This is a genomic window from Fusibacter sp. 3D3, assembly GCF_001748365.1.
Taxonomy (GTDB): Bacteria; Bacillota; Clostridia; order Peptostreptococcales; family Acidaminobacteraceae; genus Fusibacter_A.
The window spans coordinates 1-115,343 of the sequence record NZ_BDHH01000008.1 but is presented as its reverse complement, the minus strand read 5'-3'; the positions used below and the strand labels follow the sequence as shown (position 1 = coordinate 115,343).

The window sequence follows — 115,343 nt, the reverse complement described above, 5'->3', positions numbered from 1 at the left end:
GTTGGCGATAATCACCGCAATTTCTTCACGGGTAATGGCACGATTAGGTGCAAATTCTGAATTGCCAATCCCATGAATAATGGCCGATTTGTATGCCCATTCAATATAGGGCTGGTAAGTGCTGCCCACTTTAACATCGGTGAAACTGCTTGTGGTATAACGACTTACATCCACTTTTACCAACTTGCCCAAAGCGGTTACAAGCATTTCACGCGCTGTTGCAGTATCGGGTGCAAATGTGGTTTCTGCTATGCCTGGTAAAATTTCCAGATCTACAACATGAGCAATGCTTGCCTTGCCCCAATGGTGATCGATGTCCTTAAGCTTTTCACTTGGCGCGGTATACGCTATACCATAAAGAGAGAAATGAGGTGTTGTAAAGAGAATGCTCCCACTGCTCGTATCATAGCTTGAACCTTCCACGCGCGTTGTAAGCCCATTTTCATCTACATATACCGCATAGAGGCCGCTGATGGCTTCACCATTTGCAGGTGTATAAGGAATCGCTATCGTAGCACTCCCTTCACCAAAGCTAGACACCGAACTGTTATCGCCGTAGCTGACGGTGATGTTGTATATAGGTCTTGTGCCAATAAGTGCCATCGCCGTTTCAGAAAGCCCTGTTTGTGGGGTAATGGTAATGCTCACATTGCCACTTACTTGCTTTTGAATTTCTGCCAGTGCTTTTTGGTCAAAGCTCACAGCAACAGGTGAACCGCTCAGTTCAAGTTTGGTTACACCCGCACTCACAAGGCGTCCTAAAGCGTTTTGTGAAAGTGTTGCGGTGAGTGCCTTGGTCCCTTGTGGCATGGTGACATTTAAGCCAATAGAGATCCCCTCTTCGGTTTTCGCCTGTTTGGTGGCCTCTGCTTGCGCTTTAGAAATGGCCTCTGCCACAGCGGTATCCGCGATAGAGGCACTGGCTACACCGTTTGTGCCCGCGGTTGCAGTTACTGAAGACACTGCGGTTACAGGTTGATTGGGCTGATTTTCTTTTAGCGTTATGCCACCTGAAGCGCCACTGCTCCCAGAGGCTGTACTGTCACCAGAAGGTAAACCGCCTCCAGAGGAGGAACCGCCACTTGAAGAGGAACCGCCATCGTCATCTGAGGATGAACCCCCACTGGTATAGGTTTGTACCGTTAAGCTGCAAGAAGCTGTATAGCCACCATCTATCGTGGTGACGGAAATGGTGGTCGTTCCATTGCCCACTGCTGTTACAAGTCCACTTGCATCCACTGTGGCAACAGCTGTCTCACTGCTCAACCAAGTGACGGATTTGTCTGTGGCATCAGCTGGCGTAAGGGTTGCAATGAGGTTTGCGGTTTTGGTGCTGGTGTTGCTGTAAAGAGAAAGTGCTGTCTTATCCAGTGCAATCCCTGTAACTGGTGTTACACCTGCTGGAATAGCTTCATAAGTTGCCGTAATCTCCACTGCATTTGCAGGCATGGTAAAGCTTGTGCTGGAGGCCTGCGCATTGTTAAGCGCTATACCCCCACTTTGAATCGTCCACGCCTTAAAGCGCTTGCCAGCGTCTGGGGTATTTGCTGTTATGGTTACAGTTGCACCTTCTGCCACAGTAGCATTGCTTGCCGTACCCTTATTAACGGTTACAGCATAGGTAACCGCTGGTTTGACTGTAACAGTGACTTCTTGAGTATATAAGTGTGAACAGCCCGGTGCGGTAAGCTCACAATAGTATTTATAGGTTCCCGCTGTCAAATGCGTTGGTAGCGTATAGGTGGCATCAACCGCTCCTGAGATAAGATCATCATCCCACCACCGGTAACTTATTGCCCCTCCACTGCTGGCACTAGCTGTTACAGAAAGACTTTCTGTGATGGCACCCTCGGTCACCGTCACATCCTGTGGCTGTTTTTCAATGGTGATCATCTGCTTTTCAAATGCATTTTTGCTGCTGTTCCAATGGTAGTAACCTTCGCTCAGACCGTCAACCGATGGCGCGGCATCCGCCGCATCTATGATAATCTTGCCGTTAGCTGCCAGCGTATAACCGCCGTCGATGAACTTGCCACTTACACCTTCGGCAAGCGCTGATTGGATTAAACGAATGACTGCATCGTCAGTTACATTCAACGTGCCAGAGCTGTATTTGAGGAGTCCACGGTTCATCCATATGCCTATCTGATCATCGCTTTGTCCTTTGCCAATTGTCAGTGAGCCGCCGTTGATGTGTATTGTGCCGCCATAATTTACGATAGCGCGCTCACTAAAGTCTATTATTTCAATGGCACCACCCGCATTGATGTTTAGAGTGTACCCCGCATCCAGTAGCCGAATTAATTGTTGACCGCTGGTGGCATTAAGATTCACCGCTGCACCACTGTTTACATGGATGGTTTTAACCGTGATACCATAATAATTTCCAGTTACATTAACGTTGATATTTTCCAGATTCAGTGTGCCAGTATTGCTAAATAGCGCATTACCGCTACTGCTACAGACAAAAGTACCACCTCCATTAAGGGTCAGTGTATGGCTGCCTATGTTGATTAATCCCAAATTACCTGAAGTGGTGACCGTTTTGCCGCTAGGGATTACCAGTGTGTGATCTGCACCCTGACTGATTTTTTCCGAGAACGTAATGTCTGCCGTTACGTTCACGGTCTGAGACGTGATTGCCTCAAGAGCTGTTTTTAATTCGGCAGCGGTGGCAACAAAAACATCAGTCGAAATCTCCTCGTAGGTTGCCGTAACCTCTACTGCATTTGCTGGCATGGTAAAGCTTGTGCTTGCCGCCTTTGCATCTACAAGGGTTACCCCACCGCTGACAACTGTCCATGCTTTAAACTGCTTACCACTAGGTGCCGTATTGGCAGTGATGGTCACAGCTGTATTTTCTGAATATGTCCCACTTCCTGTTCCGTTCGTAACCGTTACAATGCTTTTCGGCGATACTGTGCCAAGGTGAACATATTTTGAATTGCTCCATAAATCGAACCACTCTGCATCGGTCTTTGAAGAGAGCAGTATGCCTGCTCCAGCTGGAGAAGGTTGCGCGGATTCCGTGTTGGTCCAAATTTTCAGTGTAGAGCTCGGAGCGTAATTGCAATCTAGGTCAAGGCTAGAATAAGCACTACTGCTACTTAAAACTGTCAGGGTGATCTCATCACTTTCAAGATTTAAAAGAGCAGGACTGTTCAATAAAAGTCCAAGTAGGCCGTGAATGTGAATATAGGCTCCCTGCTTTAATGTCAAAGAACCGTCTCTTAGAATTTCAATGCCAGTACCCATATTTCCGGCATGAACCATAACCGTAGCATTCTCAACAACAAGTTTTTGGACTCGAATGAGTGAGCCGGTAGAGTCACTGTTTTGGTTTGCCACAAGGGTGCCATTTTGAATGGTGATTTCTCGATCATCACCATAGAGTGCTGTGTTTCCAATTATAGTCAGTGTATGACTCGCTAGGTCAATGGTCAGATTTCCAGAATCACAATCGATGACATTGTAAAGGTTTGAGCTTTCATCAATTGTCACGTCTCCAGCAAGCCGTAGCGTCACCGCTTCTGAATCTAAATTTAAAAATTCTATACTTCCCGCCACATAATCTGAATTCAGCGTAAGCGTTTTCAAGGCGGCATCCCAGCTGTATCCTGTACCGCTGAAATCGGTGTCTATTTTGTAGGCATCTGCGTGCGTAAATCTAATGCGTGGCAGCATTTCAGTAACCGTTAAACTGACTGGTATTGAAGCCAAAAGAGTACCGTTACTAATAACTATAATTGTAGTGCTATGGATCCCTTTAGAAAGAGACAGTTTCGGTGTAATCGTAAATTCCGCTGACTCAGTGGCATTGAGAGAGGTGCTATTGAGGTCACCTAAATCAAACCAATCTGAGCTTGATCCCATCACACTTAGATGAATCTCTGTGAGATCTATAGCGCCATTATTTGTAAGGGTGAACGTCTTCGGTTTGGCTGCCTCAAGGTAGGATTCTATGCCATACCCTTCTTCAAGTGAATCAAAGGTATAGATCGATGGGGCCACCTCCAATACCGCTTTTACACTTACTGTTATCAAAGGTGGCGTCGCACTGCCCACCAGTGCAACGTCAGGTAGCAGATCTAGGGTTGGTCTAAAGACATAATCACCTGCCGTATTGCCATCGTAAACAGGGTCACTCACCCAAACAGATACATCTACGGTGTAGGCAGAGCCACTGGTGAGCTCAACTTGAAGTGTACTGGGTAGATTCAATGACGATTGTAGGGTGCCGTTGGGTACCGTCTGTAAAGCCACTTCTTCACCCAAAGTATCAAAAGCACTTATTTCGGTTGTGGACGCTGCAAATGCCACTGCGGGGAGCATCGTGAACACCATACATATTGAGAGCAGCAGACTGCTCATACGTTTTCTTACTTTTTTCATATCTTAATATTACCTCCTTGTTATTTCGCGCCAATACTTCCTTTTGGAAGTCATAAGACACCATCGGTTTATAAAACTTTCGTCATCTGTCTACTGCGTCCGGTCAACCGCGAGCAGATCCATAAAGGTTGCAGCGGAAATCTCTAACACCTCGCTGCTTTCCTGATAAAAGATCAGTCGATAGCCATCTGTACCCACACTTCGAAATACTTCTTGGTTGCGAAGTAATCCAAACCGCACCGATTGTAGTCGCCTATGCATATCCAGGCGAACGGTGCAGCCCGATTCCATTTCCACTTGAAGACAATCGTCTTCCAAAGGGGTTACTGCACGAAAGATCTTGCTGTTTTGCATAACAGGCCTCCTTTCCAGTATTTTTGCGTGGGGCATATCACCTCTTCAGCATACGCCTTCTTTTGGGTGTCGGTATACCCCCCATCGGGTATTTATTTTTAAATACGATTGATTTTTTTATGTGCTGACCCGTCATAAAAAAACGCCGTACTCTCTGAGTACGACGCCTTTTAGATGTAAATATAATCCCTTTTGGGGTATTGCATTTTAGATTTTATCTCATTTTTTTAAAGCCTGAAGCTGAACACGGGAACGTATCCCCAACTTCTGAAAAATACACTTTAGGGTCGACTTGACGGTTTCCTGCGAAACAAGCAATCGAGAAGCGATATCCTTGTTGGTTAACCCTGCAGCGGCAAGATGTGCGACCTCTCGCTCCCGTGGTGTAAGATGACCATACATGGCGGATTTTCGAATTTTAGCCACACCCATCCTGTGGCGTTTGCACAAAACCATGAGTTCAGTCAGGGGCGCAGCCTTCTCCTTAGCCTTAAGTAAGGGCGCAAGGACCTCTTCGTATTCGGCGAAAGGCAGATAAATTGCATCTGGCAAAGCAAGAAAAAGCGCACAGTCCAGCGCCGCTTCTGCTTCTTTATCGTGACCCAATTCATGATGTGCAATGGCGATCAATAAATGAAAATAGACTTGAGGCAGAATAAAGTGATGCCGCTCCACGGCTGGAAGTACCCCTTGAGCAATTCCCAATACCTTTGCAGGGTTGTCTTGAGACAATAGCCATCGCAAATAAGTCAGCACACCGAAAGGCATGGCAACTTCATATAAAATGCCTGTAATTCTATCTAGATTCATAAGCCATTCTGGTACAGCCGACTCTTTAACCAAAACAGAGACGAAAGTCAGTGCCAAATCTGCCATTCTTTTTACCGCATGTTCTGTACTGTTTTTTGTCCGTTCCATGATATTTTGCTGAATGTTCTCAAAACTTTCAAAATCTCCACGGAGGAGCGCAATCCGCAAAAGGGTCATTTCCGCGGCAAAGCAGATGCAATCCTGTTTTTGACCGTTGGCGAGGTAAATGGCCTTGTGGCACAGTACTTCTGCAGCAATATCATTGCCTCGCATCAAGTGTGCCTCTGCCCTCATGGCACAGTCCGCTCCTGTGCCGTGTCCTTCTGTCAGGCGGACATAGTAGGGTAAGCAAGCATCCATACAGTCAAGTGCTCTATCCAGTGCACCACTAGCGCTCCAAAATAAGTACAGGACAGAGGGTTGACCAAATGTCCAAGAGTCATTCCAGTCTTCACGATTGGAAAAAGGCCCCCCTAACACTTCCCAAGCTTTTCGATGAAGTATGCTCATTTTTTCAATGTCGTTAAAAGCGGTGAAAGACTGTAAAAATGCAAGCCGTCCAATGAGTACCCGAGTGTCTTCGCCATGAAGTCCATTTTTTTCAGGATTAGAGATTAACGCACCAATCATTAAACAGCCTTTTTCAAACGCTGCATATCGGCCCAACCGAAACAGCTCAAAAGTAATGATGCTTAACGTTTGAGGATGACGTAGAAGAATGCTGTGGTCACATTCTATAAATACCCGCTCCAGCATTTTTGCACTTCCAGCCTCTGGATATAAAGAGAAATCGGATGCTTTAAGGGGTAAAGCGAGCAAGGCTTCCAAATCATTGGCCTCTAAATAGCCACACAAGGCATAGTAACGTTCCCCTATCATTGCGTACGCATCTGCCGCCAGCTTTTGAATTTTATGTACTGTATCCATTGGTAATGCTTTGAGCTCTTGCTTCAAAAAGTTTTGCAACAAACTGTGCAGAGTATAGGACGCATTTTCCCGTTCGTAACGCAAAAAAGAACCACTGCCAAGCAGCCGAACAATCCCTAGTGGAAGCGTATTCTTTTCCAAAAGCACATAGGCCTGCTTTACAGTAAAACGTTGCAAGAAGGATACAGCAATGAGAAATTTTTGCGCATCGGGTTCCAAATGATTCCATATAACAGCGCGAATCAAAGTGTCCATGCTATCGCTCACTTCAAAATCACCCTCCTGCAAGTAACGGATTAACTGGAGGTTTAGTGCAGCGGCCCACCCCTCTGATAACAACTGGAGCTTATCCAATTCGTCCTGAGACAATGCAATCTCATTCGCACGAAAATAGGCGTCCGTGTCCTTTTTTTGAAAAAAAAAGGCTTCATTTTGAATGAGAATCGCCTGTTCTGTGGGGATGCCTACAAACTCCATTGAATCAACGGATTGGGTGATGACCACAATGTGCAGTTCTGAACAACCATGACTTGAAAATGCGTGCAAAATACGCTGGGGCAATTCACCTTGTATGCACTGAAAATTGTCAAGGATGAGCCACGTATCACCGCTGACTTCACAAGCTCTCATTATAGCCACCATATCCACAAGGTTTTCTTGTGTGGGATAATCCAAAGCCTCCAATTTTTTAGCTGCATTTGGATCAATGTGGGCAAAAGTTTTGCAAATACCATTCCAAGCTTTACGCAATGGCTCTCCCATACAAGTGTACCAATAAACCTGATGCGCATAAGACTGATGGAGGTATTCACTGATGACCGTGGTCTTGCCAAAACCAGAAGCCGCTTGCAGAATGATCAGCGGATAATGGTGTATGTCTTCAAGCCTTTTTTGAAGTGCTTCTGGTATAGATACAGCGGGTTTATGGATTTTGATTTTAGTCAGTGGCATAAACAATCTCCCTTCACTCGAACCATTATAGGATTCTTTTAGCGTGTTGGGCTTGATTATCTCATTTTCTATTTATGATGTCAATTCACTCACTGCTTCTCTTTTATGACGTCTCTGTTCTCTGATGGAAATGATCAATGTGAAAATACCGCAGAAGAGTAGTCCGAAATAGTAACTGATGAGTCTCCAAAGGAGCATGGCAACCCCTACGAAATGTGTGGTGAACACTGAACCCAGTACCATTGAAAATCCAACTTCCGAAGCCCCAACGGTACCCGGTATAGGCATAAAACTAACACACATGTACAATATAGCTTGAAGCGTTATCACTTTCACGGGGCTAATGCCCGACAGATTCAGGGCTCTATAGATCACATAGGTGATGCCGAAGAACAAGGTCACTTGTAATATACTCAAGGCGAAAAGGATCAATGTTTTTTTGGGATCTGATTTTAATTTTTCTATGCCTTGTTGATATTCTTCCACAAACCGAACCCATTTACGCTCTGATTTCTCGCGACTTTTAATGAGCTTAACATGGGAAAGCAATGTATTCATTTTTTTACCCAAGTATTTGATCCAACTCGGTTTAAAAGCCAAAAAGATAATGAGCGAAAGTCCTAGTGTATTGATAACGAGTCCCAATGCTAAAAAGCCTGTGATTAAGCTCATTTCATTAAAAATATATCTAAAGTTAAACAGCGAAAGAAACAGTGCGTACAATGTAACGGTGATCTGAAACACGAGGAATTTGCCTACTAAAATGGCAGTGCCGTTGCTTGTAGACACTTTATGCTTCCTTAACAAGAGCAGCTGAATAGGTTGTCCACCACTTGCAAAGGGCGTGATGTTGCTGTAATATTGACCGATTAAAGTGGTCTTTATTGCAATCCACGGAATATGCTTTCTCTCTACTTTATCGTCCACATGATCGAGTAGCAACCCAATCATCAGAGATTCCAATCCCCAGAATCCAAACATCATGCCAATGGCGCCCAGTATGTAGCCGACCTTAACCGTTTGGGCTATTGTCATCATTTGATTTACATTGATCTGCTTTTTCAATATGAACACCGTAACACCAAACAATATGAGCATGATGGTGAAATTGATCCATTTTTGTTGTTTTGTCATGCTTTCACCTCTTATCTAACCGCTCTAAGAATCGCTTCATCCTTAAATTCTTTTTTAAGTTCATACATATTGGATTTTAACTGAAAAAGCTTTACCTCATCGTTGATTATATTTTCAATTTCGTCCACAAAATGCGTCTTACGATCTAATACAATGCCAATTTCGCGATTTTTAATAAATGCTATGTTGGCATGTTCTTGACCAATAGTCGTCTGTTGGATCAGCAATGGAATTTCTTTATTAATCGCCTCAAAGAGTGTGACGCCGCCCGGTTTGGTATAGATTAGGTCCGACGCTTCCATAAGTTCTGCGATATTGGAGACGTATCCGAGAACTTGAATATTTTTGTAATCCCTATAAGACAAGGTGGTTGCGAGTTCATAATCAGTTCCAGTGACGATTATAAATTTGGTATTTTCAACACTTTCTAATTGTTTTATGAATGCTTCATCAAATTTAACTTTGCCCATTGCACTGGCCATAATAAGCACTTGTTTCTTCTGCGTGTGCGTCGTAGAGCTCTTCTCTACTTTAAAATCTGCGCCCACTGGAATCCCCGTAACGAAGATCGAATCTTTATCCACACCCTTTAGCCTCAACAAATCTTTTACTTCTATAGAAGGCACAAAGTACTGATCGGTTTCTTCATGAACCCATTCCCAACTGTCCACAACATCTGTAATAACCGTCATCAGCGGAATATTCATATCGTGCTTAATTTTATATCTTGACATAAAGCCGGATGTCATCGGAAATGTGCTGATGACAATAGATGGCTTTTCTGTGTCCATATACGCTTTGAATCGTCGATTATATCTTGCATAGAGTAATTCGTCTATGATGTTTTTGCGGTTGTCTTTTTTATAATTATAAAAGAAATTATAGAGCGTTTCAAATTCTCTTGTCAAATAATTATAAATACCCTGTGCTATTTTTTTATATGAAGGTTTGATGATATCAAAGATATCAACAATATCGATTGTATAATCAAAATAAACCCGTTCAATTTCTGCCTTTAAAGCCTTTGACACGGAGTGATGTCCCATACCGAAAGTTGCCGTAAGGATCACTATCTTTTTATCATTCATTTGAGCCTCCTAATTTGCTCTTACATTTCTTTTATCTTAAACTTGAGTTTTCTATCTGATTGTTTCCAAAAAAAGAAGTTATGCTTTACCATAACTCCATCATATCGAATGAATATTAGAACAACGTCAACTCTCTATTAGAATTTAATTAAAATTTCGGCATTGATATTTTTTCGTATAATTGTGCGTCTATTCTTGCAATCAGTTCTGTCGGCTGATTCACATGATATATAAACAATTCGTGGAGCGCTCTGGTGACGGCCACATACAAAAGCTTTATATGAAGCGGATCATCTTCATATGAATCCATATGAGAGTCCAGTATGATCACGGAATCGAATTCAAGTCCCTTTGATAATTGGGGTGTAAGGACTGTAATCCCGCCTTTATAATGCGATTCATGCCCTGTTAGCATTTGGATATCCTCAGCTACTAAAGCACTGAGCTTTTCATAAACAGCCATACCGCCCAGCTCTGTCTTACACATAATTGCAATGGTTTTATAGCCTTTATGTTTCAGTGCCATAATGCATTTACTGACATCCGCAAGCAGGGTCTCTTCATCTTCACACGTTACCACACAAGGTTTATGCCCCGTTCTAAGCGCTGATTTTGCTAGGACGATATTTTCATCATTCAACGAAGAGATCACTGCATTTCCAAAATCTATGATTTCTTTGGTGGACCGATAACAGATGCTTATGGTCTTATACGTCGTCGCCCTAGGTTTGAAAACCTGCTCGCTTAACTCATCCCAGTTAGAGATGCCTCTATAGGCATTAATGCCTTGTGCAACATCCCCAACAACCGTAAACGAATTGTTTGCACTCGTCATGGTGAGTATATGCATTTGAAGCGGATTAAAGTCCTGTGCCTCATCTACAATAATATGCGTGTATTTTTTTAAAAGGTCCGACCCTTCCACTGCAAATTTCAAATAGAGCAGGGCCGGGATGTCTTCATATTCAATTTTTGTTTTAACAACTTGTTTGGTATATTGGATGACCGTCATAAGCTCTTCATCCGAAAGTGTATCCTGCGCATACTGCTTTAATAGCGCAGCCTCACTCAGTAAATTCAAAAGGCGTTTTTCTATATTTAAATTCTCCCACTTTGCAAGATAAGCCTTGGGAGTCGTTTTTATACTCTCATTTAATGTGTTAACGTACTTTATTTTTTGATCGGCGATATCCGAAATCATTTTTTGGCGCTTTTGTGCCTCTAATTCAGGCGTCTCTCTAAGCTTTAAAATCTTTGCCTCTAAATGCCGCATAATCTTACGCTCTAGTTTTGATATTCGATCCTCGATGGTATCTTTGATATATCTGTATAACTTCTCTTTTCGCTTTGCTAAGGTCATATAGGCATATTGATTGCAAAATAATGCTTCAAGTTCTTCATAAGAGTACAGCGTTTTTCCAAAGAGTTCAATAGATTCTTTCGGTAAAGCATCTTCTAAAAGTTGAGCCACGTACCGATCTATAATGCATTTTAATTTCATAGAGCCTTTAAACGCTGAAATGTATTCAAGTTTTTGGCGTATTTCATCTTTTCGATCGAGACTTATGAGGTTTTTAAGCTTGTCAAATTCAGTCGTTGTCTCTATTGTCTTCCCAAATACTTTTTCAAATAGCATTTCAAACGTCACTTGCTCGATGTCATGAACGCCAAGATCAGGTAAGACATCACTAATATAGTCTAGAAACAGTTTGTTCGGGACGATCATTAAAATTTTCTCAGCTTGAAAGATATCTTGATAGGTATACATCAGATAGGCAATTCGATGGAGCACGATTGTGGTTTTGCCACTTCCAGCGACACCTTGAATGATCAACACGCCATCCTTGGAAGCTCTGATAATTTGATTTTGTTCATCTTGAATGGTCGTTACGATGTCGCCTAATCGATTGTCCTTTTTCTCCGATAACGCCTTTTGTAAAAATTCATCCATCGGGGTGAGCCCTTTATCAAATATATTGATTAACTTGCCCTCTATGATTTCATACTGTCTTTTTATTGCCAAATCACCGATTACAACGCCATCTGGAGCGCTATACATCACTTCGCCGATTTCACCACTATAGTATATGCCCGCAAGCGGCGCACGCCAGTCCAGCACAATGAGTGCTTTGGTTTTAGAATCCTCTATACTTGTTTTACCGATAAAATAGGATTCCATGTTCTTGCCGAGTTCGCAAAAATCAACTCTGCCAAAATAAGGCTTGTTCCTCAATGTACTCAAGACATTCAGCCGGTTATGGTCGGTCTTCCTCATTTGATCGAATACATCAGGGTCTGTAATAACCTCCTTAGATATTCTACCGTAATCTTGAGACTTAATAATTAATTCTTCATGTTCTCTTGAGATCATGTTTTGAATCATTGCCAGTTTCTCTTGCTCATGTTCATAATCGGGATGTTCCTTCGCATTCATTATGGCGCCTCCTTTTGAATCCATGTGATCTTAGCCTATTAAGTTGTCAGTTGCCTCGTCTTTATAAACTCGGAAATCAAAGCGTATACTCAGTCCGATTCGCTACCTTCGTAACCCTTGCAATCCTATGGGATTGCATCCAGTGGGCGTTTGGACTCCCACTGGATCACGAATATGGACCCCCCACTTTAAGAAGTGGGGAACATCTCCTCAAGGCGTTACATTATATCCTTTTAAAATTAAAGATTCAATGGTTTCGATCATTTGTAATATGAAATTAAAATAAGTGACACTCTAACGGCCTATCTCTCAAACCGATTTTCGCTGACACCTTTCAGCGGCTGAACATTCCGCTTCAAGTCTTTCGGCTCAAACCTTATGATTTAATCATAAAAAACACCCTAATGTCAGGGTGTTTCAATTTGTCTTATTGGCTATTTACTTCTTTTTATAGGACTCCGCAAGCTTCGTAAAGGCTGGAAGCGAACGTTTAATCATATCCATATCCACGCAGTAAGAAATTCTGAAGTATCCTGGGTATCCAAAACCACTTCCTGGGACTAATAGTAAGTTGTACTTTTTAGCTTCCATAACGAATGCCACATCATCTTCAATCATTGCTTTTGGGAAAAGATAAAATGCACCATCAGGTTTTACCATTTCAAATCCAATGCTTTCAAGATGATTGTAAAGTACATCTCTCCGTTTTTCATATTCTTTGATATCCACTGAATCATCCAGTGAATCCGCTATGACCTTTTGCCATAATGCAGGCGCGTTTACAAAACCAAGCGTTCTGTTTGCAAAAGAAAAACCGCCCATGAGCATTTTGGGATCCTCTATTTTACTGTTCATTGCAATATAGCCGATACGCTCTCCTGCAAGGCCTAGTGATTTTGAATACGAATTGACAATTAAAGAATTCTTAAAAATATTGTGCACATTAGGCGCTTTTCCGTTATCGTAAATAATGGCTTTATAGGGTTCATCCGAGATCACAAAAATCTCATGACCAATTTCAGCCTCTTTTTTTGCAACGATTGCTGCTAAGTCTTTAAGACTCTGTTCTGAGTAAATAACCCCAGTTGGATTATTAGGTGTATTGATGATAATCGCTCTCGTCTTATCCGAGATTTTTGCTTCTAGTGCCTTAAGATCTGGTTCAAAAGTTTTCGGGTCAGCAGACACTTCCACTGGAACACCATTATGATTTTTGATATAAAAAATATATTCTGCGAAGTACGGTGCAATGATGATAACTTCTTGACCTGGGTCTAATATCGTTCTCATGATGACGTTCATGCCACCTGCTGCGCCTACGGTCATCATCACATGTTCATGCGAAATCGGTTCAATAATATCTTTATTGACATCTTCTGCCACTTTTTGTCTGACATCAGGGAATCCTGCGTTATCCATGTACTTATGTGTGCCGAGTTCATCAGAGTTAACAATTTCTCTCAGTTTGGCAACAACCTTTTTAGGAGGTTCAAAATAGGGGTTCCCAATACTAAAATCATACACATTATTTTCGCCATGAATTGCTTTGAGTTCAGCACCTTCTACGAACATGCGTCTAATCCACGATGACTTTTTTAAATTTTCTTGTACTTCTTTTGAAATCATTGTTGCCTCCTTTATTTAAATATATATTGAATAAAATTTCATTATGTTCTATATAAGATTATATCAGAATGAATTCGTTTTGCAATTTTTTTGTAAAGATTAAAATAATTTTGTAACTCTAAAAAATTTTAACTCGATTTGTTTTTTTGTAAAAAATAAGCCTTTGTTTCAGATCGGTATCCGCTGACAAAGGCTTGTTCATAATTCAATTTAATCGAACATGCTCAACTATAACTGAGCAATTCTTTTTTGTTCAAGAATCCAATGATCGATAATTTCCGATCTTTCTGGGTCAAATATCCCTATTTTAGCATAATCCGTATACAAGCTGATCACCTGTCCGCCATTCGTCTGAAGGCGCGTTAAGTTGACACGTTCATAAATCGACATGCGATCATTCTCCAAAGATTTTAAACCATCCATCGATAAAGTAACCAAGTCACCCTTCTTAATATTATTCATCGCAAGCCCTCCTTCAACCCTTATGTTCTTACTATTTTAAAGTTTATTTAGAAAAAACTTTATTTTATTAATCAGATATTTTATTCATTATATCAGACTTTGAAGAAAAGGGAAGTGATTTTTCAAATATTCTTAAAAAGGATTTTTTTTAGTTACTGGTTTTCTTTATGAAGCCAATTGCGCTTGGATGATTGACAATGTAATCTGGATTGAGGCTTTTTAATTTGGATAAGTTTAATACCGTCCATGACACTAAACAGGTGGCAACACCTGCATTTTTACCGGCTTCAATATCATGTCCACTATCGCCCACCATTAAAGTATCTGCCTCACGGATGCCATAATAAGCGCAAATTTTGTGAATGCCCTCTGGATTTGGTTTTGCATTTGTGACATCTTGTGCACTGAGATAATACTCAAAATAGCCTTCAATATGATACTGTCTCAAGCCTTTTTCAAGTCCATTTCGGCCTTTATTCGTTAAAATACCGCATTTAATCCCTTTGTTTCTGAGCGTTTCAAGCAAATCATGAACACCGTCAAACAGCTTCGTACGCGCTTCTTGATTCGCTCTGTAATACTGTCTATAAAATTCGGTCATACCTTCATGATGTGTCTCTGACAAATCCAGCATCTGCTGTCCAAGGGGTTTGCCTAAGATCAGTTCATATTCCTCGCTGCTGATGTCGCAGTTCCTGAACTTTTTTGAGGCTTCATTTAAGCTCTCTTTGATGATGTCGTTCGTGTCCATTATCGTGCCATCAAAATCAAAAATAATTAATTTATACATGCTATTTTGTTTGCTAAGAATCTTTTATTCTTGCACTCCTTTAATTTTATTCCATGCGCTCAATGATTTCAAGTTTTCTGATCTCAAAGTGCCACTGGCAATTTAATTTGAAGACCATTAGAGTATTTTCTCCATATTTTATCACAGCACCATTTGGTTGACCATATAGGAAAATATCAGCCTCTGGCAATTCTGCTATCAGTGGCTATTTTGTCTTTTCAAATAGCTCAAGTGTGACCAAATGTGTTTCCGGTAAATCTTCTAGTCGAAACTTCGTCTCGCCTGATGCGTTTGCGTTTTATAAATTAAATCCATCACAGTGCCATCTCTATATTCGATCACACCGACAATTTCATCCGTGTATTGGATCTGCTCTGGTTTCCCAGTAAGCTTCTCGACGAGTTCAAGATGGTCGTCTATTGATATGGTTTTAATCCCCGCTTGATCCAGCATTACTTGAATGTCTTGACGTTTAGGATTAACACTGATCCCGCGTTCTGTCACAAGAACATCTACCGTGTCTCCTGGTGTTACAATATTAGTGACTTCTTCGACCACAATAGGGATACGCTTACGCATGGTTGGCGCAACAACAACTGTCAATTTTGCACCTGCTGCTGTATCGGGGGCACCACCAAGTGCACCCATAATCACCCCTGTAGAACCCGTTAAAGAATTTATATTGAACTGCTTATCAATCTCTGTGGCAGAAAGAATCATGACATCTAATTGATGTGCTGAACACGCCTTATTGTGGGGATTAGCATACATAGAGACCGACATTTCAATATGGTTAATATTATCTCTAATAGAGTCAACTGCTGCAACATCAAATGTTTGGGTGTCTAACAATGCTTTAAAATAGCCTTGTTCTAAGAGCTCCACTAGATAGCCTGTAACCCCACCAGCTGCAAAACTGCCCACTATATTATTTTCAGACATATACGCTTTTAAATACTTGCAAACCGCTAATGAAGCACCTCCAGATCCAGCTTGAAAAGAATAGCCTTCTTTGATATAGCCTGAAGCAATGAGGACTTCCGCTGCTCGTTTCGCAATTAACAAATCTGTAGGATTTTTAGTCACACGCGTAGCACCCGTTGCAATAAGCGCTGTATCCCCTATGCTCTCCACTTCAACAATATAATCAACGTACTGCATCGGAATGGCAATTTTAGAAAGTGGAAACGGACAGATATGATCTGTAATGACCACGACCTTATCCGCATACATGGCATCCACCATAGGATAACCCATTGAGCCAAATGCAGATTTTCCATCAACGCCATTCATATTGCCCATAGGATCACATGCAGAAGCACCAATAAAAGCAATATCAATTTTGACTTCTCCAGCTTCTATCGCTCTTGCTCTACCCCCATGTGTTCTAAACACCACAGGTTTTCCAAGTATATTTTCTGTGGCTTGTGCTCTGCCAATTTTACCACGTAAGCCTGACGTGTGTAACCCCGTTACCACACCACTTTTTATATGATCTATAAGCGGTTCATGTGCATTCGTCAGTGATGATGAAAAGAAATGGTCATGCCGTTTTGAATACCCGATTTTTCAAGCACTTCTTTAATATTAGAAACCATTTTGGATTCACCTGGTTTTGATGAGCTCAATTTTGGACCATATCTATGTGCTAAAGGGGCTGTTACAAAAGGCCCAGCATAGGGTTTAACGGCGCCATAACCTTCTATAAATTTAGGCAAATTTTTATTTGAACTCATAATTACCCGCACCTCCTATTTGGATACCTGCACCTACTGCCAACTCTAAAATGCGCTCTGCTTTTGCAATGACGGGTATATCAATCATTTTACCGTCCACGACAATAACGCCACCTTTTCCAATATCCGCATTCTTGGCAGCTTCTATGATTTTTATAGAGGCTTCGATATCTTTTTGATTTGGTGTATAGATTTTATGAACAAGTTCAACTTGACTTGGATGTATGCAAGACTTACCTGCGAACCCCAAATTTTTAGCGCTTTCAACTTCTTTGATAAAGCCTTCTTCATCCTCGACATCGGCATAAACCGTATCAATGGCATCCACCTCAGCAATATTCGCATTTAACGCCACTGTACTTCTCGCCAAAAATAACTCGCTCCCCGCCTTGGTGCGATCGGTTCCCAAAGTTCTTGTGAAATCTTCCGCTCCAAATGAAATGGAAGTCACTCTTTTAGAAGCTAGGGCTATTTCTAACGAGTTCACAACGCCTTTGGGCGTTTCAATCGCACATTGAATTTTAACGGAACCCGCCTCAATCTTGTGCTCATTTTCAACTTCGGTTAAAAGTGCATCTAATTCTTTTACATCACTTGCTGATTCACACATAGGCAGTCTAAGTCTTCTGAGTCCAGCAGGTACAAGTGCTCTAACATCATCTGCTCCAAAATCCGTATAAAGTGCATTAATGCGGGCAAAGATTTCCACTTTACCGTAATCAACGACTTTTAACGCTTCCACTAACAAATCACGCGCAGCACCCTTTTCATTGAAGGGAACTGCATCTTCCAAATCAAAAATAATGCAGTCTGGTTCATAAATCATGGATGTAAATAAATGTTTCGGTTTGTTTGCAGGGCAAAACAACATCGTTCTTCTCAAATGTTTTTTCATGCGTTCACCTGCTTGAGTGCTTCACGAATAGCAGTCTTCGTGCGCGCCTTGATTACGAAATCCAAGGCACCAAAATCGTTGACATCAATGGTTGCATTTTCAACGTTCATTTCCAAACAACTCTCTTTAACAGCTGCCTCTATAAGACGTCCGAACAAAGGTTTATTCTTCGATTTTAAATTGACCACAATGCCATTGCCTTCTAACAAAACGGATACCGTGACATCAGAGGCATCTTCTGTTCCACATATTGCTCTCATCGTTTCCTCCTAGCTGCAAATCTATTGATTCGTACGCGTTTCTTTATAGTAGTTTATAAGACATCCTGAAACAATGATCTCACGTTCATCTTGTGTGAGTGCATCCATGCCAATCTCAAAAGGCGTTATCACTTTACCAATGACATAAGCGGTCATCGTCGCATCACCCTCTAGAATTGATTTTTTTAAGTTCGGTATAAATACATAATCCCCCATTTCAAAACACGGCGTTTCCTTAAGGATAAATGGCATCATTCCCCAGTTAATGAGGTTAGAACGATATCTCTTTGTGGCATACTCATATGCGAAGTTTGCCCATGCACCGAGCACTTTCTGACACGATGCTGCATGTTCTCTAGCCGAACCATCCCCTGGCTTCTTCGCAAAAATAGAACTGCCATAAGAGGTGTTATTAGAATTCACTTCAAACCCAGCTGCTTTAATGGCTGTAAACACCTTTTCAAATGCCGTATCATTATCCTCTAATAGAGCCTCTGCTTCTGTCCTAATGGCTTTCGCACGACTTACATATTGAGGGTCTCTTCTGGAAAGCGTAAACTCAGAAAGCTTGTAAGGATCTGATCTATAGGAAGAAGTTTCACCTGAAGGGATTATTTCATCGGTTGTCGTCACTTCATCAAAAATCATTGCAGAAACTTTAAGGAGCATATGCGCTTTCATAGGGAACATCGTTGGCCAATCCTTGATACTTGGTCCCATGAGTAATGACTTTTCCTTTTCTGGATGTGCAATACCATCGTAATTCCGCTTTGTATAGATTTGTTTATTAAATTTATAGTCTAATGGGCTATAAGTGACTTCTATTTCATCGGCACCAGTGAGTTTACCACCATTCACAGCAGTTGCTGCAATAGATTTTGCATCCATTAAGGCAACAAAAGACATTTGATTACCCGTCGGTTTTGACCCTTCTCTATTTGGAAAATTTCGAGTCGTATGTCTTATTGAAAATTCATTATGTGCTGGCGTGTCACCCGCACCAAAACAAGGTCCACAGAATGCAGAACGCACAATGACACCTGCATCCATCAATTTGCCGACAGAACCATTTTCCACAAGCGTTCTGTAGGCAGGTTGGCTCCCAGGATAGACACTTAATGAAAAGTTACCATTGCCTATAGAGTTGCCCTCTAAAATATCTGCTGCAGCTACGACATTATCAAACGTGCCACCTGAGCAGCCCGCTATTACACCTTGATCTACATAGAATTCGCCATCTCTATATTTTCCAAGTAAATCAATGCTACCCGCTCCGCTGCAAAGCGCTTTGGCTTCATCTTCAATTTTCTTAAGAATTTCAGGTGCATTTGCCCTAAATGCCTCAATGGTGTATACATTGCTCGGATGGAAAGGTAGCGCTATTGAAGGTTTGATTTCGCTCAAATCGACATATACCAACCCCTCATAATAAGCAACTGACTCTGGATTAAGAGCTTTAAAGGCATCAGCTCTATCATGAATCTCAAAATAGGCTTGAACTTTTTCGTCTGTACGCCAAATTGAAGACCAACAAGTTGTTTCAGTTGTCATAACATCAATGCCATTTCTGAATTCAATATCAAGTGCAGAAACACCATCACCGATGAATTCCATCACTTTATTTTTAACGTATCCGTTCTTAAAAACTTTTCCGATGATCTGTAGAATGACATCATGCGGCCCAACACTCTTTGAAGGTTTTCCTGTCAAGTAAATCGCGATTACCTCAGGGCGGTTAATATCATAAGTTTTACCTACCAATTGCTTAACGAGTTCTCCTCCGCCTTCTCCAACAGCAAGTGTCCCCAGTGCACCATAACGTGTGTGTGAGTCTGAACCCAATATCATCTTGCCACAACCCGCCATCATCTCGCGGTTATACGAATGAATGACTGCCAAGTGTGGCGGTACATATACACCACCATATTTTTGCGCAGCAGATAAGGCAAATTTATGGTCATCCTCATTGATGGTCCCACCCACTGCACCTAGGGTATTGTGGCAATTCGTTAAAATATAAGGTATTGGAAACGTCTCCATACCACTTGCTCTAGCCGTCTGAATAATCCCCACATAAGTGATATCGTGAGAAGTCAATGAATCGAATTTTAATTGTAATGCTTCGTCAGAATCTGAGACATTGTGATCAGAAATAATCCCATAAGCCATTGTGCCCTTTTTAGCTTCTCCTTTTGAAGTCGTATAATGAAAATGTGATTTAATCTCTTCTAAAGCACCAGCTGAATCTTCAACAATTTCAGTACCGTCAATCAAATATACGCCGCGATCATACAACTTAATCATAGAAATCTCCTTAAAATAATCATTGTTGGTTAGCGTGTCAAAATCCCAAAGTGAGCAACACACTACTATTGTTATGGCTTTGTAAATGAATCTTTTTCTCTAATTAATTCTATGTTATAATAGGTTTGATTATATGTAAAATAATTATATCCGATACTTACTATAGCTTTTAACTATACCATTCAAACGCTTTTAAAAGAGGTATAAAGTATGAGATTGACCGACTTAAAGTACATAAGAGTCGTTGCTGAAGAGGGTAACATTTCAAGAGCTGCATCAAAACTCTATATATCACAGCCCTCTCTAAGCAACGCCATTAAAAAAATTGAACAAGATCTAGGGGCATCCATTTTTTCTAGAACTAAAAACGGATTGGTCCTGCGCATATTGGCAATAAATATTTCATGATGGCAAATAGTATCCTAAAAATATATGCTGACTTTGAAAATGAAATCCACGATATGGATCAATTGGCAAATGGGCGCATCCATTTTGGCATTACAAACTATGTGGGCTGATTACTTTTACCTTCTCTGTTGCCAACATTTTCAGATATGGCACCAAACATTGAAGTCACTTTTGAAGAGAATCACACCATGGAACTTATCGAAATGCTTAAGCTCGGTAAAATAGATTTTGCTGTCCTTCACATTGACAAAGCACATAAAGAAGATGCTTCCCTTAATTTTAAATATATCCGATCATCACGCTTTTTACTGGCAACGTCTAAAAATCATCCGATCTGTATAGAGTTTAAAGCAGAAACTCATCTCAAGTACCCTGCTATTGATTTAAAGGCCCTTGAAAATGAACGCTTTATCCTAACAGATCACGATCAAATGAGCCGAACTATAGCCCGCCGCATCTTCAAAGTCGCTGGCATTACACCTGCTAAAACCCTTATCACACGAAATATTCTCACCGCTTCCAAACTAGCAGAATCCGGTTTTGGTGTCACTTTCTTTCCTGAAATGTATCTCAAATTGATCAACTTTGAAAACAACATTGACCTTTATACCGTAGGAGATGATGCCTTTACCAGTTGGGATCTCGTTGTTGCGACGCTTAATAACGATTATCAGCCTAAAGCAGCATCTGCTTTTATTAAATTAATTGAAGATTTTGCATGATTTTTAAACAACAGCTTATTGCCATCTTTTCACATTTTCTCTAATGCTTCAATCCCCAATAACCAAAGACATTCTTCAAGAACTTCTCTCGTGAGACACAATAAATTCATCAATTCGGATTGGCGCTTTACGGAATTTTTGAGCACATGGACTTCATGATAAAGCGTATTGAAGGTCTGAGCCACATCAAATGCGTAGTCGCAAATCTTAGAGGGCTGATACGTTTCAGTCGCCATATTAACCCAATCACTAAAAGTAGCTAGCTTGAGCATTAAAGTCTTCTCTATCGCCGTTTCACCATTAAAATATTCAGCTGCTTTTACGCCCTTTTCAGAAAGTTTATTGAGAATGGATACGATACGTACTACCGCATATTGAATATAAGGGCCTGTTTTGCCTTCAAAACTTGTAAATTGATCGATATCAAACACATAATCTTTATCTGACTGATTGGATAAATCTGCAAATTTCAAAGCGCCTACGCCAATTTTTAATGCAGCCTGCACTTTCTCGTCTTGAGAATCAAGCTGACTGTATTTCTCCAATTTTTCCAGAGCACTTTTTGTAATGATTTCAACTAAATCACTTAAAGCCATCGTACCTCCATCACGTGTTTTAAAAGGCTTGCCATCTAAACCATTCATAGTCCCAAAGCCTATAAACTTTAGTTTGAAAGATGGAGGTGCAATATGAGACGTACGCGCCACTCTAAAAACCTGTTCAAAGTGCAAATCTTGGCGCTTATCAACCACATAAATAATCCCATCTAGTTTCTGATCAAGCGTTCTTTGATAAATCGTTGCAAGGTCAGTTGTTGCATAAAGTGCCGCACCATTTGCCTTTTGCATGATACAAGGAGGCATTGGCTTTTTATCAGATTCAGTGCCCACATGCACGACTTTTGCCCCTTCACTTTCCACTAGAAGTTTCATCTCATCAAGGTGATTTAGAACTGATGGTATAACCTCTTGACTATCACTTTCTCCAAGCCATAGATCAAAGTGAACTTGCAAATGATCATAATTTCTTTTGAGATCTGATTTTGAAACAGCCATGATATGATGCCAAAGTGCCAAATAGCCTTTGCGCCCTTTTTGAAGTTCAGCAGTTGCCTGAGCCGCCTTCGCCTTAAAGGTTTCATCAGATTTGCTTTTGATATTGGCCTGAGTATATAATGCCGTCAATTCTGCAATATCAAAGGGGGCTTGCTCTGGATACCCGTCTAATTCAGTTTCTTCAAAGTAGGGAAGATCAGCATCTTTGAGTCTAACCATCTCTATAACATAACCCATTTGGAGTCCCCAATCCCCAAGATGAATATCACCGATGACATTGTGTCCACTAAAATACAGCATTCGTATAAGGCTCTCACCAATAACAGCAGAGCGCAAATGGCCCACATGTAGGGATTTTGCCACATTTGCACCTCCAAAATCGACTAGCAAATTTTGAGGATTGTCACTTAATTTATATCCTAAACGCTCCATTTGGTTCATCTGTTTTAAACGCTCCGCAATCCAATCGCTAGAGAGTTTTAGATTCACAAATCCCGGATTTTGTGCAGTAACTTCCAAGAAAATTTCCTGTTTTCCAAGTATTGTAGCAACTTTTTGAGCCAATTCTATAGGTTCTTTGTGAATACTTGCTGCACATTTCAGAGCAGAATTACATTGAAAGTCACATAAATCTGGTCTTCTAGAGTAACTCACTTCAATTGATCTGGAAGAAACACCTGCTTCTTCAAATGCCATCGTTAAAATTGTTGATAAATCATCAAGTAATGTCTTCATTGTGTTTCCTCCTTCTCCAATTTTTTAATAAAAAAAAGCCCTGTCTCATAAAAAGAGACGGAGCTTATCCGCGGTACCACTCTTGTTAGTGCATAGCACTCACTCGAAACCTATAACGGGGTTACCGTGCTTATTTTGCTAGGCTCAATAAGCAACCTCCGAGGCCCTTTTCCAGAAAATTTTAGTCATGGGCTCACACCATTCCCCACTCGCTTGGACTTCATAGTCTGTACTTTTCTCATCACAGGTTAATATTTCAATTATATTAGCATATATTATAGAGCTTGTAAACCATGAAGATTAACAATCATAATCACAATGCTATTTCTCAAACGGCTCAAGAAATCGTACAGTTTTTCCAGTAGATTTTGCATATGCTATTTCGGATTTAGTACTACTTCCAACATAACCGTTTTTGTTGATTACAAATATTTCATTTGCCATATCGATTTTTCGCTTATGCATATCATCAAGCATTTCTTTAGTGCCTTCTTTCCACACTTCATCATCACCAGAATGGCCAAATAACCCGACAGAAATTACGATATTTCCTTGAAGTGTTAATTCCTTTTGAACTTGCAAAAATTCTGTTTTAAATTTAGTACTACCGCATAAAGTAATCACATTATATGCTTTCATCTAGCCCCTCCTTGTAAATGTATCAATACTAGTGTCTTATAATAATTATGCTCTATTATATTCAGTAAAATCAAGTATTATTCTACTAGACATAAATAAGCCCCCTTGTTAGTCATCTCAAAGATGACAGGTAAAACTGCGATAAAATTTGCACAGCTCCATACACAACTGGATACGATTGCGAAGAACACTCACTTTTTAGATTTATATAATGTATTTTTACCAACGCCAACCTTGATAATTACGCCTTTGTCAATGAGGTCATTAATCAACTGCGTTGCTTTTGTCTTACCTACACTCATATATGTTTCTACCGCTGCACGACTTATCCCATTTGTTGACTTTATATAATTAAACAATTTTTCTTCTTCAAGTGTTAATGAGAGCTGTTTTACATTCGTCTCCATTGCTTCTATTGCCATTTTCAGTCTAGGTAAGATGACTTGAATTGAGTTCTCATATATCTTAAATTCTGGGCTCTGACTAAATGTTCTATAGGCATCTCTAATGCGTCTAACACCTGTTCCCACTTTTTCAATAATTCTGCATCTTAAAAATATATCTGCTATTATTCGGTTTCTGGCATTCGAAAAATTGCCATTTACATATTCTTCTTTTGAAATGCCTACTGGCAATCCTCCAATCGATGTAATCTCAATTCGATCTTCAAAAATCTCAACTCTATTATGCCCTCTTTTGCTATAGTCTCTATGAATAATCGCGTTTGCGACCGCTTCTCTGTATGCTTCTTCAGGAACTTCATCAAACGACTCCCGGTATGCGCCTTTTATCATATCACCTTGATTAATATGTTTTTTATAAAACAACATTGCCGTTTCAAATTCTTCAACAACAGAAACTGACTTTAAGTTTATTCTGTCCATGAAATTCAACATAGATTGATCCGCATAACAAATAAAGTCCATTCCTCTATCCATAAATGAATTTGAATCTGCAACAATTGCTGCTGCATTTGTGTATTTGTCATTTCGAATAAGTTCAAGGGATTTGAGAATATCTTCACTAACCTCTGTTATACCAAGTTTATCCGCGAGTAAACTTTCCAATTTTCTAAATTTTAAATTTTCGCCTATAACACGACCATCATCTGTAATGCCTATGATAATTTTGCCATCATGGTAATTTGAAAATGCAGACACCGTTTTCAATATTGTCTTAGAATATCTTTCTTTAAATTCAACGTACTTTGTTTCACCGCGCACCAGTAAGCTTAAAATATCAGACATAGACATCACCTCACAAATCGAATTCGACCGAAAGGTCGAAAAAAATTCGGCCGTGTTCGAATGCGGTCGATCTGTTCTATATCACTAATTTTCTAATAAGTCAATTTTTCACTTGACCATTCTCCGTTGAATAACTCGTGACTAATAGTCGCTTGATAAGGCGGTTCAATAAAGTATTCTGCTTTCAACGTTTTTTTATGATCGGACACCTCTAAAATCATCCATTTTTGATTCAAATATTGTACTTAAATTCATCCCATTCTGGAATCAATTCTAAAAAACGCTGTACGACCTCAGCGTTTGCTCTAGATTTATTTATAGCGATATAGCTTGAAAGCTTAAGTGGTTTAACGCCCTCTATCTCGATTTGCTTCATGCGCCCTTCTGCGATATCTTCCTTAACCAAAAAATCTTGTAAAAAAGCACAGCCGTAACCCCTTTTGATGTGATCGCGTAATTGAATGCTACTGTTAATGCGTAATCTCGGTCTATAGTTTGTAGGCAAAATTTCATCAAACCACTCCTGAAGTTGTGGATTATGACTGATTACAGAAAGGTCGATTTCGGATAACTGCTCCCTTTCAATTTTATGACCAATTGGATAATCACTTGGCGCCACCAGTATCATATGATAATCCATATAGGGTCTCACTTCAATTTTCCTTGAAAGGGGTTTTCTGTTTAAAAATCCAATATCAATTTCACTTTCAATGAGCATATCCACCTGAATCTCTGAAATCTTAAACTCAATATCAACCTCATACATAGGATATTTATTATAAAATTCATTGACAATACCAGCGATTTTCCCCCTATAAATACTGCCCACGTTGCAAATTTTAAGCTTATCCTCATAAATCCTTATCGTCTTGAGCTTTTCTATCCCCATTTGTTCATTTTTAAGTATTTTTTCGGCATGGGGCAAGAACACACGACCAGCATGTGTCAACTCGACCAATCGTTTACTCCGATTGAACAAGGTTTGGTCCAAATGTTTTTCAAGTTCAACGATACGTGATGAAACCGTAGATTGTACCACGTTAAGCTGTTCAGCTGTTTTTGAAAAACTAAGTGTTTTAGCTAGAGTCACAAATGTTTGATAAACGTCCGTGTTCATACAGGTCTCCTTTATCGATAAAATCGATTAATTGCATCGTATTTATTTGTTATACAATACTATTTTTTTTTGCTAAAATCAAGTCTACAGGATATCCATATAAAGCTAAACCCTATATCACATCATCGGTATCCATTATGGAGGTTAAGTCATGTTTCAATTTTTCAACGAATATAAAGGCCTTCCTAGAGAAGTCTATGTTCTATTTATCGCCAATGTCATCAATCGATTTGGCGATTTCGTCAGCCCTCTTTTAGCATTGTATCTCACTCAAAAGCTGAGTATGTCTGTGACGGAGTCTAGTATTGTGGTCACACTTGCACTTGTGAGCCGAATGCCGGGCTCACTTATGGGGGGAAAACTCGCCGATCACTATGGCAGACGTAAAATTTACCTTATCATGCAAACCATTGCCGGTCTGACACTCTTCCCCTGTGCTTTTATTTCAACACCACATGTCATCATTATACTATTAATCACTTCAACCTTTTTCAATGGCGCTGTTAGACCTGCACTAGATGCATTGGCAATTGACCTCATGCCCGTTGAAAAACGCAAGCTTGGGCTCTCATTGATGTACCTCGGTATCAATATCGGCGTAGCCGTTGGACCTGCCCTAGCGGGTCTTCTATTTAAAATCAATTTGCCTTTATTCTTCATGATAGATGTCCTCACATCCCTCATTGCCGTTATGCTGGTCTTTACATTCATCAGTGAGCACTATATAAAAACGATGATCAGCTCACATGTAGATCCCGAAACTTTATGGGTCAAAAGCAATGCCACAACAGCTTCTATTTTAAAATCCAATAAAAGATTGGCGACTTTTATCTTGATTACATCTGCATTCTCCCTGATCTATGTACAAGTCAAATTTTCTCTGCCTCTATTATTTGCCTATGCCTTTAACGACAACGGTTCTGCCTTGCTGGGTACTATTTTCAGCATCAATGCCTTTACGGTGATTTTAAGTACTTCATTCATTACACTTAAAACTAAAAATAATGCCACTTCTGTGAACATTATTCTCGGAGGTATTTTTTATGCAGTTGGTTTTGGACTGTATGCCATTATATCAGGCTACCTTTTCTATGTGCTCGCCACAATCACTTGGACCTTCGGAGAAATCCTCATGGCTACAAATATTAAAACTTATATTGCAGATCACACGCCAACTGATTTTAGAGGGCGAATCAACGCACTTTATCTCATCTTAAAAGAAGGGATGAATGCACTTGGCGTACTCCTAAGCGGATGGCTCATTCCCATCATAGGTCCAATTCAAATATGGTGGTTCGTGCTGGGAGCTTCTCTTTTCCTAAGTCTTCTCATATTCCTAGATAATAGAAAAGAACTCTAGCAATTGACAATCACATTGAAGGCATAATCATTTTGTATTAATTTAAAGCAACTTTATCTCCTAAACATAATCCCCAATCTCTATATCTTTAGCCAAAATGGCTAACCCTTCCGCATCAATTTTATAACCCTTCTTCTGCTTTGCGATTAGACCTTCTGCTTGAAAATTATAGAATGTATGCAACAAATGTCTATAGCTAACGCCTAAAAATTCAGCTGTTTCCGTATGTTTTTCTTGGTAAATGCCTTTATTAGAAGACATTAAAACATGAGCTGCAAGGCGGTTTTTGAGCTCATAATTTTGATTTTTTGAGTTAAACCACGTTCGCTTTAATAATTTTTGACCAATATAACGACTTAATGCCAATAGAAATTTGTCATCTTTTAAAAGAATGGCTTTTACATCTAAAAACGCAAGTGAAATGCAGATACATTCTGAAATTGCGACCACATCTTTAGGTTGTTTTTCCACATCAATAAGGCTCAACTCACCAATGAACTCATCGGGCATCACAAACTGAATAATGGAGCGTTTGCCATTTTCATGTACCAGTGATGTTTTTGCCCTTCCTTTTATAAGATAGCGCAAGTGACTGATTTCTTCATTAAAATAAACAATATTTTCATTTGCTTCAAAGATTTCAACCTGAATAAAAGGATATACAGATTCAAATAAGTCCTTATATTGCTCAACCTTACTTTTTAAAGCGCTATCCAGCATTTCAACTTTACATCTTTTCATAAGCACGCCTCCGCTACAAGCTCCTAAATTTTAAGTTTTATCTATCCTATATGCGCTTGAGTATCAAAACTGACTTTTGACACTCTAACGCTATTATCTCATACTAGCAAAACAGCCTCAAGTGAAGACTGTTTTGCTTTTTAACTATTAGGGCTCACCTCTTCACTAAAAAAAGACAGTTTGACAGTTTGACTATTATGCATTACAATATAGCTAGGTATTATGTATTACATAGTACCATTTAAGGGAGTGAAAAATTTGATACCATCACAAATGCTAAAAGGGACTTTGGAGGGCTGTATTTTAAAGGTTATCAGTCATCAAGAAACATATGGCTATGAAATTTCGCAAGCACTTCAAACATATGGTTTTTCTAATATTTCAGAAGGCACTATCTATCCGATCCTTTTGAGACTTGAAAAAAATGCTCTAATAACTGCACAGCATAGAACTTCTCCATTAGGCCCCAAAAGAAAGTATTTCTCTATTTCCCAAACCGGTCAAGTAGAACTTGAAACCTTTTTATCCAACTGGCAAGAACTCAAAACTGCGGTTGACACACTATTTTCAGACAGAGGTGATCCCAAATGAAAAAAGAAACGCAAAAACTCAATCAACTCAATAACGCGCTCGATAAAAAACTAAGCAAAGCAAATAACGAAGTCTTAACGGATATCATCTGCTACCTGCGCGTTGCAAATATTTCAGAATATCATCAAGAGGTTGTGCGTCACGATCTCCTTGAAATGGTTCTTTCTGCTCAAGAGAGAAATGATGATATTCAAACGGTAATCGGTGAAGACTATAAAGTCTTTTGTGACGATGTGATTGCAAGCTTGCCACCAAAAACACCTAAAGAAAAGCTTTATGAACTTCTCGATATTGTTTGTCTTTCAACTTCTATTTTAGGGACGATCACACTTGCCATGGCAAGTGAAACTTATGCTCTCATTAAAGACACTATAAGTGGCAGTCCAAAAGATTTTCAACTTTCACTTTCGATATTTGAGGTATGTGCCTATTTTGCCATTATTATTGGCGCCTATATCCTTGTACAAGTAATCCTTGGAAAATCACTTGAGCACAAGGCTGAAACCAAACACCATATCTTAAAAGCATTTATCAAAGGCGCTTCATTTATGGCACTACTCTTACTTCTGGCTTGGATCGGGAAAAAAACACTCTTTACAGTGAATATTATCGTGATGTTACTCATCGTCATCTCATCTTATTGGATTCATAAGTTGCTTTCTAATGCATACTAGAATTTTAAAAATGACTTTAGACTCTTGACGTGCATTTAAATTTCATATAATATATTTTGTGTAACAACACTATAAACGACATGTGCGGTGCCAAATGATTTTGGAGAATAGGGAATTAGGTGAAAATCCTAAGCGAACCCATCACTGTAAAGTGGAGCGACTTACACATGCCACTGAGTTTACTCGGGAAGGCGTAAGATTCGTGATGATGCTGAGCCAGGAGACCTGCCGACAAGCCAAACAATGAATGAAGGCAAAGTTCATTACTCTAGGAGTAATGGGCTTTTTTTGTGCCATTTGCATAAAGTTTATGCCTTTACGCCATGTCATTGAAGGAGGATATTCATGTTAAAAAAAGTATTAGCCGGTATTACAGAGATTGATCGCGATATGATGGCAACTGTTCGAAATCGCGTTGAAAATCTCAATAAGCCACAGGGCTCTCTGGGGAAATTAGAAGATCTTGTGATTCAAGTATCTGGTATCACAGGAGAAGCCTATCCCATGACAGATGAAAAAGCACTTATTGTCATGTGCGCTGATAACGGGGTATGTGTTGAAGACATCGCTTCTGCGCCTCAAAATGTGACTTATATTCAGACTCTTAATATTCCAAGAGGATTAACGGGTGCAGGCGCGCTGGCCAAACAAATGAATGCTAAAATCTACGCCGTGGACATCGGCGTTATGACCGACATAGAAGATGCATATGTCATCAATAAAAAAGTGATGTACGGTACGCATAATATGACCAAAGGCCCTGCAATGTCACGTGATGAAGCGATCAAGGCATTAGAAGTTGGCATCGAAATAGCCCTAAAAGCTGTCGATAATGGCGCAAAAATCTTGGCCACTGGCGAAATGGGGATTGGAAACACCTCAACGTCCACTGCTGTTCTGTCTGTGATTACAGGGATTGATCCAAGTGAAATCACAGGGATTGGTGCGAACTTTCCACTGGAAAAATTGGCTCATAAAGCGGATGTGATTAAACGTTCTATTGATATCAATAAACCCAATGCAGATGATCCACTGGATATTCTATCCAAAGTAGGTGGCCTTGATATCGCTGGCATGGCGGGCACTATGATCGGTGGTGCTTATAAGAAAGTGCCCATTATCATCGATGGTTTTATCTCTACGGTTTCTGCGATTATCGCCTGTAAGCTCAACCCACTGGTAAGAGACTACTTAATTCCTTCACATTATTCACTCGAAAAAGGGGCTAAAATTGCCACAGATTATCTCAATCTTGATCCTTTTTTAGATATGAATATGCGCCTTGGCGAAGGTAGTGGTGCACTTCTTGCCTTTAATATCGTCGAAGCTGCATGTTATATGAACCTAGAGATGATCACTTTTGAAGAAGCACATTTTGATGCGCTCTAATTGTAAAATATAGGTTAAATATAAAGGAGATTCATCCAAAATAAAGGATTTATATCAATCCATATCGAATAGGAACAGTGAGCAGATCTGCTCACTGTTTTTTTATACGGATTAGTTTGCGTTAGGTCAAAATAGGATCTGCGCCTAAAGAAAGAGGTCCAATAATGAGTACTAAAGTATTAGCCCATAGAGGTTTTAGAAGTTTATACCCTGAAAACACATTACTTGCCTTCCAAAAAGCATTAGAAATTGGCGCTCATGGTTTAGAGCTGGATATTCACTATTCTAAAGATGGGGAAATCGTCGTCTTTCACGATTTTGAACTTGAACGCATGACTGGTCAAAGTGGTTCTATCTATGATTTTACATATAGAGCACTAAGCACGATGACCCTTTATCAAAATAATTTAAAAGAGAGGATTCCCTCACTAAAAGAAGTCCTTGAATTATTTTCGAAATTTGAAAGAGAACAACCGCTTTCAGAACCTCGCATACTCAATATTGAATTCAAAGCAGGAAGCCAATTTTATCCTGATATTGAAGAACGCACTCTAAAACTTGCTTTGAATTATTTGAATAAGAATCAATTGATCTTTTCTTCATTCGATCACCGAGCGCTTGTGCGGCTTAAAGAACTGGATGCGTCCGTATTAACAGGTGCTTTAACGACGGCATTGCTCATTGAACCTTGGCTTTACTTAGATCGAATTCACGCTGATTTTTATCATCCACATTACTTGACACTGAGCGGCGACCATTTAAAAGGGCTCTTGATGCAAGAAGTCAAAATCAACACCTATACGCTTAATGATCCTCAAGTTGCAAGGCAACTCATTGATCAACAAATAAACGCAATCATAACAGATTGCCCAGATAAAATACTGGCACTTTTTGATGAGGAGGTCGTATGAAGCTCAATATTAAACAAACCTTCATATTAGGGCTCGGATTTTTTGCAGTAAGCCTCGTTTGGCCACTGTATAATATCTATGTCCCTATTTTTCTAAGAGACTTTATGGATAGTCAATTCCAGATTAATGCCATTATGACGCTTGATAATATCTTGGCGGTAAGTTTAATCCCTTTTATTGCCTCATTAAGTGATCGCACGCATACACGTTTTGGAAGGCGCATGCCCTATCTCATGGTTGGTATTCCCCTCTCTGCAATTGCATTTATTCTATTGCCACATTATCTTAATTTTTTAACTTTTATGATTACAATCACCATGCTCAATTTTTCAATGGCGATTTACAGAGCACCTACTGTGGCTCTTATGCCCGATATTACCCCTGCACCGCTTCGAAGCAAAGCCAATGGGATCATTAATTTCATGGGCGGCCTCGCTTCGGTCTTTGTCCTTGTGGGAGGGTCTTTTTTGTACCGTGCAAACCCTAATCTACCCTTTTTTACAACTGCACTTCTTATGCTATTAGCACTTTTTATGCTCCTTAGGTTTATAAAAGAACCGAATACGGGTGTCCGCTCTGAAGAAGAAATGCCAAGTCTCAGGCATTCTCTATCTGAAATATACCGCGATCCCAATCATTCAACAGCTTGGATTCTAATTGCCATTTTCTTTTGGTTTGTAGGATATCAAGGTGTCGAAGCCACTTTTAGCAATTATTGTGTTCAGTTCTTAAGGCTTGAAGTTGCAGATGCCTCTCTCATTTTAGGCTTTTTTGCGCTTTCATTTTTAACTTTTGCGATTCCCTCAGGCTTTATAGGCAGCAAACTTGGAAAACGTCGCACGATTTTAATCGGTCTTCTTGGTGATACGATAGTTTTTATTCTTCTTGCATCCATTGGAACGATCGTGCCCTATTCAACGCTCATCATGATGATTTTGATGTTTATAGGTGGGTTCTTTTGGGCGCTCATCAACATCAATTCCTACCCCTTGGTTGTAGAACAGACAAGCGAAGATAAAATTGGTACGTATACAGGTCTTTATTATTTCGCTTCTTCGCTTGCGGCTATAACAGGTCCACTTATTTTGGGTGCAGTGGTGGATCTCATCAGTTTTAAAGTGATGTTTTTATTTACGGCTTGTGCTTATGCACTGGCATTTTATTGCATTTCTAAGACGTATAAGCATCTATAAATGGTTTCTACCTTTTTTTACTTTCCTACTTCCTACTCCCGATTCCCCCGAACCGGCTCAATGTAGAGCAGGTCATAGATGTTGCCTGTGATGTCGATGTCGGTGATCTCCATTTTGATCATGCCCTCTGTGTTATAGTCACCGTGCCAGTCCACGCCCTTTGGGATGACGTAGAGTGTGGCTTTATAGCTCGGCTTTAGGCGCTCGTTCTCAAAGCTCTGGGTGGAGTCTGCATAGGGCAGGGCGTATTCAAATTGCCAGAGGTCACCTTCTGCGGTTTTCTTGGTGCGTCTTAGGCGTTCTGGGAAGTAGTATCTCGTTTTAAAGTCATCTTCATAGCGGTAGACGTTGTTGTACTTGTCCCAGTAGGTCATGGATTCCAGTTCTGGGCTGAGCCTTAGGAGCGCCCTTTCTATATCCCCTTGGATTAAGGCTTCAAAGATCACGCATTCGTGTGATAGAAACCGGTGAGGTTCTATGGTGGTGACTTCGCCCTTGAGTGTGGTCTGTCCTCTCCAGTGGTTCCAGTAGCCTATGGCATCGAAGTATTTGACGGTTACGGGTTGATAGTCAAAGGAGACTTCGTCTATGGCACGGTTCCCTGATAGCGTCTGGGTTTCAAACCTTGCGGTGTACTGTCCTGAGGGTGCTGGTGCACCTGTGACTGGATCTGTTGCGATGACTTTTATATTGCGCTTCCATGTCTCTTCGTCTTCCAGGCGATTCGCTTTATGCGTTTCTGAGGTTTTGGATAGAGCGAAGGTCTTTTCATAGGGGGTCCCTGAAAAGAGTCTGACGAGGGTCTCGTTTGAATATCGCCCTGTGATGCCTTTGAGGTCATAGGTGTTGCCACTTTCTGCGGTGAGTGATGCGGTGATTTTAACGGGTGTCTTCACTTTGAAAGGGTGTGTGTTGATCATCTGGTCCTCGCCCGAAATCGGATAGTCTACACTTGTGCGCGTCTTTAGGTCTTTTAGGGCGAGTTCGATTTGATAGTCCCCATCTTTGTAAGGCGCTGGAATCTCTATGGTGATGTCATGCCAGCGCCTTTCGCTTGCATTTGGTTCGGTGTAGTGAGCGGTAGAGCTATTGGTGTAGGCAATGTCCTTTTTAAGGGTTGTGCCAGCGTTGTTTTTTAAAGTGACTTCTATGCCATGTGCTAAGGTGGTGTTCACTTTTATGTCTTTGAGTTTTAGAATTTCTGATGCGGGGATACTTTGGGTGTTAAATTCTGGTCTTTCTGTGATTAGGGTGCTGGTCAGGGTTATGGGCATTTCATCAGGCATTATAAACACCCTTTGATTGATCTTCGAGGTCGCCCCTTCTAGGTCTGTGACTGTCARTGCGATTTCAAGGGTGTCTTTATAGTTAACATTTGTAGGCTTGCCTGTGTGCCATGTGGTCTCGCCATTGATCTTGTATGCCCAGTCCCATTTGATAATGCCTTTGTTTGCCATTGAGCCGTGGTCWAGGTCATAGGATAGATCGTTTAGGGTGATGCCTATGTCTGCGGCGCTGTAGTTGTAAGTGATGTCAAAGTCTGCTATGGGCCGTCTGTGTACATAGACTTTTAAGGTGGCTGGGTCTGAGGTTCTGTTGTAACTTATAAATCTTGCATTGGTGCTGGGTTTGTCTGTTGCTCTGTATTCGATGGTAAATTTGCCCACTTTGTCAAAGGTGGTCAGGGGTACGGCTAATACTTGATTGTGATAGGCGGATAAACCCATTGTGTTTTCAAAGTAGTCTTTGTCGTGAAGGGCACTTGACCGCTCTGAGAGTTTCGAGTCGTTTTCAAGGTCTCGGTAAAATTTGTCGTAGGTGATGGTGTCTTCGCCTAATATCAYGTAAGTCCCACCATCGGGTGCAATTTGAATTTTGTTTTCGGCTATGATGTCTTCAAGCATTGCATCAATAGCATGCTCTGAATATTGTTTGCCCTTTGGATTTGCTGTYATCAGATTTCTCAAATTGGTTTCAGTCGCTGAAATGGAAGTATCATCAACATAAGAGGCTTTTGTGGAGACTCTCACAGCGATGTCATGCGCTTTTATAAAATCTTCTAAATCTTGAGATACCTTTTTAAAAGAATCCGATTTTGCAAGGTACAGAAGGTATTTACTCGAGCCTGTTCTATACGTACTTGTTTTGATTTTAGCGACATCTATCCCATAGGTTTTCCAACCGACTTGATAAGGTGATTCTTTTAAAGCAACGGTAGACCCAATTGTAACATTAAAATAATAATCATATCCTGGACCCGAACGATCATTCCCATCGTCGTCATCACGATCAACATTAACCCAAGGATTATAAGTCTTATGAGAATAGGTGTACATCTCTTTATAAGCAAGATATTTATAATCAAATAGGGGTTTGATCCGTTGGGGATAGCCAAAATGACTTTGACACCGAATTGATTGTAAATATTGATGCATATTCATAACGAGAAGAGATTTTGAGTTTATCCACTTTTGGAATTAAATTTAAATAAGGTGCGCTGCTTGTTTGACTTGCATCAATTTCATCAACAGATGTATAAACAAATGGTATTGACCTTAGATTAATCGTATTTTGCCATTTTTCTCCTCTAGAATAGGTAAAGTCAGAATGTGTGACTTGCCTTGGATAGATCACCGTTACATAGCCAGGACCCGAATATTTAACGACATACTGGATGCCCTCAGGCACATTTAACCCATTTGTAAACGTTTCTTCACCTTCTAGGATTGTGGGTGTCTCTTTGAATGTGTAAAGGTGTCCMTCYTTTCCATAGGCTTTATTGGGTTCTATTTTTTCTATACCGCCTATCTGCGCATCTAAATGAGATAAGTTGGTCAGTTCGACGATCTGGTTTGAACCCTCGAAAACGTATTTTGTATTGTACATCGTTTGTATTGTATATGAGTAAGCGCCTGATATAGAAGCAGGTGGCACATTGACAAAACCCGTTGACATACCAAATCCATTTAGGCCCAAGCCATAGCCGTACCACTTTCCAGTATTTTTACGGGCCACTACGGTTACACCATTTGACCAAAGATAATCTATACCGGTTAACCCCTGTACCTTTGTCGCATTATAATAACCCGTCACATTATTATAAGAGCCATAGCTATAAGGGTGTCCCCCCGATTCATCTGATGTTACRCTKACAATCCACCTATAGTCTGCAACATTTTCCCAAGATGTAAAGAACGATCCTACACCAAAAACATAATTATAAGTRCTGCCAATGGCATATACATCGCCACTCTTTGTGAGCATATAGTACTTATCATCACCACCTACAAGTTGTTTCACATCACTCAATATTTTAATGGGRGCTAGGACAAAAATTTGATCACTTCCCCAAAAACCAATACTATTGGTCGATGTTGTGCCCAAAAAGTAAACGTCTCCATTTTCAAGAAGCCAGAGCTTACCTGCACCATTATGGATTTGATAACTTTTAATGATCCGTGCAGGAAAAGTCCCTTCTGTGGTTTGTGTTTTGTTGGTATAAAGACGTGATGTGGTGTATGAGACCACATAGGTGTGATCTGAATACTCCAGTAGGCCGTTCCAATAGGCAACAGGATATTTTTCAGTGTCTGCGTTGGTCACATTTATATASCCAGTYGCATCTGGATGCAGATAGCGTCCAAGGTATTTTTTTTCTGAGATCACATTGAATTTGATATTCAAAAATTGGTCATAGCTTTCATTTACCATTAAATTCAGCTTGGATTCAAGATCTAAAAGGTCTTGACCTTCATAGTCTGTCATTACATCAATGTCAATCTTTTTTTCATTCACTGCCATGAAGTTGACCACTGGCTTATAGTTGTCTACGGTGACAATGCATTTTGTCGTTCCCGTTTTGTAGTCTGCTTGTGTGATAAAATGAGGTATGGTCTCTTGGCCAAAGCTTTCCGTTACCGCTAATGTAATTTCATACTGGCCAACGTGTGTTACATCAAATTTCAATGCGTTATCTGTATAGTCCGTGGTGGCCTTTATGTTTACCGCAGTTTCATCTGTAAAAAGACCATCATTGTCGCTGTCAAATCGGTATGACCATGTTCTATTTTGAACAGAGTCGCCATCTGTCGAATACGAATGATCGTAAGCGGTGATAGTGGCTTTCTGTTCACTGTTTCTAAACTGTGGGGTTGTGCTGTCAATCACCATACTTGGTGGTAAGTCCTCTGATATGTTTAAAATCATGGTTTTGGTATCGGTTAGACTATAAGTATTTGTCCCTGTACAGGTCACAAGGTATTTGCCCTCTTTTTTCATAAGYACATCAATCTGTTTGCCATGTGCCGAAACCATTTTAACGTTGCTTTGAGGATTTATAACGTCCATGRGTGTGATTGTCCAGTTGTAGTGCTCACCYACTGGGCTAGAGTATTCGCTATAGTTTATGGCACTTAGTGTGATTTTTCTGTTTTCCTTATAGTAGCCAGAACTGGATAGTTCTATTGAGGGATGTGGCGGTGTTATTTTGATATAACCACCYGTTTCACTTCTTGCGCCGTCATCATCGGTTACGCCCAAAATGACTTGAAATRTCCCTGTGCCTTTAAATTCTGGATATGCATATGATTTGGAATCTTCTTGATTAAAGCCAATGCCTGGTATGGAAAAATCATAGGTTTCTATTGTACCATCAAGATCATATGAGCGTCCCCCTGATATCCGTGTACTGCCGATTAAGGATTCTGCTTGCATGTCAAGCACTGGCACTGGGGGTAAATTGTTAGCGTTTTTGTAAAGGTAGGTTGAGCTTCTCGCTATGGGCGATTCKATCATCCCACCCCCCTTTAGGGTGACGATTGCCCTMCCTTCGAATATTTGAGTTTTAGGGATGCCGTAGTAAGGAATCGTAAAGCTATATGCCATGCTCTGGCTAAGGCTTGGATAAAAAAATTGCGACTTTTTTTGATCYTTTTCATAGGTGGAGAGTTGAAGCTCCACGGATAAAATATCTGTCTGCTCTACATTCAGTACTTTTGTGTTTAAAGTAACTGGGATGCTGATTGAATTTTGTGTGTCCTCGAGCATGATTTCGGGTGGTGAAGTTACGATTGCGGTTGCTAGGGGATTCGCGTTCTTTTCAATGACAACTCGAGTGGTTGCAGGCGTTTTAGAAGGTACTTCAACCGAAGTATTCCACCAAGCTCTAAAACAGACTGCTGCCGTTGATAATTCAACTTCATATTCCCCAACTTCAAGACTGTTTTTAAACGGCGTCCCCGAACTTGACATAATGACTGGCAACCAAGTGGATGTGCCAATTTTTCGGTATTTCCATTTATAAATAAGGGGCATACTCTTATTTGGAAATGTGCTGCCCGTTGCATCGAGCTGAATCGTTTGTCCTTCTTTGAAAGTATGAACAGGTCTAACGGCTCTTACACTGTCAACCGTGCCGTTTATTTCGGGTTTAGGTTCTCCCACTGGTTGTGGTGGAAAACCTAATAGTATGCCGTAATAATCTTCATGTACAGCTTTAAGTGTGTCTGAATTCCAGTCAATCCCCGAACCTAAAAATTCTGACTCTGTTTTCCAAATTGTACCCTCAGGAATAAGTTCACCATTTGCGCCGATGAAAATTGAGCCTTGTGGCACATTGTTCTTTACTTTTGCAAAAACGGCATCTAACTTAAGAATGTTATCCTTTGCGAAAAATTCAGCGATGTTCACTCGATCAGCAGAGTCCTTATAGGTTTTCTCAAAAGCTTCAAAGATGGATGGAATGCCTTCATTTTGGATGGTATTGTCTGGGCTTAGGGGGACGTGGAAATAGTTTGTTGACCACGTTTTACCTTTTTCATCTTTGTATTCAACAAAATCGTAATTTTGTCCTAAAAAAAATGCTTCATAGTTCTTACCATTTTGTGTGAAATAGGCTTTAAAACCAACGGTTCTAAAGGCAATACCTGTGCTCACTGTGGGGGTGTTTGTTACGAAATCAAATGCATTGGTCCATTTGTTGTATGGATTTATAACATCGTTTTCTGAAAAATCAAATGGCATGATCAAGTTTATAAATAATACAAATATTAAAAAAATACTTATTTTTTTTTTCATCTTTTATTGACTCCTTAATTAGAAGGGGTAACAGGGATAAAGTCTGTAAGATAGTAATTATTAGCATAATTTGGCGTGCTGTGTTCCCATTCAACACCACTATGTGCACCGTAATCACCTACTAAGGCTTCAAGATCAATATAATACCACTGGTCAACTTTAAGTTTCACAACAACATCATTAAAATGTGTTTGAAACATTTCTGCTTTTTGGCTTGGCGATTTAAAAGTAAAATACAAGCGTCCTCTCAATCTGGGATATCCATCAGAACTATTATAGAAAAGGGTTTTATCTGTTATAAATTGACTCTCCATAATCAAAGTATTGCTTTGAATGGAATTGATCAAACTCTCAATACGATCTTTTTTAGGATTATTTGTCGCAGATACCCATTGAAGCGATTTTTGATAAGTCTTCATATCCGCTTGATAATCATAATTATAAAAAACTTTCATAGCTTCAATGCCGATGCTTATTAGTGAATCTGTATATTCTTTTTTGGCTTCATAATTATCATATCCTGGTGCAGACCATTTTTCGTTAATGTAATCATCATAGTAATAGTAATCGTATAAAAATCCTGAAAATGTATTGTTCTCATGTTGCTTTAATTCGGAGATTACTTTTTCATTATCAATAACGGGTTTGCCATTTTCAAAAGGCATTTGAATGCTGTTTTTACTTTCAATAGGGTATTTTAAATCAACAAACACCCTAAATTCATTTTTTGTTTTTGTTGGATTAGCCCTTTTCCCCTTATCGAGCACCCTCTCAATCACCACACACGAAGCACCACGTGTCATAAGCCCTTTAGCATCAAAGTGATTCGAATTACCAGTAAACACACCTTTTTGAAGCATACTATAAACGCTATCTCTGTATGCGCTTTCAATTTGGTCATGGTCGAATATCACTTGATCCAGTATTGACGTGTAACACTGGTCATACTGGATCCCCTCTTTGATCTGTAATGCTCTATAAAGGATGGTTGCTGCTTGTTCTCTTGTGATTTCATTTGTAGCATCTGCCATGGGCTCACCTGTTTTAACAAGTCCAAGTTCGGATGCTCTTTTCATGATCGGCATATCCCATGTTTCGTTATTTTGTATCGTTGGGATGGTTTCATTCATGGCTTTAAGGGTTAGGGATAGAAACTCCACGTTACTGATGGATTTATCGGGTTTGAACGTCCCATCAGGATATCCTGAGATTACGCCTTGGCTGACAAGTGAAGTAACGAAGGGTTCTGACCAGTGGCCAGAGATGTCGGTGGGGGTGGATGATGCAAACGAAGGTTGTGCTACGATTATAGTTTGTGTTAGGATGGTTAGGGTTAATAGGGTTGTGGTTAAGATTTTAGTGAGTTTCATAAAATATTCTCCTCTTTGATCTGTTTTTTTGTGGTCTTTATTGGTTTGTCATATCGTTCTTCTGTGTGACATATAATACATGAAGGTTACGCCACCGCATAGTGAGGACTAGAAATCGAAAGGTAGAATGATATCTAATGATCGATACGCCTCTGAGGCAACTATTTTTTATGAATTCTAACATGTATCTCGGGTTTTATGCCGAAAAGTTCTCGTGTACCCTCATCTTCAATTTTGAGTTCTTTCTTGTGTCTAATATTTTGAGTTATAAAGACTTTTACCTGATCTTCGTGATGCATCTCTCTTCCTCCTTCTCTATCTGGCGAATCACACTATGATCCGTCACAATGTTGTGATATTACGATTATCACTTAACAATAAATGTATTTTTTTAAGTATAACATATGAGATTAAGTAAAATAAAGAACATTTTTACATTATTTTGCATAATTTTACCAAATTCATTCTAAGCTAGGCGAAAACTAATGATTTATAATCAAAACACCCTCCAAAACAATTTTGGAGGGTGCGGCTCTGCTTGTGAATTAGATTGAGTTCAAAACGCATTTTTTAAGCTAAAGCATTGATATCAAACACTTCTAAATTACTAAATATTTCCGGTTTAGATAAGATATTCACAAATGATAAATACGTATCATAAGCCGTCACACATGGAATTTTCTTTTCTGTGGCAAAACGCCTGATATTAAAAGTCTTTTTAGCTTCGCCTCCTGAGAGATTTGTCACGACAAATTTCACATGCTCTTCATCAAATACTTGATAGATCGCTTCAACCACAGTATCGAATTTCAAATCTATCCCATGTTGATTCATCAAATCAGCCGTCTCCCGATCAGATACAAGTTCGTAGCCAATCAACTGAAACTGTTTCATAATCTCAAGTGCCTCTGCGGTTTTACTGTCGATAGAATCAATGATACAAACGACTTTGCCGTGATGATCAAAAGAATTGCCGATGGCCATAAACCCTTTTGCAAGTGCTTTATCCACGGTGGTTTCAATGCACATCATTTCACCCGTTGACTTCATATTAGGACCCAGTTCAACATCAACCCCTATGAGCTTATCATTTGAGAATACTGGAATTTTCACTGCATATACAGATTTTTCAGGATAGAGCCCTAAGCCATATCCCATATCTGAAAGTGATTGTCCCAACATGACACGTGTTGAAAGCTCAATCATAGGAACCCCTGTAATCTTGCTTAAAAACGGCACTGTTCTCGATGCTCTAAGATTGATTTCGATGCAATAGAATTGACCCTCTTTTTCAACCAACTGAATGTTCATAAGCCCATGAACATCAAAAGTCTTAGATAATTTCTGAGTTAAAATATACAAATCTTTTTTTAATGATTCGGTTAAAGCCTTTGAAGGATAAATAGATATACTATCACCTGAATGAATTCCTGCACGCTCAAGATGTTCCATAATGCCTGGGATCAAAATTTCCTCACCATCACAAATGGCATCAATTTCGATTTCCATGCCCAGTATATAGCGATCCACAAGCAATTCATCATTTCCAAGTGCAAATAGCATCTTCGAATATGATCGGAGTTGATCTGCATCATCTATGATTTTCATCCCTAGTCCGCCGATGACATAACTCGGTCTTATGAGCACTGGAAATCCGTACCCCTCGGCAATGGTCATCACTTCTTCCACATTATTGGCACTTAAACCCTCTGGATGAAGAATGTCCACTTTATCCAATAAATTGTAAAAATCTTCTCTATTTTCAGAAGCCTCAATATTCTCAAAAGAAGTTCCAATGATTAAATCCTTTAATATTTCAGCCAATTTCAATCCCGTTTGACCACCATACTGAATTATGATGCCATCTGGTTTTTCGAAGTCTACAATGTTTAAAACATCTTCCACGGTGATTGGCTCGAAATAAAGTTTATCAGAAACATCAAAATCTGTACTCACCGTTTCAGGATTGTTATTGATGATAATACCTTCATAGCCCTGTGCTTTTACCGCTTTAATCCCATGAACTGAACAATAATCAAATTCAACGCCTTGACCAATTTTAATTGGCCCTGAACCGATAACGATGACCTTCTTCTTATCCGTACGCATATTCTCATCGAATTGATCATATGTGGAATAGTAGTATGGTGTAAGAGCCTCAAATTCGCCGCTACAAGTATCCACCATCTTATAAGTTGGAATGATCCCCAAACGCTTTCGATAAGCTCTAATGCTCATCTCGTCCGGATTTCCAAGCAAGTGTTTGGACAGAAAGGCATCAGACATGCCGATTCTTTTCATTTCAAGCAATTCAACTTTCCCGATGGACTCCAGCGTAGACTTTTTCACCAAATTCTCAAAAGTGATGATTTTTTTGAGTTTATGAAGGAAAAAGAAATCAATCCCCGTCTGTGCGTGAATGCTTGGTATACTGACTTCTCTTCTTAAAAGCTCCCCCACATAGAAAATGCGATCACTTTTAGGTTTTGCAATTTCTTCAAATAATTCATCTAAAACCATCTTTTTAAGGGGCTCAAAGATTAAGCTGTATTGATTGAGCTCAAGCGAACGCACCGCTTTTAAGAACGCCGCTTCAAAGTTATTGCCAATGGCCATTACTTCTCCAGTTGCCTTCATTGTAGTGCCTAGACTTTTATCGCCCTCTGGAAATTTATCAAAAGCCCATTTGGGAAACTTGACCACACAGTAATCTAAAGCGGGTTCATGACACGCTTTTGTCTTTTGAGTAATGTCATTGACGATTTCGTCCATTTGATAACCGAGTGCTATTTTAGTCGAAACTTTTGCAATTGGATAACCAGTTGCCTTTGACGCCAGTGCTGACGATCGACTTACCCTTGGATTGACTTCTATCACATAGAACTGAAAACTCTTAGGATCAAGTGCATATTGAACATTACATCCCCCTACGATTTCAAGTTCAGCTGCGATATCAATTGCCGCTTTTCTAAGCATTTGATATTCTTTATCACTTAACGTCTGCGAAGGTGCCACCACGATGCTATCACCCGTATGAACGCCAAGCGGGTCTATATTTTCCATGTTACAAACCGTGATACAGTTGCCAGCCGAATCTCTCATGAGCTCATATTCAATTTCTTTCCATCCCATAAGTGATTTCTCAATAAGCACTTGGTTTACAGGCGAAAGTGCTATCCCTCTTTTGACGATCGCTTCGAATTCTTCCATCGTATGACAGATACCGCCACCAGTCCCACCAAGCGTATACGCAGGTCGTGCCACTACAGGCAAATCAAGATGGTCTAAACAGGCAAGCGCTTCTTTATACGTCGTCACTGCATAACTTTGAAGCACTGGAATCCCGATTTTCTCCATTGCCTTTTTAAAGCCTTCTCTGTCCTCAGACTTTTTTATGCCTTCAATAGAAGTGCCTAACACTTCAATCTTATACTTATCTAAAAGTCCAAGATCGTGAAGGTTAACTGCCACATTAAGACCTGTTTGACCACCAATTCCCGGAATAATTGCATCTGGCTTTTCTTTGATAATTATTTTTTCAATAAAATCAATTTGAGCGGGTTCAAGGTAAATGGCATCTGCCATTTCACGGTCCGTCATAATCGTTGCAGGATTGTTATTCACTAAAATGGTATAATGGCCTTCTTCTTTCAGCACTTTGCAAGCTTGACTTCCAGAATAGTCGAATTCAGCACCCTGTCCAATGACGATAGGACCAGAACCTATGATCAGCACTCTTCTCTTTTTTTCGATTATATGATTATGCATTTTTAGTCTCCTCCATCATCGCAATAAATTGATCAAACAAATAAGCAGAATCACCAGGTCCTGGTGACGCTTCTGGATGGTATTGAACACTAAAAACAGGTTTGTAATTATGTTTTAAGCCCTCTATTGAGTCATCGTTAACATTGAGATGTGTTACAGTAACATCAAGGGGTTCAAGTGTTTCTTTGACAACGACATAACCATGATTTTGAGAGGTGATCATCACTTTATTCAGGTTTATATCCTTAACAGGGTGATTAGAACCCCTATGACCAAATTTAAGTTTTTGAGTCTTTGCACCCAGTGCAAGTGCAATCAATTGATGTCCTAAGCAAATGCCAAATACAGGTTTTGAATCAAGCAATTGCTTTACCACTTCTACAACGCTTTGATAGTCTTCAGGATCGCCAGGGCCATTGGATAAAAACACACCATCAGGATTATAAGCCATGATGTCCTCATAACTTGTGAATGCCGGAAATACTTTTACATGTCCTGATCTTAATGCCAAGGATTCTAATATATTACGTTTGATTCCAAAGTCCAGCACTGCTACTTTGTAATCATTTTTCTCAGTAGCAACGTCCATTGTGTAACTCTCTTTTGTGGAAACCGCTTCAAGAAGCGCTTCCCCACTGACCAAATTGTCTTTTTGAGCAAACAAAATTTGAAGATCGCCACCGACTGAGTTAAAAACAGATTCTGTGACAATAACGCCGATCATGGTGCCTTTATCCCTGATATGTTTGACAAGTGCTCTGGTATCCAATTGCTCTATTCCGATGATTTTATGTGATTCCAAATATTCAGAGAGTGTCATTTTACCTCTCCAATTTGAATAATGCCCTACAAATTCTCTTACAATAAGACCTTTGATTTGAGGTCCAACCGATTGGATGTCTTCTAGATTGATGCCGTAATTGCCGATGATTGGGTAGGTTAAAATCACCATTTGTCCAAAATAAGATGGATCTGTGATGATCTCTTCATATCCTGTCATCCCTGTATTAAAGACAACCTCTCCAATGCTCTTTTCGAGAGAGCCAAATAATTTCCCTTCGAGGACAAATCCATCCTCTAATACCAAATATCCTTTCATACACCCTCCAATAATTAATGTATCACTGTACATTATTAATTAACACAATACGTTTATTTTATGACATTTTGTCTTGTGTTTTTTACAATTTCAACCAAAAGGCTTAAAAAAATGCATCATTCAAAAATGATGCATCTGGCTTTTCTATGAAACTAACGGCATGATCTTTATCGATGGATTGTGTTTCATCAACCACTGACAAGTATCATCAGCTGCCACAATAGAGCTTGCATTTTCTTTAGCTGCTATCTTGAGCACTTTGCTTGTAATCAAATCTTCAAGCGTTTGTAAAGGCTCAATGGCTGAAACCAAATCTATCATATAAACTTTTTTAGCACCTACGATCATTGCAGTGTTGGATAATAGGAAAGCATCATCACTTGAAAAATTTACAGCTACGATTTCAGTATTCACTTGCCTTTCCATCCATTCCAACATAGATGCGCCATTGGTGCCCTCACTGTAAACAACGATTATTTTTTCCTTCACCACAATCACTCCCTTTTCGCAAGAATTATTTTTAAGTAATTATACATTATCTTTCATATTCATGCAACTCTTTTCACAAAAAACACTCATTTCTTTTTCGAAATAAGTGCTTAATTCATTTCTTAACTATTGGCGCATAGATTGGATTAACATCGCTTTTGACCTCAGTAAAAACGACTTGATATCTCTATTTTCAATTAACCGCGTTTTGTTCACCGCAATCTCCATAACACCGTGTAAAGCCCCCCAAATGATTAGCGCTTGCTGATAGGGCTCAATATCGTCTCGCAAACTGCCTTCATGGATACCCTTTTCAATAAATTGAGGTAATGGTATTCCTTTAGCATAAGTTTCAATACGCTTTATCTTTTCAAGGACAAGCGGGTCTTCTTGTTCATACACCTTACGTGTCACCATCAAGTTCGCAAAAAAAGGACTTTCTTCAAAAAACTCAATATAGCAGTCCATAAGTGTGTTGATCTGATCAATTGCACTCATAGAGGCATCTATTGTAAGGTACTTGGATTCAAATTTCATGAAAGATTCACAAACTAAATCAAAATAGAGCTCATCCTTGCTTCTATAGTACTTATATACTGTTCTCTTAGTTAACTCACATTGCTGAGCTAAATAGTCCATCGAGGTTTGATTGAACCCATACGCCTCAAAACAAGCTTTTGCTACCTTTAAAATGTGTGTCTTCCTTTTGGCTTTATCCATTAATATATCCTCTAATTCATTATAAAAGTGTATACTCAGTCCGCTTCGCTGCCTTCGTAACCCTTGCTACAATTACGCACAGACTATTTGTAGTATCATACTCAGTCCGCTTCGCTGCCTTCGTAACCCTTGCGCAATTGCGCACAGACTATTTGTAGTATCATACTCAGTCCGCTTCGCTGCCTTCGTAACCCTTGCGCAATTGCGCACAGACTATTTGTAGTATCATACTCAGTCCGCTTCGCTGCCTTCGTAACCCTTGCGCAATCCTATCGGATTGCATTCAGTGGGAGTTTAGACTCCCACTGAATTAGGGAGATGGCTCCCACTTCTTAAAGTGGGAGCCATCTCCCCAAGGGTTATATTAACTTCATTATACCGTCATATCCAGTAATTGTCCCTGAAAATTTTGATTTTGCGTACTATAATTTGATTTATTTTGAGTAGTTGTATGTGTCACGCCACCGGAAGTATACATTCTGCCGCATTCGGGGCAAACCGCTTTAAAAGTTCTGACACTTTGTGAAACAACTTCTCTACCTTCACTTTCAGCCTTGGCAGTTTCATTGGCAACATGCTCACCTTCGTGAGATGCCACAGCGGCATCTGAAGCTTCAGGAGATATATTCGTTGGCGTCTTAAAAGAAACACCTGGATCATCAGAGCCATCTACATAAGTTCTGGACTGACAAGTTTCACATGCTGTAATGCCCATTTGTTTTAAAACTTTTTCACCATAAATCTCTTTAAGTCTATCGATTCGATTTTCAGGTTCTACTATTTTGTCGGCCTTTGTATGACCCCCTAACTGAACCACATGCTCTGAAGCATTCTTTTGATTTTTTTCTTCAAAATTAACTTCCCTTTCAGATGCAGATACATTATAATGATTAAGGTTATTAATTGAGTTACTCATAAGAGAAAGCACCTCCTTAATTTAGATTTATACCCTATTTTATTAAAACTATTCAAGACAAACTTTTTGTGTTTTTCTATTGCATTGTTCACTCAATGTGGTATAATAATTCTAATAAATATTTATACAGTCAATTGCATAAAGATGCACTTTCAATTATTAAAGTTGTCCAGAGAGACAAGAATAGGAGGAAAGCAATGAAAAATTATCTACTACTTGAAGATGGTACTTATTTTATGGCTGACGGAAATCAATCGGATTCAAATGTGTTCGGTGAATTGGTTATGAAGAATAATCAAATCGGTATTAAATGCAAATCAACGGGTGCATTTCTGAAAACTGAGTTATCAGCAACTGAAACTCAAATCATTGAACAAAAATTAGCAGGTCACTCTGGATTTTTAGGGAAATTCATAGTGGATGAACTTCCAATGGACTATCATATTTACGATCTTAAAACAGCATTTTAGGTTATGTCAACCACGCCATTACATTTGTAATGGCTTTTTTCTTTTTTGGGAATTTATCATACTCTATCTTATGATCATCTTGATAAACGCCAAAGGGTGTTATACAATGATTTAGAAAATAAATCAGAAAGGTTGTCGAATGAACGCTCATATTCACAAAAAATCAATCCATAATGCCAAAAACAATCTCATACCTGAGATCCTATATGAAGATCAGAATCTGCTTGTGGTTGTCAAACCACAAAACCTGCCCATGCAACCAGATCGAAACGCCACAGTTTCACTATTGACACTTCTCGAAGATTACTTTGAGTTCAGTCGTGGCATTGAAGATCCCTTTATCGGTTTAGTCCATCGTCTAGATCGCCACACTGGTGGGATCTGTATTTTTGCTAAAACACCCTCTACTTTGAAGCAGTTAAATCAAAGTTTCTCTGACCACAAAGTTGAAAAACGGTATATAACAGTCGTTTCTGACCCTATAGATACTTTAGAAACTTCTGGAACGCTTACGCACTATCTGACAATCGACACGAAAAGCAATTATGTCACCGCTTTTAAAACGGCCTCTCAAGGCACATTAAAAGCAAAGCTTCATTATAAAAAAATAGCCCATATGGACAGCGCATATGGCCCTTTAAGTCTGCTTGAAATTATACTAGAAACAGGTCGTCAGCATCAAATCCGTGTGCAGCTTTCTTCAATAGGTTATCCCGTTATGGGAGATGCCAAGTATGGAAAATGTCCTATCCAAGGGGAATCACTTGCCTTATGGGCGTACGCCTTAAATATAGGCACTCACCATTTTATGGCAATGCCCACGTTTGGCAATCTATATTTCAAGATTTTTGAATCCTATTTATTAGAAGAAAACCTTAATGCATACCCATCCCTCTTATAAATCTATGTAAAAAGGGCCATACACCGTATGACCCTTTCAAAAAACTTATTTTACTTTTACAATCCAGCCTTCAGGCGCTTCCACATCACCAAATTGAATGCCTACTAAAGTATCATACAATTTTTTAGTGACAGGACCCACTTCTGTTTCGCTGAAAAACACATGCAGTTTATCTTTGTAATCAATACCACCAATTGGTGTGATTACTGCTGCTGTGCCACATGCACCTGCTTCAGTAAACTCATCAATCTTATCAATCTCACAATCTCTTTCTTCCACTGCCATTTTTAAATAGTTTTCAGCGAGGTACATCAAAGAATATTTCGTGATACTTGGTAAGATCGATGGTGATTTAGGGGTTATAAACTTGTTGTCTTTTGTGATGCCAAAGAAATTTGCTGCACCCACTTCTTCAATCTTCGTGTGCGTCATTGGATCAAGATAAATACAATCTGCAAAACCTTTATTAACAGCTTCTTGATGCGGCATCATACTGCCAGCATAGTTACCACCCACTTTAGCAGCACCTGTACCATATGGCGCAGCTCTATCCATATCAGCGATGGTGAAGTTTACAGGTGCCATGCCACCTTTAAAATAGGCACCAACTGGTACACAAAATACACCGAACATAAATTCTGGTGCTGGTTTAACGCCTAAATTATGGCCCACGCCAATTACATAAGGTCTAAGATACAATGTTGCTCCAGTACCATATGGCGGTACGTAATCCAAATTGGCTTTAACCACTTGAATACACGCATCCACAAATTTCTCAACTGGAATTTCAGGCATTAATACACGTCTACAGCTTCTATTCATACGCATTGCATTTTCATCTGGTCTGAAAAGTTGTACATCTCCAGTTGAAGTCGTATACGCTTTGAGTCCTTCAAAGCACTGTTGTCCATAGTGAATCGCCGTAGAGGATTCACTGATAGATATCATGTTATCTTCAGTTAATTTGCCCTCATCCCAAGCGCCATCTTTCCACATGGAGACATAACGAAAATCTGTTTTCGTATATCCAAATCCTAAATTATTCCAATCAATGTTAACATTTTTACTCATCTTCCAAGCTCCTTTCATATTTTGTAAAATCGATCTTGGAAAAAGGTTACCCATCCCTATTATATATTATTCCTATGGATTTTGACAATTATTTTTAAATGCATTTATAAATCATAACATCTATTCAAGTCTTAAAAGCCCTTTCTATTGCGTTTTTTTGGAATACTCCCAGTGTATTTATAAATTTTTTATAGCATTTTTATAGCATTTTCATACAAGCGTTGAAAACACTTCATTATATGCTGTATTATAAGTACATGTAGCCATGAAATACGGTTTGATTGATTTAGGAGGAAAAATGAAATTGCCAACTTTAGATATTGGAAGTTTAAAAATAAAATATCCCATTGTTTTAGGTGCTATGGGCATTGGCGTTACCAGATCTGGGCTTGCAGCTGCCGTTACAAATGCTGGTGGACTTGGCGTTATGTCAGGTGTTAATCTGGGTTTTGAAGAACCCGATTTTATGGACAATACACTTGAAGCCAATTTACGTGCATTGCGGAATGAAATTAGAAAAGCAAAAGAAATGACCATGGGCGGTGCCATTGGCATTAATTTCATGGTTGCTATGAATATGTATGCGGAGCATGTCCGCGAAGCTGTTAAAGAGGGGATTGATTTCATCGTCTCTGGCGCAGGAATTCCAGCTGAACTTCCTAGCCTCGTCAAAGGTTCTAGCACAAAAATTGCACCGATTATTTCCTCTTCTAAAGGTGCCCGCTTGATCGCAAAGTTATGGGACAGAAATCACAACATTGCACCCGATGCAGTTGTGCTCGAAGGTGTAAAAGCTGGTGGTCACCTAGGCTTTAATCGCGATGATATTATCAATGACAACTATGACGTTTTCAAAACGATTTCTGAGATAAAAGTCATTTTAAAACCTTATGAAGAAAAATATCAAAAGAAGATTCCTTTGATTGTCGCTGGTGGTATCTATTCAGGTGAAGATATTGCAGAAGTCTTAAAAGCAGGTGGTGACGGGGTTCAGATGGCGACACGCTTCGTAGCCACAAAAGAATGCGATGCAAGTGATGCTTACAAACAGGCCTATATTGATGCGGTTAAAGAGGATGTCAAAATTATCATTTCACCCGTAGGCCTACCTGGGCGAGCTGTTCAAAATCCATTTTTGGAAAAGATAAATGCAAACAATCCGCCTAAAATAAAGCGCTGTGTCAATTGTCTTAAGACATGTGATATTAAAACGACGCCATATTGTATTTCCCAAGCGCTTGTGAATGCCGTTTCGGGAAATGTGGATGAAGGCTTGATATTTTCAGGTGAAAATGTCTATAAAGTCAAAGCCATGAGCACAGTACCCGAAATTTTTAACGATCTATTGACGACCATTGAAAAAATATAGTCTATAATCCCAAATCAAAGCGTCTACTCAGTCCGCTTCGCTACCTTCGTAAAATTAGGAATATGAACCCCCACTTTGAGAAGTAGGGGAGTTTCGTTGTGTACGTGGTACACAACGAAACTCTTTTCACGTACATTTCATATTTTTGCTAGATTAATAATCCGAGATTCGTATGGACCAACCGTATGTTCTAAATAGCTTTGATTACTTTCTGTATGATTCATGATAAAAAGATAAGTGTCCTCACCCGAGTTTCGCCTTACCACTTCAAGGCCTTTGGCACTCTTATGTGTTAATATACCAGTCTCTTTTAATATCTGCTCGATCAAAGCATTGGTAGCCACTTGAGATAGACCGCCTCCAACATAATACACAGTGCCATCACCAAAGCTGTTCTTGGTAATTGCTGCGTACTGGTCAAAAAATAGGTCATCATATCGGTAAATCACCTCAGCAGTAGTCGGTTCAAGAAGATCTCTCCAGACACTCATCGTGGCCCCCCCTATAGCAGCCTCATGTGTAGAAGTCTTTAATTTAACCTGATTATTAAGTCCCAAAGATTCATAATTTTTGAGTTTAACACCACAAAGTTCATTGAGAATGTTCTCACCTAGCCTCAAATTATTGTCTCTATTTTTAATGCCACTTCTAAAGCTAAAAATAACCTGTCCACCCTTTTCTGCAAATGCTTTTAAGCGCATCAATAGAGCGTCATCAACAATCTGCATCACCGGAAGTGCAATCACTTTGTACTGATCCCATGATTTTTTTATATCGATCACATCGATGTGAATATTTTGAGTATAAAAACCTTCATAGACTCTCAAAAGCTCATTTGTAAAGTCAAAAGCGTGACTTTGACTTTGAGCTTGCCAAGACCATCTGTTGTCATAATCATAAAGAACGGCAACTTCTGCTAAGATCGGCGTTGATAAGACGACTTCATACCGTTTGATATCATCAAAAAAAGCTTTCACTTCTCTGTATTTCTCATTGATCTGATCATCTTGATCTAATATCCCTTGGCAAAACTGCTCAGCCCCGTGCGTCATGCCCCTCCATCTAAAATAGAGTAGCGCTTCACACCCGCGAGCCATGGCTTGATAAGACCACATTTTCGCCTGATTTGGTCGTGGCAAATACCCAATAACCGTATGACCTTGTGCCCCCATGAGTTCTTCCACAATCCAGAAATTTTCTCTTTTTAAACCCCTGATGTAATCATGTGTCATGGCAATGTTAGCAGGTGAAATGGGTTTTTCAAGACCACCCCACACAGGATAATTGTCATACGCTACCCGATCTAGACGAGATGCCAATAAGTTTTGATCATAAGCGCGCTCAAAAAAGCCACCAAAGAAATTGTGAATCACATTTTGTTGTGGCCTCTTAAGTTTGTTCACAATATCAATTTGCATTTTAGCATAATCATTAATGCTCTTTGATCTAAACCTTGCCCAGTCCAGTTGCAATGTTGGATTATGCGTGGTGATCGTCTTTAAAGGCATCGGAATTTCATCAAAATCATTATAAGTCTGACCCCAAAATATCGCCCCATAAGTCCTATTGAGCACTTCTATATCTACATATTTTTCTTTTAGGAAAGTTTGAAAACCTTTATGACAACTTTCGCAATAACACTGATCACTGCCCTCATGCCCAAGTTCATTATCTATTTGCCAGGCCACAATAGCGGGTTCACTTTGATAATGTGTTAGTAAAGCAGTGACAATTTGACTTGACTTAACGCTGTATATTTCAGAGTTATAGCAATACTGTCTCCGTCCTCCAAAAACACGTTTTTGACCCTCGGCATCCACGGACAATATTTCTGGATATTTTTTAGCCAGCCATGCTGGAAAAGTGGTTGTTGGCGTACCAAAAATAACATTTAGACCATAGGCTTTCATTTTTTGAATAGCTTGATCAAAGTATGAAAAATCATATCGCCCTTCAGTTGCTTCCATCAGATGCCATGCAAATTCACCAATTCTAACGGTATTGGCGCCAAGTGCCACGATCCGCTCAAGATCGTGTTCCATCATCTCCAAATCCCAATGTTCAGGATAATAATCTACACCTAAATACATCATCACATTTTCCATCCTTATTTTAAATAGATTAACAGCAGAGAAAGGGACTTCTCTGCTGCCTAGAGGTTAACAATTCGTTGTTTTAGACTAAATTATTTGCGCTTGATATATTTTCTATTATCAATCGCCACTGCAATGACAATGATAAGGCCTTTGATGATAAATTGTAAATAGGGGTTAACACTGATAAACGATAAACCATATGCAATAACTTGGAAAATCAAAACTCCAGTTACAATACCGGCAATACTACCAATACCACCCGAGAACGATAATCCCCCTACGATACATGCTGATATGGCATCCAGTTCGTAACCATTACCTGTATTATTTGTAGCCGTTCCAATACGCGCGGCTTCAAGAGCCCCCCCTAATCCGTATAATAACCCAGCAAGGAGGTAAACCAACATAATCATTTTAGCAACATCGACACCCGATACAGCAGCCGCTTCAGCATTTCCACCGATTGCAAAAACATTCTTTCCAAACTTCGTTTTATTCCAAATCACCCACATAAGAGCGATTACGGCGATGGCATAAAGCACCAAAAAAGGAATAATAAAAGTTCCGATTTGAAAATAACCTTGAGCCAATTGGGCAAACCTCTCATCAAGTCCACCGATAGGTTGCGCACCATAAGGTGGTCTATCATAATAAATAGAGTTTACGCCGTAGACGATAACCATCATACCTAACGTTGCAATAAATGGATCCACTTTAAATTTTGCGATTACAAACCCATTTAGCAAACTGAAAAGTCCCGTTATAACCATAACAATTACGATTGGTACTATAAGCGGCAAAATTGGTAAATCTGGATACATTCTATAAGCATAACCTGGTGCCTGCAACATTGAAGCTGAAATAACAGCAGCAAGTCCAACTTGACGACCAAGTGAAAGGTCTGTCCCTTTTGCAACGATGATTGTACCCACACCAAGTGCAAAAATAACCCTTGTAGAAGCCTGTGCTAAAATGTTTGAAAAGTTCTTAAGCGATATAAATCTCGGTTCAATGATAACAATAGCCGCCATTAATACGAAAAGTACAATGTAGATGGCATTATTCATCATAAAGTTGAGAATGTCTTTTTTATTAAACTTCTGTGACATACGATCTCATCCCCCTATTATAAATATTTAGCAGACAATCTCAAGATTTCTTCTTGAGTTGTCTTATCCGTCTCAACAATTCCTGCTAATCTACCGTTGCTCATCACAAGAATTCGATCTGTTATCCCCAATAACTCTGGCATCTCAGAGGACACCATGATAACCGCTTTGTTTTTTGAAGCAAGATCAATCATTAATTTATAAATATCAAATTTCGCTCCTACGTCAATCCCTCTAGTGGGTTCATCCATTAAAAGCACTTCTGGCTCTGTCAAAAGCCATCTGCCAATGATAACCTTTTGTTGATTGCCACCTGAAAGCGACAAAATTCTTGTTTTATGAGAAGGCGTCTTAACACTCATGCTATCAATTACCCAAGCCGTATCTTGTTCGATCTGTCCATCGTTAAGCATTTGCGTTTTTTTAACATACTTGTCAATATTGGCAATAACCGAATTGAATGAAATATTTTGATTGGGGAATATGCCCGTCACACGTCGTTCTTCCGTAACAAGTGCCAAGCCATGCTTAATTGCTTCTTTTGGATTTTTAAATGCCACTTTTTTACCGTGAAGCGTCATGCATCCCTCTGAAACTTGCCTTTCAGCAAAAATAGCCTCGACTAAATCCGTTCTTTTGGCACCAACAAGCCCTGCAACACCAAGGATTTCTCCTTTTCTAAGTTCAAAACTCACATCCTTAATGGACGGCTGATAAGTTGCTGTGAAATTTTCAATTTTGAGAATAACCTCACCCGGTTTATTGGTTTTAGGTGGGAAACGGTGTGTTAAGTCTCTACCGACCATTAGGTTAATGATCTCGTCTGTGGTAATATCTTTAACCATTTTGGTGTTGATCCATTTGCCATCTCGCATAATGGTCACTTCATCACAAATTTGCTCAATCTCAACCATTTTGTGTGAAATATAAATGACAGAAACCCCTCTGTTTTTTAGTGCGGTTATAATTTTAAACAAGTGATTGACTTCATTTTCAGTCAGCGAAGAAGTCGGTTCATCCATTACAATAATCTTAGAGTTATAAGAAACCGCTTTTGCAATTTCTACCATTTGACTTTCCGATACTGGCAACGCTCCAATTTTTTGTCTTGGATCAAGGTTAATATCCAGCTCTTTAAAAATTTTAATTGTATCTTGATACATTTTTTCCTCATCCACAAATAAGCCTTTAGTCGGAAAACGCCCTAGCCAGATATTGTCCATGATTCTTGTCGTTCTCACTTGATTAAGCTCTTGATGGACCATTGAAACACCATTATCAAGTGCATGCCTTGATGAGATAAAGTTAACTTGCTTGCCTTCAAAAAGGATTTGGCCTTCATCCATATGATATATGCCGAACAAGCATTTCATCAATGTCGATTTTCCTGCACCATTTTCGCCCATCAGCGCATGAACACTGCCTTTTCTGACCCTGAGTTTGACACCATCCAAAGCCTTAACTCCTGGAAATTCTTTGGATACATTCAGCATTTCAAGTAAAAAACTTTCTTTTTGTGTTGCATCACTATTCAAGAACTCTGCCCCCTTTCGATATTTCTATATAGAATACCCATAATGAGTCTCAGGTAAATTATTCTTTTTTACTTTCTTAATTTCAAATCTATTCTGTTAAAAAAACTTAAAAAGACCGCATGAACTGTTTTGTTTTAATCCATAATTATAAAAATTATCATGTGCTATCTGCAAACGCATCATATGGTAGAGGATTGCTCAGCTTTTGACTTTTGACACTCAACTAATAGGTTTTCTCAAAAAATTCGAGATGCATGTCTGCATCTCGAATAATCACTTGTACAGTAAATTCTTATTTGTATGCTTCTTCAGCAAACGCGATATTATCGATTGTAACTGCTACGTAAGGCACACGTACAGCTTTGTTTTCATCAAATTTCCAAGTTGTTCCATCAAGTGGATCTTTACCCATTGCAACATTGTAAGCTAACTCGAAAGTTGCTTTACCTTGATTTTTAGCATCGTTTAATACAGTTCCAGCCATTTTACCTGCTTTGATTTGCTCTAAGGCATCTGGAATAGCATCCACACCAAATACTGGCATATACTTGCCACTATCAAAGTAACCATTAGCATTTAATGATTGGATTGCACCGAGTGCCATACCATCATTGTTTGTGATCACGAGTTCAATAGCGTCACCATGCTTAGCAATCCAACCATCCATCAACTCTTTACCTTTAACACTGTCCCACATACCTGTTTGAAGTTCTAACTCTTCAACTTTAAGGCCTTTTTCAACCATAACGTCTACAGCATATTTTGTTCTAGCTTCAGCATCTGGATGTCCTGGTTCGCCTTTTAAAAGAACGTATTGAACAATGCCATCGCCATTTCTATCCCAAGTTGGGTTATCTGTCCACATTTTAGCCATCATTTCGCCTTGAATAATACCCGCTTCAGCTGAAGCAGTACCAACGTACCAAGCCTTGTCGTAGCTCGCTAACACAGAAGCTTCAGGCTCTTTGTTGAAGAATACAACTGGAAGATTAGCAGCTTGAGCTTTTGTAATAATTGCCGAAGCAGCTTGTGGATCTACTAAGTTGATTGCCAAAGCTTTAGCCCCTTTAGAAATCATTGTATCCACTTGATCGTTTTGAGTTGCTTGTGAGTTTTGAGAGTCATTCATTTCAAGTGTTGCCACATCATTATTACTTGAATCAATAGCTCTTCTTACGAACGACATGAAGTTATCGTCATATTTGTAAATTGTAACACCAATCACTGGTTTTTCCGCACTTGCTTCTGCTGCCGGTGCTGCACCTGAATCTGCTGCTGGTGCTTCTGTTTTACTACCACAAGCTGTTAATGATAGTACCATCATCATGATTAATAAAATCGCTGTTAATTTTTTCATTTTAATCATCTCCCCAAATTATTTAGTGTAAGTTACAATTTCATTTTAGTAAAATTTTACGGAATCGTCAAGAAATATTTACTTAGATTTTACAACAACTCTCTCTAATGCGTAATTCTGTAGGCACAATCACTTTTTTGGAAACCACTCTCTTCTTCAGAATTCTCTCAAGCAAAAGTTCTACTGCTGTTTCACCCATAAATTCCTTATGAACTCTAACAGAAGTCAACGGCGGCACAGTAAATTTGGACGTTGGAATATCATTAAATCCAACGACGCTAATGTCTTCAGGCACTCTAAGACCCATTTCATGAACAGCTCTTAAAACACCAATCGCCATAGAGTCACTTGCAACCAAGAATGCTGTAGGTAAATCTTTAGAAAGTTTAATTGCCTTTTTCATCAGTTCATAACCCGATTCGGCTAAAAATGCACCAATGTAAATTTGTGCCTCATTCAACATTTCACGACTTGTCATATAATCCCTAAACACCGTTTCACGACGCTCACCAAGGGCAATTTTTTCATGCCCAATGCACTCCCTTCCCCCTATGTAGCCTATTTTTCTATGGCCATTTTCCCAAAGATAATCCAGTGCACCAACGACTGCCTTCTCAAAATCAATGATCACACTATCAAATTGCGCTTCCATGGGAGAGGAGTCCACAAATACAATGTTCTGAGATACTTCCATAATTTTTTTGATTTGAGATTCTGTAAACTTACCTATTGCAATGAACCCATCAATTCTCTCAAGATTTTGAAAATCGTACTCATCTGGTAAAAATATTTTTATGATATCAATATTCCCCTCATAACAGGTCTTCTCAATACCAAGACGAATCGACATATAATACGGATCGTCTAATTCCTGACTCATTGTGTACCAGTGTACAAGGCCAATTCTAAGTTTCTTTTGAGTTTTTCTGATATTGCGCTTTCTCGGTGGCATATAATCCATTGATTCTGCAATTTCAAATATCAATTGACGCTTTTCATCTGATACAGATAACGTGTTGTCGTAATTCAACACTCTTGACACTGTAGCCGAGGAAACACCCGCTTTTTCAGCAATATCTTTGATGGTTGCCATATTCGTACCCCTTTCATGTATATAAAAACAAAATGTTTAGTAAACATTTACTTAATAAAAGAATACACTTTATTCATTTATTTAGCAAGTTCCTTTACTATTTTACCTGTTTTAGACCAAAAAGTCATAACATTTCAACATTGTTTTTATTTCAAAAGAGGCAAACAATATTTAACTTAAGAACCCAAATCTTTAGTGCTCATATGAATTTTACATAAATTTTACATTGAAGTCACTTCAATAATTTAACCACTTTGTACAATTTTAAATCCATTTTGATTTTTTTTGTGTATACATAAAAAAACATGGACAAATTTAAGCTTAAATTTGTCCATGTTTTGTCCTTTTATTTTTCATTTTGCTCTTCTTCTCGAGTTACATTTATATAAACATCTGATTCCTTATGAAATCCGCTTTGAATGATCACTGCATCGATATTATCTGCATCCACTACACGGGTATCCAGCTTTAGATAAGGGATAACACCGCTACCATTATCGATTTCATCATTTGCAATGACTTTTTCGCCCTTGGCCATATTAATCGCTATTTTAGCACAAGTTTCTGCCAAATCGTTGATGGGTTTATACACTGTGGCGAGTTGTGTTTTTTCAACAATTCTTTGGCATGCCGATAATTCTGCATCTTGAGATACCACCATAACAGCACCTGCCAGTTGCCACTTTGCAAGTGTTTCAATCGCACCTGTTGCAAGAACATCATTAGCAGCGATTATGCCATCTATGTGTTCCCCTTTTCTTAAATGCTTTTCCACGAGCTCTTTTGCATAACTTTCCCGCCATTCCAGAGCCCATATCTCATCGACAATTTTGATTTTTCCGCTCTTTACATAAGGGGATAAAGTTTCATAAAAACCTTTATTTAAAAGCGTTGAATTGTGATCCTTGGGATCACCATTGATCACAAGTAAATTAAACGGTTTATTTTGTGCAAGGTTCTCTTTCCGCTGTTCATAATATAAAGCATCTAATTTGGATACCAATCTTTCTGAAATGCCTCTCCCAATCCCAACATTATCAAACGAGATGTATAAATCCACAGGGGTATCGATAACAAGTCTGTCATAGGCAATAATTTTAATACCATTTCTCCTGGCTTCACTGAGCACATCTGCAAGCGCAGTGGCATCCTTTGGCACGACAATGATGACATCCATACGCTCAGCTATGAGATATTGTATTTGCTCTCTTTGCTTCTCCACGCTTTCATTGGCTATCTGCACATCCACAGTGGCACCCATTTCTGTTGCTTTTGCAACTAAAACTTCCACTTCCCTTTGCCACCGTTCCACAACAAAAGAATCAAAAGCCAATCCGATCTTAATATGCATTTCTTGCTCAGTTGTATTGGATTTGATTTGCCCACACGCAACTGAGATCACAAGAATGGTCATAATTGAGCCCATTAAAATAAGAGTCTTAAAAATTATATGTCTTTGCTTCACATTCATCATTTTGTCATCCTTTGATAATCTTTAGGCGTAATGCCCTCATACTTTTTGAAGGTTCTAATAAAATAACTGGTGTCATTATAACCTATGAAGAATCCAATCTCTTTTATAGACTTTTTGCCCTCTTTAAGCATTTTTTTCGCCTCTTCTATGCGCAATTCATTTAAATATTCTTTAAAGGTATTTCCTGTATCCTCTTTAAAGATCTTCGAAAGATATTGAGGGGTTACATTGATCCGATGCGCAAGACCTTCTAAAGTAATTTCTGAATGATAATCCTGCTGAAGAATCTCCATAGCTGAAATCGTCAATTCATTGTAATCTTTATTTTGGGATTTCGAATATATGTCAAACAAGTCTTCCACTACACGTTCGAAATGTTGTATTTTACTTGCTATTGGTTTATCTAAAAACTCAGAAATGTAGATCTTATTCGGATCTTTTTGAATATGAGCACGTTTACAAATATCAAAGATATTAATCATAGTCTCAATCAAATTGGCCTCTGCATAGCGCAATAATTCGGGTTGTTTCATTAAAGCCAGCATTTCAAATTCGTATTGTCTTAAAACCAGTTTAAATTTCTTTTGTTTCGTCAGAAAGTCATCAATTAATGATTGTGTTAAATGATTAAACGCCTCTAAGGAAAACGGCTTCAACTTTTGGTCCTCTACAAATGCAATTGTCTGTTCCGACTGCCTTAAAACTAAGATCGCCTCTTCATACGATTCATAGATTCTATCAATTTCTTTCGTTTCACCAAGGCCAATCCTTGCTCTAAGGCCAAATCGATCGGTAACATTTTGAACAATACTCATCCAAAATTGTCGATCATTTAACCGCGTGCCCTCTTGGTGTTCCAGATAAATAAAAATGCGATTTAGAAATGGGTTACTCACAAGTGATGGTATCTGAAATTTGAGTGATGTTTTCAGATAATCACAACAGTCGTTGATCTTTTGATTGTAATAATTGAGCTCCTCCATATTCGCTTTTGATGGTAAATTGGCAAATTCAATGGTAATCATTCGCCCTTTTTCAAGCGTAATTTCCAAAATTTCTCTATAGTGTGCAATATGTCTCATAAAATTTCGGTTGAGTAAAATGGAGTTGAAAAAATTGCTTTCCACAAGCGTTACGGACTGATAGTACCGTTCGATATGGTCGAGCTCTTTATGTCTTTTTTCCTCTTCCAAATCTATTTTAGAAAGGGTTTGACCTATGACCTCAATCATTTTGGTTTTGGTCAAGGGTTTTAATATATAATCCTCAACATTATACTTCACAGCATCCTTGGCAAATTCAAACTGATCATATGCCGATACGATAATAATCTTAACCTGATGATCCACTTTTCTGATGCGTTCTATGAACTCTAGGCCATTCATTCCTGGCATTCTGATATCCGTCATAATCATATGTGGCCTAAAATGTTCTACTTTAATGAGACCTTCACGTGCATTTTTAGCCGTTTCAATGATTATTTCCTCATAGTGCATTTTTAATACTTGACTGACAGATTCAAGAACAATCATTTCATCATCCACAATTAAAAGCCTTATCATTTAGCACCTCGTCCAATCGATATTGGGATATGAAGCACGACTTCCGCGCCCTCTTCACCATTTCTTTTTATCTCCAGTACATCTGTCTTACCATAAAAATGCTTCAACCTTTCATATACATTTTCTAGCCCCAATCCTGTTGTATGTCCCCTTTGCACCGCCTCATGGTCATCTTTTTTAAAGTCGTATGCATTTAGTTTTTTAAGTTTTTCATCTGAAATACCGTTTCCATTGTCCAAAACCGAGACGAGCACTTCCTCTTCAACTTTTTTAACAATCAGCGTTATAATACCTGTATCCATTTTGTCTCTAAAACCATGAATCATTGCATTTTCAACGAGGGGTTGCAATATCATCGGCGGCATTTCCACTGACATCGTATTGTTTTCTGCCTCTAGATGCATTTCGAGTTGATCTCCGAATCGAATCTTCATAAGTTCATAATAATTTCTAACATTTTTAAGTTCTTCACTGAGTTTAACCCTGTTATTCAGACTTTGAATATTATATCTAAAGAGTTGAGAAAGATGATCTAAAAAGAACACCGTTCTGTCAGCATTCTCTATAATAGCCAGTTGCATACCTGCATTTAAGGTGTTAAATAGAAAATGCGGATTAATCTGCGCCTGTAAAGCCAGCAATTCAGCTTGATTTAGTAAATTTTGCATTTTCAACTTTTCAGTTTCTGAAACTCTGAGTTTATTCTCTGTGTCCACTTTATCTTCAAGTTCTTTAATATATTCATTAATATGTGCTGCCATTTCTTGAAAAGCTTTTTTCAAAACCTCTGCCTCTTTAAAATACATGCCCTCAACTTGCTCTATGTCATACTGACCTTGAGTGATCGCTTCCGCGCGAACACTTAACGCCTCAATTGGTCTTGTGACATTTGTAGAAAAATTCAGTACAAAAAAAATGCTCAATACAATCAACAAGCCTATGATGCCCACAAAGTTAAGCCGAATACTTTTAAAATTCTCCGTCATTTCCAAGTATTTTCCAAGATTGGTTTTGAAATCGTGGATTTCAAGTTGAGCTACTTTTTGATGAATGACTTGGCTGTAAAGTAATATTTCCGAATAGCGTTCTAGATACTTTTCTGTATTGCGAGCCCTTTTATAATCGATGGCCTTTTCTGACTCTTCGAGATACTGATCCAATAGCAAATGAATATTATTGAGTTGTAATAACGTAGAGTTCGTTGAATTTCCATAATTTAAAACTTCACTATACTTTTTTATACTCCCATGATAGTCTAAATAGTTGACAAAGCTATCAGAACTCTTCGTGCTCAAATAAGTTTCCAAATTGATTTCAAATTGTTGAAGGTCCTCTAAAAGCTCATTTAACACGATACTTGTCGAAAACATTTGGTTAATCTCCGAGTTGATCGTTGACGTAATCAAAAAAGTATACGCAAATGCTAAAATGAAGCACATGAGTAAAACCAATGTAAACGTAAATACCTTCTTTTTTAATGTATTTTCTAAAAAAAGTCGCCTAATTCTATTCATGATTACCTCAATCAGATTCATCGATGATTTCATCTTTCCTTATGATTTCAATAGGGATATTGATGTAGCTTGATACACTTTCGCCGTTTAGGATTTTGATGAGATTGTTCATGGATAAAATCCCAAGTTCTTGGTAATCTTCAACAACACTGGCGTAAATCAACTCTTTTTGAATGGCATCAACAATTTCTGGTGGGTCACCACTGGCAATTACCGCAATATCGCCCACTAGATTACGATCCACCAGTACGCGTGTCACACGAATAGCGTCTATCGGATCCGTACAAATGACCACATTGATGCTCGGTCTCTCTTTTAACAGTTCATCCATTAATATTTCCGCTCTAGAGTCTCTTGAATACTTGATATTCGTGAGTTTATAAAGCGCCATATCCTGATAAGTTTCATAGATGCCATTTAAAAAATTAATTGATGAAAGCGGTTGTTCCGGTTCATATTCGCTGCCCAATATAACAGACACATTGCCCGTATTTCCAGAAGCCTCAATCGCAAGTAACCCAGCCTTCTTGCCAAGGTTATACTTATTGGTTCCTATATAGACATCCCGTTCTGTTTCCGGCGCATCATTGCCTGCTGCTATGACTTTTATTTGTTTCGCTCTAAGCTCTTCAATTAGAGTCGTCGCCTGCAGGTTATTTTCTAGATTTATGACAACACCATCGACCTGCGTTGCAATCATAATTTTAGACAGTACTTCAATATCAAATTCCTCTAAATTGTAAAGTTCATATACACAATCGTTGCTCATAACGCTTTCATTAATGCCCTTTAAAAAACGTTCCGCAGAGTAACTGTTTATATGATCCGAAATAACAGCCACATGAAAACTTTTAACTTCACCTGTTGCGCCCTTTAAATTTTCTGAATACCGAACTTGATTATAAGTCACAATACTCAAAAGGATTAACAGCATAATAATGATCAATTCCATTAATTGTATTTTATATTTCATAGATCACCCTCAGATTAACATATTAGTTTCATTATAGTCTATGCCTTAAAAAAAGAAAAGACATCCAAGGACCTGGGTTGCATCTTTGTTCATAAGAACTTATACTTAAATCAAACACAATTACGAATAAGGAGGTCCTATGGCTATTAACACTTTAAAAAAGCTCATTCTACAGAGTAAAAACATTGTCCTCTTCGGAGGGGCTGGCACTTCCACTGAAAGCAACATTCCTGATTTCAGATCTGAAAACGGTCTTTATGCCTTAAAAAAATACAATGTTTCTCCTGAAGAAATTCTCAGTCATGATTATTTTTACAAGCACCCTGATCGATTTTATGCCTTCCTAAAAGAATATCTTTTGCTTCCAAATGTCACACCTCACAAAGGTCATTTTGCAACAGTGGCACTTGAATCTATGGGGCTAAATACAATTATAACACAGAATATAGATGGTCTGCATCAAGCTGCTGGCTCTAAAAATGTCATCGAATTGCATGGATCGGTCCATAGACATTACTGCACAAAATGCCGTGCACTTTACGATATGGCATGGATTCTAAGCATACAAGATGATATTATACGATGTCCCTTATGTAACAGCTTAGTCAAGCCAGATGTGGTTTTATACGGCGAGCCTTTAAATCAGGAGGTGATGTCTGAAACCGTTAAAGCCATCCACGAATCTGATTTGCTGATCGTTGCGGGTACTTCTCTCGTCGTTTACCCTGCTGCAAGTTTTTTAAGATACTATAAAGGTAAAAATCTTGTATTGATCAACAAATCCGAAACACCATATGATCACACGGCTAGCCTTGTCATTAGAGATAGTTACGGCGATGTCTTTGATCAACTTATCCACCACCTCTAAAACGCCATAAAAAAGCCAGAAGAGGCAAGTGCGCCATTGAGTCTCTTCTGGCTTTTTATAATTAACGCTTTATTGATATTTAACTTTTACCGAATACACCATTTGAAGTGCAATTTCCAATCCAATAATAACCACTATTTCAATTTGCACTGAAAAAGAAAGCGCAATTGATGTCAATAGCAATAAAAAATAGAGTACAAACTTACGATTCAATAGGCTAATTAAACCTACGCTGCCTAATATCAGTTCAATAAAATACCGCCAAATGAAATAAAAAAAACACACGATCGGCGAATTGGTACTGAGCACTTTAAAATTTGCAGCTAAATAGCCCTCTTTATATTGGCTTAAAAGTGTCTCTGTGTTTGAGCCGTCTATTACGATGAGTATTATCACAATTATGGTTGTTGTTATTATGGCTATTTTAAGATAAGATAACGTAATCAATAAATCTTCTAATGTTTTTAGGGACATGTCTACTCCATTTTTCGTTTCCTCCATTATATCAATATGATGGCGATCATATCAATAGACGATTTATAAGAATTAACCTTGTTGCATTATTTTTTCAAGTTGTCTCAGAATTTGCTGTTTGTTTTCACCATCATGTGGAAATGTCACAAAATTATTAACCAATATAAACCCTCTTAAACTGACATAATCTTGTTTGATCTCCTGAAAAACGCTCTGTAATTTATGGTCTACAATGATGACCTGATCATACCCGCAAAACGGAAAGAAGCTCACAAAAGCATGAATGCCAAACTGAAACATGACATCCGTCTCCCAATACTTCGTTTTAAACTTTTGAATAATAAGCGAACCTTCATCATAGCCCAGTTTTTCGCTGGATACAGACTGATCCACAGGTTGTATTGAACTGAGGCAAATGCTCATCTCATAACGTCCCTTTTGAGCTTTCCTAATTTCACTGGTTAAAAAGGATTGCATATCTATGACGATTTGTTCAGGTTGATCCGTTTTGGCCCGTGGCGCGATTTCAGTTTGCAAACACTTCATAATGCGTTCTAACAAAATATCATCATCACTAGATTTGAGTATATAATCTTTTGCACCCAATCTTAATCCACTGGCCAAATTGCCCCGAGTTACGGTGCTTGTATAGATAATAAGTGGCGTAAAAGGATGTTGCTCTAAATATTTTTCAAACCATATCACGATAGATTCATTATCAAAATTCAGATCTGCCAATATCAGATCAAACACCCCTTTTGATTCAGTAATGGCATGGTTAAGCTGTAGTACTGAACCCGCTTCATAAATTTCCACTTGAAAGTGCTTAACGATCGCTTTAACTTTTGATCGGATATATTGAGCTTCGTCGAACAATAACATTCGATACATAAATGCACCTCACCTCTTATTGTGTCCTTTCATTATTTATATCCGAATTATTAAATTATAAACGTTGCACCTTTATCTTATAAGCCCATTTCCTCTGGAAATCCAAATCTCAAATTGAGAGACTGTATCACTGCACCAGAAGCACCTTTACCCAAGTTATCGATTTTTACAGCGATTTGAAAATTTTCATCTGTTCCACTGAAGAAAATTTCAAATTGATTTGTTTCTGAAGTTTCCCCGTGAAGGTAATTTGAAGTGCTATTGGGTTCGTGAATCACTGCAAACGGAGAACTTTTATAATAACTCACATATAGATTATAAATTTCCATTAAGCTCATCCCATTTGTTAAGTTACATTGATGTAATGGAACACTCAGAAGAATGCCTCTGGGATAATTACATAAAATCGGCAGAAAAGTCGGTTTGATCGTAAGTGCCGCATACTTCATGATCTCTGGAATATGCTTATGCATTTGTCCCAGTGCATAATGTTGAGCACTGATGGGTTTCTTTGTATTTTTATACATTTTGATCATTTCTTTTCCGCCACCCGTATAACCCGTGTGCGAAATCAAAGTCAAGGGCATATCTTGCTTTAAAAGTGCTTTTGACTGTAACGGAAGGAGCGCAAGTAAGGCTGCTGATGCATGACACCCAGGATTGGCAATTCTAAAGGACTTCGAAATAAGCGCCCTTTGCACCGCATTCAGCTCTGGCAGTCCATATGTCCAGTCTGGATGCGTTCTAAAGGCTGTACTGGTATCTATTACAACTACTTTCTGACTCTCTAGCAAGCTTAGCGCCTCAACACTTGCTTCTTCTGGAAGACAGAGTACCACTGCATCAGAAGCATTCATTAATGTCTTGCGCTTATTTATATCATGTCTTTCTTCGTAAGCGATTTCAACTAAAGAAAGCGATGGATGCTTCGCTATATATCGCTTAATTTCTAGACCTGTCGTACCATGCTGGCCATCTACAAAAATATTTTTCACCTGATTAACCTCCAAAACAAAACGGTATTATTATGCATTTCTTTACATAATAATACCGTTACTCTTTTTAGATGTCAAGACTCATTTCAGAGACATAAGTTTTGAAAAGTGATATGGTATCGGACCTCAATAATAAATGTTGGGACCGCTTTACTTCTTTTTCAATTTTTTTTAAATGCCTTCTTGTCAAAGGGGAATAAGCCGATAAAGTACTATAGAACCCCCGTGATAGATAAGCTTTGTAATTTAAACTTGAAAAGGCAATCATCATCAAAATACAATTTCGATAAATAGAAGCCCACTCTTTTTTGGGTAACCTCTCAACCATTTTTTCATTAAACGACAACGTCTTCAAAATCAAAGGATCTAAATGATAATGCCCCATCAACTGACTAAATATAGTTTGATGTGCATTCGCCTTGTCCTCTATCATGTCTTGAATATCATCACACAATTGGAGTACGATGCCATATTGTAGATAAAAAAGAATTTGAACTTCCGACAATTCGCCACAAACAATACAAGCATCTGCTAAAACAGAAGTGCCTCCTTTTTCGAAAGTGTACTCTAAAATAGAGTGCTCATATGGAATTGAAACATGATGCTGTTTTTGGCTCATGACCTGTGCATGATGTATCCCCATCATGCTTTCATATACCATTGGATAGGCATCTCTTCTGTAATCTGATTCTACCATCTCAATCAATTTAAACAAATCACGTTCATAAGATTGATCTGAGTCCGATTGATCTACCTGTAGGTTTGAGAGCCGTTTGCCAAATCGAGTCATAATCTCATTTTTATATGCCGAGCTCATCTCTGTATCATCTAGCAAATTATCGGTGTATGGATAGAGCATACTATATCCAAATGCACTGCTGCTCAATTGAGTCGGTTTAGACTCCAGTTGTTGAATCATGTTGATAATCCAAACATTTCTCATAGCTTGTCCGATATCTTCAATCCCCATTTCACCATTAAAGACTTTAGCTTGCTCGTAAAAATCTATGGTCGACTGGATCATGTCTTTATTAAAGAGCATTGAAATATTGGATAGATCCATAATTTTACTTTCATTTAAATAGTCTTTGATCATTCCATTAAAACACTTCTGATCATAAGGTTGCTGTACCAAATCCTTGATTGAAGCAATCAACGCCATGAGCAACTTGTATTCTTTATGTCGATCTTTCGAACTGAATTTCTTTTCCCCCATGATGGGACTATTCTCCATATGGTGCCATTCATTTATTAATGCTTTTAATGCGCTCTTATACATTGTCTTCACCTTTTAGATTTTCTCTCTATAAAATAACATTTGCACATTAAAATTCGGTTAAAACTCAGAAAGACTATTATCCTAATAGGTTAGAATAATAGTCTTTGTTCTTAGTTCCAATATTGATTGAGATATTCAATACAATGTTCAAGATCCACTGGTCTTGAAAAAAAGAATCCTTGAGCTTCATTGCAGCCACGTTCGCGCAGATGTTCCAATTGTTCTAATTCTTCAACACCTTCTGCAACAACCTTTAGATTCAAATTATTTGCAAGTGCAATAATGGCATTTGTGATTTCCCAGCCCGTTTTATCATGCAGTTCAGAAATAAATGACCGATCAATCTTAAGCTTGTTGATCGCAATATTCTTCAGATAGGACAACGATGAGTACCCCGTTCCAAAATCATCTATTGAAATCAGAATCCCTAATTGCTCCAGTTCAGCAAAAGTTGTACGCACTCTATCAAAGTCGTTGATGAAAAGACCCTCTGTCACTTCATAGATAATCTGCTTCTCTTTTACAGGATACTTTTCCAGCAAAGCTTTTGTCTCGGCAACAAGATCATGTTGCATGAGCTGAATAACGGAAATATTAATGGCCATTTCAAGACCCACAAATCCAGCAGCCTCAAACTTACCAAGGGCTTCAAAAGACGCCTTGATTACCCAACTTCCAATTTTGATAATCAACTTCGATTCTTCCGCTAATTTGATAAAAAGGGACGGTGATATATGTCCAAACTTCTTAGAATGCCATCTTAAAAGCACTTCAACCCCCGTCGCTTTATTCGTATCGATTTTCATTATGGGTTGAAAACATAAACTGAGTTCATTGCGCTCTATGGCTTGGTTTAATTCATGAATCATTTCAATTCTGTTTCGAGCACTATAATTCATTTCTTCATTATAATATTCACTGCCACCTCGATTACTTGCCTTGGCATGATTCATTGCTATGGTGGCATATTTGAAGAGATCTAAAGTATCGCTTGTATCATGCGGAAAGGTACTCACCCCGATAGATGCACTTAGGACGACCTCATGCATTCTAATACTAAAAGACTTCCCAAATAGCGCATTAATCTCTTCTACTTTTAAAATAAGCGCATTGAGATCTTTGCCCTTAAACAAAATTGCAAATTCATCCCCTCCAATTCTAAACAGCAACTCATGGCTTTGTACAATCTGATCTAATTTAGTCGCCAACATCTGGATGATTTCATCTCCAACTTTAAAAGTATATGCATCATTAATTTTCCGAAACTCGTCAAGACCAATAATAATGAGCGAAACGAATGTTTGATCAAAATCCAAGCTCATATCTTTTAACATGTTTAAAAGCGCTTTTTTATTGAGTAAATCCGTCTGAGAATCAAAGTTTTCAAGATAATCAATAATACGATCTTTTTTAATGCGTTCATCTATCTCATCTTTCAGAAGTTCATTTTGAACTTTTAACCGAGAGAGCGAATCCTGAATTTCTTGTTGCATTCCTTCAAAAGCATTTGCAAGCTTTCCAATTTCATCTTCAGAGTGAATATCAAAATCAACTTGATAATTATTTTCTTTCATCTGCTTAACTTTGTTGGTTAATGCGTTGAGCTTAGAAGTCATTCTAGAATTGTATAGGATGACAAAAATTACAACAAAACCCAAAATCACAGCACCTATACCCACTTGTTGCTTAATCGCTATATTTTGATCATTTTTAATCTGAATTTCAGAATTAATATACATTTTATAGATTTCATCTCTTGGCACCACAAAAGCAAGCGTCCAAGCTTCATCATAAAAACCTAATTCTGGTGTCCACGATACAAATGAATCCATTTTTTTATTAATGAAAAAATAAGTTTCGCCATTTAATTCAATTTCTTTAATTTCATTTACCTCTGAATAGTTAAGATTTCGAACGGATTCAATTGTACTCTCTTGAATATACCGGTTAAGTCTGTTAAATCCAATACCAGTGCCATTGTTAAGCGTACTGTCGTCTATATTTTTAAGCCCTAATACATCGGCGCCCTTGTCGTTCATGGCAAAAATATTGCCATTGGACTGAATGAGCATTGCAAAACCCGTATTGCTGATTTTAATGTCTTCAACTTGTTCAATGATGGATTCAATTGTTATATCATAGGCAACATGCCCTTTAAACGTCTGAGTCTCTCTGTCCCAAATCGGATACGTCACACCTAATATAATGCCTCCTGTTATACCATCTTGAATGGGCTGTGAAACCCTGATCAATTTTGGATTGCCAATGCCCTTGTCCAGCATTCTTTCCGTCCACTCGTCAACTAGACCCGGATTAAAAGTTTCCCATATGGGTAAATCATAGAGCTCGGGATAAACATCATAAACGCTATGCCCAATATCAACCCAAGGTGCCATTCTTGTATAATCTTCATCGACACCACCTGTATAATAAATTTGGATTTTATTTTTCCCATGGCTGACAAACGATGGCATGATCATATCAAATATGGCTGTTTTATCAATTGCATTTTGAACATTGGCTTTGATCTCTCCGTTATCATCATAGAGATATCTCCCCATAAATACTGCTGTTGGCTCATCAGAAGTATTTTGTCCCCATTTGCCATTAAAAATAATACGGTCCTTAAAATAGGGATCTGCCTTAACAACTGCCATAACGGCTTCTAAAGCGTTGTCTTTATCTAATACCTCTTGGAAAATGCCCCCTAGTATTTGCACTTCTTCTAAATATCCATTGTAATCAGCTTCTATTCTCACGCTGATTTCATTAATATAATTTGTGTAGTATTCATCTAACAGATAATAAAGTTCTCTGTCCATTGTATTCAACGTTTTGTCTGTCAATCTTGCCACCGATAAATTGGTATAAAGGATCATAGAGAACATGCCTAAAACGATGAATATGATGGTTATCATTGTGATTTTGATATTGAGGCTACTCTTGTATTTTTTTAATAAATGCATCCTATCACCAACCCCTATATTTTCTATCATTATACCCATACCCCACACTTTTATAACGCATTTTAGGGTTATTCATTTGATGGCGCTTAAATTGCATAAAAAACCCCATGATCGGTTTATGATCATAGGGAGAGGGAAACCTTAAAGCGCTTCTTTGAGCAGTGCACCTAGTCTTTTGATACCTTCGACAATCTTGTCGTCAGGCATATTGGAATAATTAACTCTCATTGTATTTTCATGTCCACCATTTGGGAAAAAAGAACCGCCTGGGACAAACGCAACTTTGCGCTCCACCGCTTTAACCATAAGTGCTTTTGCATCTATTTGCTCAGGCAATTCAACCCAAGCAAACAAACCACCCTGTGGTACTTCATAATGGGCTGCTTTAGGAAAATGAGCATCCATTGTGGAAATCATCAAGTCTCTTCTGTGCTTATACACCTTTTTGATCTTCTCAATGTGTGCATCTAAATCATAATCTTCTAAATAGACGGCAAGTTCTCTTTGACTTATTGAACTCGACTGTAAGTCTGCGCTTTGCTTTACTGTAATATACTTAGAAAGCAACACTTCACTTGCACACACCCAGCCGATTCTCAATCCTGGCGAAAACGTTTTTGAAAAAGTGCCTAAATAAACAACCCTACCTTCGGTATCAAGCGACTTGATCGCCGGTTGAGACTCACCTTCAAACCTCAATTCACCGTATGGATTATCTTCAACAATCACAAGATTATACTTATTCGCAATTTCAACAAGCGCTTTTCTTCTCTCAAGCGACCAAGTCCTTCCAGATGGATTTTGAAAGTCAGGAATCACATAAATATATTTCACATTTTCTGTATGGTTAATCACATCTTCAAGATGCGATATAATCATGCCGTCTGAATCTGTTGCTATTTCTTTAAATTGGCATTCATAAGCTCTAAAAGCATTGATTGCACCTAAATAGCTCGGACTCTCGCAAAGCACATAATCGTTTGGATTTATAAAAACTTTTCCAGTAAAATCAAGACCTTGCTGTGAGCCACTGGTAATTAAAATATCCTCTTTTTTCGCCTTAATGCCCTGTTTTCCCATTCTTAATGCAATCTTTTCTCTAAGCGGATCGTAACCTTCTGTTGGACTGTACTGCAAGGCTTCTTTCCCCATAGTTTCAAGGACTTTAAGCGTTACCACTTTCATCTCTTCGATTGGAAATAACTCTGGTGCGGGCAATCCACCTGCAAAAGAAATAATTTCAGGTTGTTGTGTCAACTTTAAAATTTCTCTGATCTCTGATGCTTTTGCTTTTTTGACTCTTTCTGAAAAAAGATGCTCCATAACCATGCCTCCTACTCATCTGCCGTTATTATATTTTTAAGAAAAAAAACTACGTGACAACTCTTCTAAAAATCGGCGTGTATGTTCTTCCGTATGCTTTCTGGCATCTTCTGAGTGCTTATCTTTAATTGCAGTTGCAATATCCTGAAGAGACTCAAAAAACCATTCAAAATTTTCGATTACATATTGAATGGACTGCAAAAACCTTGCCGTCTTTGTATTGAGATTATCAAGCACATCAATCAAGATCTCATTCCTTGATGCGGTTCTGATAATTTCATGAAAGTTTTGATCATCCTCGATACATAATTTGTAATCTTTAACGATATCATACTTTGAAAATCGTTCTATGATTTCATATAACGCCAATATTTCGTCTGGTGTTGCACGCTTTGCCGCCAATTCTGCCGCAAGACCCTCAAGATTTTTTTTGACCTCATAGGCACTTTTCACTGTTGCAAGATCAATTTGAGTGACAAAAGTCCCTACTCTTGGTCTAATCTCAACCAGATCAATTTGAGACAACTTAATGAGTGCTTCTCTTACAGGGGTCCGACTTACACCAAATTCAACAATTAAATCTCTTTCGTTAATCACATCACCTGGCTTCATTTCTAACTCTATTATCCTCTTTTTTAAAACTTCAAAAATCACATTATTGGCTTGTTTCACTGATCCATCCCTCATCATCTATAATCATGTCGTATTCTGTAAAATTCTAGGTAATCTATTAACCCTTATTATACATGATTTAAAAAGGTAAACCAAGCATTAGTTATTGCCATTCTGCAAGCATTTGAGCCCATTTTTCGCCTCTGAGTGCTTCAATATTTTCAATATCTTCATCCTTTAAATGTCTAAATCTTGCCTGTCCTTTAAGATAAGGCCTGACGTCATTTGAAAGATCCGGTTTTTTATTGAGCCTAAATCGACCATTTTCATATTCTGCAAGATACCAGAGCCCATTGTCGACAACTTCTTTAGCAAGCGCAATCGTCTGATCTGATTCATGTCCCCAACCCGTAGGACATGGCGAGAACACATGAATATAGGCAGGACCGTCTGCTTCTTTTGCCTTCTGAACTTTATTCATAAAATCCTCTAAGTAGCCTACGCTTGCAGTTGCAGCATACTTGATGCCGTGTGCCGCAACGATTTCAAACATATTCTTTTTAGGCTTGATATTACCCCTGATCACCTTTCCCGCTGGCGTTGTCGTGGTACTTGCTCCAAATGGCGTTAGACCACTCTTTTGAATGCCTGTGTTCATATAAGCTTCATTATCTGTACAAATATAAATAAACTTTTCACCCCTATCAATCGCACCTGATAACGCTTGGATCCCGATATCGGCAGTCCCACCATCACCCGCAAAAGCGACCGAAAGATGATCTTTATGAAGCGCTTTTAACCCTGCAGCAACACCTGTTGCAACGGCTGCGGTTGAAGCAAATGGCGTAATAATCGCATTGTTTTTAAAAGCCATATTGGGATATATAAAAGACACCGCTGCCATACAACCCGCTGGTAATGAAAGATAAGCTTCTTCTCCAAGTACTTTTAATGCCAATCGAAGCGCTAAACTCTCGCCACATCCGCCACAAGCCTTATGACCATAAAAATATTCATCGCTTGTGATATTTCTTGCATTCAACTGGATCGATTTGTTTATCGTCATAACGTACACCTCACATTGTAATAAGTTACTGCATCAATCTGCTCTCCAGCAGAAGCAAGTTGTAAATTTTCATACATTTCATGAATATCGTCTTTAGTGATATCCCTGCCACCGATGCCTCCAATGAAATTATAAGTCTCTTTTTTTATGCCACTTTGCACAAATGCCGAATTGACATTCGTGTAAAGTGTACCTTCATAACCAAAAGATATATTTTTATCTACAATGCCAATGGTTTTGGCGTTCTTTACCAGTTCCATGAGTTTTTCCACAGGAAAAGGTCTAACCACCCTGAGTTTAACAAGCCCAACGCGCTTGCCCTCTGCTCTTAATCTGTCCACCACAACTCTAGCAGTCCCCGTGACACTTCCCGTAGTCACTAAAATCACTTCTGCATCTTCGTGTTTATAGCCTTCTAATGCACCCCCATAGCCCCTTCCAAACTGGCTTTCGAACTCAGAATCTATCGTTTCAATAATTTCAAGTGCACGCAGTAAATCTCTATGTTGTTTTATTTTAAACTCCATATTGTGTTGATTCCCTGCTGAAATACACATGCTCATAGGCATTTCATCATTCATCATATGATGTGCACCTAAAAACGTAGGTAGAAATTGATCTACAGCCTCTTGTGAGGGTATGTTCACTTTTTCATACGTATGGGTCAGTACAAAACCATCAAGGTTAATCATTACTGGCGCCATGACGCTTTCGTGCTCTGCTATTTTAAAACTCTGTATCGTCATATCCAAAGCTTCTTGAGCATCCTCAACAAATATCTGCACCCATCCTGAATTGAGCAAAAACATGACGTCCATTTGATCCCCATAAATATTCCAAGGTGTTGCAAGTGCTCTATTGGCATTCATCATGACAATTGGAAGTCTTGCACCCGATGCATAAGGCAAACACTCTGCCATATATAAAAGCCCCTGTGAGGAAGTTGCTGTAAACGTTCTTGCACCGACTGAACTTGCGCCAATAGAACAGGCCATAGCACTGTGTTCAGATTCCACGTGCATATATTCACAATCAAGTTCACCGTTTTGTACAAAAGAGGAGATTTTTTCTACCGTTATGGTTTGAGGTGTAATCGGGTAAGCTGCAACGACATTTGGTCTTGATCGTTTAACGCCATATGCAACTGCCTCATCCCCATTTAAAAAAGCATTACGACTCATTATTTTTCCTCCTTAACCATGCTTATTGCCTTGATTTTACATTCATTCGCACAAATGCCACACCCTTTACAATAATCATAATCGATTTCAAACTTCTGATCTTCATTTTGATGAATCGCACCCTCTGGACATACCAAATAGCATCGATAACAACTCACACATTGATCTAAATGAATCACGGGCATAAAAACACGCCAGCCCGAATTTTGATCTGTAATATGAAAACTCTTACAACTTGAACCCAGTGGGTAATCGCTGAGACTTGTCAAAGTAGGCACAGGAACTCTTTTAAAATTTTTCATTTATAAGCCTCCTTGTTCATAAGCGCATTTAAAAGCTTCTATATTTTTTTCTGCAATGCTCGGCTTCATACTTGCTCTAATAGCATCCATACAAGCTTGATAACGCACTGCCTCTTTAGCATAACGCGCTAAATAGCCCAACATGACCGTGTTCGAGATCGGAATTCCCAATATCTCAAGTGCAATTTTGGTGGCATCAATGCCTCTAATATTTTTATGGCTAAACACTCTTTGTGTGTTAATTAAGATAAGGGCATCCTCGTTTTTCAAATCGCTGAGAACAGATTCATCAAACAATGTATCATCTAAAAAAACGATGTAATCACATTTTGTGAGTTCACTTCGATCTGTTATTTTCTCATTTGAGATTCTATTAAAGCCTAAAACAGGAGCCCCTCTTCTTTCAGGACCAAAGGATGGAAAGGCTTGTGCAAATTTCTCGTCGTAAATAGAAGCTGCGACACCCAGTAACTTTGCACCAGTAAAACTCCCTTGGCCACCTCTGCCATGCCATCTTATTTCGAACATAAAACACCTCTTTCACTTCATCATTTTTCCTGATATATGCCTGATATATCAGTTGTATGTATCAAGTGTACCACATCTATGTTCACAAAACAATAATGATCATTAATCATGATTTTAATAAAAAAAAGCGCTCAAATTTGCGCTTTTTTTCAGACGATACTCTATCAGGGTTTTAATCAAAGTGTTTGCCAAGACATGATGTATTCAATATTTGGATCATTGATTGGAATTTGAAGGCCCTCGTAGATACGCCATTCGCCCTTAATCCCGATTTCATCGACAGCACTTTTGAAATGTGCCATCCCTATGCCTATGTCGAGTAACTGCATATCAAATTTTAATCGGCCATTATAATTAGGGGTATGCTTTATAAAAAAATGAATGAATCCATCTGCAGTCACCACCATACGCCAAGGTTGTTTATTGGATGCCGAGGGACCAATTCTTATCATTTCTAGTGGAATTTCATAAATCCCCGCTGCTTCTTTTTTTAGGGGATTATCAAAATTCTGATTAAAAAAAAGGGTTTCAAAGGCCAATTTATGATCTGAATTCGCAAATCGTCTCATGGTTTTTTCAATAATACTCGGCCTTTCATCATGATATCCAATCGGGGTAATGGCCGGAATGATGAAGCTGTTATTTTTTTCAAATTTAGCGCTGAGCATCTTTCGATCAAAAGTACCTCCGAGCCAGCACGACCCCACGCCAAGATCCAATAGATTGAGCATGAAAATTTCAAAAGTGTAACCAAAATCAATTAAGTGCACTTTTGTATTCTTCGTCATGCCGACAATATAAGCCGCTGGATTTCTAATAACACCATACGTGCCTATTTTTTCACCTTCTGCATTGATATGATTGCTGACAGGAATCATTGTAAATTCCGCACTATGACCAAATGGTCCCACACTCTGATTCAGTTCATCTAAAAATTGATTGATTGTTGCTAAATGATTTTCAGTAATAGGCGTGTTTTTGAAACTTCTCACAGATCGCCTGTTTTCAATTAATTGGATATACATATAACCCTCCTTACAAATTAGTTGCGATGATCATAGCCTCTCATGTCGTCGCTTTTTCTTAGAGTACATTTGTTGGTCTGCATCAATAATAAACTGCTCTAATGTGAATTCGGGTGTGAATTCTGATAGGCCAATGCTTGCGCTAATATGCACCACTTGTTTGTTAAAATTAAATTCTAGGCTCGTTATTTCCTCTTCAATTCGATTGATAATGGTATTGGAAACCACCTCATCAGCACCTTTTAGCAAAAGCACAAATTCATCACCACCATAACGTGCTGCAATATCCCCACCTCGAATTGAGCCTTTTAGAACTTCCGCTACCTTCATCAAAACAATATCCCCTGATCTATGACCATAGCGATCATTAATTAATTTAAAATCATCCAGATCCAATAAAGCCAGTGTAAACGGTTCCCCTTCACGATGATAATGATCAATAAGTTCTGATATTTGTTCGATAAAATACTGTCTTGAATTCAACCGAGTGAGCCCATCATAGTAAGCCATATCGATCACTTTTTTGCCAATGATTTTTTCATGGATATCCATGCAACTGCCCAAATAACCCAGAAACTCACCGCCATCATAGATGGGTGTTCCTCGATCTGAAATCCATCTGAACTCACCATCGCTTCTTCTCAACCGATATTCCATATAAAAAGCTTCCCGTTTATCAAAATGCTCTGTATAAACTTTAATACACCTTTCTAAATCCTCTAAGTGAACATTCTCGACCCAACCATCTCCTTGCTCCTCTTCCATAGAACGTCCTGTGAATTTTAACCATGTCCGATTAAAATAATAGCATTTTTTATCCAGACCACTCATCCAAATCATATTGGGTGCATTTTCAACAATTAACTCATAGATATTAGTCTTCGCCATAAAAATCTCCTTATTTTTTAATCAACGTGGATACTCAGTCCACTTTGCTACATGCATAACTTTTACGGATGCTCATACACTAAATAGTTTTTATTATTCTTAATACCCAAACGATTATTCTATAATAAAGATTTTGCAAAAAAAGACCTCTAATTTTTAAATTAAAGGTCTTTTCGATACACTTCTCTATTTATTTTCATTTTTTAACTCAGGAAACCATATATGGATTTCTCTTTCAGCAGACGCCTTCGAATCTGAACCATGTACCAAATTTTCTGTGGTGCAAAAGGCATATTGTCCTCTAATGCTGCCTGAATCCGCTTTTAAAAAATCTGTTGCGCCATTTATTTTTCGAACAAGTTCGATCGCATTCTCACCGTACAAGGCCATTACAACGATTGGTCCTGATTTCATAAAGGAGAGTAAATCCTCATAGAACGCTTTTCCAATATGCTCCTCATAATGCTTTTCAAGTATTTCTTGAGTTGCACTGACAAATTTCATAGCACTGATCTTTAGATTCTTAACTTCATAGCGTTCAATGATCCTGCCAATCAATGCTCTTTTAACGCCATCTGGCTTGATGATCACTAAAGTCTGTTCCATGTTGCGGCTTTTATTCATAAAATCATCTCCTTTGAAAACCTATATCCAAATTTCATGACTTCAATCAGGGTTTAGAGGGCTACACAACGTTTGACTTTTGAAACTCTAACGCTCACGCTCAATTTTAAAAAAATCGGGTGCAATATTCGTTGCAATTCTTTGATAGTATGCCTTTTTCTTAGAATCCACCTCAAGCCTTGATATCAATAAATTGATCCACGCAAATTGGAGATTGTTTTCTGTTCTCTGTCTCAAGTCCAAAAGAGATTCTTTTTGCTTTTCCACAGGGCCACTGATGATTTGTCTAACCGCAATAATCGTGGACAGATACGCTTGATCTTGTTTATGAATGCGCTTTCGAATCCACTCATCATGATCCAATGTCCTTAGAAACACCTTTGAATAAACGCGCCACTCACTTGGAACATACCACCGATTTAAACATCTCCATGATGCCAACGCTTGATCTTCATCATATGCCTTTTTCATCAAACTAAAAAAAAGAACGGTCTGTTCCCTCAATACTGGAAAAACAAGCGTTTTTTTAAGTGTCTCCACCATTTGATCATAAGCGTTTATATCCAAACATATGTAGAGTTTGTTGAGAATCATGCCCGTATAACGATTCGTTTGTCGGATATCGACGATATAGCTGCCGCACAAAACCACGCCTAATAAAACCAGCCCCTTAAGCCTATAGCCGTTTAAAACGCCATATAAGCTTACTATAAGCATAGTGCCGTAGATTATTTGTTTCAGCCTAAACGTCATTGAATTCTCCTCAGCCTTTTTTTGGATAGACACCGCTTCGTCTAACCGCTTAGAGTGGCTGAACATACCAGCTCTAAGCGGTTAGACGAAAACCAGTGAATCCCATTATTGAACCGCTAAAATTTCATCTTCTCTTATCTTGATTTCATCCATGACTTCAGAATAAGGTTTGTCAAAACGCGTGTATTTGCCAATGATTGCATTGAGCAAGTAATGTGTTTCAAGAATCGACATTTCCTTGATGATACATCTTGAAGCGGTTAACAAGAACCTATCCATCTTTGGCGAAGTCTTCATCAGGTTGTGGTAAATGTATTCCGAAACATCCTTATCCCTAATATCCAACAGTTTAAAATAGAGCTTCAACTCTTTATTGTTATACTCATTAAATAAGACATCAATTACGCGTTCATGCCCCATTTCCCTCTTAATCTTTAAAAGTGCTAAAAGGTCATATTTTAATTTTCTATAAGTGTAGTCAAAGTTTTTATACTTAATATTAATTTCGTTCTCTTCGTTAATGTCTAAGGTCTCTTTATCATTGTATATTCTTTGATAATTATTGCGTAAAAAATCATCTCCCAATAAGCTGATTAAGTAATTAATAATAGAATCACTGTCAATGCCCTTTTGAATCATTAAAGCACCAGAACCCAGAACAATTAACTTAGCATAGTAAATATCGCTGTCGTCAAAATTATAAGCATAGTGCTCAATCACTTCCGAAACTACTGAAGAATCTGTTCCAGCACTGATTAGTGAGATCAAAAGATGGAAAGTAAAATCTGTATCATAATACTCTGATTTTGTAATCGCTATAATGCCTTTTTCTCTTGCAACTTCACTGGCCCTACTTATGAGTTTAATGTAATTAATAAGTCTAAACTTATCTGCAATGGGCAGTAAATTTATGCGGTTTAAGTCATAACAGTTTTCGAAATAGTCTGTAATGTGATCTACTTTTTTTATCATATCTCGCCTCCAAGTGTAATTATTTCTTATGTTTATTATACCAAACAAGGCAACCTCGTACAATGCCCACTCTTGGTCACTGTCTAGTGCTTTTTTTTAGCGTTTTTACCGCATACATGCGCTCATCAGCATAGTTTATAAAGGCTTCCACAGACAAGGGCACATCTTTTTTATATTCTGACAGCCCATAACTAATCCCCATTTCATAAGGTTTTTGCTCTTTTTCAATAATGAGATCAAGGACGGTTTGAATTCTATTCATAATTTGTCCAGCTTCCAATTCAGCACAATTTGCAAGCCCTAAAACCATTTCATCACCGCCAAAGCGCATGCCGATATCGCCTTGTCTGATGCCTTCACGAATAACAGTTGTAACGGTCCTAATATACCAGTCTCCTTCCGAATGACCAAAGGTATCATTCACATGTTTGAGCCCGTCCATATCAATGAAACAAATCGTTACATCATAAATATGTCTTTTCGCTTTTTCAAATTCTTTGCTGAGCAATACAAGGCCTGTTCTGCGATTATAAAGACCTGTCATTTCATCAATTGTGGCTAATTTCTCAAAGGCTTCTTCTGTTTCTTTTTGCTTTGTTATATCTGCAAGACCGATGAGCAGATGTTCTTTGCCCCAAAAATTAAACTTCCCAACGGAAATTAAACATACGATTTCATGCCTATTGAGGTCTCTAACATTTGCCTCTATGCCTTTGAGGATGTGTTCGTGTTCTTTCTCTGAAAAATGTTGAATCTGATGCTTTGTTTCTTCAGAGATGAAATCTTGAAGATTCATGCGAAGTGCTTCCTCATAATTCATCTGTAAAAGAACCTCCCCAGCATCATTAATTTCTTGAATGGTAAAATCTTTTAGGTCTACAATAATGATCGCTGTTGGGGCAATATCAAAGAGATTTTTAGTTTCATTGATAGCTTCTAAAGTTCTGCGATAAGCAGGTTTGTAAACCAAAAAATATGCCCCTACTATAAGACTCAACATCAATATCGTAAACCCGATTTCAAATTGAATGTGATCTCGGTTGTATGTTTTAGAATAAACAGTCAATTGATTTACAAGCGCATCCATATACCTTAAATAGTAGTCACCATTAAGGCTCAAGTTGTTGCGTTCCTCAAAGAGAAGCGACTTTTTTTCATTAATAATTTGACCTGTAATTCTTAAAATTTCCTCATAATAGGGGGCCACTGAGTCCAAAAGCTGTTTCGAATTCGTATCCACAAACTGATCAAAGAATACATCCGCCACAAGCTGTTCATGTGTTGTTTTAAGCAGATTTAGAGAAAACTCAAGTTCTTTGAAATAAAATTCTTTTTGAGACACAGACTCAGCTTGTTCAAATTCCAAGGCACTTTTAACAATTCTTTGACTGAGCATCCGCTGTTTTCCAGTGGTATCAATAAACTGTCCAACCAATTCCTGCTCTTTGACCGAATGGATCACAAGAAATGCATTCAAGCAGATCAAAAGCCCAATTGCGACTAAACTCAATTTGAAAAATTTTCGCCATGTAGATTTTTCATCAAAAGTGCTCTTCTGCTTAATCATGCTTTAACCACAGGCACAAAAGCCATTTTAGGTTGATTGCAGGTTGGGCATCTAAAATCCTCTGGCAAGTCTTCAAAAGAGGTGCCTTTCGGAATGTCTCTACGCCACTCTCCTTTTTCAGGTTTATAAAAATAGCTGCATACGGTACATTTATAATTTTCCACATTAACCTCCTCTATTTTTTAAAACAACTTTGTTAAATAGCCTTTTTAGATAGCTCTATTATAACATCTTTCACACTTTTTAAGATTCTTATTTTATTTACATTCTTCATTATTAATCAGATCAATTTCGGGTATCAACTTTAACATCTAGAGAAGCTATAAATATCGAAAGGAGGCCATAGAGAAATTTATGGATTACAAATATGATGAAAATTTATACTAAAACAGGCGACAAGGGACAAACTAGCCTATACGACGGCACACGTGTTTCAAAATTTGATGTCAGAGTTGAAAGCTACGGTACAATTGATGAACTCAATTCTAACATTGGCGTATCCAGACAATTTTGTGATAATCCAGAGATCAAGGCGCATTTGCTCAAAATTCAAAGGATGCTTTTTAATATTGCCGGAGAACTCGCTACGATTGAGGGCGCTACTTTCCCAGAAAAAGTAACCGAAGAAGACATCACATGGCTAGAATTCATAATAGATCATTATTTAGATCAAATGAATAGAGATGAGGTTTTTCAGTTTATCATTCCTGGAAGTAACGCGTTCAGTGCACATATGCATGTGACCCGAACTGTCTGCAGGCGTGCAGAAAGACGCGTTTTGGAACTTTCTGCACACGCTGATATAAGACCTGTATTGATAAAATATATAAATCGTTTATCCGATGCAATCTATACGATGGCGCGTTTTTCTGAAACAGACTTAATACGCGTTGAATTTATGAAATAGATTGAGGTATGCGAAATTGGGTAAATTATGAATAGACGACATATGTAAAGGTGGGATTTCTATGGAACGATTGAAAGGAATGCTATTCGGCTCATTTGTTGGCGATGCTTTTTCACTTAATGTTCACTGGGTTTATGACACAGACAAATTAATGATTGAAGCTCAGTCCCAAAACGATTATGTTGATCCCTCTAAAAACTTATTTCATGCTCATAAACACAAGGGCGATTTTACCCATTACGGTGATCAGAGTTTGCTCCTATTAAAAAGCATTTCTGCCAACAAGGGTTTTGATTTAGTTGCATTTCAAACAAATTGGTTAACTTATATGCAAAAATATGAGGGTTATATGGATCATGCTACTAAAGAAAGTATGGCACTTCTAGACCAACAAAATCACAGGGGTTCATCATCAGATGAGTTGGGTGGTTTTGCGAGGTGCTTTCCACTCATTTTTTACTATTTTGACGATCCAAAATTGCATGATTTTGTTGAAGCACAAACACGTATGACACATGATGATGAAAATTTAATTCACATCAGTCACTTTTTGACAGATTTAACATTAGAACTCATCATCGGAAAACCATTACACGAGAGTATCGATATTTTAATGCTAAAATATCCACCGTTTAAGCGTGTCTTTGATCGACTGAAAGCACATCGTGAAGAAGACACCATAGAATTTGTCAAAGATATTGGTCAAAGCTGCACCAGTGAATACGCTTTTCCAGCCACTATGTATCTGATTTTAAAATATGAACATCAATTTGCTGAAGCGTTAAGATTGAACAATCTCTGTGGTGGCGACTCTGCAAGTCGCGGCATCATCATTGGTGCAATTTTAGGTCTGATCAATGGCTATCACAACATTCCCAAACATTTAATCGATCATCTTAACGCATATTCTATAATTGAAAATTTTAGTGCCTATAAACGGCTCTAAAATGTTCTCCTTAATTTCAAATCAGTGTCCACCAAAACCCTGTTTTGCTGGACATTCCTGACTCTAAGCTGGACGAAAACTAATGATATTAATAAGCATAGCCCCTTGGACTCAGGTTATTTTATTTAAACAACCTGAGTCCAAGGGGCTATTTTTTTTATTGCAAATCACTTATAGTAACAAAGTCTTAATTAATTAGTGCTATAATGGGTATAGGAGTTCTAAAGACTTCATGGATACAAGGAGATGTTTCATATGTTCACAATGCAGCGACTAAACACAGCATACAAATGTGCCTATAGAATACCCTTTGACACAAGTTCAAAATTTATACTTTTTAGCGATGTTCACAGAGGCGATAATAGTCTCTCCGATGAATTCGCCCACAATCAAAATATTTACTATTTTGCTCTACAACATTACTTGGCAAACGGCTTCACTTATATTGAAGTTGGCGATGGAGATGAATTATGGGAGCACAACAGCTTTGATGTAATTCGTTATGCACACAGTGATGTCTTTATGCTTCTTCGAGATTTTTATCTCTCTGATCGATTTGTGATGCTCTATGGAAATCATAACAATACCTTTAGACACTCATACACCGCCCAGAATGAACTTTTCCACTTTTATGATGAATACGAAGAATTCTTCAGTCAACTCTTTCCCAACATTAAAGTCTATGAATCTATTATCCTTGAAAACACTGAGCTTGATCAAGAAATCTTTGTCGTACACGGACATCAAGGCGATTTGATAAACGATCAAGTCTGGCCGATCATGCGGTTTTTAAGTCGTCATTTTTGGCGTTATCTGCACATTGTAGGCTTTAAAAACCCTGCCAGCCCAGCTAAAAATGCTCACAAGCGCCATAAAATCGAAAAAAACTACACTAAATGGATCGCTCAAACTCGAAAAATACTCATTGTAGGTCATACCCATCGACCTAAATATCCTAAAAATTATGAACTGCCTTATTTCAATACCGGTTGTTGCATCCACCCTCGAAATATCACAGGGCTAGAAATTGAAAATGGTCAGATTGCACTGATTGAATGGCGTATACTCCCAAATGATAACGGCACTTTGGAAATTAAAAGACGTATTATCCGAGGGCCACAACCCATTGAAAACTTTATGCTCCGATGATCAGATGTGGGCCACATTACAAATCGTACTTCATTTTTCTGTAGAGGTTTTTAAACCCTGACTCATGATGTAACAAACAGTTAACGATATCTGGATCAAAATGCTTTCCCTTGCCCTCTTCAATAATAGTAAGGGCTTCTTCATACGAAAAAGCGCTTTTATACGGTCTCTCAGAGGTCAGTGCATCAAAGACATCCGCAAGTGCAACAATCCTTGCTGCTAGAGGAATATGCTTCCCGATCAGGCCTTCTGGATAACCTGTTCCATCAAATTTCTCATGATGATAGCACGTTATGTCCATTGCAATTTTAAAAAAAGCAGTTCGATTAAAAAACTTCGAAGCAGACATGTCTCTGAGTATATTATACCCTATACTCGTATGTGCTTTCATGATCTCAAATTCCTGTTCCGTCAACTTGCTAGGTTTGTTCAATACGCTGTCCACAATGCCTACTTTTCCGATGTCATGAAGCGGGCTAAATTTATAGATCAGTTCAATAAAGTTTTCATCAATTTCTTGAATAAAATATTTGTCTTCGTATAGAATTTCACAAATATATCTGGCATACTGGCTCATGCGCTCAATATGATTTCCTGTAGCATGATCTTTCGATTCCACAATGCCTGCAAATCCCTTGACTGAAGCTAAAATTAACTCATCATATACAAAACTTTTTTCAAAAGAGATTGCAAGCGCGTTGGCAATATTGGATAGAAAATGAATATGCGATATATTGTAAGCGTTTTTTTCAACCGATGAGAAAAAAATAACGCCCACTACCTTATTTTCCACAGACAATGGTATTGTTATGCTAGATCTAAGTCCTTCTGCCAATATAAGTCTCGTTGATTCCGAGTGTGGTTTGTTTTGTAAGTATTCTGAAAGATCATTTAAAATTCTATACTCATTATTGCGAATCACGTCCGACAAGGAAGATTGAGACAAATATTCTTGATAGTTTCGACCTAATAAAATAGGATGATCTGCTTTTGCTCTTGTGGCAATTATTTTTTTGCCATCATCGCTGATAATGGCTATTCCAATTCGGTTATAGGGAATAAAAGGTTTACAGGCATAAAATACATATTGCAAGACTTCATCGAACCCATTTTGAGCATAAATGCGATCATTTAAGTCATTGATCACACTAATTTTATGCGTGTAATTGTTATAGTGCTCCGCAAGCTCCGACAAAGCATTTAAGCCACTAATTTTAATATCCGTATATTCTAGAGCATTGGAGTCCGTCTTCTTTTTCAAATCTGCAGTAAATTCACGAATCGGTCTGAGGACATCTATCCTAATGATGAATAAAATACCCATAATCCCTGTGATCACGCCTGCAATGATCATCCATGAAACGTATTCGATAATCGCATTAAAATGTCTTATTTCATTGACTACCGTTTGCTTGACAATTAAGTTGGTGAATTGAGCTTTTTCAATCAGATCATTTACTGTCTCAATATGTTCTGATTCGAAATTTTGATTAAATCTAAACGCTGATTTCAGTTTAGTGTATTCCAAATCAAACTGATTATAGATTGCCTCAACACCTACAATTTGATGTTCAATAAAACGGTCTCTGATCTCATCAACATGATCCAGCTTGGCCTCTATCTCAGCTTTGTATTTAGCTTGCTTTGCTGGCTCAGCAAAAAAAGCATAATAAGATTTTTGCATAATACCGATTGAATTCTGAATATCAATAGTAATGCTTACCAGTTGATTATAAGACACTACTTTTTTATTTAGATTTGCCGTCCACCAGAAGCCACTGAAAAGTATCAACAAACTACTGATAATGACTATAACAATTTTATTCTCGAATTTCTTATATCGCATGATACGCTCCTCGATAAGGCTTCTATGACATTATACCTTAAAAAGTATAACAATAGAAGTGTTTTGCTTGGTATCCCTTCTATCAAAGCGCACACTCAGTCCGCTTCGCTGCCTTCGTAACACTTGCACAATCCTATCGGATTGCATTCAGTGGGCGTTTCGACTCCCATTGAATTGGGCATATGAACCCCCACTTTGAGAAGTGGGGGACATCTCCTCAAGGGTTATAATACACAAAAAGCCTCTAAATTCTAGAGGCTTTTTGCATCAATGATTGCATTATTCTATTTGTAATACTGACCGATTAATATTGGCCGAGTAACATGTTAATAATCATTTCTTGATTATCTAAAACATAATCCAATGATTCTACAATTTGTTGGCTTTCTTCTGCTGGTAAAACACTTGCTTTTTCTTTAATGTCTTTTACTGTGGTTGTGAAGGCTTCACTTGAAAGGAAAGCTGATAAGCCATTGCTAATAACATCCGTTTTAATTTCTTCAGTATAAACAGGATCTAAAATCATCTCTTTAACAGATACTTTTTCATCTGCTGAGAAGGTCTCATCAAATTTAACATCACTACCATATGCATTATAAGTGACCGTTTGATCCACTAAAACACCATTCGCGTTTGCTTTCATTTGATATTGTCTCAACATATATTTTTTATCAATTGCAAAAGCCATATGATAGTTCACGTTCATATCTTGCGTAAGCGTTGTATCAGATTGAATATCTTCATAAGTTTTGACGAGCGTATCTAACATTTCATTCCAAGAAGTTTCAAAATCTGTATTGATTTTTTCAATTGCATCTTTGACCTCAGATTCTTCTAACATCATGAGTTTGTAATCTTCAGTTTCTAACATGATATTAAGGGCTTCTAAAGCTTTTTTCTTAACCAATGTTTTCACATTTTGATCTTCTTTAACGGTTTTGAAAAGTTGCACATACAAATCAATCATTTGATCAAAATTGATATCTGTTTCCAAAAGATCACATTTTAGTACTGTGCCATCTTCAAGTGTAACCTCTGTCGTGCCGTTTGCTTTTAGATCTGCTAAGAATAATCTGATCAAGTCTTCATATTTGGCTTTATCTTTTAAAATAGCTTTATAATCTGCATCATTTTCCAGTTTGAGCAAGTCTAAATACTTATCCCAGCTCACTTTAGACAAATCAACATCTTGCTCTTCTTTGATTAAATCAAACAATTCACTTTTAGTCATTATAAATGATTTACTATAGATTTCGGGCATACGATAAAATAATTGCTCATCTATGTATCCCAATTCTAAAGATACAAGTTTGTTTTGACCATATTGAATGCCTACATTTTCATAAAAATTAATCTTCTTATTGTCAAGATCCATCCCAAATTTAACGCGTCCATTAAAATTAACTTCTTCTACGATACCCTTTACAAATAACGACATCGCCTCGGGATCAGAAGACATATAAGCAGTCATTTGGCTTAAAGCTTCATCATCCATACTTAAACTACCCGTTATTGATGCATCTACTGCGTCAGATTGATTTTGAGTCGAAGCATACATCAAATAATTAACAGGATCTTTTTTGATCATGTATCCTTTTATCATAGGATATCCGATTCCCCCTGCTACAACACAGATTACTAATACGACAATTGCAATAATACTTTTTTTATTCATATTTCCTCCTTTAATTTTTAATACTTTACGAGTATAGCACAAATTTCTGTTTAAATACTTAAAAGAGTATTAAAAAATAATGCATTTTTTTGAATGTTTTCATCCAACATTGTCCTATTCTAAACTTTGTAGTACACTGGTCCTATCAATTGTTTTATACACTTATATAATCTCAATCAATTTGGAGGCCTTCTCATATGTCTTTTAAATTACCTGATGATCCCTACATTTGTCTCAGCTTAATCAATATGAAACTCAGAGACCAATATGCGACTCTTGACCAATTATGTGATGATTTGCAACTAGACTGCGATGTGCTCATTGCGCATTTAAAGGGTCACAGTTTTCACTACGACCCTCAAAGCAACCAATTTAAAAGCATTTAGATGCGCTCGCAAACAGGGTTCATCATTCCTCTAAGCTTATTTTTGTGCAGTTGTCCAATTGCCCCTTAACGAATTCGATTAAACTGGGCTCATCTAATGGTTTCGAAAAATAATACCCTTGATAGCGATCACAATTTAACGCTTCTAAAATTCTAAATTGCTCTATGTTTTCGATACCTTCAGCTACTACTGTCAGATTTAACAAATGACCTACATTGATCATCAATTGAACTAACCCTTTCATCTTATCACTCTCTTCTATAGACTCCACAAAAGCTTTATCAATTTTGATCACTTCCACTGGCAGTTCGCCAAGGTATTTCAAAGAAGAATAACCCGTTCCAAAATCATCGAGTTCGATTTTTATGCCTGCCTTATTTATAGTTGCCAAATTGTTTTGAAGGCCCTCGATATACTTGGAAATTGCCGTCTCCGTCATTTCAAAAGACAACAATCCATTATTGAGCCCATATGCCGCTCCGATGCCAATAAAGGTTTCTATAATTTGCTCACTGATCAAATCCAAAAATGATAAATTGACCGATAGTTTCAGTGCCCAACCTTTTCTTTTATTGAGATCTGATATCATCTTGCAACTCTTTGTAATAATAATTTGATCAATTTCATGCACAATGCCAAGTTCTTCTGCAATTGGAATAAATACATCTGGCGGGATAATGCCCATCACCGGATGCGTTAATCTTGCAAGCGCCTCAACCCCAATTATTTTACCATTTTCTATCTGAGGTTGATACACTACTGTGAATAATTGTTCCGAAATAGCCTTAAACAAATAATTTGAAACTTGCTTTATATAAGACTTGTCTTCAAAGTAAACACTTGAAAAACCCTGTAATTTGGAAATGATTTTTTTATCGTTACAATGTTCATATGTCACTTCAATGTGTTCCATAACTTCCTCAATGGAGAGTCCTTTTTTATTGATACAGTATGGAAACATAAGCGAAATATTAATATTATAATTTCCAATAAAAAGATCTCGCTTGTAGAGCTTATTGAGTTTTCCAATATTCTTCTGTATACAACTTAACTGTTCTGTCGTGTCGTTTAGTAAAATCCCAAAAACACCTGCTCTGATATGGCTATAGGTAATCACATCATCAAAATTTTCGTGAATGTAAATGCCCAATTGATACTGTATGATATCCGTAATTTTACTGCCATAGATCATCGCCAATCTGTTAAAATCATAAATGGCTACATATAAAATAATCAACGATTTATCCGAATGACGCAGTATCGCTTCCACAAAATAATCCTCGTTGAGAAAACCCGTTACAGGATCGTGAAATGCATAAAACTCCACTTTTTCCTGTTCAATCTTTCGCTGATTAATATCTAGCAATGAACCTGTAATTCGCATAAGCCTTCCAGCTTCATCTCTTTCTGCAATTGCATTGATCTGAGCCCATCTATAAACATCGTCGTTGCACAAAATTTGTATTTCTTCTGAAAATCGCTTTGCTTCTTGCCAAGCGATTGGCGACTCAAAATAAGCACTTACTTTTACCCCATTCTCACCCAGCCGGTCAAAAAATGAGTTGGTGACCAGATTGCTTTCCTCTGCTTTAAACCCAAAAATATTGCAAAACCGATTTGAGACAAACCAAACTTTTGTGACAGGGTAGTAATCAAAAAAACCCTCTGCACTTGCTGAAATAACACGGCTATATCTTTTTTCACTCTCTTCGAGTTTCCAGCGATACTCAAAAAGTTCATCATAATTGGCCTGTAAGGCTTCTTCTGTTGCTGCCATTTCCTCGTAAAGCGCTCTAATTTCCTCATTTTGAGCTTCAAGATCAGATTTTGATAAGAGCAAGGCACTGATATAGCCATCATTGGATTTTTCTTTTTTTATAATACTGCTCAGAAGCATTACCAGGAGTATAAATTGAATAAATATTAGAATAGAGTGTCTTTGCGCTTCGACAACTTGTCCATATTCCGGAGAAATGATCATACCGACAATCAATGAGAGTATAATATTGACCGCTGCAATAATGAGAATGGTCACATAGGCATAGGTTGATTTCCTTTTATTGAATAATCGCTTCATAAAAGTTGTACTCAAAATGAGTGTTACGCCAATAATCATGTACAAAAGCATATAAGCCCGTTTTAACAAAAGTAAGTAGCAAAGCATCACTAAAAAACTCATACTCCCCGCAATTGGCCCATAGAAAAGTGTCGTCAACGTAATGATAGCAAATCTACCATCATCTACATTTTTAAGACCGAGGATGCTTATAAACGCAATCGCAAAAACGCCACCAAGGCCTAATATAAAGCCATGAATAAATTGAGAATGCTTTTCAAATTTAGATCCCCACCATTTGTAGCTCATATATGATGTGAACACATATAAAAAAAGAAAACTATAAATAAGAAAAGAGTAAAGCACAAAATAGATTCCAGTCATGTTGATCACTTCCTATGATTTCAGTCTCTATTTTTACTTTACCCTTTTGTCAGTAAAATATGCGCTTATTTAAGATATAACACGACTGGGCAGTGATCACTGCCTTCAATATCAGAATGTATTTCAGCCTCTTCTAAGCGCTCCCGTAGGCCATCAGAAGTTATAAAATAATCAATTCTCCAGCCTACGTTTTTAGCCCTTGCGCCTCCCATGTAGGACCACCACGAATAAGCATCGGTAAGATCTGGATAAAAATATCTAAACGTATCCGTATAACCCGCGTCTAACAGCACGGTCATTTTGTTTCTTTCTTCAGGTGTAAAACCTGCATTTTTAGTATTGGTCTTCGGATTTTTCAAATCTATCTCTTTATGAGCGACATTTAAGTCCCCACAGACGATGACCTCTTTTCTCGTTTTAAGCGCATTGAGATAAGTTCTAAAATCATCTTCCCAGGTCATTCTATAATCCAATCTTTCAAGGTCTCTTTTTGCATTTGGAGTATACACGGTCACCAGATAGAAATCTTCATATTCTAATGTGATAACACGTCCTTCTTGATCATGTTCTTCTATGCCTAAGCCGTATTGAACTTGTAGGGGTTCGTATTTTGTAAATATAGCAGTCCCAGAATAACCTTTCTTAACGGCATAATGCCAATACTGGTGATAACCGTCAAGCTCAAGTTCGATCTGTCCTTCCTGTAATTTAGTTTCCTGCAAACAAAAAAAGTCTGCATCCATAGTATTAAAATAATCCATAAAGCCCTTCTTGACACAAGCTCTTATGCCATTTACATTCCATGATATAAATTTCATTTTGCCTCCCATTCCATTTTTATTTTTATACAGTATTTGTTAGAGTGTCAAAATCCAGTATTAGCATTTGTAAAACGACAGTCTTTGAGTCTTATTATAACATTTTTCATCCGTTAAGTTCATAGTGTAATCCATTTTGAGCTTCTTCTTCACTGTAGGGTTCCATATGAACAGTGACAATACTATTTTCTCCAAATTTCGATTTCAGCGTCTGTTCTATATCAGTAGAAATATCATGCGCCTCTGTGATGTTCATCATGGGATCAACCATAATATGAAATTCAATAGCGGCTTTATTCCCAAGTTTACGCGCTCTTACCTCATGAAACCCAATTACAGCACTTTGCTTTCTTAAAACATTTTTGATCCACTCCATATCTTCACGATCAAGAGACGTCTCTAAAAGCTCGTTCATCGCAGGCATGAAGATTTGAACAGCCACCTTTACAATAAAAACACTGACTACCAACGAAGCGATTGGATCTAATATAGCCCATTTTTCACCTAAAATAATAGCGCCACCAATACCAATTGTGGTGCCAATAGACGAAAACGCATCTGATCTATGATGCCAAGCGTTTGCTTTTACAGCACCGCTATTAATATCGTTACCAATTTTTATAGTATATCTAAATAAAAATTCTTTTCCTATGATGGATACAATCGCAGCTACTAAAGCGATTACGCCTGGTTGGCGAATCCCTTCTCCATGAACCACTTTTAAAATATTGCTCAGTCCAGACTTGAAAATACCCGCACCTGCAATCAAAAGTGCAACACTCACCATGACAGTGGCGAGTGTTTCGTATTTATCATGACCATAGTTATGATCGTGATCTTCAGGCTTTTCAGTCAATTTAAAGCCCACGATTACAATAATATCTGTCAAAAAATCTGATAGCGAATGTATGCCATCCGCCATCATGGCATTACTGCGACCTAAGATACCCGCTGTCAATTTAAATACTGTTAAGCCTGCATTTGCCCAAAAGCCAACAAGGGTCACCTTTTTAGCCTGCTGGCTTCTCAATAATTCTTTTTCCACTAATATGCCTCCTCAATAGAACAAGACTAATAATATAAAAAAGACCTATGTCCAAATAACTTGGCCCATAGGTCATACCCACTGCAATTGCCCGAAAAATTCTGCCTTACAAAAAAAGAATAGCATACTCGTTTTAATGCGTCAAGCTATTCTTTTATCCTCAGAGGACATCAAACAATGGATTAAACGCTTTATTTCATCCAGTTTTCATATTCGCCATCTGTTGCCAAAACCACATGATCCCCTTTGATGGTGTGATATCTGCCCTCATTGTAGTTCACCGTTGCAGGGTCGTAGTAAATGCGCTTTCTATAGCGTTCCACGCCTGGATTTGGATGTGGTACTGCTGAGAGTAAAGCTTTTGTATAAGGATGCACCGGTGACTTATAGATGGCATCAGAAGAACCCATCTCCACAATTTTGCCTTGGTGCATAACCGCGATTCGATCGCTAATATACCGTACCATGGAGAGATCATGCGCTATAAAGATGTAGGTTAAATCTCTGTCCTTTTGAAGTTTCTTTAAAATATTGACAATTTGTGCTTGTATAGATACATCAAGCGCACTAATCGCTTCATCTGCAATTACAAAAGAGGGCGACATGATTAGCGCTCTAGCAATGCCTATGCGCTGACGTTGACCACCCGAAAACTCGTGAGGGTAGCGATGAGCATGTTCACGACTAAGTCCAACTGTTTCAAGCATTTCATAAACCCTGTTTTCACGCTCTTCTTGTGTTTTATAGAGTTTATGAATGTCAAGTCCTTGTGCGATGATATTCATCACAGTTTTCCTTGGATTTAAAGAAGCCATTGGATCTTGAAAAATCATTTGAAGTCTTGTACGAAGCATCTTACGTGTCTCTTCTGCTATTTTCCCCGTGATCTCTTTGCCTTCAAAGATAACATGACCTGCGGTGGGTTCATAAAGCTTAATAACGCTTCTTCCAGTGGTTGATTTTCCAGAACCACTCTCACCCACGATGCCAAAAGTTTCCCCCCGATACACCTTAAATGAAATATCATCAACAGCTTTCACAGTGAAATGCCTATTCATTCTAAAGTACTGCTTCAAATTTTTGACTTCTAAAATAACGTCACGTTCTGCCATATGCCGCCGCCTCCTTTTTCATTGCTTCAATACGCTTTTGTAAAAACAAAGGACGTGGTACTTCTGGGGCACGTTCATCTAAAAGCCAAGTTGCTGCATAGTGCGTTTCTGATATTTTAAAAACAGGAGGTGCTTCTTCAAAGTCAATTTTTAGAGCATATTCACTTCGAAGCGCAAAGGCATCTCCCTTTGGTGGATACATCAAATTGGGCGGCGATCCCGGAATCGAGTAGAGTTCAATTTCTTTATTCGCCATGTCGGGAACAGATGCTAAAAGGCCCCAAGTATAAGGGTGTGCAGGGGACATAAAAATATCATCAGAGGTTCCCCACTCTACAATTCTACCTGCATACATAACGGCAACACGATCTGCAACATTTGCCACAACTCCCAGATCATGTGTGATAAATATGATGGAAAGCCCAATTTCATCTTGCAACCGCTTAATGAGTTCGAGGATCTGTGACTGTATAGTGACATCCAGCGCCGTTGTAGGCTCATCCGCTATGAGTATGTTGGGATTACATGCAAGTGCTATGGCGATGACCACACGTTGTCTCATGCCTCCGCTGAGTTGATGCGGATACTGTTTGTAGCGTTCCTCAGGATTGGTGATGCCCACCATGTCAATCAGTTCAATTGCGCGCATTTTGGCTGCTTTTCGTGAAATCACATGATGTTCCAAAACGGCTTCTCTTATCTGTTTGCCAATGGTCATCGTCGGATTTAAAGAGGTCATTGGATCTTGAAAAATCATTGCGATTTCCTTTCCTCTAATGTCCACAAACTCTTTTTTAGAAAGTTTGCATAAATCTTTATTTTTATAAATCGCTGTCCCACTTTCTATGATACCGTTCTTTGCCAAAATTCCCATGAGTACTTTCGTCGTAACCGACTTACCAGAACCACTTTCACCGACAATCGCCAAAGTCTCACCTTTATAGAGTTCAAAACTCGCACCCCGAATCGCTTCAACAGTGCCATTATGTGTCTTAAAAGTCACCTTTAAATTTTTAACTTCCAGTATTTTTTCGTTCATGTCATCCACCTCCTTATTGCTGCTTCATCTTAGGGTCAAAAGCGTCTCTGAGCCCATCTGCCACAAGGTTAAAAGACAACATTAAAAGTGCCAGCACCATTACTGGCGGCAAAATAATATGGGGATATACTAAAATAGACTTATAGCCATCATTAATAAGAACGCCCAAACTTGCAAGTGGTGGTTGTAGCCCCAACCCTATAAAAGCCAAAAATGACTCATAAAAGATTGCATTCGGCACTGAAAACATGCTCATGATAATCACTTGTCCAAAAATATTGGGCAAGAGATCTTGAAGAATCAAAGTGGATGTAGAGGCTCCCATAGTCTTAGACGCCAAAATGAAATCGAGTTCTTTCAATTTAAGAACTTGCGAACGCACGACACGACTCATGCCAATCCAACCCGTTATAACCAATGCCAGAGAAATGGATAAAATTCCGGGATTGAGGACGATTACGAAAAGCGTTACAATCACTAAATTTGGAATACCGCTCAGTATTTCTATAAAGCGTTGCATGGCAAGATCTAACGATCCGCCTATATAACCTGAAATCAGACCATAGCCCATTCCTATGAACATGTCTATCACCACGGCTAATAGTGCAATGTAAATGGACACACGCGTTCCTACCCAAGTCCTCGTCCATAAATCACGCCCTAAATTGTCGGTGCCAAACCAGTAGTAAATGTCCGTAAGACCCTTGTCCTCATAAACATTTTTACCATTCCGTTCACCATCAAGTATACCCAATTGCTCAAGCCCAGGTACCCTTGGTGGTAAGTTAATATGACTATCTACTTTACTTTTATAGGTGTGAGCATTCATATACGGGCCTACAAAAGCCATAAAACTCACAAAAATGATTAAAATAATACCAATAACCGCACCACGATTCTCTCTGAATCTTAAGAAGACTTCTTTCCAAAAACTTATGCCTTCATAAACCACGTCATGCTGTACCCGATCAGAGGTTAATATGCGCTCAAATTGGTATGCTTGCTGAAGTTGCGCCATTTATTCTCCCCCTTTCGATACTCTAATTCTAGGATCAATGATCCCGTATAAAACATCTATGAATAATTGCATTACAATATAGAAAATGCTATAAAAAAAAGAAATCGCAATAATGACATTAAAATCATTGACGCTTATGGCCGTTACCAACAAATCTCCAATCCCTGGAATACCAAAAACACGTTCTATAACCAGCGAACCCGTCATTAAACTTACTGTCAAGGGTCCCAATACCGTAACTACAGGAATAAGTGCATTTCGGATAGAATGTCTAAAAATCACTTTATTGGCACTTAGTCCTTTTGCTTCTGCAAGCATCACATAATCGGATCCAATGACTTCCACAAGTTCTGTTCGCATAAAGCGTGCCACCGTTGCCACCACGAACATGGACAAGGCAATAGTCGGTAGCACACTGGATTTAAGGGGTGCATACAGATCAAAAGTAAGCGGAAAGAACGAGATGCCTGTAGCTTTTGTCAGTTTGTATCCCAGAAAATAATTGAGTCCAAGTGCAAAAACATAAGAGGGAATAGAAATCCCAATAACCGATATAACCGTCGTCAAAGTATCCCAGATTGAATTCTTTTTAAGCGCCGCCACAGAAGCGAGTATAACGCCTACAACAGAACCGAGTGCCAGCGCCTGAAGTCCAATGCGTATGGATAGCGGTAATCTCTTACTGAGCATGTCAGATACATTTGCATTTTTTTCAATGGTATATGAAACGCCGAAATCACCTTCAAAGATAACATGATACATAAATTGTTTATATCGATAGACGATCGGTTTATCCAAACCATATTTTTCATAAAGCAGTACTCTTTGGCTGTCTGAAAGCTTCTCATCATTAAAGGGTGACCCTGGCATAAAATCTAGCAATAAAAAAAGCAGAGTCATAATGGTGAGGAGCGTTATGACAGCTATAATAAGCCGCCTGGTTAAATATTTAATCATATGCTCGCTCCAATATTTTTTTATCGTTTTAAAGATTTAAAAAAGCAAAATCAAGATGCTGATTTTGCTTTTTTTCTTTATGCATTTATTAATCAGCAATTTTCACATTTTTATAGATAAATGGTGTGCCGATCGCATGAGGTTCTATACCAGTGACTTTCGTATTGATGAGATATGAATAACCCGCTTGGTAAAGTGGTGCAATCCCTGCATATTGATCAAGAAGAATATCTTCAGCCTCTTTCATTGCTGCCCAACGCCCTTCAGCATCTCCTGCCATAGTCGTGGAACTTGCAATGATATTTTCATCATATTTCTCATTTGAAAAGTTCGGTGTGTTACTGGTAACGCCCGTTAAGAATAATTCAAGATACGTCAATGGATCCGCATAATCAGGGCCCCATCTGGTCAAGCCGACTTGGAAATCCCCCGATCTCATAAGCTCCAATCTATTTTTCTTGGGTTGCGATTTTAAGGACACCGTTAGCCCAGGTAAATTTGTTTCAAGCTCAGCTTGGATAAACTCAGCCATTTTCTTAACTGTTTCAGCATCATCAAAGAGAATTTCAATGGACACTTCTGTCATACCAAGTTCAGTTTTTGCTGTTTCCCAATATTTTTGGGCCATCGTCACATCGTAGAGACCATAGTCATTTTTACTGGTCTCTCTAAAATCTTTACCATCTGGCCCCGTTGCAAGACCTGTTGGCACAATAAAGTTCGCTGTTGTCGAACCATCATTCAAGATGTTTTTAACGATATTATCTTTATTAATCGCATGTTGTAAAGCTTTTCTTGCATTTACATTCGAAAATATTTCATTGTCATTATTCATAGAGACATACCAGACGTAGGAAGCGTCTATTTGAGTGTATGCTGGATTTTCTTTATAATTATCCACAAGTTCGGAGGTCAGCTTAACCATATCGATTTCATTGCTGTCAAATTTAAGTGCTGATGTTTGATTGTCTTTGATGACACGATAATCTAATCCATCGATAGCAACTGCGTCGGCGTCATAGTAAGTTTCATTTTTCAGGAGTTTAAACCCATAGCCTTTATTCCATTCCACCATTTTAAAAGGTCCATTTGCAATAAGTGATTCTGGAGATTGTGCATAACCATCACCCATTTCAGTTACAAAAGCTTCATTTAATGGAAAGAACGTCGCAAACGCTGTCAAGGATAAGAAATAAGGCACTGGTCTCTCTAAAGTGACCACTAGCGTTTTATCATCTTTCGCCTCAACACCTAAATCTGTAAGCGGCATTTCTCCGGCAGTTACTGGCCCTGCATTTTTGAGCCCAGCAACCTCAGCAATGAAACTGTATTCACTTGCGACATTTGGATCTACAAGTCTTCTCCAACTGTAGACAAAGTCATTTGCGGTTACTGATGTGCCATTACTCCACTGTGCATCTCTGAGATTAAAGGTATACACAAGACCATCCCCGCTGACTGTATAATCCGTTGCAATCCCTGGTATTACATTGCCATCTGCATCAAGTGAGTATAATCCTTCAATCATAGAAGCAATCACGTCAAATGATAACCCGTCCGTTGCTACATCTTGATCCGCAGAAGGCAGTGCCACATCTACAGCGATACGCAACATCTTATCTCCTGCGGCTGTCGAACCCGCTTCTGAATTGGTTTTAGTGTTTGTAGTCGGTTCAACCGTCGGTGTGCTTTCTGTTTTTTTAGCACAACCCGTAAACAATCCCATCATCAGTGCAATGACAAGAAGTACTGATAAAATTCTTTTCATTATGCTTTTCCCCCATTTCTTTATATAATTGTGAAATCATATCACAATCAGTTTGAACTGTCAAACTATTGCGAACAGTTTTTGAAACTTATTTGAATATCAAACTTCATTTTATAAGCAATTTAAGCCGTTTTCAAGTTAAAAACTTCAACATTAGCTAATATTTATAAAGATAATTGCATTTAAATGAATTTTCACTCTTTTATGTCTTTGTGACAAAGACACTCTTGCTTGCTACTTTTTCTTTTTTATCATTTGGAACATAAAAAAACTGCTCTAAAAGAACAGCCCCTTTTACTTTTTTCTAAAATGCTTTTACCTTTGCACTCTCAAGAATTTAATCCAGAAATAAAGGCTTTTACAATTGTTTCATCATATATACTGCCACTGGCTTTAGTAATAATTTCAAGTGCTTCTTCTTTTGAAAGTCCTTTTCTGTAAACCCTATCCGAGGTAATGGCATCATAAGCATCTGCGACTGCTAAGATTTTGGCACCAATAACAATATTCTGTTCTGTTAGCGCACCTGGATAACCTTTACCATCTACTCTTTCATGATGCTGTTCAACAATTTTAACCAACTGTTCATTGATTTGAAACTGCCTTAAAATTTCAGCACCAACCACGGGGTGTTTTTTCATTTCAAGGTATTCATTTTCACTCAAGCTACTCGCTTTATAGACAATTTGATCCCTTAAGGATATTTTGCCCAAATCATGAACCTGAGCAGCCAGCCTGATAAACAGACTTTCTTCATTGCTCAGCCCTAATTGCTTAGATATAAAAAGGGCTACGCTTGAAACCCGTTTAGAATGTTCGTATAATTCTGGATCTTTTGCTTCAATCAGCTTACTTAGAGCACCAATGATGAGTTCTAGATTATTTTGTTGCTCTTCGTCAAGATACGTCTGCGTCTTTTCTAGTTGATCTTGATCTAGGAGCTTGAACTGTTTTATAATATCCATTTCATCTTTATCTTTTTTAATTTGGATGCCTTGCTTAATAAGGTATTTGAGACGATCTGAATCAAATGGCTTGGTCAAATAATTCGTAATTTCCCCATCATTAACAGCGGCTACGACGACGTCAAAATCAGTATATCCCGACATTAAAATACCACTTATTGCCTTTGACTTACGCTTTGCATGCAGTATAATGTCAAGGCCTGTATAAAGAGGCATCCTCTGATCCGACAAAATAACATCTACATTATTATCCGCCACATAGGACATCGCTTCTGAAGCATCCGAAAAATAGAGGATATCATAAGGTTCGTCTTTTAAAATTCTGCGAATCGCATTTAAAATTTCTATTTCATCATCTATTATAACGACTTGATCACGACTCATACAGACCTCCAGTTTCATCTCACAGTTTCAATAAACTTCAGTGCGCCTATCCAAAATACCTTCACTTACTATTTAACCAAATAAAGTTGTTTTACACAAGAAATGATTTACGGCAAAAGCCTTTGTTGATCTCTTGGGAAAAGAGAGGCCAGCCTGACATTGTTTAAGCCCACGATTTGAGCGGTTAGTCTTTCGAGCCCTATCGCTAAGCCCCCATGTGCGGGTGCACCATATTTAAAGGCTTCTAAATAGCTTGAGTAAAGGTCTGGATTTAAGCCCTTCATCTTCATGCTGTTGATCAAGACGTCTTTTTGGTGAATTCTCTGTCCACCCGTTGTGATTTCAAGCCCTCTAAAGAGCAAGTCAAAACTGTGGGTCTCATCACTGTCCTCATAGCATTTTGTATACATAGGCCGTTTATGTCTAGGATAATGGGTAATGAAAACAAACTCACTCCCATATTTTGATTTGGCATATGCCGCTATTTCTCTTTCGCCTTGTGGATCGAGGTCATCTTCAAGATCATGTCTTTGATAGTGCATTTTCAGAATTTCGATGGCCTCAGACATTTTAATTTTAGGGATGATCTCCGGTACAATTGGACATTGAATTTCTAAAATTTCAAGGTACTGGCTTCCTTTCTCCAGAAGTGTATGAAACATAAATTGCAAAAGCTTTTCTTCTAAAGCCATTATTTCATATTCATCTTTTATAAAACCTATTTCAAAGTCCATACTCACGTATTCGTTAAGATGTCTATTCGTGCTATGTTGCTCTGCTCGGTATACGGCGCCCACTTCAAAAACGCGTTCAAATCCTGAAATCACCATCATTTGCTTGTAAAACTGAGGACTTTGTGCCAAATAAGCGGTTTCTCCAAAATAATCGAGCTTAAATATTTCTGCGCCCCCTTCAGCGCCTTCCTTGACGATTTTAGGGGTGAACATCTCCAAAAAATCATTTTCTTCCAAGAATTTCCTAAACGCACTTACAATCAGAGCTTGAAGTTTAAAAAGCGCTTGATTCTGAGAATGTCTTAAAGAAAGCACTCTGTTGTTAAGTACCGTTTCAAGATTGATGTCTAAAAGCGCTCCATTGATTTGAATCGGAAGATTTTCAGTCACTTCGCTCTCTATTTTTAAAAGTTCACCTTGTATTTCAAATAACTGATATTGATTTTTAGAAGGACACACTATGCCCTCTATTGCTATAACGGTCTCTAACTTTAACCCTTTTATCCATTCGGGTTTACCTTCAAAAACGCATTGAACAAGCCCTGAACGATCACGTAAAACGATAAAAGCAACTGATTTTAGCAATCGAATACGGTGCACCCACCCTTTGACCAAGACTTTTTCACCACTATTGTTTTTTAGTTCTGATAATAGAACTCGCATGTTTGACCTCCTTAAAGTAGATCCATATCAAAGCGTATACTCAGTCCGCTTCGCTACCTTCGTAACACTTGCACAATCCTATCGGATTGCATTCAGTGGGCGTTTGGACTCCCACTGAATTAGGCATATGAACCCCCACATAGAGAAGTGGGGGACATCTCCTCAAGGGTTATAATGCCAAAAACCCCTTGAGCACGTCTGCTCAAGGGGCGAATTAACGCGGTACCACCCTTGGTTTAAATAGAAAAACCCTCACGTCCAAAGGAGTGAAGGTTTCACGGTGCCATCCTATTTATTCTTAGGTCCCTATAACGGAGGATAACCGTTCACCCCTACTCATTTCAAGGTGACACTTCCGAGATGTCTTTCACAATAAGGTTTCATGAGAGCCTCACACCAACGCTCTCTCGCTTTTTTCTCCCCACATCGCTACTCTTCTCTTCTATAGCTTTAATTCGAATTTTATTTAACCCATTCTAACAAACGATCTTATTCGTGTCAATATACTTTTAGCTTTCAATCATGACTTGATGTCTCGTACTTATTATGAAATAATAGCATTAAAGAGATTGCATTATACGATCACAAGGAGGTTACTATGAATATTCCATCCCGTATAGCCGTTGCGAACACCCCAACACCGATTCAAAAGCTCGATAAACTCTCTCAATTGCTCAACAAAAATATTTACATCAAGCGCGATGATTTTACTGGTAATGAATGGTCTGGCAATAAAATTAGAAAGCTCGAATACGCTATGCATGAAGCCATTCAACAAGGCGCTTCAGTAATTATCACCTGTGGTGGACTACAGTCCAATCACGCAAGAGCCACCACAGCAGTTGCCAATCATTTAGGTTTAAAAACCCACCTTGTCCTCAGAGGCAATAAACAAGATCATCCTCAAGGCAATCTTCTTCTAAATGAAATCATGGGGGCACAAATATCCTATTTAGAGCCAGAACGATTCAACACAGAATACTTGAGTTTTATGGAAAAGCTCCAATCCGAATATAAGCAAAAAGACATTACCGCCTATATTATTCCCATGGGCGCCTCAAATGGCATAGGTACTTTTGGCTATTACAACTGTTTTCAAGAAATCAAAATGCAAGAAGAGGCTCTGTCCATTCAGTTCGATACCCTTGTTACCGCTGTTGGTTCGGGTGGTACATACGGAGGACTCTTTCTTGGAAATCTCTTGGATCATAGCGCTAAAAAAATCATAGGCTTTAACATTTCATCGACTCCAGATTATTTCAAATCAGAAATCTCTAAAATTGTCAGAGAGTCTCTCTCCATCATGAATTACGAAGCCCCTTTTAGCGAAGATGAAATCCACATCATCGGCGATTATGAGGGGATTGGTTACGCGTTAGCGCAACCCTCTGAACTCGAATTCATAAAGAGAATCGCTGTTCTTGAAGGGCTCATCTTAGATCCTGTTTATACAGGAAAAGCTTTTAGGGGCCTCTATACAGAATTACAAAAAGGCACTTTTGAAGATTCTCAAAACATACTTTTTATTCACACGGGTGGATTAACAGGCCTTTATAGCTTTAATACTCAATTTAACTTTTAAGAGATTGTTCTTCGGGGTTTGAGTTTAAACCCATGGCGCTTAGTATGGATTGCTATATCTATTCGAGGATACTTTTGATCTAAAAATACAGCTCCGAATCTCGTTATCACTGCACATGTTCCAAAAAAGAATAGGCCAATTTGGGGCGTTAAAATTGTAAAATCCACCATACTGTGTGCCCATAAAAAAAACTGTAAGCTGGTTAAAATAGGCACCATTCTAACTCTATTACAATTAAGTGCCCAAAGCGTTCTCACGAGATAAAAAAGTAAATACAAGGTCACCAATAATCCTAAAATACCTAAACTCGCACTTATAGAAATGAACAAGTTATGACCATGGACTTCATGAAGTCGTGGATAAATCCCCAGTAGACCACATCCGAAAATTGGGGATTTAGCTATGATTTCAATACACCCTTTCCAAATCAAATCACGTGAATTATAGGTTTCAAAGAGATTAAAAAAGGTGACCATCCCCAAGATAGATATCCCCGAAAAAACCACTAAAAATTTCCATGTATTTTTGCTGTGTTTGAGGATCGCAAAAACGAAGGCTGAAAGCATGTATGCCGTCATTGCCCCCTTTGACCCCGTTAGGATCAAATTACATAAAAAAAGAACATTCCCTGCAATGATCAATTTTTTCTTACCATACCCACAGTGTTCTAGAAAATAAAAACTGAGAAGCGACATCATACCAAACCAATCTCCAGCAACGTTAGGGTTGCCAAATGTGCTCATAATTCTATAAGTGCCCATCGTTGGGAAATAGGTTGGATTCCAAAACAACTTTACAAACCAAGTCATTTCCATCTGAGTTGAAATGATTTTCTCTACAATGCCCAGTATTGCAGGAATCAAAGACAAAACCCATACTTCTCTTAAAAAACGATGTATCCTTTCAAAGCTCACGAGCTCATTCCCCACCCATCTTATCAGAACAAGATACAGTAACAAAATAAAACTCGCAAAAAAAGAACGTGCGTCTCGATTGTAGACGGCAGATAAGATGGCGCAAAAAAATAAACCGATTACCCCGAGGTTAACGGGATGTAATACGATTTTTGTAGATTCCTTTATGATTTTCTTCGCACCGAACAGAAGAGGAAACCAAGCTGTAAACGGCGATCCAATAATCAATAATAAACTGCGATTCAAATAATTCACTCCTTATCATGACTGAACTAATCTTAGCAAAATATATCCATTTATTCAATAGAATTTTTCAATTATACCGTTCGGGTGTCACAAGTCAAAGTTGGCAACCGTCTTTATATAAATATTCGGCTTTGTGATTTTTAACAAATTAATATTAATTATTGAACTTTTTGTAATAAAATGCTAGGATATAATTATCATATAATTTTTTTTATATGTAAAATTTATTTTTAGGGGGATTTATATGAAACAGACAAAACGCTTATTATCACTTTTATTGATCACACTTATGCTCTTTAGTCAAAGCTTCTCATTTGCACTAGATATACCCACTCGAGAAGATGCCTCTGATGCTTACAAATGGGATTTAACAGATCTTTATTCAGATCGTAGTGCTTTTGAAAAGGATGTCAAGCTTTTAAATGATACATACATTCCAAAGCTTGCGGAGTATGAAGGTAAACTGAATACCGCTGAAAACATCATTGCCTACTTTAAACTTGATATCGAAACTTCAACCATTTTAACCAATGTCTACATGTATCCATATCTTGTTATGGATCTCAACCAAGATAACTCTGAAGCTACAGAAATGGCCGGTATAGCAGATAGTACTTACGGTGCATATCAAAGTGCAACTTCATTTGTGACACCTGAAATTCTTAAACTTGACGAAAAAGTAATTCGTAATTTCATGGCACTACCGGAAATGGCGCCTTATCAAATGACGCTTGACAAACTTCTTAAAGCGAAAGCACATGTGCTTTCTTCCGAAGAGGAAAAAATCTTGGCACTTGCTTCTGAAACAACAGGTTCACCAAAAGATATTTATGACAAAGTCACTCTTGCCGATTATGTGAAACCAGAAATTGTGGATGAAAACGGCGACACAATTGTGCTCAACGGCTCTACTTACTCTAATATTATAGAGTCAAATGACCGCACACTACGCGAAAAAGCTTATAACGCTAAGTTTTCTTCTTACGATACCACTATCAACACGATCGCTGCAACCATGAATGCTGAAGTTAAAAAAAATATATTTTTAGCAAAAGCACGTGGCTATAATTCAGCTTTAGAAGCTTCTCTTGACGCCGAGTATATTCCAAAATCTATCTATAATAATCTCGTAAACTCCGTCAATGATAATTTATCTTATTTGCATAAATATTATACTGTCAGAAAAAAAGCAATGGGCCTTGACGAACTTCACAGCTATGATTGCTATGTGCCTCTTGTTGATAATTATAATTTTGAAATGTCCTATGACGATGCCGTTAAGACTATACAAACTGCTCTAGCACCTTTAGGGGCAGATTATATCAAAACCTTCGATAGTGGTATTAAAAACAACTGGTTAGATGTCTATGAAGACAATCATAAATATACGGGTGGATATAATTGGGGCAATTACAGTACACATCCCTATATTCTTCTCAATTATGACAACAGTCTTGATTCAGTTTCCACGTTAGCACATGAAATGGGCCATGCGATTAACTCAGTATACTCTGATAAAGCTCAAAACTATCTCAATGCGGATTATCCGATTTTCACCGCTGAAGTGGCTTCAACTGCTAATGAAATTTTGTTAATGGATTACTTGATTAAAAATGCAAAATCAGATGATGAGAGACTTTACCTTCTCAACATGCAAATTGATAACATCAGAGGCACAGTCTACACCCAAGTTATGTTCGCTGAATTTGAACAGACCATTCATGAAAAAGTTGAAGCAGGTGAAGCTTTATCCGCAGATTACTTAAATAAGCTCTGGTTAGAACTCATCACTAAATATTACGGTCCTGACTATACTGTAGATGATGTCGCTAAAACAGGTTGGAGTAGAATTCCGCATTTCTATATGAATTTCTATGTATACAAATACGCAACCAGTATGTCGGCTGCAAACGAGCTTGTGAACAACATCCTCCACAACAAACCTCAAGCTACTGAACAATATTTAACATTCTTAGCTGCTGGTGGTTCTGATTATCCTGTGGATATCCTAAAAACAGCTGGCGTTGATATGACCTCATCCGCTCCAGTAGATAACTTACTGGTATACTTCGGAGAATTAGTGGATGAATTCGAAGCAACACTTGCCAAAAAAACATCTACATCTCAAAACATCACTTATACTGTTAAAGAAAATGATGCCCTTTGGAAAATAGCGGCCAAATACAATACGACAATTGAGGCCCTCTTAGAGCTCAATCAACTCAAAGATAAAAATACAATTGTGGCTGGGCAGAAAATTTTAGTGCCCGCTCAACAATAACAACATTTTAACGGCTAAGAACCCCCTCTGAAATAGACTTGTCAAGTATCTATTTCAGAGGGGGTTCTCTTTGAGACGGTTTTGTCAAAACGCATCAAAATTGCGTTGGCAAAACGTCGGCAAAATGTAGACAAATCGCCAATTTCATTCCATTTTAAGTGCCTCTAAGTATTGGAAACTTTGCGTAATAGGCATATACTTTCCACGGCACCCGTCCATGGAAACATATCCACAAGTAAAATCTTTTCAGCACCATACCCCTGTCTTTTTAAAACGATGATGTCCTCGAGTAAAGACTTGGGATTACATGAGATATAGAGTATTTCATCAACCCCATAACTGGCTACCTTCACAGAAGCTTTCTCTCCCATACCACTCCTAGGGGGATCTACCACAATGACATCTGGCGATATTGATATTTCATTTAATACTTTAAAGACATCACCGCATAAGAATTCACAATTGTGAATCTCGTTTAATTTCATATTTTCTTTGGCAGATTTAACTGCATCTTCGACAATTTCTATACCGATAACCTGCTGAGCACGCTTTGACATGATTTGGCCGATGGTTCCAGTGCCACTAAACAAATCAAAAGCAACTTTGCCCTCTAAATCTGGAATCAAATTCAGTGCAGCTTCATATAGCCGTTCTGCGCCTTCTGTATTCGTTTGAAAGAAAGCATAGAAGGAAACCTTGAAGGTTAGCTCAAATAGCTTCTCATACAAATAATCCCGGCCAAATAAGACCTCATATTCGCCTTGTACCATATCACTGATGCCATCATTCTTAACATAGAGAATCCCCACGATTTTGCCTTTAAGCGGTAACTCTATTAGCATTTTCACAAAAGCATCTGTATCAAATAGAGTGCCCTGATCATCAATAGCTTGTGTTGATGCCGATAGCCCTATTAGTATTTCACCCGTTTTATAACTTTTACGAACGACCAAATGCCTTAAAAAACCAATAAATGTGTTTTTGTTGAATTTAGGCATTTGGTTTTCGATCATATATTCTGAAATACTTCTCAATATAACCCTATAATCTTCATCAATCAGATGGCACCGATCCACATTCACAACATCGTGATATCTGCCTTTCTTATGCATCCCCAATCTTAATGGGCCGTCCTTAGTCTCATCTCCAAATGAAAACTCCATCTTATTGCGGTATTCAAAAATCTGTGGACTTGCCAATATACCCTCAAATGGAATCATAAGGCCTGCTTCATCAAAGAGCAATTTTACCATATCATGCTTTGTTTGAAGTTGTCCCTCTGCTGAAAGCGTCTGAAACAAACACCCCCCACAAAGACCATAATGTTCACAAAATGAATCTTGTTCTTTGGGGCTACTTTCAATTATCTCAAGGCATCTTGCCTCTCGCTTTTCACTTCTATTCTTACTAATCCTGCATCGAATGGTCTGACCTTCTAAAACATGCTTCACATGAATTTTTTTATCCTCATAAAATCCAATTCCAATATTGGGATACTTCATTTTTTCAATTTTGATCGTTATTTCATCGCCTTTTTTCAAAATCAACATCCTTTCAAATTTTAAATTCGACTTTGATTATATCAAAGATTTGACCTTAATAACAAGCTTTAATCAAAATGATTTATCAAACCATCCCATGGGTATAAATGATAAATATATAACAGGAGGCTTGTTTATGTCGACTTCTAATTCACTTGATTTTGTAGAAATTCACTTTGATCTGATCCTTCTGGCGATCCTCTTTTTCACTCTGATCGTCGCTTTTGTTGTCTATTTGCTCTATTATATCATTCGGTGTAAAAATGTGGAGAAAGCGCTTATCCAAAAATCAGATGAACTTTACACGTTATATGAGACCTTAAGTGCTTCAGAAGAAGAATTGAAAGTTCAAAATGAGGAGCTGATCAACCAACGCAATCTATTGGAGTCTCAAAAAGAGAGCCTCATAAAAAAGCAAAAAACCATAGAAGACTATGCTTTTTATGATTGCTTAACACATCTCCCTAATAGGCATACTTTAAAGTTAGATGTGCAAAAGATGCTGATTCAGTCTTCTCAGAACGTCATAAAAGGGGCTCTTTTTTTCATAGACTTTGACAATTTTAAGCATGTTAATGATCACTTTGGGCATACTTTTGGAGATGAAATGCTTATCCATATCTCCGAAAGAATGATGAACAGCATCGCAGAGTATGGTAAAGTTTATCGCTTTGGCGGGGATGAATTTATCATATTAGCAGATAGCGTTTACGAGCAAGATACCATTGACTTCCTTGCGAACAAACTGTTTATCAGTTTTAGGAAACCGCTTTATATAAGAGATCATGAATTTCACATGACTTTTAGCATGGGGATAGCCATTGCACCTTTTCATGGAAATGCGTATGATGAATTGATTGGAAGTGCGGACATGGCAATGTATGCTGCTAAAAATGCTGGAAAAAATCAATTTGCATACTATGATGAAGATACAAAGAAAAAATCAGATTACATTGGACAATTACAACAAGAACTCCAAAAGGCCGTCTACAATGACGAATTGGCTATTCACTATCAGCCTGTTTATAATATAAGGACAAACAAAGTTCAATTTATTGAAGCCATGCTCAGATGGCAAAGTAACTTAGGCAATATCTCTCCGAGTACATTTCTGCCTATTTCAAAAGAACTTAATCTAATGGCATCCATTCAAAGATTTGTATTCAATGAAGTTTGTGATCTCAACAATATTGTCAATATATCTGACGATTCCACTTATATTTCATTCAACCTTTCATCCAAAGAACTCCTTAATGCAATTGTAATCCAAGATATTGAAGTGATTTTGAATGAAAAAAGAACAGATCCAAGTACCATCTGTTTAGAAATAAGTGAAACTATGATTGAAAATAACTTTGATGATATTTTATCTCAAGTGATTGCTCTAAGAACACTTGGCTTTAGAATTATTATAGATGATTTCGGCAAAGAATACCTATCGCTGAATTATCTAAAAAAACTGCCCATTGATTTTTTAAAAATTGACATCAGCTTTTTTCACGAGCATGGCAACAACCACAGCATCCTCAAGGCACTTATCGATATCATTCACGAACTCAATATTGAGGTTATCATCAAAGGCATAGAAAGTGATACACACTTGAGTTATTTAAAATATTTTGATTACAAATATGTGCAAGGGCACTACTATGGCTATCCAATCACTCGGGATAGAATTATCAGCATGATTCTGGAAGAAGATATTAAAATATATCATATTCACAGCAAATGAGGATATCCTCCTATTTAAGGATATCTCTTTATGCCATAATTTCTGTATAATCAAAAATATAATGATCTGCATCTTCCTTTATGATTTCAGCATAGGGTTCAGATACAGCATCATAAATGGCAACGACTTTCATCCCTGCACTTTTCCCAGCAAGGATACCGGCATGTGTATCTTCAAAAACCAAGCATCGCTCTGGCGAAACCCCTAAATCTTCCGCCACTTTAAGAAAAATATCTGGACTTGGCTTACCAGAAGCAACTTCACAAGATGTTCTTATACTATTGAAGGCTGATCGAATGCCATTGGCCTCTAACACCGCTTGCAAGAGTTCTTTTGAATTGCTTGTCCCAATACCCAACTTGATGTTGTGTCTAAGGGCATATTCTATAACCAAATGAACGTTTTCTTTAAGTTTGATTTCTTTTGCATAAAAATGATTCGCCATCTCATTCCATTCCAATTTTAGGGCCTCAGGTGTTTCGGCTAAATTGAACCGTTTTATAAAGTAAGCTGCCGTTTCTGTAAAACTCATGCCTTCAATGCTCTTTTGTAAATCTTCAGGCAATGAATAACCCCTTTTCTCTAAAAAATCAATGTCAATCTGTTTCCATATCCACATTGAATCCACAAGTGTGCCATCTAAATCGAAGATTATAGCTTCTATGTCTTCAAAATAATTCATATAATCCCTCTTTTCGCTCAAATTTTAACCCAATCCCACTTTCTTTGCATTTGTACGCCCGTTATTGGATCGAAAAAAATGATTTGTGATGTTCACAAATCATTTCGTTATAATATTATCTTATTTTTTGATATTTTGCAATTACGCCTGATATTCTCAAGCATTAAATTCAATATAATTTACAATGGATGAATCTCTGCCTCTCTTTGGGATGCTTTTTCTTGCAGCTTTTCCTGATTGACTACGAAACGAACATGCGTCCCCTCGCCGATCTTGCCAATCTCGTCATAAGCTTCCATACTCAAAACAATCCTTGATTCATCTGCCTCTACTACAGTTACAGTTACAGAGACCATTCCGCCTAGCATTGTTGGTTTGAAATGATCAACTTCAACATGCTTCCCAACAGATATAAAACCTTCTGGTAAAGCTTTATCAATGAGCATAGAACTCGCCTCAATCATCAATGCCACCAGTCTAGGGGTTGCAAAAAGATTCTCGATTTTACCGCTACCATACTTTAGTGATGTATCTTCCTCTGTTACCCTTCTTTGGATCACCAATTCTTTACCCACTTCAATTTTTTTCATCTCTAGCATAATAACACCTCCATACTGTTACGTGCTACCTTTTGTAGTCACCTACATTCCAATCACATGATTTCCTTATATATTATTTACCCTATTCTCAATAATTTATGCTAAAATATTTACATTAACCACCTCTGATTTAAACATTAATATAATATAATGTTTAATTGTTGTTTGTTTTGTTTTATAATGTAGGAGGTGCAGGTTTAATACATACCTTGGCACATAAGAGAATCAACTCAACTATCAGCCATAGGATAAACTGTAGGAGGTCAAAATGGGCTTTGTAAAAAAAGAAAAAAATCCAAAAAAAACAAAATCTCCAAAGAAAAATCGAAAAAGCATTAAACTGCCTTTTCGAAAAAGAACAAGATTGGACCAAAATAATACCCAAAAAACATCTTTTTTAAATGTACGCGTTAAATTACTTACAAGCTATGCCATTTTATTTGTTATTATTGTCGCTTCATTGCTTTTCACGATTAGTGGTATTATCAATTTGAATAATATCGTTGAAACTAATACACTGGTTCACAGTATCGTTAAGAATATAGATAACGTACTCTATCATCAAAATGAATATGAACTCACTGGGGATAATGAGCAGTTAAATCACCTTGCAACTGAGCTCAGCGCTGCAAAAGATTTCATTTTAGAGATTCAATCTCATGAGAAAAATGAACTCACCCTCACCAAAATCTCTAATATTGAAAAACTTATCAATGACTATGAAATTGAATTCAACAAGTACATCACGCTTAAAAAAGACCGTCAAGCTGCAATAGAAGAATTAAGCAAAAGTGCTCTAAAAGCGACTTCTGCCATTGGAAAATTAAAAGCAGAACTCAAAGCCAATTTACTTTTAAAGAGTGAAGCAGGATTCACCGATCCATTAGAGATTGAACGCTTGTACACAACACTTTCTGACGGCATTGAAATCGAATTGTCCATCAATAAGTTGCGTATATTGGAAAAGGATTACATCATAACTGGTAATAAGGATACACTTGTGAAATTAACAGGTGATACTAAAAAAATACAGACCAGTATGCTTTCTATCGCCAATAAACTCGATGATCTTGGCGATTCCTCCACAATTCAATCTGTAACACAAGATCTCAACAATTATACGCATTTCAACAACCGTCTTTTTACAGTGGATAGCACGTTGACCTTTCAAAAATTCACCTTAATTCGTATTGTTGATGCGGTTAAAATCACAAGTGCCGAAATCGTCACTGATCAAAATGGACTCGTTGAATTAATTAGTACGTCCACACGTACTACGGCAAACCTTGCTTTAATAATCGGTGTCGTCGTTTCACTTATATCCTCTGTTTTCATCTACCGTTCCATAACAAAACCTTTAAAACAATTGACGACTGATCTTATTGGGGCCACTGATAACAATGACCTTACAAAACAAATTTTCTTAAAAGCAAATGATGAATTCCAAGTGCTTGCGCACGCCTTCAACGGATTCTCTAAAAAAATCCATGGCATGATCACCGATATTGATCAAAATGCAGATGGGCTTGAAACGCTCTCCATAGAAGTTGCAAGTCAAATGAAACGCCTCAACGATAACATTGAAAATATATCCGCTAGTGTCGAACAACTTTCTGCGAGTATGCAAGAGACAAGTGCCTCTACTGAAGAAATTGATGCCACCACTCAGACCATTGACTCAATGATTTCTGATGTTGTGACCAAGGCGCATGACGGGATGTCATTTGCCGGAGAAATCAAAGTGCGCTCTGAAGCTGTTAAATCTTCCTCAACAAAAGCAAAATCAGATGCAATTTCTCTATATGAGACATCCAAAAATATTTTATCTGTTTCAATTCAAAAATCAAAAGAAGTTGAGAAAATCAACTTGCTCTCCAATTCAATTTTAGGCATTGCTGAGCAAACAAATCTTTTAGCGCTTAACGCTGCCATTGAAGCTGCCCGCGCTGGTGAAGCTGGTAAAGGGTTTAGCGTGGTCGCAGATGAAATCAGAAAGTTGGCCTTTACAAGTCAAACATCTGCTAATGAGATTCAAAAGGTTACTGGCGGCGTCATCACTTCCGTCAACGAACTGGCGAATAATGCAAATCAACTCATCAATTTTATTGAATCCAAGGTGCTTAAAGATTACGATCAACTCTTAAATCTTGGTGATCAATACAATAAAGATGCAAACGATCTCAACACCATGTTCGGCGACCTCGTCATGACGATGGAATCTATGAAAGTCTCTGTGAGTGAAGTCACTGAAGCGATTAGCAATATTGCCATTACAGTTGGTGAAAGTGCACGTGGCGTTACTGAAGTGGCTGGAAATATCAACGATATCGTTATTGTCTCAGATCGTGTAACAACTGAAATCGACACCGTCAAGACGAATAGTGAAACCCTTAAATCTTATGTTAATGAATTTAAAATTTAGATCGTTAGAGTGCAAAAATTGTGCAATCATCGCCCTTATGATGTCGTTTACGGGAAGTACACGATACAACGCATAGTCCGCTGAACGTGTCGTACATCCCCAATAGTTAATTTATGGTTTTTATTTTTAGCCACGGATGAAAATTTCTTCGGGTATTCCTAAATAATTCATTACAGATTTGACATTGGGCATCAAGGGTTGAGTTAATCCTCGGTGTAGCTTGCCATTTATATTGATCGCTACCGATTCTACTGAATAGAAAATACGAAAAATAGCAATCAAAGAGGGTCTTGTCATCTTCTTGTTTCCAGGACCAATAATGGTAGCAGATTCTTTGTTCATTTCTCTTCTAACAACGTATTCGCCAACACTTAAAACAAGCATTAGAATGAGCATTAAGTACCCCAAAGATTCAACGCGTCTTGGTGAATCAACATATAATGAATTTACAAACTGTGGGGACTTCAGAAACTGAAATTTGCGTTCAACAGCACCTTGTGTTTTGTACTCGCGCAAAATATCATATCCGCTAAAGTCTAGATTGGTTGAAACGACTACAAAGATACATTCTTCTTTTATAGCACGTTCAATCACAGCTGTTTCTTGTTTTATTTCATAAAGAATTTTGTATACATTTCTTGTTGTGTTTAATTCTGGATTTTTACTAGGGCGGCCAGCTCTCTTAATGGTTTCTTCGCTAGACTCAAGAGAAATTGTGTGATATTTGTTTTTCTTAAGCGTTCGTTTATTAAAAGCATCCATTTCGATTAACGCATCATCAAGACATGCAAATGGTCGTTTTGATAATAACTTCAGTTGTTTTTCAAGGTCTTCACGTTCTTTTAAAACACGTTTTTTAATTGTTTCACTCTTAGTTTTTTCAAGTTTTTGAGAATAACAGACCGCCATATTAAGTGGTATATCCTGATATACACACTGATCTGAGAGGATTCGATAGATTGATGGCGTGGTTGAAGAAGGTATCTCGAAAACTGTTAATTCTTCGAGTTGATCAAGCGCTTTTTCAATGGCGTGTTTACACTCTAAAATATTATCTGGCATACGTGTAATGACGTCCATCTCAAGGGTGCGAGCCTTTTGCAAAAAATCTTTTGTAAATGCAGCACTATCTGCGATATAGAAAAAAGGATTTTCATCTCTTTTAAAAAGAGATTTAAGTTCAACGGCACGTTCCAGATTATCTACATTATAAGTTTTATCACTCATATTTCCAGAGTGAATTTTCCCATCGATGCAAATGCCCTGAGTTGT

At 38.2% G+C, this 115,343-nt stretch carries 94 protein-coding genes, 1 riboswitch and 2 other annotated features (1 of these 97 running past the window's edge); of the genes, 20 read left to right on the top strand and 74 right to left on the bottom strand.

Translation table 11 applies throughout. From position 1 onward, the window contains the following. From F3D3_RS10950 to F3D3_RS10890, 14 genes are all read right to left on the bottom strand, one after another. On the bottom strand, window positions 1-4,392 hold the 5' portion of the coding sequence (locus F3D3_RS10950; RefSeq protein WP_069873870.1) for an S-layer homology domain-containing protein. It extends 222 nt beyond the left edge of the window; only the first 4,392 of its 4,614 coding nucleotides appear in the window; the start codon lies at window positions 4,390-4,392; its stop codon lies beyond the left edge, outside the window. A 90-nt stretch (window positions 4,393-4,482) separates the two neighbouring features. Continuing rightward, entirely contained in the window at window positions 4,483-4,746 is a 264-nt protein-coding gene (locus F3D3_RS10945) for a hypothetical protein (RefSeq protein ID WP_069873868.1), read from the bottom strand. Window positions 4,747-4,965: 219 nt separating this feature from the next. After that, window positions 4,966-7,434, bottom strand: a complete 2,469-nt coding sequence (locus F3D3_RS10940) for a LuxR C-terminal-related transcriptional regulator (RefSeq protein ID WP_069873866.1) — start codon at window positions 7,432-7,434, stop codon at window positions 4,966-4,968. Between the two features lie 72 nt (window positions 7,435-7,506). Next, a complete protein-coding gene (locus F3D3_RS10935; protein ID WP_069873864.1) occupies window positions 7,507-8,568 on the bottom strand; it encodes a lysylphosphatidylglycerol synthase transmembrane domain-containing protein in 1,062 nt (353 codons plus the stop codon). 11 nt (window positions 8,569-8,579) lie between these two features. After that, a complete protein-coding gene (locus tag F3D3_RS10930) occupies window positions 8,580-9,656 on the bottom strand; it encodes a glycosyltransferase (RefSeq protein WP_069873862.1) in 1,077 nt (358 codons plus the stop codon). A gap of 148 nt (window positions 9,657-9,804) precedes the next feature. Continuing rightward, the gene (helD, locus tag F3D3_RS10925) at window positions 9,805-12,090 is read right to left on the bottom strand and encodes an RNA polymerase recycling motor HelD (protein WP_069873860.1); all 2,286 of its coding nucleotides are present in this window, start codon (window positions 12,088-12,090) and stop codon (window positions 9,805-9,807) included. Between the two features lie 438 nt (window positions 12,091-12,528). Beyond that, window positions 12,529-13,716 (bottom strand): pyridoxal phosphate-dependent aminotransferase, encoded by a 1,188-nt coding sequence (locus F3D3_RS10920; RefSeq protein ID WP_069873858.1) that lies wholly within the window; start codon window positions 13,714-13,716, stop codon window positions 12,529-12,531. A 228-nt stretch (window positions 13,717-13,944) separates the two neighbouring features. Next, window positions 13,945-14,178, bottom strand: a complete 234-nt coding sequence (locus F3D3_RS10915; RefSeq protein WP_069873857.1) for a hypothetical protein — start codon at window positions 14,176-14,178, stop codon at window positions 13,945-13,947. Window positions 14,179-14,326: 148 nt separating this feature from the next. Next, window positions 14,327-14,968: an HAD family hydrolase gene (locus tag F3D3_RS10910; RefSeq protein WP_069873855.1), complete on the bottom strand. Its 642-nt coding sequence runs from the start codon at window positions 14,966-14,968 to the stop codon at window positions 14,327-14,329. 261 nt (window positions 14,969-15,229) lie between these two features. Continuing rightward, a complete protein-coding gene (gene citF / locus F3D3_RS10905) occupies window positions 15,230-16,447 on the bottom strand; it encodes a citrate lyase subunit alpha (protein WP_306455949.1) in 1,218 nt (405 codons plus the stop codon). Window positions 16,448-16,488: 41 nt separating this feature from the next. Beyond that, window positions 16,489-16,704 (bottom strand): hypothetical protein, encoded by a 216-nt coding sequence (locus F3D3_RS25035; RefSeq protein ID WP_306455948.1) that lies wholly within the window; start codon window positions 16,702-16,704, stop codon window positions 16,489-16,491. Continuing rightward, window positions 16,691-17,599 carry a CoA ester lyase gene (locus F3D3_RS10900; protein WP_069873853.1) on the bottom strand — a complete coding sequence of 303 codons (909 nt, stop codon included), beginning with the start codon at window positions 17,597-17,599 and terminating at the stop codon, window positions 16,691-16,693. Before F3D3_RS10900 ends, F3D3_RS25035 begins: the two co-directional genes overlap by 14 nt. After that, window positions 17,596-17,859, bottom strand: a complete 264-nt coding sequence (gene citD / locus F3D3_RS10895) for a citrate lyase acyl carrier protein (RefSeq protein ID WP_069873851.1) — start codon at window positions 17,857-17,859, stop codon at window positions 17,596-17,598. Before citD ends, F3D3_RS10900 begins: the two co-directional genes overlap by 4 nt. Window positions 17,860-17,880: 21 nt before the next feature. Further along, window positions 17,881-20,163 (bottom strand): hydratase, encoded by a 2,283-nt coding sequence (locus F3D3_RS10890; protein WP_084388966.1) that lies wholly within the window; start codon window positions 20,161-20,163, stop codon window positions 17,881-17,883. A 210-nt stretch (window positions 20,164-20,373) separates the two neighbouring features. Between F3D3_RS10890 and F3D3_RS10885 the strand changes: the two genes are divergently transcribed. After that, complete coding sequence (locus tag F3D3_RS10885; RefSeq protein WP_069873850.1) at window positions 20,374-20,571, top strand: LysR family transcriptional regulator; 198 nt, start codon at window positions 20,374-20,376, stop codon at window positions 20,569-20,571. Between the two features lie 125 nt (window positions 20,572-20,696). Then, window positions 20,697-21,293, top strand: a complete 597-nt coding sequence (locus tag F3D3_RS10880; RefSeq protein WP_255364386.1) for a LysR family transcriptional regulator substrate-binding protein — start codon at window positions 20,697-20,699, stop codon at window positions 21,291-21,293. Between the two features lie 29 nt (window positions 21,294-21,322). Here the strand turns inward: F3D3_RS10880 and argS are convergent, their stop codons facing one another. The 5 genes from argS to F3D3_RS10860 form a co-directional block, all read right to left on the bottom strand. Beyond that, entirely contained in the window at window positions 21,323-23,083 is a 1,761-nt protein-coding gene (argS, locus tag F3D3_RS10875; protein WP_069873846.1) for an arginine--tRNA ligase, read from the bottom strand. A gap of 50 nt (window positions 23,084-23,133) precedes the next feature. After that, window positions 23,134-23,337 (bottom strand) — a binding site (T-box leader). A gap of 67 nt (window positions 23,338-23,404) precedes the next feature. Next, window positions 23,405-23,722 (bottom strand): hypothetical protein, encoded by a 318-nt coding sequence (locus F3D3_RS10870; protein WP_069873845.1) that lies wholly within the window; start codon window positions 23,720-23,722, stop codon window positions 23,405-23,407. Window positions 23,723-23,913: 191 nt separating this feature from the next. After that, window positions 23,914-24,969 (bottom strand): ATP-binding protein, encoded by a 1,056-nt coding sequence (locus F3D3_RS10865; RefSeq protein ID WP_069873843.1) that lies wholly within the window; start codon window positions 24,967-24,969, stop codon window positions 23,914-23,916. Window positions 24,970-25,061: 92 nt separating this feature from the next. Further along, entirely contained in the window at window positions 25,062-25,205 is a 144-nt protein-coding gene (locus F3D3_RS24115; protein ID WP_175438352.1) for a hypothetical protein, read from the bottom strand. Then, complete coding sequence (locus F3D3_RS10860; RefSeq protein WP_069873841.1) at window positions 25,202-26,086, bottom strand: LysR family transcriptional regulator; 885 nt, start codon at window positions 26,084-26,086, stop codon at window positions 25,202-25,204. Before F3D3_RS10860 ends, F3D3_RS24115 begins: the two co-directional genes overlap by 4 nt. Before the next feature lie 151 nt (window positions 26,087-26,237). Between F3D3_RS10860 and F3D3_RS10855 the strand changes: the two genes are divergently transcribed. Next, a complete protein-coding gene (locus F3D3_RS10855; protein WP_069873840.1) occupies window positions 26,238-27,446 on the top strand; it encodes an MFS transporter in 1,209 nt (402 codons plus the stop codon). A gap of 60 nt (window positions 27,447-27,506) precedes the next feature. On the opposite strand, the gene yeiL is transcribed toward F3D3_RS10855, so the two are convergent. Further along, on the bottom strand, window positions 27,507-28,187 hold the full coding sequence (gene yeiL / locus F3D3_RS10850) for a transcriptional regulator YeiL (protein ID WP_069873838.1): 681 nt from the start codon (window positions 28,185-28,187) through the stop codon (window positions 27,507-27,509). 273 nt (window positions 28,188-28,460) lie between these two features. Here yeiL and F3D3_RS10845 point away from each other — a divergent pair, with 273 nt between their 5' ends. The 5 genes from F3D3_RS10845 to F3D3_RS10825 all read left to right on the top strand — a co-directional run bounded on the left by F3D3_RS10845 (window position 28,461) and on the right by F3D3_RS10825 (window position 32,945). Next, complete coding sequence (locus F3D3_RS10845) at window positions 28,461-28,778, top strand: PadR family transcriptional regulator (RefSeq protein WP_069874013.1); 318 nt, start codon at window positions 28,461-28,463, stop codon at window positions 28,776-28,778. Continuing rightward, complete coding sequence (locus F3D3_RS10840) at window positions 28,775-29,452, top strand: hypothetical protein (protein WP_069873837.1); 678 nt, start codon at window positions 28,775-28,777, stop codon at window positions 29,450-29,452. Before F3D3_RS10845 ends, F3D3_RS10840 begins: the two co-directional genes overlap by 4 nt. A 68-nt stretch (window positions 29,453-29,520) precedes the next feature. Beyond that, a riboswitch (cobalamin riboswitch) is annotated at window positions 29,521-29,700 on the top strand. 97 nt (window positions 29,701-29,797) lie between these two features. Further along, the gene (gene cobT, locus F3D3_RS10835; protein ID WP_069873835.1) at window positions 29,798-30,841 is read left to right on the top strand and encodes a nicotinate-nucleotide--dimethylbenzimidazole phosphoribosyltransferase; all 1,044 of its coding nucleotides are present in this window, start codon (window positions 29,798-29,800) and stop codon (window positions 30,839-30,841) included. Between the two features lie 164 nt (window positions 30,842-31,005). Then, window positions 31,006-31,752 (top strand): glycerophosphodiester phosphodiesterase family protein, encoded by a 747-nt coding sequence (locus tag F3D3_RS10830; RefSeq protein WP_069873833.1) that lies wholly within the window; start codon window positions 31,006-31,008, stop codon window positions 31,750-31,752. Beyond that, window positions 31,749-32,945 carry an MFS transporter gene (locus tag F3D3_RS10825; RefSeq protein WP_139132070.1) on the top strand — a complete coding sequence of 399 codons (1,197 nt, stop codon included), beginning with the start codon at window positions 31,749-31,751 and terminating at the stop codon, window positions 32,943-32,945. Before F3D3_RS10830 ends, F3D3_RS10825 begins: the two co-directional genes overlap by 4 nt. A gap of 32 nt (window positions 32,946-32,977) precedes the next feature. On the opposite strand, the gene F3D3_RS10820 is transcribed toward F3D3_RS10825, so the two are convergent. From F3D3_RS10820 to F3D3_RS10780, 9 genes are all read right to left on the bottom strand, one after another. After that, entirely contained in the window at window positions 32,978-35,386 is a 2,409-nt protein-coding gene (locus F3D3_RS10820) for a hypothetical protein (protein WP_069873831.1), read from the bottom strand. Next, window positions 35,307-39,020 carry a hypothetical protein gene (locus F3D3_RS10815; protein WP_069873830.1) on the bottom strand — a complete coding sequence of 1,238 codons (3,714 nt, stop codon included), beginning with the start codon at window positions 39,018-39,020 and terminating at the stop codon, window positions 35,307-35,309. Before F3D3_RS10815 ends, F3D3_RS10820 begins: the two co-directional genes overlap by 80 nt. Window positions 39,021-39,034: 14 nt before the next feature. After that, on the bottom strand, window positions 39,035-40,390 hold the full coding sequence (locus F3D3_RS10810; protein WP_084388962.1) for an S-layer homology domain-containing protein: 1,356 nt from the start codon (window positions 40,388-40,390) through the stop codon (window positions 39,035-39,037). A 161-nt stretch (window positions 40,391-40,551) separates the two neighbouring features. Beyond that, window positions 40,552-40,689 carry a hypothetical protein gene (locus tag F3D3_RS24110; RefSeq protein WP_175438351.1) on the bottom strand — a complete coding sequence of 46 codons (138 nt, stop codon included), beginning with the start codon at window positions 40,687-40,689 and terminating at the stop codon, window positions 40,552-40,554. A gap of 271 nt (window positions 40,690-40,960) precedes the next feature. Continuing rightward, window positions 40,961-44,158, bottom strand: a complete 3,198-nt coding sequence (carB, locus tag F3D3_RS10800) for a carbamoyl-phosphate synthase (glutamine-hydrolyzing) large subunit (protein WP_069873824.1) — start codon at window positions 44,156-44,158, stop codon at window positions 40,961-40,963. After that, window positions 44,151-45,257 (bottom strand): glutamine-hydrolyzing carbamoyl-phosphate synthase small subunit, encoded by a 1,107-nt coding sequence (gene carA, locus F3D3_RS10795; RefSeq protein ID WP_069873823.1) that lies wholly within the window; start codon window positions 45,255-45,257, stop codon window positions 44,151-44,153. The genes carB and carA overlap by 8 nt, the downstream gene beginning before the upstream one ends. Before the next feature lie 144 nt (window positions 45,258-45,401). Continuing rightward, window positions 45,402-45,746: a hypothetical protein gene (locus F3D3_RS10790; RefSeq protein ID WP_069873821.1), complete on the bottom strand. Its 345-nt coding sequence runs from the start codon at window positions 45,744-45,746 to the stop codon at window positions 45,402-45,404. Window positions 45,747-45,872: 126 nt separating this feature from the next. Further along, complete coding sequence (locus F3D3_RS10785) at window positions 45,873-46,466, bottom strand: TetR/AcrR family transcriptional regulator (protein WP_069873819.1); 594 nt, start codon at window positions 46,464-46,466, stop codon at window positions 45,873-45,875. Window positions 46,467-46,839: 373 nt separating this feature from the next. Next, the gene (locus F3D3_RS10780; RefSeq protein WP_069873817.1) at window positions 46,840-47,382 is read right to left on the bottom strand and encodes a hypothetical protein; all 543 of its coding nucleotides are present in this window, start codon (window positions 47,380-47,382) and stop codon (window positions 46,840-46,842) included. 197 nt (window positions 47,383-47,579) lie between these two features. Between F3D3_RS10780 and F3D3_RS10775 the strand changes: the two genes are divergently transcribed. Beyond that, a complete protein-coding gene (locus F3D3_RS10775) occupies window positions 47,580-47,852 on the top strand; it encodes a hypothetical protein (protein WP_069873816.1) in 273 nt (90 codons plus the stop codon). 139 nt (window positions 47,853-47,991) lie between these two features. After that, complete coding sequence (locus F3D3_RS10770; protein ID WP_069873814.1) at window positions 47,992-48,753, top strand: RluA family pseudouridine synthase; 762 nt, start codon at window positions 47,992-47,994, stop codon at window positions 48,751-48,753. A 45-nt stretch (window positions 48,754-48,798) separates the two neighbouring features. On the opposite strand, the gene F3D3_RS10765 is transcribed toward F3D3_RS10770, so the two are convergent. Beyond that, on the bottom strand, window positions 48,799-49,824 hold the full coding sequence (locus F3D3_RS10765) for a branched-chain amino acid aminotransferase (protein ID WP_069873812.1): 1,026 nt from the start codon (window positions 49,822-49,824) through the stop codon (window positions 48,799-48,801). Between the two features lie 298 nt (window positions 49,825-50,122). Between F3D3_RS10765 and F3D3_RS10760 the strand changes: the two genes are divergently transcribed. After that, the gene (locus F3D3_RS10760) at window positions 50,123-51,193 is read left to right on the top strand and encodes a nitronate monooxygenase family protein (RefSeq protein ID WP_069873810.1); all 1,071 of its coding nucleotides are present in this window, start codon (window positions 50,123-50,125) and stop codon (window positions 51,191-51,193) included. Between the two features lie 137 nt (window positions 51,194-51,330). Here the strand turns inward: F3D3_RS10760 and F3D3_RS10755 are convergent, their stop codons facing one another. From F3D3_RS10755 to F3D3_RS10715, 9 genes are all read right to left on the bottom strand, one after another. Further along, window positions 51,331-53,286: a beta-galactosidase gene (locus F3D3_RS10755; RefSeq protein WP_242877123.1), complete on the bottom strand. Its 1,956-nt coding sequence runs from the start codon at window positions 53,284-53,286 to the stop codon at window positions 51,331-51,333. A 92-nt stretch (window positions 53,287-53,378) separates the two neighbouring features. After that, window positions 53,379-54,398: a galactose/methyl galactoside ABC transporter permease MglC gene (mglC, locus tag F3D3_RS10750; RefSeq protein WP_069873809.1), complete on the bottom strand. Its 1,020-nt coding sequence runs from the start codon at window positions 54,396-54,398 to the stop codon at window positions 53,379-53,381. Window positions 54,399-54,415: 17 nt separating this feature from the next. Next, on the bottom strand, window positions 54,416-55,933 hold the full coding sequence (mglA, locus tag F3D3_RS10745) for a galactose/methyl galactoside ABC transporter ATP-binding protein MglA (protein ID WP_255364385.1): 1,518 nt from the start codon (window positions 55,931-55,933) through the stop codon (window positions 54,416-54,418). A 292-nt stretch (window positions 55,934-56,225) separates the two neighbouring features. Next, window positions 56,226-57,260 (bottom strand): galactose/glucose ABC transporter substrate-binding protein MglB, encoded by a 1,035-nt coding sequence (gene mglB, locus F3D3_RS10740; protein WP_242877122.1) that lies wholly within the window; start codon window positions 57,258-57,260, stop codon window positions 56,226-56,228. Window positions 57,261-57,372: 112 nt separating this feature from the next. Beyond that, window positions 57,373-58,383, bottom strand: a complete 1,011-nt coding sequence (locus F3D3_RS10735; protein WP_069873805.1) for a LacI family DNA-binding transcriptional regulator — start codon at window positions 58,381-58,383, stop codon at window positions 57,373-57,375. Window positions 58,384-58,729: 346 nt separating this feature from the next. Then, window positions 58,730-59,857 carry a sugar ABC transporter substrate-binding protein gene (locus F3D3_RS10730; RefSeq protein WP_084388961.1) on the bottom strand — a complete coding sequence of 376 codons (1,128 nt, stop codon included), beginning with the start codon at window positions 59,855-59,857 and terminating at the stop codon, window positions 58,730-58,732. Next, the gene (locus F3D3_RS10725; RefSeq protein WP_069873804.1) at window positions 59,854-61,419 is read right to left on the bottom strand and encodes a response regulator; all 1,566 of its coding nucleotides are present in this window, start codon (window positions 61,417-61,419) and stop codon (window positions 59,854-59,856) included. The genes F3D3_RS10730 and F3D3_RS10725 overlap by 4 nt, the downstream gene beginning before the upstream one ends. Then, window positions 61,416-62,933: a sensor histidine kinase gene (locus tag F3D3_RS10720; protein WP_175438350.1), complete on the bottom strand. Its 1,518-nt coding sequence runs from the start codon at window positions 62,931-62,933 to the stop codon at window positions 61,416-61,418. The genes F3D3_RS10725 and F3D3_RS10720 overlap by 4 nt, the downstream gene beginning before the upstream one ends. A gap of 7 nt (window positions 62,934-62,940) precedes the next feature. Continuing rightward, window positions 62,941-63,906, bottom strand: a complete 966-nt coding sequence (locus F3D3_RS10715; RefSeq protein WP_069873797.1) for a substrate-binding domain-containing protein — start codon at window positions 63,904-63,906, stop codon at window positions 62,941-62,943. Between the two features lie 139 nt (window positions 63,907-64,045). Between F3D3_RS10715 and F3D3_RS10710 the strand changes: the two genes are divergently transcribed. Further along, window positions 64,046-64,774: an NAD-dependent protein deacylase gene (locus tag F3D3_RS10710; RefSeq protein ID WP_069873795.1), complete on the top strand. Its 729-nt coding sequence runs from the start codon at window positions 64,046-64,048 to the stop codon at window positions 64,772-64,774. Window positions 64,775-64,843: 69 nt separating this feature from the next. Here F3D3_RS10710 and F3D3_RS10705 read toward each other — a convergent pair whose 3' ends face one another. The 18 genes from F3D3_RS10705 to F3D3_RS10620 all read right to left on the bottom strand — a co-directional run bounded on the left by F3D3_RS10705 (window position 64,844) and on the right by F3D3_RS10620 (window position 82,384). Continuing rightward, a complete protein-coding gene (locus tag F3D3_RS10705; protein ID WP_069873793.1) occupies window positions 64,844-65,248 on the bottom strand; it encodes a hypothetical protein in 405 nt (134 codons plus the stop codon). Between the two features lie 72 nt (window positions 65,249-65,320). Next, a complete protein-coding gene (locus F3D3_RS10700) occupies window positions 65,321-66,139 on the bottom strand; it encodes a response regulator (protein WP_069873791.1) in 819 nt (272 codons plus the stop codon). A 77-nt stretch (window positions 66,140-66,216) separates the two neighbouring features. Next, a complete protein-coding gene (gene argC / locus F3D3_RS10695) occupies window positions 66,217-67,134 on the bottom strand; it encodes an N-acetyl-gamma-glutamyl-phosphate reductase (RefSeq protein ID WP_069873790.1) in 918 nt (305 codons plus the stop codon). Between the two features lie 67 nt (window positions 67,135-67,201). After that, window positions 67,202-68,413: a class 1 isoprenoid biosynthesis enzyme gene (locus tag F3D3_RS10690; protein ID WP_069873788.1), complete on the bottom strand. Its 1,212-nt coding sequence runs from the start codon at window positions 68,411-68,413 to the stop codon at window positions 67,202-67,204. A gap of 110 nt (window positions 68,414-68,523) precedes the next feature. Then, the gene (locus F3D3_RS10685) at window positions 68,524-71,379 is read right to left on the bottom strand and encodes an EAL domain-containing protein (RefSeq protein WP_175438349.1); all 2,856 of its coding nucleotides are present in this window, start codon (window positions 71,377-71,379) and stop codon (window positions 68,524-68,526) included. 141 nt (window positions 71,380-71,520) lie between these two features. Next, window positions 71,521-72,702, bottom strand: coding sequence for a PLP-dependent aminotransferase family protein (locus tag F3D3_RS10680; protein WP_069873785.1), 1,182 nt, complete (start codon window positions 72,700-72,702; stop codon window positions 71,521-71,523). Between the two features lie 36 nt (window positions 72,703-72,738). After that, window positions 72,739-73,374, bottom strand: a complete 636-nt coding sequence (locus F3D3_RS10675; RefSeq protein ID WP_175438348.1) for a GntR family transcriptional regulator — start codon at window positions 73,372-73,374, stop codon at window positions 72,739-72,741. Window positions 73,375-73,477: 103 nt separating this feature from the next. Next, window positions 73,478-74,380, bottom strand: a complete 903-nt coding sequence (locus tag F3D3_RS10670; RefSeq protein WP_175438347.1) for a thiamine pyrophosphate-dependent enzyme — start codon at window positions 74,378-74,380, stop codon at window positions 73,478-73,480. After that, on the bottom strand, window positions 74,377-75,561 hold the full coding sequence (locus F3D3_RS10665; protein WP_069873781.1) for a transketolase C-terminal domain-containing protein: 1,185 nt from the start codon (window positions 75,559-75,561) through the stop codon (window positions 74,377-74,379). Before F3D3_RS10665 ends, F3D3_RS10670 begins: the two co-directional genes overlap by 4 nt. Next, window positions 75,561-75,863, bottom strand: a complete 303-nt coding sequence (locus tag F3D3_RS10660; protein WP_084388956.1) for a 4Fe-4S binding protein — start codon at window positions 75,861-75,863, stop codon at window positions 75,561-75,563. Before F3D3_RS10660 ends, F3D3_RS10665 begins: the two co-directional genes overlap by 1 nt. After that, window positions 75,864-76,391: a 2-oxoacid:acceptor oxidoreductase family protein gene (locus tag F3D3_RS10655; RefSeq protein WP_069873779.1), complete on the bottom strand. Its 528-nt coding sequence runs from the start codon at window positions 76,389-76,391 to the stop codon at window positions 75,864-75,866. 176 nt (window positions 76,392-76,567) lie between these two features. Then, entirely contained in the window at window positions 76,568-77,416 is an 849-nt protein-coding gene (locus F3D3_RS10650) for a nitroreductase family protein (protein WP_069873777.1), read from the bottom strand. 30 nt (window positions 77,417-77,446) lie between these two features. Next, window positions 77,447-78,304 carry a sensor domain-containing diguanylate cyclase gene (locus F3D3_RS24105; RefSeq protein ID WP_069873776.1) on the bottom strand — a complete coding sequence of 286 codons (858 nt, stop codon included), beginning with the start codon at window positions 78,302-78,304 and terminating at the stop codon, window positions 77,447-77,449. Between the two features lie 186 nt (window positions 78,305-78,490). Further along, a complete protein-coding gene (gene ndk, locus F3D3_RS10640; protein WP_242877121.1) occupies window positions 78,491-78,928 on the bottom strand; it encodes a nucleoside-diphosphate kinase in 438 nt (145 codons plus the stop codon). Between the two features lie 87 nt (window positions 78,929-79,015). Then, window positions 79,016-79,681 (bottom strand): hypothetical protein, encoded by a 666-nt coding sequence (locus F3D3_RS10635; protein ID WP_069873774.1) that lies wholly within the window; start codon window positions 79,679-79,681, stop codon window positions 79,016-79,018. Between the two features lie 105 nt (window positions 79,682-79,786). Then, complete coding sequence (locus F3D3_RS10630) at window positions 79,787-80,653, bottom strand: hypothetical protein (RefSeq protein ID WP_069873772.1); 867 nt, start codon at window positions 80,651-80,653, stop codon at window positions 79,787-79,789. 76 nt (window positions 80,654-80,729) lie between these two features. Further along, on the bottom strand, window positions 80,730-82,220 hold the full coding sequence (locus F3D3_RS10625) for a diguanylate cyclase (RefSeq protein ID WP_069873770.1): 1,491 nt from the start codon (window positions 82,218-82,220) through the stop codon (window positions 80,730-80,732). Further along, window positions 82,217-82,384 (bottom strand): rubredoxin, encoded by a 168-nt coding sequence (locus tag F3D3_RS10620; protein ID WP_069873768.1) that lies wholly within the window; start codon window positions 82,382-82,384, stop codon window positions 82,217-82,219. The genes F3D3_RS10625 and F3D3_RS10620 overlap by 4 nt, the downstream gene beginning before the upstream one ends. A 203-nt stretch (window positions 82,385-82,587) precedes the next feature. Between F3D3_RS10620 and F3D3_RS10615 the strand changes: the two genes are divergently transcribed. The 3 genes from F3D3_RS10615 (at window position 82,588) to F3D3_RS10605 (ending at window position 85,222) form a co-directional block, all read left to right on the top strand. Beyond that, the gene (locus tag F3D3_RS10615; protein WP_242877120.1) at window positions 82,588-83,127 is read left to right on the top strand and encodes a cob(I)yrinic acid a,c-diamide adenosyltransferase; all 540 of its coding nucleotides are present in this window, start codon (window positions 82,588-82,590) and stop codon (window positions 83,125-83,127) included. 61 nt (window positions 83,128-83,188) lie between these two features. Then, entirely contained in the window at window positions 83,189-84,073 is an 885-nt protein-coding gene (locus tag F3D3_RS10610) for an ADP-ribosylglycohydrolase family protein (protein WP_069873767.1), read from the top strand. 255 nt (window positions 84,074-84,328) lie between these two features. Continuing rightward, window positions 84,329-85,222: a serine/threonine protein phosphatase gene (locus F3D3_RS10605; RefSeq protein WP_069873765.1), complete on the top strand. Its 894-nt coding sequence runs from the start codon at window positions 84,329-84,331 to the stop codon at window positions 85,220-85,222. Between the two features lie 16 nt (window positions 85,223-85,238). Here the strand turns inward: F3D3_RS10605 and F3D3_RS10600 are convergent, their stop codons facing one another. Together F3D3_RS10600 and F3D3_RS10595 are read right to left on the bottom strand one after the other, a co-directional pair. After that, window positions 85,239-87,068 (bottom strand): HD-GYP domain-containing protein, encoded by a 1,830-nt coding sequence (locus tag F3D3_RS10600; protein WP_069873763.1) that lies wholly within the window; start codon window positions 87,066-87,068, stop codon window positions 85,239-85,241. A 304-nt stretch (window positions 87,069-87,372) separates the two neighbouring features. Next, window positions 87,373-88,743 carry a hypothetical protein gene (locus F3D3_RS10595; protein ID WP_069873762.1) on the bottom strand — a complete coding sequence of 457 codons (1,371 nt, stop codon included), beginning with the start codon at window positions 88,741-88,743 and terminating at the stop codon, window positions 87,373-87,375. 197 nt (window positions 88,744-88,940) lie between these two features. Here F3D3_RS10595 and F3D3_RS10590 point away from each other — a divergent pair, with 197 nt between their 5' ends. After that, window positions 88,941-89,129, top strand: a complete 189-nt coding sequence (locus F3D3_RS10590; protein ID WP_069873760.1) for a DUF4250 domain-containing protein — start codon at window positions 88,941-88,943, stop codon at window positions 89,127-89,129. Window positions 89,130-89,151: 22 nt separating this feature from the next. Here F3D3_RS10590 and F3D3_RS10585 read toward each other — a convergent pair whose 3' ends face one another. The 10 genes from F3D3_RS10585 to aspS form a co-directional block, all read right to left on the bottom strand. Continuing rightward, complete coding sequence (locus F3D3_RS10585; protein ID WP_175438346.1) at window positions 89,152-91,494, bottom strand: EAL domain-containing protein; 2,343 nt, start codon at window positions 91,492-91,494, stop codon at window positions 89,152-89,154. A 140-nt stretch (window positions 91,495-91,634) separates the two neighbouring features. Then, on the bottom strand, window positions 91,635-92,387 hold the full coding sequence (locus F3D3_RS10580) for an exodeoxyribonuclease III (RefSeq protein ID WP_069873757.1): 753 nt from the start codon (window positions 92,385-92,387) through the stop codon (window positions 91,635-91,637). Window positions 92,388-92,493: 106 nt separating this feature from the next. Next, window positions 92,494-93,432 carry a cation diffusion facilitator family transporter gene (locus F3D3_RS10575; protein WP_084388955.1) on the bottom strand — a complete coding sequence of 313 codons (939 nt, stop codon included), beginning with the start codon at window positions 93,430-93,432 and terminating at the stop codon, window positions 92,494-92,496. A gap of 191 nt (window positions 93,433-93,623) precedes the next feature. Continuing rightward, on the bottom strand, window positions 93,624-94,544 hold the full coding sequence (locus F3D3_RS10570) for an ABC transporter ATP-binding protein (protein ID WP_069873750.1): 921 nt from the start codon (window positions 94,542-94,544) through the stop codon (window positions 93,624-93,626). Continuing rightward, a complete protein-coding gene (locus tag F3D3_RS10565) occupies window positions 94,531-95,583 on the bottom strand; it encodes an ABC transporter ATP-binding protein (protein WP_069873748.1) in 1,053 nt (350 codons plus the stop codon). Before F3D3_RS10565 ends, F3D3_RS10570 begins: the two co-directional genes overlap by 14 nt. Before the next feature lie 13 nt (window positions 95,584-95,596). Then, entirely contained in the window at window positions 95,597-96,601 is a 1,005-nt protein-coding gene (gene opp3C, locus F3D3_RS10560) for an oligopeptide ABC transporter permease (RefSeq protein ID WP_069873747.1), read from the bottom strand. After that, window positions 96,602-97,558: an ABC transporter permease gene (locus tag F3D3_RS10555; protein WP_069873745.1), complete on the bottom strand. Its 957-nt coding sequence runs from the start codon at window positions 97,556-97,558 to the stop codon at window positions 96,602-96,604. Between the two features lie 88 nt (window positions 97,559-97,646). Beyond that, window positions 97,647-99,326, bottom strand: a complete 1,680-nt coding sequence (locus F3D3_RS10550; RefSeq protein ID WP_069873743.1) for a peptide ABC transporter substrate-binding protein — start codon at window positions 99,324-99,326, stop codon at window positions 97,647-97,649. A gap of 329 nt (window positions 99,327-99,655) precedes the next feature. After that, window positions 99,656-100,675, bottom strand: coding sequence for an HD domain-containing phosphohydrolase (locus F3D3_RS10545; protein WP_069873741.1), 1,020 nt, complete (start codon window positions 100,673-100,675; stop codon window positions 99,656-99,658). Window positions 100,676-100,782: 107 nt separating this feature from the next. Further along, window positions 100,783-102,072 (bottom strand): aspartate--tRNA(Asn) ligase, encoded by a 1,290-nt coding sequence (gene aspS / locus F3D3_RS10540; protein ID WP_069873739.1) that lies wholly within the window; start codon window positions 102,070-102,072, stop codon window positions 100,783-100,785. Window positions 102,073-102,274: 202 nt separating this feature from the next. Then, window positions 102,275-102,526: a binding site (T-box leader), on the bottom strand. 144 nt (window positions 102,527-102,670) lie between these two features. Here aspS and F3D3_RS10535 point away from each other — a divergent pair. Then, the gene (locus F3D3_RS10535; RefSeq protein ID WP_069873738.1) at window positions 102,671-103,654 is read left to right on the top strand and encodes a 1-aminocyclopropane-1-carboxylate deaminase/D-cysteine desulfhydrase; all 984 of its coding nucleotides are present in this window, start codon (window positions 102,671-102,673) and stop codon (window positions 103,652-103,654) included. Here the strand turns inward: F3D3_RS10535 and F3D3_RS10530 are convergent. Then, window positions 103,651-104,814, bottom strand: coding sequence for an O-antigen ligase (locus tag F3D3_RS10530; RefSeq protein ID WP_069873736.1), 1,164 nt, complete (start codon window positions 104,812-104,814; stop codon window positions 103,651-103,653). The genes F3D3_RS10535 and F3D3_RS10530 overlap by 4 nt on opposite strands. A 244-nt stretch (window positions 104,815-105,058) precedes the next feature. Here F3D3_RS10530 and pepF point away from each other — a divergent pair, with 244 nt between their 5' ends. Beyond that, window positions 105,059-107,095, top strand: a complete 2,037-nt coding sequence (gene pepF / locus F3D3_RS10525; RefSeq protein ID WP_069873735.1) for an oligoendopeptidase F — start codon at window positions 105,059-105,061, stop codon at window positions 107,093-107,095. 164 nt (window positions 107,096-107,259) lie between these two features. On the opposite strand, the gene rlmD is transcribed toward pepF, so the two are convergent. Next, a complete protein-coding gene (gene rlmD, locus F3D3_RS10520) occupies window positions 107,260-108,636 on the bottom strand; it encodes a 23S rRNA (uracil(1939)-C(5))-methyltransferase RlmD (protein ID WP_175438345.1) in 1,377 nt (458 codons plus the stop codon). Window positions 108,637-108,772: 136 nt separating this feature from the next. On the opposite strand from rlmD, the gene F3D3_RS10515 reads away from it, so the two are divergent. Then, on the top strand, window positions 108,773-110,368 hold the full coding sequence (locus tag F3D3_RS10515) for a bifunctional diguanylate cyclase/phosphodiesterase (RefSeq protein WP_069873731.1): 1,596 nt from the start codon (window positions 108,773-108,775) through the stop codon (window positions 110,366-110,368). 28 nt (window positions 110,369-110,396) lie between these two features. Here F3D3_RS10515 and F3D3_RS10510 read toward each other — a convergent pair whose 3' ends face one another. After that, the gene (locus F3D3_RS10510) at window positions 110,397-111,050 is read right to left on the bottom strand and encodes an HAD family phosphatase (protein ID WP_069873729.1); all 654 of its coding nucleotides are present in this window, start codon (window positions 111,048-111,050) and stop codon (window positions 110,397-110,399) included. Between the two features lie 179 nt (window positions 111,051-111,229). Next, window positions 111,230-111,649, bottom strand: coding sequence for a thioesterase family protein (locus F3D3_RS10505; protein ID WP_069873727.1), 420 nt, complete (start codon window positions 111,647-111,649; stop codon window positions 111,230-111,232). 268 nt (window positions 111,650-111,917) lie between these two features. Between F3D3_RS10505 and F3D3_RS10500 the strand changes: the two genes are divergently transcribed. Next, window positions 111,918-114,071: a methyl-accepting chemotaxis protein gene (locus F3D3_RS10500; RefSeq protein ID WP_069873725.1), complete on the top strand. Its 2,154-nt coding sequence runs from the start codon at window positions 111,918-111,920 to the stop codon at window positions 114,069-114,071. Window positions 114,072-114,197: 126 nt separating this feature from the next. On the opposite strand, the gene F3D3_RS10495 is transcribed toward F3D3_RS10500, so the two are convergent. After that, the coding region (locus F3D3_RS10495) for an IS1634 family transposase (RefSeq protein ID WP_069873723.1) at window positions 114,198-115,343 on the bottom strand (1,146 nt) is incomplete at its 5' end.

Coding starts and splice junctions, on each gene's coding strand:
- F3D3_RS10945 (WP_069873868.1), bottom strand. CDS start 4,746: ATGCAAAACAGCAAGATCTTTCGTGCAGTAACCCCTTTGGAAGACGAT.
- F3D3_RS10940 (WP_069873866.1), bottom strand. CDS start 7,434: ATGCCACTGACTAAAATCAAAATCCATAAACCCGCTGTATCTATACCA.
- F3D3_RS10935 (WP_069873864.1), bottom strand. CDS start 8,568: ATGACAAAACAACAAAAATGGATCAATTTCACCATCATGCTCATATTG.
- F3D3_RS10930 (WP_069873862.1), bottom strand. CDS start 9,656: ATGAATGATAAAAAGATAGTGATCCTTACGGCAACTTTCGGTATGGGA.
- helD (WP_069873860.1), bottom strand. CDS start 12,090: ATGAATGCGAAGGAACATCCCGATTATGAACATGAGCAAGAGAAACTG.
- F3D3_RS10920 (WP_069873858.1), bottom strand. CDS start 13,716: ATGATTTCAAAAGAAGTACAAGAAAATTTAAAAAAGTCATCGTGGATT.
- F3D3_RS10915 (WP_069873857.1), bottom strand. CDS start 14,178: ATGAATAATATTAAGAAGGGTGACTTGGTTACTTTATCGATGGATGGT.
- F3D3_RS10910 (WP_069873855.1), bottom strand. CDS start 14,968: ATGTATAAATTAATTATTTTTGATTTTGATGGCACGATAATGGACACG.
- F3D3_RS25035 (WP_306455948.1), bottom strand. CDS start 16,704: ATGAGTTCAAATAAAAATTTGCCTAAATTTATAGAAGGTTATGGCGCC.
- F3D3_RS10900 (WP_069873853.1), bottom strand. CDS start 17,599: ATGAAAAAACATTTGAGAAGAACGATGTTGTTTTGCCCTGCAAACAAA.
- citD (WP_069873851.1), bottom strand. CDS start 17,859: ATGAGAGCAATATGTGGAACAGAAGATGCCTCTGATGTCACGGTATCC.
- F3D3_RS10890 (WP_084388966.1), bottom strand. CDS start 20,163: ATGATTAAGTTGTATGATCGCGGCGTATATTTGATTGACGGTACTGAA.
- F3D3_RS10885 (WP_069873850.1), top strand. CDS start 20,374: ATGAGATTGACCGACTTAAAGTACATAAGAGTCGTTGCTGAAGAGGGT.
- argS (WP_069873846.1), bottom strand. CDS start 23,083: ATGAAGACATTACTTGATGATTTATCAACAATTTTAACGATGGCATTT.
- F3D3_RS10870 (WP_069873845.1), bottom strand. CDS start 23,722: ATGAAAGCATATAATGTGATTACTTTATGCGGTAGTACTAAATTTAAA.
- F3D3_RS10865 (WP_069873843.1), bottom strand. CDS start 24,969: ATGTCTGATATTTTAAGCTTACTGGTGCGCGGTGAAACAAAGTACGTT.
- F3D3_RS10860 (WP_069873841.1), bottom strand. CDS start 26,086: ATGAACACGGACGTTTATCAAACATTTGTGACTCTAGCTAAAACACTT.
- F3D3_RS10855 (WP_069873840.1), top strand. CDS start 26,238: ATGTTTCAATTTTTCAACGAATATAAAGGCCTTCCTAGAGAAGTCTAT.
- yeiL (WP_069873838.1), bottom strand. CDS start 28,187: ATGAAAAGATGTAAAGTTGAAATGCTGGATAGCGCTTTAAAAAGTAAG.
- F3D3_RS10845 (WP_069874013.1), top strand. CDS start 28,461: ATGCTAAAAGGGACTTTGGAGGGCTGTATTTTAAAGGTTATCAGTCAT.
- F3D3_RS10840 (WP_069873837.1), top strand. CDS start 28,775: ATGAAAAAAGAAACGCAAAAACTCAATCAACTCAATAACGCGCTCGAT.
- cobT (WP_069873835.1), top strand. CDS start 29,798: ATGTTAAAAAAAGTATTAGCCGGTATTACAGAGATTGATCGCGATATG.
- F3D3_RS10830 (WP_069873833.1), top strand. CDS start 31,006: ATGAGTACTAAAGTATTAGCCCATAGAGGTTTTAGAAGTTTATACCCT.
- F3D3_RS10825 (WP_139132070.1), top strand. CDS start 31,749: ATGAAGCTCAATATTAAACAAACCTTCATATTAGGGCTCGGATTTTTT.
- F3D3_RS10810 (WP_084388962.1), bottom strand. CDS start 40,390: ATGAAACTCACTAAAATCTTAACCACAACCCTATTAACCCTAACCATC.
- F3D3_RS24110 (WP_175438351.1), bottom strand. CDS start 40,689: ATGCATCACGAAGATCAGGTAAAAGTCTTTATAACTCAAAATATTAGA.
- carB (WP_069873824.1), bottom strand. CDS start 44,158: ATGCATAATCATATAATCGAAAAAAAGAGAAGAGTGCTGATCATAGGT.
- carA (WP_069873823.1), bottom strand. CDS start 45,257: ATGAAAGGATATTTGGTATTAGAGGATGGATTTGTCCTCGAAGGGAAA.
- F3D3_RS10785 (WP_069873819.1), bottom strand. CDS start 46,466: ATGGATAAAGCCAAAAGGAAGACACACATTTTAAAGGTAGCAAAAGCT.
- F3D3_RS10780 (WP_069873817.1), bottom strand. CDS start 47,382: ATGAGTAACTCAATTAATAACCTTAATCATTATAATGTATCTGCATCT.
- F3D3_RS10775 (WP_069873816.1), top strand. CDS start 47,580: ATGAAAAATTATCTACTACTTGAAGATGGTACTTATTTTATGGCTGAC.
- F3D3_RS10770 (WP_069873814.1), top strand. CDS start 47,992: ATGAACGCTCATATTCACAAAAAATCAATCCATAATGCCAAAAACAAT.
- F3D3_RS10765 (WP_069873812.1), bottom strand. CDS start 49,824: ATGAGTAAAAATGTTAACATTGATTGGAATAATTTAGGATTTGGATAT.
- F3D3_RS10760 (WP_069873810.1), top strand. CDS start 50,123: ATGAAATTGCCAACTTTAGATATTGGAAGTTTAAAAATAAAATATCCC.
- F3D3_RS10755 (WP_242877123.1), bottom strand. CDS start 53,286: ATGATGTATTTAGGTGTAGATTATTATCCTGAACATTGGGATTTGGAG.
- mglC (WP_069873809.1), bottom strand. CDS start 54,398: ATGTCACAGAAGTTTAATAAAAAAGACATTCTCAACTTTATGATGAAT.
- mglB (WP_242877122.1), bottom strand. CDS start 57,260: ATGATGATGGTACTATCATTAACAGCTTGTGGTAGTAAAACAGAAGCA.
- F3D3_RS10735 (WP_069873805.1), bottom strand. CDS start 58,383: ATGGCAACCATCAAAGATATTGCTGAAAAAGCGGGTGTTTCCTCGGCT.
- F3D3_RS10730 (WP_084388961.1), bottom strand. CDS start 59,857: ATGATGAATGTGAAGCAAAGACATATAATTTTTAAGACTCTTATTTTA.
- F3D3_RS10725 (WP_069873804.1), bottom strand. CDS start 61,419: ATGATAAGGCTTTTAATTGTGGATGATGAAATGATTGTTCTTGAATCT.
- F3D3_RS10720 (WP_175438350.1), bottom strand. CDS start 62,933: ATGAATAGAATTAGGCGACTTTTTTTAGAAAATACATTAAAAAAGAAG.
- F3D3_RS10715 (WP_069873797.1), bottom strand. CDS start 63,906: ATGAAATATAAAATACAATTAATGGAATTGATCATTATTATGCTGTTA.
- F3D3_RS10710 (WP_069873795.1), top strand. CDS start 64,046: ATGGCTATTAACACTTTAAAAAAGCTCATTCTACAGAGTAAAAACATT.
- F3D3_RS10705 (WP_069873793.1), bottom strand. CDS start 65,248: ATGTCCCTAAAAACATTAGAAGATTTATTGATTACGTTATCTTATCTT.
- F3D3_RS10700 (WP_069873791.1), bottom strand. CDS start 66,139: ATGTATCGAATGTTATTGTTCGACGAAGCTCAATATATCCGATCAAAA.
- F3D3_RS10690 (WP_069873788.1), bottom strand. CDS start 68,413: ATGTATAAGAGCGCATTAAAAGCATTAATAAATGAATGGCACCATATG.
- F3D3_RS10685 (WP_175438349.1), bottom strand. CDS start 71,379: ATGCATTTATTAAAAAAATACAAGAGTAGCCTCAATATCAAAATCACA.
- F3D3_RS10680 (WP_069873785.1), bottom strand. CDS start 72,702: ATGGAGCATCTTTTTTCAGAAAGAGTCAAAAAAGCAAAAGCATCAGAG.
- F3D3_RS10670 (WP_175438347.1), bottom strand. CDS start 74,380: ATGACGATAAACAAATCGATCCAGTTGAATGCAAGAAATATCACAAGC.
- F3D3_RS10665 (WP_069873781.1), bottom strand. CDS start 75,561: ATGAGTCGTAATGCTTTTTTAAATGGGGATGAGGCAGTTGCATATGGC.
- F3D3_RS10660 (WP_084388956.1), bottom strand. CDS start 75,863: ATGAAAAATTTTAAAAGAGTTCCTGTGCCTACTTTGACAAGTCTCAGC.
- F3D3_RS10655 (WP_069873779.1), bottom strand. CDS start 76,391: ATGTTCGAAATAAGATGGCATGGCAGAGGTGGCCAAGGGAGTTTTACT.
- F3D3_RS10650 (WP_069873777.1), bottom strand. CDS start 77,416: ATGTATATCCAATTAATTGAAAACAGGCGATCTGTGAGAAGTTTCAAA.
- F3D3_RS24105 (WP_069873776.1), bottom strand. CDS start 78,304: ATGGCGAAGACTAATATCTATGAGTTAATTGTTGAAAATGCACCCAAT.
- ndk (WP_242877121.1), bottom strand. CDS start 78,928: ATGAATAAAAGCCGCAACATGGAACAGACTTTAGTGATCATCAAGCCA.
- F3D3_RS10635 (WP_069873774.1), bottom strand. CDS start 79,681: ATGACGTTTAGGCTGAAACAAATAATCTACGGCACTATGCTTATAGTA.
- F3D3_RS10630 (WP_069873772.1), bottom strand. CDS start 80,653: ATGATAAAAAAAGTAGATCACATTACAGACTATTTCGAAAACTGTTAT.
- F3D3_RS10625 (WP_069873770.1), bottom strand. CDS start 82,220: ATGATTAAGCAGAAGAGCACTTTTGATGAAAAATCTACATGGCGAAAA.
- F3D3_RS10615 (WP_242877120.1), top strand. CDS start 82,588: ATGATGAAAATTTATACTAAAACAGGCGACAAGGGACAAACTAGCCTA.
- F3D3_RS10610 (WP_069873767.1), top strand. CDS start 83,189: ATGGAACGATTGAAAGGAATGCTATTCGGCTCATTTGTTGGCGATGCT.
- F3D3_RS10605 (WP_069873765.1), top strand. CDS start 84,329: ATGTTCACAATGCAGCGACTAAACACAGCATACAAATGTGCCTATAGA.
- F3D3_RS10600 (WP_069873763.1), bottom strand. CDS start 87,068: ATGCGATATAAGAAATTCGAGAATAAAATTGTTATAGTCATTATCAGT.
- F3D3_RS10595 (WP_069873762.1), bottom strand. CDS start 88,743: ATGAATAAAAAAAGTATTATTGCAATTGTCGTATTAGTAATCTGTGTT.
- F3D3_RS10590 (WP_069873760.1), top strand. CDS start 88,941: ATGTCTTTTAAATTACCTGATGATCCCTACATTTGTCTCAGCTTAATC.
- F3D3_RS10585 (WP_175438346.1), bottom strand. CDS start 91,494: ATGAGCTACAAATGGTGGGGATCTAAATTTGAAAAGCATTCTCAATTT.
- F3D3_RS10580 (WP_069873757.1), bottom strand. CDS start 92,387: ATGAAATTTATATCATGGAATGTAAATGGCATAAGAGCTTGTGTCAAG.
- F3D3_RS10570 (WP_069873750.1), bottom strand. CDS start 94,544: ATGGCAGAACGTGACGTTATTTTAGAAGTCAAAAATTTGAAGCAGTAC.
- F3D3_RS10565 (WP_069873748.1), bottom strand. CDS start 95,583: ATGAACGAAAAAATACTGGAAGTTAAAAATTTAAAGGTGACTTTTAAG.
- opp3C (WP_069873747.1), bottom strand. CDS start 96,601: ATGGCGCAACTTCAGCAAGCATACCAATTTGAGCGCATATTAACCTCT.
- F3D3_RS10555 (WP_069873745.1), bottom strand. CDS start 97,558: ATGATTAAATATTTAACCAGGCGGCTTATTATAGCTGTCATAACGCTC.
- F3D3_RS10550 (WP_069873743.1), bottom strand. CDS start 99,326: ATGAAAAGAATTTTATCAGTACTTCTTGTCATTGCACTGATGATGGGA.
- F3D3_RS10545 (WP_069873741.1), bottom strand. CDS start 100,675: ATGAGTCGTGATCAAGTCGTTATAATAGATGATGAAATAGAAATTTTA.
- aspS (WP_069873739.1), bottom strand. CDS start 102,072: ATGCGAGTTCTATTATCAGAACTAAAAAACAATAGTGGTGAAAAAGTC.
- F3D3_RS10535 (WP_069873738.1), top strand. CDS start 102,671: ATGAATATTCCATCCCGTATAGCCGTTGCGAACACCCCAACACCGATT.
- pepF (WP_069873735.1), top strand. CDS start 105,059: ATGAAACAGACAAAACGCTTATTATCACTTTTATTGATCACACTTATG.
- F3D3_RS10515 (WP_069873731.1), top strand. CDS start 108,773: ATGTCGACTTCTAATTCACTTGATTTTGTAGAAATTCACTTTGATCTG.
- F3D3_RS10510 (WP_069873729.1), bottom strand. CDS start 111,050: ATGAATTATTTTGAAGACATAGAAGCTATAATCTTCGATTTAGATGGC.
- F3D3_RS10505 (WP_069873727.1), bottom strand. CDS start 111,649: ATGCTAGAGATGAAAAAAATTGAAGTGGGTAAAGAATTGGTGATCCAA.
- F3D3_RS10500 (WP_069873725.1), top strand. CDS start 111,918: ATGGGCTTTGTAAAAAAAGAAAAAAATCCAAAAAAAACAAAATCTCCA.